The sequence below is a fragment of the Nocardia australiensis genome (genome assembly GCF_020733705.1).
Classification (GTDB): domain Bacteria; phylum Actinomycetota; class Actinomycetes; order Mycobacteriales; family Mycobacteriaceae; genus Nocardia; species Nocardia australiensis.
Map to the genome: position 1 here is coordinate 862,438 of NZ_JAJFZM010000001.1, position 113,204 is coordinate 975,641.

The following is a 113,204-nucleotide window of genomic DNA, read 5'->3' on the forward strand; positions in this document are numbered from 1 at the left end:
ACCATGCCGGGCTGGCTGCAAGCGATCAACCACGTGAACCCCGTGTACTACATGGTGAACGTGGCCCGGGCGTTGATGAACGGCAATGCCTATGGCAGCGACCTGATCTACTCGCTGGTCGGTGCGGTCGTCGTGGTCGCGATTTTCGCTCCGCTGAGCATCAAGGCGTACATGCGCCGAGCGTGAGTCGATATGACTGCGAAGCGAATGCCGTGGTGGGTGACTACTGGTCCCCCACCACGGCTTTCGTTTGCGCGGTCCCGACCTCATACAGCAGATCGATGATTCGCTGCGCCGCGTCGATTCGCCGCATCGGTGCCACTCGGGATATCGCCTCGTCGATCGGCTCGGCTCCGAGAGCCGCGCGGTGTAAATCAAGGTGGCGCTGCCATTCCATCGAGGGATAGTCCTGTCGGGCAGCAACCTTCAAGGCAAGCGCGAGTAGCTCGAAACCGACATCCAGCCGTTTGCCGGTGGCAAGGTGATACGAACCGACCGCGAACCCGGCCGAACCGATCTGCGGCAGATCGAAGTACTGCTGAAGTCGATCTGCCGCAACCCCCGCCAATTCGTGCACGAGGCCGACCGCCGACGCCGCGTGGCCGTGCAGGACATGGGCACCCACGATCGCGCTCGCGAGAATCAAGTTGCCTGGTCCCGGTGCTAGGTTCTCTGTGGGCCAGCCGTGCAATTCGAGAGCCCGATAGTAGTACCCCATTCCGGCATCGAAATCGCCCTCGGCGAGTTCCAGTTCCGCCACCCCGGCCACAATTCCCGCCAGCCGTGGATTGCGCCGGATGGACGGGTCATCGACCGGCCAGAGACGCACCGGATCGGCATCCGGGGCCCCCACCGCGGCGTCGAGTTCCGCCCGCGCCTGCGCGAACTGCCCGGACCCGGTCAGCGAAACCACAAGGTAACCACGCATTTCCAGCATTTCCTCATGGGCACGCAATTCCGACAGCATGTCCACGGCCCGGCGGTAGTACTGCACTGCGGCGGTGTAATGCGCGGTCTGCCCGTGCAATTGGCCCAGATGCTGGCTCACCATCGAGGTGCCCCATGGGTCGCGGTTCTCCACAATCTTCAACACGCTCAGCGCATCCCGAGTGGAGCCGAACACTCGGCCGGAATTCTCGTACGCATTCATTCGCAGGAAAAGTGCCGCCGTACGGACCTCGTCCTCGGACGAACGCGTCCCTTCGGCGAACAGCCTTGCCATCGTGACACCGGATGGCTTGGCGCACAGCACCACGCCGAGGAATCGAATCCCGGCGTTGAAATCGGCACCGGTGGCGAGCAATCGGCGGGCGCGAGCTCGCACCGTCGCGATCGTGCGCGAGGCAGGGCCGAGGAACAGCCCGTGCAAGCCGATCAACAGGTGTGAAAGCATTTGCAGATCGGCAACCGTGCCACGCGCCGGTTGTCGTTCGGGCGGCAGCTCCATGACTCGGCGCGCCCAGACGACCAACTCCGGGTGCGCACCACGCATCACCCACAGCGTCGCGACCACCGGGTACACCCGGTACACGGTGCCCGCGTCCCGGCGTTCGATGCTGTAGCGCAGCACCGCAACCAGATTGTCCAGATCGGCGGCCGTCGACAGCACCGCGGGAATCTGCGCGCCGGCCTGATAACGCCGCACCGTGGTGACCGAGAAATCGCGTGCCCATCGCGTCATCCGATGCAGCACCAGCGCACCCTCATCGACTACGCCCGGAACACCAGCTACCGCTTCGGTTTTGGCGAGCGCGAGCTGTTCCTCACCGAATTCCCGGACAGTTTCCAGCATTCGGTAGCGGATTCCGATGGTGCCGTCATCCTCCTCGAGCACCGTGAGCAGCGACTGTGCGACCAACCCGTCCACGGCGGCGGCTACATCGTCGACCTCCGGTCCACCGGCAACGGTTTCCGCGGCGGTGAGGGTGAAACCCGCTGGCATCCGGCACATTCGGCGCAGGGTCACCTGCTGTGGTCCGTCGAGCAGGTTCCAGCTCCAGGCGATCACCGCGTGCAGGGTTCGGTGCCGCTCGGGTGAGGAACGGTCGCCGCTGCGCAGCAGTGCGAATCGGTCCCCGAGCCGGGATTCGATCTCTTCGACACTCATCGTGCGTACGCGTGCGGCAGCCAACTCGATGGCCAGCGGCAAACCGTCGAGGGTGCCGCAGAGTCTGGCGACGACCACTGGATCGAGCCGCACCGCCGGGCGAACCGCACGAGCCCTGGCCATGAACAGGTCGGTGGCGGGTGATCCCGCGGCGTCGATCGCCAAGGGTGACAACGGGTATACCGTCTCGGCGGTGATGGCCAGCGGCGCCCGGCTGGTGGTCAAAACGGTGAGCTGATCACAGCTGCCGACCAAATCGGCGACGACCTCGGCGACCGCGTCGATCAAATGTTCGCAGTTGTCCAGGATCAGCAGCATCGCCCGCGCCGCGAGCGCATCCTGTAGCCGTCGGCCCGCGACGACGCGCTGTCCAGGGCCTATCCGGACCGGCTCCAGGACGGTCTCGCCCAATCCGAGCGTAACGCTGATCGCGGACTCGACATCCGAACGAGCGTCAGAAGCGGCGTCGGGGCGCACCGACGCCAATTCGACCATCACCACCGGCATACCGCGCGCGACCCGAGCCCCCAACTCGTTTGCCACCCTGGTCTTCCCGGTGCCGCCGGGACCGAGCACGGTCGTCACCCGGGAGCGGTGCAGCAGTTGCTCCAGGGCGGCCAGGTCGGCGACGCGACCGAGCAGCGCATTGGGGGCCGCGCGCAATCCGATCGCCTGCGCGGCACCGGGCCTCGCATCCGAATCCACCACCCGCGCGTCTGAATTCGTCGCCGCAACGTTGACGACGCTGTCCGAGCCGGTCGCGTCGATCGGATCGCCGCGCAGAATCGCGGTATTCAATGCCACGAGTGCCGCCCCCGGATCCACCCCGAGTTCGTTCACCAGCCTTGCCCGAATGGATGCGAACACATCCAGGGCCTCGTTCGAGCGGCCCGCCGCGACAAGCAGCCGCATCAGCGTGGCATGAACGCCCTCACCCAATGGATTCGCCGCCGCGCTCCGCCGCGTGAGCGCCGCCGCGCCGTCGAGGTCACCACCGGCAACCCGGGCCGCCACTTCGATGGTCGACAACTCGGCAAGCCGCCATGCGGCGGCGGTCCCCAGTTCGTCGGCCAACTCTCCGGCAGGCAGATCCGCGCCGGGTTCGCCGCGCCACAGCGATCTGGCCCGCGCGATCATGGCCAGCGCGCCGGCGTGGTCGCCATCGGCCTGAAGTTTCCGCGCCGCGCGCACCAATTCGTCGGCCAGCGTCAGATCGACCTGATCGCCGGGCAGAATGAGCCGGTAGCCTGCGGGCCCGATCTCCAGCGCACCGTCAGGCAGCGCGGCCCGAAGCCGCGATACCTGGGTATGCAGCGCGTTCATCGGCGCGCGTGGCGGCTGCTCGCCCCATACGTCATCGATGAGCGCCTGCGCGCTGCGGCTACGGCCCGGCCGCAGGGCCAGCGCCGCGAGCAGCAGTCGTGACCTGGCACCGGGTAACGCCGCTAGCGCCCCATTACGGCGAAGTGCGACCTCACCCAGCAGGGCCACGACGACCGATTCGCCTGTGGGTGTCGTCAGGCTTGGACTATGGCCACTCGGGCCGCTGTGATCGGGAAACATGCCGTGGTCATCGTATGCGAGGGGTGTCGTACCGGTCGTCATGGTTTTTTCATCCCCGCCCCGGCCGATGGGTCGCCTACGCTGAGCGTATGGCTGAGTTCGAAGTAGTTCGGCAGGCCGTCATCGCGGCCGAGCCGTCGCGCATTCACGAGTTGATCGACGATTTCCACGAGTGGATCAAATGGTCGCCGTGGGAGGATCTCGATCCGCAGTTGCAGCGGGCCTACAAGGGGCCGCAGGCGGGCGTCGGCGCGCAATATACCTGGGACGGGAATCGCAAGGCCGGGCGCGGCAGCATGGAGATCATGTCCAGCGACGATCGCGAAATCGGCATCCGCATCGCCTTCGAGAAACCGTTCCGGGCCACCAACCAGGCCACCTTCGAGCTGAAACCGGTCGAGGCGGTCACCGGAAGGCAGCCGAGTACCGAGGTGGTGTGGCGGATGACCGGCCAGCAGCAGGGAATCATGGCGCTGTTCGGGAAGGTGATGTCGATGGACAAGTTGATCGGCAAGGACTTCGAGAAGGGACTCGGTCGGCTCAAGGCCGTCGCCGAAGCCCAGACGGCCTGATCGACGGGTGCGCATTAGGCTGCGGGAATGGCTACAGCAGCGCAATGGATCGAGGGCGCACGGCCCCGCACCCTGCCGAACGCGATCGCCCCGGTGTTCGCCGGAACCGGTGCCGCCGCGTCCATCGATGGCGCGGTGTGGTGGAAAGCCGTGCTCGCGTTGCTGGTTTCGCTGGCACTGATCGTCGGGGTGAACTACGCCAACGACTATTCCGACGGTATCCGAGGGACCGACGACGAGCGGGTGGGCCCGCTGCGGCTGGTCGGCTCGAAACTGGCGTCGGCGACGGCGGTCAAGAATGCCGCGATCATCAGCCTGGCCGTCGGCGCGGTGTTCGGCCTGGTACTCGTCGTTCTGACCGCCTGGTGGCTGATTCTGATCGGCGCGGCCTGCCTGGCCGGCGCCTGGTTCTACACCGGTGGCAGTAAGCCCTACGGCTACAACGGATTCGGTGAGATCGCGGTCTTCGTATTCTTCGGCCTGATCGGCGTGCTCGGCACCGAATTCGTGCAGGCCGAACGGATTGATTGGGCCGGGCTGGTGCTCGCCGTCGCCGTCGGCGCGTTCTCCAGCGCGGTACTGGTCGCCAATAATCTGCGTGACATCCCGACAGATACCGAATCCGGAAAGGTCACGCTCGCGGTAAAACTCGGCGATCCCCGGACCAGGACGCTGCACCTGATCATGCTGGCGATCCCATTCCTCGCCACCCTGACCCTGGTGGTGCGGACCCCATGGGCGCTGGTCGGCCTGCTCGCCGTACCGCTCGCGGTCCGCGCCAACGCCCCGGTCCGTTCCGGGAGGGGCGGCCTGGAACTGATTCCGGCCCTGCGCGATTCGGGCCTGGCCCTGCTCGTGTGGTCGGCCGTGACCGCCCTCGGGCTCGGGCTGGCCGGTTAGTCGTCGCCGTCGGGGACCAGAATGCCGAGCACCCAGTTCACCAGCCAGATAATGATGCCGCCCCAGACCGCGGCCCAGAAGCCGTCGATGCGCAGGCCGTATTCGGTGGCCTCGGAGATCTTCGCGGTGAGCCACAGCATCAGCGCGTTGATGACCAGCAGAAACAGGCCGAGCGTCACGATCACCAGCGGGAGCGACAGCAGCTTCACGATCGGCTTGACGAACGCGTTCACCAGCGTGAATACCGCCGCGAGGGCGAGCAGGGTCACGATCTTGCCGCCGGTGCCATTGTCGTCGGGACTGAAAAGATAAATCTTGTCGACCCAGGTAGCGGCCAGCCAGATGGCCACCCCGTTGATGATCAACCGAATCAGAAGCTGCATGAGGCAATGCTAAGCCCGCGCGGGCGGGCATGCGCGGGCTCGGAACGCGAATCGCCCGCTCACGCATGCCCGCTCGCTCATGCCGCACGGTCGAGCAGCGCGTGCACCCGCGGGCGTAGATCGGCGATCGAGTCCGATCCACCGAGGATGCGGGTGGTGGTCTCATTGGGGGCACGCAGGACACCGAGCAGCAGATGTCCGGACTCGATGGTCTTGTCCTTGCGCGCGAGCGCCTCCCGCAGGGCCAGTTCGACCACCTTCTTCGCGTCCTTGGTGAACGGAATGTGGCCGAAATTACCACCACCGCGGCCCCGGCCGAAGGGCCCACGCCGCTGTTCGGGCACCGCGCGCTCGAGCGCGTCCTCGCCGAAGGTAGCCTCCAAACTCCCCCGCACGGCGTCGAGATCGATGCCGATCGAGCGAAGCGCCTCCGTGTCCTCGGCTCCGAGCGGCTCGCCCCTGCCCTGCTGATCGAGCTTTTTCAACACGCCCGTATGGGTGATCCCGGCATCGGCGAGCATGGTCTTCAGCTCCGGCTCACCCTGGGAAATGATGCCGAGCAGAACGTGCTCCACCTCGATACTCGGTGAGCGCATTTCGCGGGCGTCTTCCTGGGCGATGACGATCACCGTGCGTGCTGTCCTGCTGAACCGTTCGAACATCAGCTGTTCCTGCCTCTCCGGCTGTATTTATGGTGGACCGCCTGCTTGCTGACCTCGAGCGCCTCCGCGATCGCCTGCCACGACCAGCCCTGTTCGCGAGCATTGGCCACCTGGATCGCTTCCAGACGTTCGAGCAGCCGACGCAGCGCGAGCACCGCACGCAACCCGACCCTGGGGTCGGGACTGCCGGCGGCGGCCGCCAATGTGGTTGCTTCAGTCATGCCGTCAATTTTTATTGACGACAGATCAATTGTCAATGAAAATTGACACCCAGTTATCCGGTCCAACTTCCAGTAGCCGCGAACTTCGAAAGCACGGCCTGCGCCCCGGCCAGGCTGATGTCTTGTGCCGCGACCCAGTCGTCGTTGAAATACGTTCCGGCATAACGATCCCCGCCGTCGCACAGCAGCGTCACCACGCTGCCGGTGCGTCCCGCGGCGATCATTTCGGCGATAAGAGCGAACGCGCCCCACAGGTTGGTGCCGGTGGAACCACCTACGCGGCGACCGATCACCGTGCTCGCGTGACGGGCGGCGGCGATGGATCCGGCATCGGGGACCTCGATCATGCGGTCGACGACCTGGCCGACGAACGACGGTTCGACGCGCGGCCGGCCGATGCCCTCGATCCGCGAGGGCATTCCGGTCTCATAACCCGAGTCGCCGGTCTCGTAGCCGCCGTAGAAGGCGGAATTCTCGGGGTCGACCACGGCCAGTTTCGTCGCGTGCCTGCGGTAACGGATGTAGCGGCCGATGGTGGCGCTGGTACCGCCGGTGCCCGCACCGACAACAATCCACTCCGGCACCGGGCAGGTCTCCAGAGTCATTTGCTCGAAAATGGATTCGGCGATGTTGTTATTACCGCGCCAGTCCGTGGCGCGCTCGGCATGGGTGAACTGATCCATATAGTGGCCACCGCACTCGGCCGCCAGCCGCACGGCCTCGGTGTACATATCCGGTGGCCGCTGCACGAAATGACAACTGCCGCCTTGCGCTTCGATGAGCGCGATCTTCTGCGGCGAGGTACTCGCGGGCATCACCGCGACGAAATCCAGGCCGAGCAGCTTCGCGAAATACGCCTCGCTGACCGCGGTCGACCCCGACGAGGCCTCTACCACGGTTGTGCCCTCGGCGACCCAGCCATTGCAAATCGCGTACAGGAAAAGGGATCTGGCGAGCCGATGCTTGAGACTGCCTGTGATGTGGGTCGATTCGTCCTTCAGATACAGCTGGACGTTCCACTCGGCGGGCAATGGATAGCGCAGCAGATGCGTATCCGCGCTGCGCTGGGTGTCGGCGTCGATCAATCGGACCGCGTTATCCACCCAATCGCGTGGGACGCTGCGATCGCATTGCTTCACGCCGATGGCCCCTGCTCGTCGCCGCGCAACCTGGCCCGCAACCGCGCCTTGTCCTGGCGGCGTTTCTCGTCAACGACCGCGATGTCCTGGTTGACCCGGGTGCGCAGCTTCTTGAATAGCGTCAGCGATAGTGGCATCGCCAATAGCAGCGCGAACAACGCGGCAACCACGAGCGGAATATCCACTGACACCAAACGGGCGATCGCGATGATCACCACCGTGAGGACGACAACCAACGCCAGCCTGGCGAGGCTGTACAGCGCCAGATTGCGGGCCAGCCGCCGGCCTACCCGTGCGGGTTGCTGTCCTGGTGCACCTTCCGGTGGAGTTGCGTCACTCACGTCAGCCAGCCTATGCGAAGCGGTTTTCCCGGCCCGGGCGATACCTCACGCCGCAGCGCTCGAGCGGTATCCGTTTTGTCCATTACTTACCCTTTACCAACTGTAGGTGGTTCGACTACGTAGGGGTCGCAGTGCGACGATGGCGCCACTGATGAGGGACTGTCGAGAACGGAGAGGTTTGCTATGACTGCGATCACCGTCAGCGGCCAGGACGCCCTGCTGACGCCGGGCCAAGTTGCCGCCATGTTCCACGTCGATCCGAAGACCGTTACCCGCTGGGCTCACGCCGGGCGCCTCGGCTCGCTACGCACGCCGGGCGGACACCGCAGGTTCCGTGAGTCCGAGGTGCTGCAACTACTCAGGTCGCTGACCACCGAGGCCACCGCGCACTGATTCGCAGGCCCGGCATTCGAAGGAGGCCGCGGACACCTCGTCAGAGGAATTTCGGGTCCGCGGTGTCCGAAGCCCAGGTACCCGGCTACGCTCGTTAGCAGGAGGTGAGCGACGTGACGTACCTGTTGGCACTCATCGCGGTCGTGGCTGTCGCGGTTTTGTGCTGGAAAGCGTTCGGCCCGGAAAAGTCCGCCGGACCGACCACCCCAACCACCCGTTTACCGCTGCGTCATTCATCGCAACGCAAGCCGATCAAGGGTCCCGACGACGACCCTGAATTCCTCTGGCGCCTCTCGCACCAGCATCGCGACGGCGACTCGGGTCCCACCGAGCGCTGACTACCGCTCGATGGCGTCGCCACGCGACGGCAGCCCCTCCTTGACGCGAAGACGGTTCGCGACCATCGCCAAATATTGCTGCGCCTCCAGCGACAACCCGGCGGCTGTGCGTGCCAGATTGCGCAGCCGACCGTCGTCGAGCTGCTCGATCACGCCATTGTCCGCGTCGACCACCGCAGCGGGCGGATAGGTGAAGTCATCGGCATCCACGTGTCCGTTCTCCCCTCAGATCTGGCATGCGCTGGATCGGCATGCACTGATCTGTCGACCCGCCCGCACGCGGAACGGCACGCGGCGAGCATCGTGACAAGCGCCACTTTCCCGATCGCCATGGCCGTCGGTACGCATGAACTCGCTCAGGGCTGGCCGCTGACGACCGCGGTCATCGCGTCCATGAACGACTGGCCGCCCATGGCGTAGCCGCCCGCGATCGCGCCGATCACCAGGCCGATCGGGCCTGTGATGATGCTGAAGAATCCGAGGCCGACGATGGCGCCGATCAGCCCGCCCAGTACGCCACCGGCGACGACGCCGATGACGTTCTTGTTGAGTTCCTCGATCAGGCGGGCCATAGAGCTGATCGACTGCATCTCACCGATGTCCTTGGCGGTCGGCTTCGGTGTGAGGGCGAGGGTTCGACCGTTGTCGCGGATCTCCTGTGCAACCGACAGATGACTTCCGGAGACGTCGAAGGTCAGCGGTACCTCGGCGACGACAGCACCGCTGTCGGACTTCAGCGATACCTTGGTGCCGTTATCGGTGACCTCGAATTTTCCGCCGTCGACAGCGGTGGTGAGTACTCCGGCGACGTCGGAGAGGGTGGCGCGGTAGCCGACTCCCTGGTCGACGCCGGATGTCGAAATCTCACGAGTGATCGCGATCGGCTCCGCATTCACAGTTCCCGCAGCGATTCCCGTGGCAACGACGGCTAAGAGAGTGGTGGCGGCGGCGAACGTGCCGAACTTCATTCGAGTTTCCTTCTCACAAGGCTCCGGCTCGGGCAGCCGGATGACGCACACAGCGCCACGTAGCTATTGCCCCCACCGCAATCGGTAAAGCCTCCCATCATTCATCGTTGCCCGATTGTGACCTGGAAATATGAGCGATCGGACCACTCGGCGTCGCACGGAATGCGTTGCCCCACAACGACTCGACGCGCGCGCACCACATGGTGTAAGCATGGCGTGATCTTCGAAATGCAATTTTCAACTTCGGATCTCGTTGGGCGAGTTCGAAGCGTGACAGCTCTGGAGGACGTTTCGTGTCGCGCCAACGTGTCCGTGCCGGTATCACCCTGACCGTATTCATCCTCGGCGCCGCACTGTCCGCGGCCGCCGTCGCGACGGTCGCGTTTTCCATGAGTAACGACGAGTCGGCCGCAAACGCTCCGTCGCCGGTCACCGAAAGCATCAGTGCCACAGCGACAATGACAGCACCGGAGATCCAGCCGCTACCCCAAGACGAATCGGCGATCAGCCCGGCCCCTACGTTCCCAGCGGTTCGCGGCGCCAACGAAAAGGTGGTCACCGGCCTACAGGTAGCTGTCGGCGACTGTATCGGGCTCGATCGCATCGACGACGACGCCAAAATCGAGAAAACCACCTGCGGCAGCGCGAATTCCAACTACACCGTGTCCCAAATGGCGCCCGAACCCACGCAGTGCCCGACCGATGCCGACCATTCCTACGTCGCGACATTGCACGGCACCGAAAAGGCAGCCCTCTGCCTCGACATCGACTGGGTAACCGGCGGCTGCATGCAACTCACCCCCGACAACCCGAAACGAATCGACTGCACAGCCCAAGGCACACCCGACGGCATACGAGTCGTAGAAGTTAAACAAGACACCACCAACGTCAACACCTGCTCCAAGGGTGACCGCGGAATCGTCTACCAGCAACGCCGATTCGTCGTCTGCGTGGCGCGTTTGTAGGACTGCCGCTCAGCCGGACCCAGCCGACGACGACGAAGACCCAGACGCACAGGTAGCAGCCGTTTAGTTCAGCCCGGCGGCGCTACTGCGTACCGGAGCGGAGGAAGTTCAGGGCACGAGAAGGAGTTGCCCGGCCTTGGACTGGACGATGGAGAAGTGCTTGCGGTCCAGCGTCGCCACGGCCGTGACCGGGAACCGCTCAGCGACGGCGACCACGGATGCGTCCACCGTGCCCAGCGGTAGGTCGGAGTACTTGTCGACGAGCTGGCGTATCCGTTCCAGGTCCTCGACGGTCGTATCCACGAGAGTGTACGTGCCTTCGGTCACGTCTCGCAGGAACGCCAGTTCCGCCACAGGACCGACACGGCGCTCCAGCAGAATCGCCGCTTCAGTGAGCACCGGTGCCGGCACCAGCAGCGGGCCGGGAGCGTTCATCAGCAGTTCCCGGCACGCGGCATGGTGGTTGTCTCGGGCATTGACCAGGGCGACGATAGGCCCGGTATCGACAACGATCACTCAGCCGATTCTGCCCGATCGATCTCGTTGCGAACGATGTCCTTGGCCCGCTCGCTCAGGTCCGGTTCAGCGGAGGCGATTCCTGCGCTGTGGAAGGTGCGGCGTCCGGGTGGGCGGACGAGCTGCCGAAGGAACGCGGCGGCAGCCGGAACCTGATCCTCCGGCACAGCCTCAGCCAGCCGCAACAGCTCCTCATGGGTCGCGCTCATGACCAAAGTGTACGACTGCCCGTAAACCAATGCTTTGCACAAATAGACCAAATGAAGGTTCCCTCTTATGAGGGGATCGAATCAACCATCACCGACTGGATCGGTATCCACTACTGCGTACTCGCTGCGTACCGACGATCCGAGCGACGCGAGCGAATAACCCGCCAAACACACGAATGCGCAGGTCAAGCCATTTCAGTTCAGCCCCGCGTACGAGTGCAACCCGCTGATCACGATGTTGATGATGAACAAGTTGAACAGCATCGCCACGAATCCCGCGACGTTGATCCAGGCGGCCTTGGTGTCGCGCCAGCCGGAGGTGGCGCGGGCGTGCAGGTAGGCGGCGTAGAGGACCCAGGCTATGAAGGAGCAGGTTTCCTTGGGGTCCCAGCCCCAGAAGCGGCCCCAGGCGGCTTCGGCCCAGATGGCGCCGAGGATGACGCCTGCACCGAAGAGAGGGAAACCGATGATGGTGGTTTTGTAGGCAAGGCGGTCCAGAGCGCGGGCGTCGGGCAGGCGGCGGGCGATGACGCCGAGGATGTTGTCGGACTCCTGGCCCTCGGGCTGGCGCAGGCGGTAGAGGAAAAGCAGGCTCGCGACACCGGAGACGAGGAAGACGCCGCTGCCGATGCTGACGATGGTGACGTGAATGGGCAACCAGTACGACTTCAACGCGGGCACGACAGGCGCGGCGTCGGCGTAGAGCAGGGTGCCCGCGAGGAACATCAGGATCAGGATCGGGACGAGCAAGAACACCCACATCGACCGGTAGCGCTGCTCACGCAGGAAAACAATCCCGACCAGTGCCGCGGCGGCGGTCGCCATGGTGACGAACTCGTACATGTTGCCGAGCGGAAAGCGATGAGTCGCGAAGCCGCGCAACACGATCGAGAGCACGTGCGACGCGACCCCGACAAAGAGCACCGAGTAAGCCATATTGCCCGCGCGTTCCGAAAGGGGCCGCGCCTGTGGCGTCTCGATACGACCAGGACCGGCCGCAGGCAGCGAGCCGGAACCGCCCGCGGCGACAAGCTCGCGCTCGACAACCTTCCGTGTCCGCGCCGACGCGTACTGCACCAGCAGCAGCACGAGCACGAGCGCGTACACGACGATCGCCGACTTGAAGGCGAGATCGCTGTAGTGCGCGATGTTCTCGTCGATCGGCATGGTCACTCTCCCGTGGTCTCGGAGCCGGGTTGCCCGCTGGATCGCTGATCCAGCAGGCGCGCACGCAGCTTGTCGAACTCGCCGCCCCAGCCGGCCTGATCGGTTCTGGCCAGCCCGCCCATCTCTACTACAGTGCGTCGTTTGTCAACGGTACCGGCTTCGCCCTCAGCCGGGTAGACCCGCATCCAGATCCGCCGCCGTTTCACCAGCAGCGACACCAGCAGCCCCGCCATCATGGCCAGTGCGCTCACCAGCACCCACTGTTGCGCCGGATCGTGCGACACCTGCAGGTTCACGAATTCCTGTGCACCGTCGAAGGTCACCTTGGTGCCGTTGGGCAGGGTGGTCGACTCGCCGGGGCGTAGGTTGACCCTGGCCTCCTTGGCCAGCCGGCCCTGTTTGATCTGCTCCGGGTCCAGCGAGAACAGCGATTGCGGCTTGCCGGTATCGAGGCCGGTATCGCCGCGATAGACGTCCACCGCGACGGCCGGATCATTCATCACGGGGAACGATGAGGTCAGCAGGTTGCCGTGCAGCAGCGCGGTCGGTGCGAAAAGGCCCTCGATCGCGATCTGGTTCTTGCGACGCTCCTCGTCGGTGGCGTACATGCCACCGGGCGGATCGATCCGCAAAACACCGCTGGACAGGAACGTCTGCGCGTTTTCCGGCCGCCACTGGATGGTCTCGGTCCTGGTCTGCCCGTTCGGGAAGGTGACCGTGAAGGTCGGCGCGTACCCGTGTCCCTGCAAATACAGCCTGTCACCCGCGACGCGCAGCGGATGGTTCACCTGGATGGTGCTGTTACGCCAGGTATTGCTCTGCAGATCCGCACCCGCCTGATATTCGATGTTCGAGGTGAACATCTCGGCCTGGCCATTCTGCAGATAGTCGGCCTTGAAGTCCTTGACCCGCACGCAGATCGGCGCGATGCCGGTGCCGTCGATGACATTGCCTGCCCGGAACGAGTCGAAAACCGCGGGTGAGGTCGTGCAGAAGCCTGGGCCATTATTGGCGATAACGATGACGCTGCCCTCGTAGCCGAACAGCTTGCCGACGGCGATGGCGACCAGCAGCCCGACCAGCGACAGATGGAAGACGAGGTTGCCGAGCTCGCGGGTGTACCCCTTCTCTGCGGACAGGGTGATCTCACCGTCACGCCCGCTCGGCTTGATACGGCGCTCGCTTGGATCTTCGTGGTCACGTTGGCCACCGCTTCGGGGCCTGAGACTCGCGCCGTCACGCACCTCGGTGCGCCAGCCACGCAATTGCTTACGCGCATGTGCGACCACCTCCTCGGCGCCCAGTTCGACAGTCCCCGAGTAGTGGTGCGGCAGCCGGGCGAGGTTGCGCGGCGCCCGGACCGGCGGCGTGCGCAGCGCGCGGTAGTGATCGAAGACGCGCGGCAGAATGCACCCGACCAGTGAAATGAACAGCAGTACATAGATCGCCGTGAACCAGAAGCTGCCGAACACGTCGAACAGTTCGAACCGATCCATCCATGGTCCGAGCGTCGGCCGGTCAATGATGTACTGATCGACCTTCTGCGCATTGAGGCTGCGCTGCGGCAGCAACGCGCCGGGAATCGCGGCCAGCGCGAGCAGGAACAGCAGTACCAGCGCGGTGCGCATGCTGGTCAGTCCGCGCCAGGTATTGCGCGCGAATGCCCAGATCCGGCCTAGTGGTGATTGACGCGGCGGGGTCACCGGCGCCTCATGTTTGTCGAGCACGGTCATATCGGTAGCGTCACCTCGGAAACGAACGCGTCGCGGACCCAGGCGACGAACTGGTCCCAAGCCCCCGTGACCAGCGCGATGCCGACCGCGACGAGCAGGATTCCCCCGATGATCTGAATGGTGCGGGAGTTGCGGCGCAGCCAGCCGACACCGCGCAGCGCGCTCACCGAGCCGAAGGCCAGGATCACGAAGGGCAGCCCGAGGCCGAGGCAGTAGGCGACGATGAGCGCGACGCCTCGAACGGCGGTGGTGCCGTCGGTACCCGCCGACACCGCCATCACCCCCGATAGCGTCGGACCCAGGCACGGCGTCCAGCCCAGCGCGAACACCGCGCCGAGCAGCGGAGCGCCCGCAATGCTGGTCAGCCTGCGCGGCTGCATCCGGGTATCGCGCTGCAGCGCGGGCACCAGGCCGATGAACACCAGCCCCATCAGAATCGTGACGACACCGCCGATGCGTTGCAGCAGCTCACGATTCACATTCAAGGTCTGAATCACACCGAAGACGGTGGCGGTCGCGAGCACGAAAACCACGGTGAAACCGGCGACGAACAAACCCGCCGCGCCGGCAACCCGCATCCGGCCGCGAGCCACCGGCTGTGCGGGGGCCGCCACACCACGATCCGCGACAGCAACCGAACCGGCCCGCGCCCCACGACCTTTGGCCTCGGCAGCGGTTACCGGCGGCGCCTCGGCACCGACCAATCCCGCGAGATACGACAGATAACCCGGCACCAGCGGCACCACACACGGCGAGGCGAACGACACCAGCCCTGCCAGCACACATGCGCCCAACGCCAGCAGCAGCGGTCCGGTCGCCGCCGTCTGCTGGAACGAATCGCCTACTCCGGCGAGCACACTCATGTGTGCTCCCGGCGCCCATCGTCGGTGGGCGGCGGCTCGGGAGCGGGTGCGGCACTCACCGCGGATAAATCGTCGCGCGCGATATCCCGCATCGATTCCGCGGCCGCGCTGCGCGGCACCACCGCGACACCGGCCCAGCGATCATCGACTCGCCATGTGCCACGAACGAGCCGCGCTGCCTGGCGCGGACGGCAGGCAAGTCGGCCGCGAACGCGTCGGTCGCGATTCACGACCGGCCCTCCTCGGACTGATCCGCGTCGCGCCGCACCGGTCGTTCCGATTCCGACGGCGCGTCGACCTCGGCCCAGTTGACGTCCATCATCGAAACCGCCGCGGCGCTACGTGGCACCGAGGCGACGCCGGCCCACCGGTCGTCGACGGTCCACGTGCCACGGATGAGTCGGGCGGCCTGCCTCGGGCGACAAGCGCGCGGGCTTCGGGTGCGGGTCACTGGGAATCCTCTGCGGCGATGCGGTCGACGATGGGCTGAAGATCCTCGGCCAGGAGCGACCTGAGGAAGACGGCGGCAACCCGGTGCTCGCGATCCAGGACCAGGGTCGTGGGAATCACGCTGGTCGGAAAGTTGCCACCGAGGGCGAGCAAGGTGCGCATTGACGGGTCGTAGATGGACGGGTAACCGATCTTGTTATCGGTGACGAAGTCTTGGGCCTTGTCCTGTTGCGGGTCACGGACGTTGATGCCGAGGAATGCGACGCCCTTGTCCTTCGTCGCCGCGTACGCCTTCTCGAGCGCGGGGGCTTCCGCACGGCACGGGCCGCACCACTGGCCCCACAGATTGAGCACGACGACCTTGCCCGCGAAATCGTCGACCGAGGTGGTTTTGCCAACGGTCATCAGATCCGGGCCCGACAGCTTGCCGATGGTGCCGCGCGCGCTGGGCGGGTCGTAGAAGATGTCGGTCTTGCCGCCGGGAGACACGAATTCGAACGTGCCACCGGAGGCCACCGCGTCGGTACCGGCGGAGCAGCCCACGAGCGTGGCGACGAGGCACACGCACGCGAGCAGGACCGGCGCCAGGCGCCGCAATACCGGCCGAGTCGACGCGGTGACCGGTCTCATGCGCCGTGCACCGACGGATCCGAACCGCCCGCAGGCTCGGAGTAGACGATGTCGACGAGCGTATCGCCCTGGTAGACAAGCGAAGTCAGCGATGCGAGCGAGCATTGCCGGTGGCGCGGGTCGTGCCAGAGCCGCTGTCCCTGCAAGAACCGGCGCAGCGTCCACACCGGCAGCTGATGCGACACCAGCACCGCCTCGTGCCCGGCCGCCTCGACCCGCGCCTTGTTCACGGCGGCCAACATGCGGTGTGCGATCTGCAGGTACGGCTCACCCCAGGACGGGGCGAAGGGATCACGCAGCTTCCACCAGTGCCGAGGCTTGCGCAGCGCGCCGTCACCGACCGATACCCGAAGGCCCTCGAAGGTATTGCCCGCCTCGATGAGGTTCTCGTCGGTGCGCACGATAAGCCCGTGCCGTTCGGCGATCGGCGCGGCAGTCTCCTGCGCGCGTTGCAGCGGCGAGGCGATCACTAGCGTGACGTCGTGATCCGACAGCGACCGCCCGACCGCGCCCGCCTGCGCCCGCCCGGTGACCGACAAACTGAAGCCGGGCAGCCGTCCATAGAGGATGCCCTTCGGGTTGTGCACCTCTCCGTGGCGGAGCACGTGCACGATGGTCTCGACGCCCTCGCCCTCGATGCCCGTGGCGGACGGGCCGGTCGGCTCCGTGGTGCGCGGTCGAGTGCTCATGGCGGAGGCAGCCCGCGCTGCCGGTTCGTCGCTCACGCTGGACTCGGTCGAGTGGGCGGATTCGCTCTTGGGGCGCGATTCAGCCGAGACGGCTGTGTTGGATTCAGCCGAGACGGCCGCGTCGGATTCAGCCGAGACGGCTGCGTCGGCTTGTTCGCGCTTTTTGGAATCTGGGTGGTCGGAACTCACGCGCGGGATCCTTCGGGGGTGGCGGCCGCGGCCGCGTGTGCGGCGGCGGGCAGGGCGGCGGCGATACGGTCGAACGCGTCCTCGTCGAGCGCCGCGGAGACGAACCAAGCCTCGTACGCGCTCGGCGGCGCGTACACACCACCTTCGAGAAGCGCGTGGAAGAAAGCTGGGAAACGCCAGGTCTGGCTGGCCTTGGCGGTGGCGTAGTCGGTGACCGGAGCCTCGGCGAAGAACACGCTCACCATATTGCCCGCGAACTGCACCTGATGCTCGACCCCCACGGTGGTTAGGGCTTCGGTGAACAGTCCGCCGAGCCGCTGCGCATTGCGATCGAGCGCGGCGTACACGGCGTCGTCGGCCGCACGCAGCGTTGCGAGGCCCGCGGCGACGGCGACCGGATTTCCAGACAGCGTGCCCGCCTGATAAACGGGGCCGAGCGGAGCCAGATGATTCATGATATCGGCACGGCCACCGAACGCGGCGGCGGGCAGACCACCGCTCATCACCTTGCCGAAGGTGTAGAGATCACCGGCGACCCCCTCGCGGCCGAACCATCCCGCGCGGCTGACCCGGAATCCGGTCATCACCTCGTCCATGATCAACAGCGCGCCGTGTGCGGCGGTCAGCGTGCGCAGGGCCTCGTTGAAACCGGGCAGCGGTGCGACCGCACCCATATTGCCCGCCGCGGCCTCGGTGATCACGCACGCGATCTCGCCGGGATTCGCGGCGAACGCCGCGGTGACGGCATCGATGTCGTTGTAGGGCAGCACGATGGTGTCGGCCGCCTGCGCGCCGGTGACACCGGGCGAGGTCGGCAGGCCGAGCGTCGCGATGCCGGATCCGGCATCGGCAAGCAGTGCGTCCACATGGCCGTGGTAGCAGCCGGAAAACTTGATGATCTTGGTGCGACCCGTGTAACCGCGAGCCAACCGGACCGCGCTCATAGTGGCCTCGGTGCCGGAGTTCACCAGCCGAACCCGATCCACCGGCGCAACCCGTTCGACGATCAGTTCGGCGAGTTCGATCTCGGCCTCGGTCGGCGCACCGAAGGACAGCCCAGTGGTCGCGGCCCGCTGGACCGCGTCGACCACCGCGGGATGCGCGTGCCCGAGGATCATCGGCCCCCAGGAGCAGACCAGATCCACATAGTCGTTGCCGTCGGCATCGGTGAGGGTGTAGCCGTTCGCCGAAGCGATGAATCTCGGTGTGCCGCCGACCGACATGAATGCCCGAACCGGCGAGTTGACACCGCCCGGGATTACCGAACTGGCCCGCTCGAAGAGCTGGGTGGAGATCGGCACCGATGCCCTGGTCGCGCGCGGAGAAGAACTCACGGCCTCCAGTGTCTCAGCCCGATCCCAACGAGTCGACGACAGGGTGTAGTGGAGTGACCCACGCCGCAGTGCGCCCCGGCACGTCTGCGCAACACGCCGAATCTGTTTCGCCGCATATCGGTCGCCAGCGGATTGCCGCTGCGTAATCTTGGGCGGCTCGCATATCCGTTTCTCCCACCATCTACCGGTTCCGGAGGGTTCAGCATGCGGTTTGCCATCTTGAGTGCCGCGGTACTCGCCCCGCTCGCCGCCTCGACGACCCTTTTGGGCGCCGGATCCGCCTCGGCGGTTGCCCCGGTCGGGCAGACCGACCGCATCGGGGTCAGCCTTAGCCACGAGGAAACCGCGGCCATCGCCGGCGGACCACTGCCCGCATTGGTCACCATGTTCGTGCCGCCCAGCCGAATCGGCGCGGGACTAGAGAGCGGTACCGAGATTCATCGCGACGAGAACGGCGGTGTGCACGCATCACTGCGCCAGATCATGACCGAAGCCGCCACCCACCCTGATGGCTCGGTTACCGTTTTCGTAAATGTCCCTGGCACTCGCGGCGGCCGGGTGCTAGACATTTACCAGCAGTGGAATTGAATCGACGCCGGATCGGTCAGGTGTAGATGCACGGCACTGAGGCCGACATGGTGTGCAGCGTGCACGTGAACGAGTTGTAGATACCGGCGGATCCGGTCTGGGGCACGAAAACCGGTGCGGCGTGCGGGTTTTGCGCGGTATCGGTGGTCGCGGGTTCCAGCGGCAGGCTCGTCGTGGCGCCCGCGGGCGCTGCGGCCAGCCCGATCGCGGCGGCCACGGCCACCCCGGCACAGAGTTTTCCGGCAAGTGCAATCACAAACATTCCTTTGTCGACAACATCGTTGTTACAGACGAAAACTCAATGGCCGCAACAACATTCGCTACGCCAATGATGGGCCGACCTTTCGCCTCCAGCACCCGAAGGGCACGCCTTGCACGGTAGCCGAGTCGGACACGGCACGCCAGGGCGCGAACGCGTACCGCACGCGCTACACAGGGTGATTTGCAGTGTCGCTCGGTCAGTCGCGAGCCGAAGACCGCGCGGTGGCCGCGCGAATGGTCCGCGCCGCCGCGTCGATGACGATCACACCGGCCACCACGACCAGGAAAGCCGCCAGCACCAGCCACGGCGCGACGTAGCGTGTCGCGTCGAAGCCTGGCACATCCCCGGCTGCCGCGAACGATGTCGTCACCACACCGTTTCGCCAGCTCGCAACGGCCACGGCCACGCATAACGCCGCCACGACCACCTCGCCGAACACTACGAACGCACGCCTCAACAGTTCGCTCCGTTCTCGCTGTGTCGATCCTCGCTGTCTGGATCCTCGGCCCGGTCGGCTTCCTCGTCCGGCTGTTGCCCGGTCTGGTTTTGTTCGGCCTGCTTTTGTTCGGCACCGCGCCGCGCTTCCAACGCCTCGGTAAGCGCCACGCGCAGGCCACGATGATCTTTCGCCCAAGCTTGTACGAGCCCGCCGTCCGACAGGCGCAACCCGATACCGGTGCGCCGCCGCGGCACCCCGCTCAACTCACCCAGCGCCCGCGCCGACTCCCAGTCCTCGTCGTCCCAGCAATCCTCGTCCCGCTCGGGCAGCACCTCCTTGATAGAGGTCAGTGCGACGGTTTCGGTGCCATCGCGCAACGCGTCGGCGGTGAGTTCGACGCTGACATGCCGTTGCCCCGCAATCACCTGCAGCACAACGAAACCCGCGATCAACGCGGCACAGAAGATGAGAGCGAACCAGTGCACCTGACTAGCGGTCACCAATTCGATGAACAGAATGATCAAACACAATCCGGGCCCGTAGGACACCGTGCGCCACCGCGAACCCGGTTCGGCGAACAAGATGTTCGCGCCGTCCCCCACCTCGGTCACGCGAGGCTCGCTGTCGCGCCGAACATGGCGACAGGTTCCATCAAGCGGGCCAGGGTCAGCCGACGATACTCGGCAGCAACAGCACGGCCACAGTGAGCAAACCGAACAGAATCAGCAGACTCAGTACGAGCAGATCTCGCCGAATGCTTTGCGGCTGTTGAATCACCACACGCATCGATGCCTCCGTTCTCCCGGAGCCATTCGGTTAACGACCAACTACCGGTTTCCTCGTCCACTGTGACAACCCTCACGATACATGCCGGCGATTCTCAGACAAACTCCGCGCCAATGACCCCGGTCGTTCACCGACGGTTCATCTGGAAGTACGCGGTCGAGTCCGGACGGTGACTCAAGTACGTCGCGCCGGCCGCGAGCACGCCCTGCACAATCGCGGCGGCGCCCGCGACGAGCGACCCCGCTCCCGATATCGAGCCGAGCGTGAACATGGTGCCGATCGCGATCAGCACTAGCCATACCGCGACAACGGTGAGCAGCGTCCGAGCCCATAGCTTGCCGCGTACCAACTGGTGTGCGATCACCAGCCCCAACGCCGCGACCACAAGACCGAGCAGTATCGCGACCACGAACGCCAACTGCACCATCAGGTCGGCGGTGGCCATGGTGAAACCCGGGTCCTCGGCCTTGACCTGGTCGAACATCTGCTTGGCGAAATCATGCCGCTGCCCGACCGCGGCCAACATCGAGCCGCCGAGTTGCAGGACGCCGAATCCGACTACGCCCCACCACAATTGGCGCGCGGTACGAACATCCTCCGGTAGGGCGGGTTTCGGCAGAGGGCCGAACTGAGTGGGTGGATATGGGTTCGTCACGATAGCCAGTGCGCGGCCTCGGTTGCCCAGTAGGTGAGCACGAAGTCCGCGCCCGCCCGCCGGATACCCATCAGTGATTCGAGAATGGCGCCGCGACGGTCGATCCAGCCGCGCTCGGCGGCCGCTGTGATCATCGAGTACTCGCCGGAGATCTGGTATGCGGCCACCGGGACCGGCGAATGGTCGGCGACATCACGCAGGATGTCCAGGTAGGACATCGCCGGCTTCACCATCACGATGTCCGCGCCTTCGGCCAGATCGAGATCGAGTTCGCGAATGGCTTCCCGGCGGTTGGCCGGATCCTGCTGGTAGCTGCGCCGGTCACCCTCGAGCGACGAGGCGACGGCCTCGCGGAATGGGCCGTAGAACGCTGACGCGTACTTCGCCGCGTAGGCGAGGATGCCGGTATCGGTGCGCCCGACCGCGTCCAGCCCGCGCCGAATCGCGCCGACCTGACCGTCCATCATGCCGCTGGTGCCGAGCAGGTCGGCACCGGCATCGGCCTGCGCGAGGGCCATCTCCACATAGCGGTGCAGCGTGGCGTCATTGTCGACGGCGCCGTCGGCGGACAGCACGCCGCAGTGGCCGTGATCGGTGAACTCGTCCAGACAGGTGTCGGCCATGATCACCGTCGAGGAGCCCACCTCGTCGGCCAGCGCACGCAGACCACGGTTGAGAATGCCATCGGGATCGCTGGCCTTACTTCCGGTGGCGTCCTTGTCCTCTGGGCGTGGCACCCCGAAGAGCATGAGCCCGCCGACACCCGCGGTGACCGCCTCGACCGCCGACTTGCGCAGCGAATCGATCGAATGCTGCATCACCCCCGGCATCGAGCTGATTTCGCGCGGTTCTTCCAGTCCGTCGGCCACGAACATCGGCAACACCAATTGCCGTGGCCGCAGTGTGGTTTCGGCCACGAGACGACGCACCGCAGGGGTACGGCGCAACCGCCTCGGGCGGTCCATTCCGGTCATAAACCGCACGATACGCCTGCCGACCAGAGCACGTTCCGCCGCGTCGGCACGGGCAATCCGGTCGAGACAGTCACCGCACGGGGTGCGGTCCGGAATTCTCCTCGACACCGAGATACAACGCGCCGATCGTCGGTCGGCGGATATCTCGGGCGCGGTCGCGTCGCCGGCCGAGCAGTGCTGGTCGCCGGCCGCGGCGAAGACCACGCGATGGAATTCGGTATTGCGATCGACCAGCCTCGGAGCCGCCGAAGCGACTCTCGAAGTTACATCCGTCACTGCGTGCGCTGAGTCGAATCGCAGCGCGGCCGGTCCGAAACCGACTCTGGGCAAGGTCCGAATCGTTTGCCGAAAGCCATTGTGGCCAGCGGTTTCTGTCGGTACTTGGAGGTAGAATCGAAGATGTGTTCGAGGGAATCCTTGTCACGCACATCGACCTGGTTCCCAATCTCCACGGGGAGGATCTCATGCCCGCTACCGCACCGAAGTCCAGCATCATCGACCGGCCGTATGTCCCATTGCAGAAGCGTCCACTGCCCGCGGGCCGCCCGCGCAAGTGGTACGTCACTCACAATCGCAGGCTCAAGGCCATGCGACTCACCATCGCGCTACTGGACTCCGGCATCTATCTGCCGAGGCAGGCGAGCAACGAACGTATCCGGCGCACCGCGGTGCAGATCGATATCCGCCCACCTTCCGACATGACCTGCAGACTGGTACGCACCCTGATGCGCTACAGCCGCTGATTATGCGGAGCCACGAAACGCCCACAGTGTGGTGGGCGTTTCGTGGTAACTAGCGGCTGCGGCGGCTCTTCTTACGCGGCGGCGGCAGTAGCCCCTCGGCGCGCAGCCGGGCGGCGTGCTCGGCGAGCGCCTCGACGAGCGGTCCCACCTGAGCGACCTCGGGCTGCACGTCCACGCGCAGACCGAACTCGATCGCGGTCTCAGCGGTCTTCGGGCCGATGCACGCGACGATGGTGCGCGCGTGCGGCTTGCCCGCGATGCCGACCAGGTTGCGGACCGTCGAGGATGAGGTGAACAGGACCGCGTCGAAGCCGCCGGTCTTGATCATCTCGCGGGTCTCGGCGGGCGGCGGAGACGCGCGCACCGTGCGGTATGCGGTTACGTCGTCGATCTCCCAGCCACGATCCCGAAGTCCCTCGGCGAGAGTTTCGGTGGCGATGTCCGCGCGCGGCAACAGCACTCGGTTCACCGGGTCGAAAACGTCGTCATAGGGCGGGAAGTCGGCGAGCAGCCCCTCCGAGGACTGCTCACCGCTCGGCACCAACTCGGGGTTGATGCCGAACGAACGCACCTTCTCCGCGGTGGCCTCGCCGACACAAGCGATCTTCACACCGGAGAAAGCCCTGGCATCAAGACCGAATTCGGCGAACTTCTCCCACACCGCGCGAACCGCGTTGGTGGAAGTGAACACCACCCACTGGTAGCGGCCGTCGACCAACCCCTTGACCGCGCGCTCCATCTGCGCGGGACTGCGCGGCGGCTCCACCGCGATGGTCGGCACCTCCATCGGGATGGCGCCATGGGTCACCAGTCGCTCGCTCATCTCTCCGGCCTGGTCCTTGGTGCGCGGCACCAGCACGGTCCAGCCGTATAGCGCGCGCGACTCCCACCAGGACATCTTCGAGCGCTGCGCCACCACCTTGCCGATGGTCACCACCAGCGGGCCGACCAGTTCGGAGGCCGCGCTGTTCAGCGTGGCCAACGTGGCCTCGATAGTGCGCTGCTGACGGGTGGTGCCGCGTACGGTCACCGCTACCGGAGTCTGCGGCGCCATACCGTGTTCGACCAGGGCGCTGGCAGTTTCGGCAAGATGACCCGAAGTCGCGTGCAGCACCAGCGGGCCGGGGGCGGACGCGAGCGCGGCCCAATCGACCTCGCCGCGCACGTCGGCCTCAGTGTGCCCCGAGCCGAGGGCGATACCCGCGTAGCTCGGCACCGCCGAACCACCAGGCAGGCCAGGCAGCACCTCGAAGACCATGTGCGAGCGAGTAACCGCGGTGACCTCGGCGATCACGGCATCGGTGGTGAGCGGATCACCCGCGACGACCCGGACCACATCGTTTCCATTGCGGGCCTCGGCGATCAGCGTCTTGGCCACCTCGGCAGGCTCACCGAGGGCCGGACGCACGTCGACGAGCCGCTCACCATCGGCGTCGGTTTCCACCGCGGTGCCGATCAGGCCGAGCACACCCTTGTCGACATCGGGATCGGTGAATGCCAGCGTGGCGCGTCCGAGCACCTCATGCGCTCGCACTGTCAGCAGCGCCGGGTCGCCGGGACCCGACCCGACGAAAAGGATCCGACCAGGATGCTTCTTGGTAGCTCGGCTGCTCATCGGCTGTTCTCCATTGGGCTGGGATCGACAAAGTCCGTGGCGGGCGGATTCACCGCCTGTGTGGGGGAACCGGACGCATCCGGTTCGGGTGTGCCGAGCAGCTCGCGTGCACCGAGCTCCAGCAGCTCACGGGCCAACGCTCGGCCCAGTTCGGCCGCGCGCTCCGGCGCGCCGACAATCGACGCACGCAGCACATCGGAACCGTCGAGAGCCGCCGCGCATCCGCGTAGCGAGAGCTCCTCGACGATCCGGCCGTCGTCATCGATAGATTCGACCACCTCGGCGAGCGCGCCGATCGGCACCGAGCAACCGGCCTCGAGTTCGGCGAGCAACGCCCGCTCCGCGATCACGGCCGCGCGAGTGGCGGCGTCATCGAGTCCGGCCAGCATCTCGATCAAAGCAGTATCGTCGCTGCGGCATTCGACCGCGAGCGCACCCTGGGCGGGGGCGGGAAGCAATTGCACGGGCTCGAGCGCCTCGGTGACCGCGTCCAGACGTTTGATCCTCGCGAGTCCGGCTCTGGCTACGACGACCGCGTCGAGTTCGCCATCGGTGACCTTGCGCAGCCGCGTATCGAGATTGCCACGCAACGGCATGATCTCGAGACCGAGCCCGAGCGCACGCAATTGCGCGGCGCGCCGCGGCGCCGAGGTGCCGATACGCGAACCGGCGGGCAGCTCACCCAGCACGAGTCCGTCGCGCGCCACCAGGGCATCACGCGGATCCTCGCGCACCGGGATGGCGGCGATGGTGAAGCGCGGATCGGGTTCGGTCGGCAGGTCCTTGTAGGAGTGCACCGCGATATCGATGGCCCCGGCGGCCAGTTCGTCACGCAGGGCCGAGGTGAATACCCCGACACCGATCTGCTGCACCGGATCCGACGCGTTCTTGTCACCCGCGGTCTTGATGGCGACCAGCTCGGCCTCGTGCCCTGCCGCGATCAGGGCATCGCGAACGGTGCCCGACTGGGTGAGCGCCAGCAGGCTGCCTCTGGTTCCGATCCGCAAGGGTGCGGTCGCGCCCGATCGCCCCGGCGAGCGCATGCTGCCTGCGGTCACGTTGTCCTCTTCCTGCACGATTGTCATGCGGACTGTCCCCGTTCTTCGCCGAAATGGCTCGCGGTGAAGTCATCGACGAGCACAATTTCGTCATTGCCCGCGAATGGGATGGACTCGCGCCGCGCCTCCCGCGCAGTGATCTCCATCGGTGCCACAACCGCTTGCGCCGCACCGGGTTTGAGTTCGAACAATTCCCGCAGCGCTTCGGCATAACTGTCACCGCCCGGTGTCGAGGCCAACTGTTTGACCCGGACCGTCGGTGCGTGCAACAGCTTGTCGACCACGCGACGCACCGTGCGCGCCACCTCGTCACGCTCCGGGTCGGCCAGCCTCGGCAGCCGTGAATCCAGTCTCAGCAACTCCGCCTCGACCACCTCGGCCGCCCGCTGGCGCAGTGCCGCAACGGTCGGCGTCACTTCCGCCATCCGTTGAGCGGCAAGGTATTTCGCAAGTTCATCGGCGACGATCGTGCGTGCGGCCGCGGTGTCGGCGGCGGCGGCGCCTGCGGCCGGATCGCGCTGCAACGTCTCGATATCGATGACAGTGACACCGGGCAGCCCTGCGACGGCGTGCTCGACATCGCGGGGTAGTCCCAGGTCGCAGAAGACCAATGGCCGTTCGCGCGAGGAAGATTCGGTGCCGCGATCACGGTCGGACAGCGCGCGGTGGGTGTCGGCGAGGGTCACCACGGCGCCGACCGCGCCGGTACAGGTGATGACGACATCCGCCGCGACCATCGCCTCGGTCAGTCGCGACAGCTCCAGCGCATCCGCCTCGACGCCGTAGGAGCGCGCGGTCTCCGCGAGCCGCGCGGCCCGCTCGTTGGTGCGGTTGACCACAATGATGCGCCCGATGCCCGCGCGCGAAAGATGGGCTACCGCAAGACCGCCCATCGCTCCGGCACCGACAACCACCGCTGTCCGCCCGACCAGCGCCGAATCGGCCGGTGCGCCAGCCCGCAGCACCTGCTGGGCCCGATCCAGCGCGACCGAAACCACCGAGGCGCCGGCCCGATCGATACCGGTCTCCGAATGCACTCGCTTGCCGACTCGTAGCGAGTGCTGGGCCAGTTCGTGCAGAGTCCGGCCGACGGCCTGCTGCGCGTCCGCGGAGGCGTATGCGCTACGGATCTGGCTGAGTACCTGCTGCTCGCCGATCACCATCGAATCCAGGCCGCTCGCCACCGCGAACAGGTGCTCGGCGGCGGCCTCGCTGTAGCGGACGTAGGCATGCTTGGTCAGATCGGGCAGCGGCAGTCCGGAATGTTTGGTCAGCAGATCGCCGACCTCGGCGAGACCAGCGTGAAAGGCATCGACCACCGCGTAGACCTCGACGCGGTTGCAGGTGGAGACGATCATCGCCTCGGAAACATGGCTGGAGGTGAGCATTCGTTCGATCAGCTTTGGCCGGTCGGCGTCGGTTATCGCGACCTTTTCCAATACTGCGACGGGAGCGCTTCGATGCGAAATCCCGACCAGAAGAATACTCATGGTGTAACCACCGATCCCTTGCTGCTTGGCTCCGTTGCCGAATGCGAGGTTGTCGAATGCGGCGCTGCCGGGCGCTTCAACGCCGGGTGCACGCGATGGCCGATCTGGCCGGACACCGCACGCGCGACTTCGGGTAGCGGCGGTGCGTTGCGGGAAGCATCGAACGAGAGCATCTGCATTTCCACAGCCAGATCCACTCGCCGAACCTCGACGCCCTCGGGTGCGGTCAATTCACTCGGCGCGAAACTCAGAATCGACTGCAGTCCAAGCACGACCAGTTGCTCGCAGACTGCCTGCGCCGCGGCGTCGGGGACGGTGATCACCGCGATCGTCGGCTCCAGCATCGCGACCGCCTCCCCGAGGCCGGCCACATCGCGTACCACGAGCCCGGCGACCTCGAGGCCGATCACCTCGGGGTGGTGGTCGAACACGCCGACCACGGTGAATCCGCGCCGCTGGAAACCGCCGTAGCCCACCAGTGCCCGGCCCAGATTTCCGGCGCCGACCAATACCACCCGATGCCCCTGCGACAGTCCGAGCACATCCTCGATCCTGGTGCGCAGCTTGGCGACGTCATAGCCGACACCCCGAACACCGTTGGGTCCGAGGAAAGAAAGGTCCTTACGCAACTTTGCGGAATTGACACCCGCCGCGACAGCGAGTTCCTCGCTCGATACGATGAGCACACTGTCGTCGGCCAATATGGCGAGGACCCGAAGATAGCTGGCCAACCGCGCAACAGTGGCCTGCGGGATGTCCTTCTGCAGAGCCCTGCCGGAGACGCCGCTTGGCGCCTCATGCTGCTCTGTCACGTCGTCGGCTCCTCGTTCCGGCCCGTTTCATGGTCCGGCTCGTTGTTCGACCTCTGGCCCGGGACGGTCCGGTGCCATGGTTGAAGTATCGGCATGCTGGGTGTCATTACGCGGTGGATCCGCAGCCACGGCATGCGGGTCGCGTGCCACCACCGTAACTGCTTGTGAAGCCCTGCACAAAGTCGGTGAATTTGGCCTCATTTTCCGCCACGACCAGCAGCGCGGCGGAAACGGGCAGGATCAGTTATTACTCAGCGGGTCAAATCGGCCCGCAATCGGGGCTCGTCGACATCGAAATAACTGTGTTCACGACCGTCGAGCAGCACCACAGGAAGCCGGTCGCCGTACTCTGCGCGCAGGCCAGGGTCGGTCGCGGCGGCCTCGTCGACATCCAGCGTCGCGGGCTCGATCCCGAAATCGGCGCAGATTACCCGAAGTTGCGCGAGTGCCGTGGCACACATGCCGCAACCCGATCTCGTCAACAACGTCACCGAATGTGTGGGATTGGTCATGATGGATATTAAATCCCCCCGCCACGCCCGATTCGGTGCCAGCGGTACCGCCGTGACTGTCGCCGCTTCCGGATAGGGTGGTTATGGTTCGCGCGACGGGCGGAGGTACTGGTGCCGGAACAATCCAAGGCGGCAAGGGCCGGATTCATCGCGGGACGATTCGGCGAGTTTCCGGTGCGATGGAACCAGGGTCGGCTCGGCCAAGGTTTACAGGATCAACTTGCGCGCATCTCCCGCAGTCCTTTCGGGCCCAGCGAGGAAGAGCTACGGGCCAATCTCGCCGGGGAGGCCAGCGCGGATGCCGCGCTGACGTTGCACGACGCCGATCTGGCGGCCGCCGAACGCGAAATCGAACCCACTGGACCCGAGGTGCCGCGCGACCTGACCGCGGCCGCGTTCTTCGACGTCGACAACACCATGGTGCAGGGCGCATCGATCGTGCACTTCGCCCGCGGCCTGGCGGCCCGCAAATACTTCAAGACCTCCGACCTGGTCGACGTGGCCTGGAAGCAGATCAAGTTCCGGGTGACCGGCAAAGAGAACAGCACCGATATGGCCAGCGGCCGGGAGAAGGCGCTGGCATTCATCGCCGGTCGTCCGACCGCCGAACTCGCCGCGCTCGGCGAGGAAATCTACGACGAAATCATCGCCGACAAGATTTGGCCCGGCACCAGGGCGCTCGCGCAGATGCACCTTGATGCCGGACAACAGGTTTGGCTGGTCACCGCGACACCAGTCGAGCTGGCCCAGGTAATCGCCAAACGACTCGGGCTCACCGGCGCGCTCGGCACCGTGGCCGAAAGTGTGGACGGAAAGTTCACCGGAAGGCTGGTCGGCGACATCCTGCACGGTCTCGGCAAGGCGCACGCCGTGCGCACCCTCGCCATTCGGGAAGGCTTGAACCTCAAGCGATGTACCGCTTATTCCGATAGCCACAATGACGTGCCGATGCTGTCACTGGTGGGTACGGCCGTGGCCATCAACCCGGATTCGGATCTGCGTGAGGTCGCCAAGAACCGCAGCTGGGAAATCCGCGATTTCCGAACCGGCCGCAAGGCCGCCAAGATCGGCGTCCCGACCGCATTGGCACTTGGCGCGGCGGGCGGCGCCGTCGCCGCGGCCATCACCCGCCACCGCGATCACTGACCGCGATTCCGCCCCAACACACCGGAACTCCCGGTTTCAAGCGCAGCGAGACCGGGCACCAAAGTTCGCGGCACCAACAGCCAATAAACACCGCACCAAACCGGACTACCGCACTCCGGGTGCCGCACCACCCCACATACGCACCCACTCGCCACGACACCAGTTTTCGAGCGAAGCGAGACCGAGCCCCCAACCGCCAAACCACGGCACCTATCTGTGTACAGAAACAGTCGGTGCCGCACGAGCCTACTTGCGTGCCCACTGGGCGCGACAACAGCTTCCGAGCGAAGCGAGATCGAGCCCTAAAGTTCGCGGCCGGCTCACGTCCGAGGGGCAAATACGAAGCGACGAAGGAGCAAGTATTTGCCCCTCGGACGCGAGCCATAGGGGCCGCGAACACGCCGCGCCAGCGGCCAATAAACACAGCAAACCTCACTGGACTACCCAAACCCCGAGTCCCCCGCAACCCCACCCACGCGCCCCGCCACAACACAGTCTCGCAGCAAGATCCAGCCCCCTCAGCTACCGAACACAGGCACCCAACCAGCTACAGAAACAGTCGATGCCGCACCCGCCCCCATACGCACCCACTCGCCACAACCACAGGTTCCGAGCGAAGCGAGACCGAGCCCCAAAGTTCGCGGCCGGCTCACGTCCGAGGGGCAAATACGAAGCGACGAAGGAGCAAGTATTTGCCCCTCGGACGCGAGCCAAAGGGGGCCGCGAACACGCCGCACCAGCGGCCAAAAACACAGCCAAAAACTCAGCCCAAGAAGGCGTTGCGGCGTTTGGTGAGCAGTTTGTAGAGCGTCTGCTGGATGGTTTCGCGGACCTGGTCGGTGACCTCGAACATGGTCATCGGGTCATCGGCGGCCTCGGCTTCGTAACCGGTGGTCGCGATGGGGCTGCCGAACTCGATGGACCATTTCGAGGGCAGCGGTAGCACGCCGAGCGGGCCGAGGTGCGGGAACAGTGGGGTCACCGGGAAGTACGGCAGGTTCAGTAGCCGGGCCAACGGCTTGATGTCGGCGATCTTCGGGTAGATCTCCTCGGAACCGACGATCGAGCACGGAATGATCGGTACGCCGGTGCGCACCGCCGCGGCCACGAACCCACCTCGCCCGAATCGCTGCAATTTGTAGCGGTCGGTGTATTGCTTGCCGACTCCTTTGAAACCCTCGGGGAACACGCCCGTGAGCTCGCCGGTCCGCAAGAGCCGTTCGGCATCGGGCCTGCAGGCAAGGGTGTGGCCTGCCTTGCGGGCGAGGCTGCCGAGCACCGGCATCTCGAAGATCAGATCGGCGGCGAGCAGACGTAGCGCCCGCTGTTTGGGATGGTGGTCGTGGACCGCCAATTGCAGCATCAGCCCGTCCAGCGGAACCGTGCCCGCATGGTTGGCGACGATCAGCGCACCACCGACCTCAGGAATGTTCTCCATCCCGCTGACCCGCACGCGGAACCAGTGGTCCGACAGCGGGCGCAACGCGGGCAGCAGTACCGACTCGAGTAGGTGTTCGTCGAAACCGAATTCGTCGACCTGATAGTCGCCGGTGAGCCTGCGCCGCGCGAAGTCAGCCGTCTTGCCGATCTGCTTCCCGATCGCACCGCGCATCACATCCGAAAGTGACTGTGACACAGGCGGTTCGGTCGCCGGCAAGCGTTCGGTCAGCGAGGTCACCTGTCCCTGTACGGACGCACCGGCCGTCGGTTCGGGCCAGCGGCGCGTACTGGGGCGCGGCCTGGTTTCGATATTCAGATCATGAAGTTGGATGACTTTCGCAACATCATTCATAGGTGTGCTCCCGTACCGGCCCAAGCAGGCCGAGCAGTTTTTGTTCTGCGGTGTCGATCCACGCGGGATCGCAGACGGGTCGCAACGCTGCGCCCCTGATGAAGTCGTCGAACGCCTGCACCGTTGTCCAGCGCGGCACGAATCCGAGTTCCGTGCGCATGCGGGTGGTGTCCAGACCACATCCGAAATGGAAATAGTCGAGTTGTTCGCTTGTGAAAGCACGCATCACCGGTCCCATCAGCGCACGTCCCGCTGTGCGGAACGCGACGAACGGAATCGGCAGCTCGATGCGACCGGCCCGGCGCACCGCCTGCGACAGCGCCAGCGCGCCATCGCCCGCGATGTTGTAAGTACCACCCGGGGCGACCTGCGCCGCGTGCGCCAGCGCGGCGATGGAGTCTTCCTCATGCACCAACTGCATCCGCGCGTCCCGGCCGAATACGGTGGGCGCGACCGGCGAGCGCAGATATTGCATACCGCGCCCACCAAGTCGTGGACCGACAATCGGCGCGAAACGCAGAATCGCCGTCGCCATATCGGGACGTCGCCGAGCGAGCCCACGCACAAATCCTTCGATTTCGATCGCGTCGCGGGCGAATCCGCCACCCGGTGGTGTGCGCGCGCTCATTTCCTCGGTGAATTTCGCCGGATCTTTCGCACTACACCCGTACACTGCCGACGTCGAGCGCACCACCACCCGACGTACAGACGGCGATTTCTGGCATACCGCGAACAACTGCATGGCGCCGAGCACGTTGAGGTCTTTCATCACGGCCCTGCTGCCGCCGCTCGGCGGGCGAACCAGCATCGCGGCGTGCACCACGGTATCCACTCCGCTGCCGTCGATCACCTTGCGGATCAACGGATTTCGAATGTCGGCACGAATGAATTCGGCACGGCCCATGCGGCGTGACAACTCGCGGCTCGGCGTCATGGCGTCAACGGCGAGGATGCGTTCGATGCCGGGGTCCTGCGCGAGTCGAGCCACCACATTGCCGCCAAAAAATCGGCTCGCGCCGGTTACAAGCACGACCCTGGGCGTATGTACATCCCTCACGTCAGATCCCACTGCACCCCGATCCCACCTCGAGCCCCCCAATTTGTGTGCTGCGGTTCCAGGGTAACCGCTACTACCCAATTCACCAGAGTGTTAACCAGGATCTAACGGTGACTTCAAGCACCGGATACACAGGCACTTTTAAAATGGTGCGTTTCAAAAACGAATAGCCCACCACTCGATCAGTGGCGGGCTATTCGGTTAACGCGCAGTCGAGTCGCGCGCAGTGGCTTACTTGCCGAGTTTGCGCCGCTGAACGCGGGTGCGGCGAAGCAGCTTGCGGTGCTTCTTCTTCGACATGCGCTTGCGACGCTTCTTGATCACAGAACCCATAGGGTTGTTCCTCGCGTTCTCTCTACTCGGCGCGCACGTCAATCACGTACGCCGTACTCAGCGTCCGCGCCACCGACGGCCACCGGACACCACAAAACGGTGCCACCAGCAGGCGAACACGAACCGAGGGTTCATCCTACCGGGACACCTACAAGCGAACGAAACCGCCTCATCCAGCGTCGAAGTACGACGTCTCCAGGTAGTCGTGCACCGCTTTGGCATGCACCCGGAACGAACGACCGACCCGCACCGCGGGCAACTCACCCGAGTGCACGAGCCGATAGACCGTCATCTTGGACACCCGCATCAAATTCGCTACCTCGGCGACGGTGAGGAACTGGGTACCACCGCCGAGCACGGGTTGCGCTGGCGATACCGAACTATTCTGCGACCGGGGACCTGCCCGGCCGCTCGATGGTCCGGAGCCGCCTGGCGACGTCCCTGAGCTATTCACAGACATCTTGTTAGACATCATTGCACCATTGACCTCCGGCACGTCCGCGCCGCCGGCTTCCCCACCGGCGGAACAGACACGCACGTGCTCCTTGAAGCTTAGCGGGACCAGTGGGATTACTGCGACGGGTGTGAGAAATAAGGTTTGCTTGCTGGGAACCGACCGGTCACCCTGCGACACCGCTGCGTTTGGTTTGCGGCCTCCGCGGTCACACTGCGCTACCGCCTCCGGGCCCGCCGCTCGGCGCCGCTGTGTTCGATCGCGGCACTCCCGAGGCCCTCCGTGGTCACACTGCGCTACCGCCTCCGGGCCCGCCGCTCGCGCCGCTGTGTTCGATCGCGGCACTCCCGAGGCCCTCCGTGGTCACACTGCGCTACCGCCTCCGGGCCCGCCGCTCGCGCCGCCCTGTTCTGCGGACCGCTGCTTGGCCGCGTGTAGCGCCTCCATGAACGCCGAGCGGACCCCGCCGCGCTCCAGCTCGCGCAATGCCGCGGCGGTGGTTCCCGCGGGAGAAGTGACCGCGGCGCGCAGTTCTACCGCACTTTGCCCGGATTCGTCGAGCAGGGCGGCCGAGCCGATCATGGTCTGCACCACGAGCTTGTTGGCCACGTCCCGGTTCAACCCGAGTCCGACACCGGCCTCGACCATGGCCTCGACCACCAGGAAGAAGTAGGCGGGCCCGGAACCCGATACCGCGGTGACCGCGTCCATCTGGGACTCGTTGACAGTCACCACCTCGCCGACCGCGGCGAGCAGCTCACTCACCTGGGACAACTGCTCCGCACGCGCGTAGCGGCCCGGCGCGAGCACGCTCATCCCCTGTCCGACCAGCATCGGGGTATTCGGCATGACCCGCACCACCGGGAACCCCGCGGGCAGCTTCGCCTCCAGCCGCGCGGTCGGCACCCCGGCCGCCAGCGATACCAGCACCTGGTCCCGGTCACCATTGAGCTCGGCCTTGCCCAGCTCGGTCAGTACACCGTCGACGTCGCCGGGCTTGACCGCGATCACCAGCAGATCAGCGCCAACCGCCGCATCGGTCGCGGAGTCGGTCACCCGGACACCGAAACGACCGGCCAGCAACTCGGCCCGTTCCGGAAACGTCTCGACCACCACTAGGTCCTTGCTTGCCCGCCCCGATTCGAGTAACCCGGCAATCAACGCCTCCCCGATCCGGCCGCCACCGATCACCGCAATTCTCGTCATGGCGCTAAAGGCTAGCTTCCCGGCCTCTACGCGTTCTGCGCCGGTCGTGAGGTGCTGCGCGCAGGCGCTGCCCGGGTTGGAGCCTGCACAGGGCGGGCCTTGTTCAGCTCTGGGGCATGAGCGCCAGTTGGCGGCTCTGGGCTACTACGGCGCCGGTGGAATCGAGGATCAGCTGGTCCTCGTCGAACATCCGACCGCCGACCTCATGAGTGGTGGCGATGATCCGCAGCCAGCCCGGTGCGGGCCTGCGCCGCAGGTAGGTGGTCATCTGGACGGTTGGGGCCCAGCCGGCACGGCCCAGGTTGAAAGGTACCGGCGGGCTCATATCGGCCGACATCATCGCGAGGTACATCGAGACATCGGGATCCTGCTGATCGCCCGCGCGCGGGCGCATCCACAGCCGCAATCGGGGCTCGCCCTGCTCACCCGTCAGGAAGCGGGCCCACTGTCTGTCGATGTACAGCTCGGCACCCTGGCCGACATTCACGATGGCCCCCATGGCGGAGCCGTCTTCGTAGCCGATCGCGTCGGCGGGCGGCGCGGCGGGCATATCGCCGTGCTGCGCGGCGTAGATCGGGTCGGCGTCGTCGAGGTGGCCGAAGGTGAAGGCGGTCCGCACCAGATTGCGGCCCTCCTGGATCAGAGTCGCGTCCACCAGGCAGATCTGCCTGCCGACCTTGCGGATGTGCACTTCGTATTCGACTTCGCCCGGCACCGGAGCGCCGAGGAAGTCGGAACTGGCCGCGATGGGTGCCATGGCGGCCAATGCCGGATCGGAGGCGCGCAGCCAGTTGGTGGCCGCCGCGGCACTGGTCGCCACCATGGTGCCGCCGTGCACCTTGGGGCCGATCGTCCAGATCTTGTCGATGACACCCAGATAGCGTCCGGTACCGGGAGTGGTCGCGGGCAGTTCGGTCAGCGCGCAGACGCGGCTGAAGGGGGCGTCGATTGCGGTATCCCGCTCCAGATCGACGGTCAGCTCCGACATCGTCACTCCTTGTCGTCCAGGTGCCGCAGCGCGGGACCGCTCGTGTTGTACAGCGTAGAGCGACGGGGTCGGCCGATGACATTCCCCTTCGACGTGGTCGATTCCGACGAGTTCGTCACATCCGATCGGTGCGGGTCGGCGCCGCAGCGGGCATGCCGTTGAGGTGCTGCCGCGCGAAGGCGAGGGTGCGGTGCAGCATTGCCGCACGATCCTGCGCGGTGCGGGCGTTTTGGGTGTTGATCTCGGCGACCGCGTGCCCGGAGAATCCGGAGCGCACCAGCGCCGCGCAGAGCTCCACACAGGGCTGGGTGCCATCGCCGGGCACCAGATGCTCGTCGTGTGCCGCCCCACGGCCATCGGCGAGATGCAGGTGGGCAAGTCCATGCCCCATGCGCCCGGCCAACGCCAGCGGATCGGTTCCCGCCGTCGCGGTATGCGAGAGATCGAGCGTGTAGTGCCGGAATCCGATATCGGTCGGGTCGTAGGATTGACTGAACGCGGTAACGGCCAATCCCGGACCACCGCGCCGCTCCAACCGCTTGGCCGAACCCTCGCCGCGGCCGAACAGGGTGTCGGCCCGCATCGGGAACATATTCTCCACCGCGACGATCACCTGGCCGTGCTCCTCCAGCTCACCGACCTGGTTCGCGAAGCCCTCCGCGTAGCGCCGCTGCCAGCGAAACGGCGGGTGCACCACGACGGTGCTCGCCCCGAGCGCCTCGGCGGTGCGCACGCTGCGTTCGAGCTTGGCGACCGGATCCGAACCCCACACTCGCTGCGATATCAACAGGCACGGTGCGTGTACCGCGATCACCGGCATCGAGTACTTGCGCGCATAGGACTGCACGGTGGCGATGCTCTGGCTGGCGGGCTCGGCCCACACCATCAATTCGACACCGTCGTAACCGATTTCGGCAGCATAGCGGAACGCCGCCTCGGCGTTCTGTGGATAGACCGACGCCGTCGACAACCCGACCAGGATCTGTGGACGCCCCGCGTCGGCCCCGGGTTCGCCGTGCGATCCGGGCTCCGCGCCCACCGCACTTCCTACCCGGGTGTCGTCCGCCTGCCCGATGTTCCCCACAGCAGCTCCCTACTCAGTTCGTGCTGAGAAGAAAGGCTAATGGTCCCAGCGTGACGAATATGCCTACGACAACGGCAATCACGGTGCTGAGAATGTCATCGCGCCGACGCAGAATCCGCACCAGCGCGACCAGGCCGAGGATCACGATCATCGCCAAGGCCAACGCCACCCACGGGAGCATCTCCCACATTCGCTCGAAACCCTTGAACAGCAACATTCCGGCGACCGCAGCGCCCGCGCTCTGACCACCGAGGATCATCCACTGTTTGCGATTGGCATCGTCCTGCGCCTTGCGCGCGATCCGGGAGCGTCGCGACGGTGCGACCGCATCGTCGTCGTCCGAATCATAATGCGCCGCATCGTCGTCCACGTCGTCATCGAGGTCGTCGAGGTCGTCGAGGTCGTCTGCCGGCATGGACGGATAGACGTCGGTACGGCCATCCATGACATCGAGATCGGCGAGCTCGAGGTCTCGGCCCGCGCGCTTCGTATGGTCGCGATTATTGCGCCTACCCGCACGTTCCCCGTTGGCGCGCTCAGCTCGCTCGGCTCGCTCGACCCCATCTCGGAGCAGGTCACCGGCCACCGTTTGCCCGGATACCAGCTGTTGGTCCTGGCTGGCCAGCGACCACGCCGAGGTCGGAATGCCGCCGGACTCCGGTGCCGAACCATTCTGCGGGGCTGGCGATTTGCGTCTTCGCGCCGACCAGGCAGGCACGGTGTTGTCGCCCGGACCGCTCGCACCGTCGCGCCGAGACGGACTGCGCTGCGCTTGTGGTTCCGGGGCCGGTTCGGGGCTCGGGGCGAAACCATTGGCGCCATGGGTGAAGGCCGACCAGCCCCCGGTCGACAGGCCGACATCCTCGGCCTCAGCACGACGCCTGCCTACCCGGCCGCTACCGAAACCATTGTGGTCGGCCGGTTGGCCGGGGCCCGGCAGGGCGGACCCGTTCGGTTCGGCGCGACCGGCATCGGGCATCGGCGGGCGTACGGTGGTGTGCTCGTCATCGGGTTCGGTCTGTCTGCGCCTGCGACCGGTGCGCCCGGAGCCGAGCGGCGGCGCCGACGGCGAATTGCCACCCGAGTGCGGATCGCTCGTATAGGGCTCCGGCGACGCGGTGGGTGGCGACAGCTGATCGGCAGGTCCGGAATGCCGCGACGTGGGCATTTCCCGGCCGGGCATGGCCCGGTTCGCGCGCCCCGACAGTGGATCGGGCTCCGGTGCCACGTACGCCGAAAGCGGGTCGTAGCGCGCGATCGGCCCCGACATCGGCGAATAGTTCGGCAATTCCGGTGCGGGCTGCGGCGGAGTATAGGAAACCGGTTCCGGCGCAGGCGATTCGAATGCCGACGGCTGATAGGGCGCTGGTTCGTACGGCGCCGGCGTACGCGAGGACGAGCTGTTACGCGAGAACGAGCCGGAGTCGTAGGTCGGTGCCTCGTAGGACGGAGTTTCGGTCTCCGGTTCATCCGGCGCGGCATGCGCCGAATGTGATCCGCCTGCCGGAATGGCGGGCAGATCCCCGGTCAGCTCGGCAACGGAGATACCGCGACCACTGCGCCGTCGCCGACCACCGCCCCCGGGCGATGAGGAGCCCTGCTGACCATTGCGGGCCAGCAGTTCTGCGACCGATAGCTGTTTGGAGTCATCGCTCATGACGGCACCGTTTCGATTGGGCCCGATTGCGCCGGACCACTGTCGGGCGCCGGTCCGCCGGTCTCGGCAGCCGGTCCCGGTGAGCTGATTGCCTGAGGTCCGCCATTCATATCGGTATCCAGTTTGCGCAAGATGAGTCCCTCGCGCAGCGCCCACGGACAAATCTCGAGTGTATCCAGCGATAACGCCCGCATACTCGCCTCCGCGACCAATGCGCCAGCCACCAGTTGCTGTGACCGATCGGAACTTACGCCTTCCAATTCTGCACGGTCCGACGCTGTCATTCTCGAGATGAAGGCAATCAGTTGGCGCAGCCCTGAGCTGGTGAGTGTACGGCGCACCCGAAGACCCGACGACGAGGGTGCCGCCCCGGTCAACCTGGCCAGTGACCTGAAGGTCTTGGAAGTACCGACGGCGAGGTCCGGCGGGCCCCCGCCCAGCAGCTGTTTGGCGGACACCACCAACTCCGCGTCGAGCCAATCGCGCAGCACCGCGACTCGGCGTTTGCCCGGTGGGTCCTCGCGCAGCCATTCCCGGGTCAGCCGACCCGCGCCCAGCTGCAGCGATACCGCCACATCGGGCTCCTCGTCACCGCCGTTGGTCATTTCCAGCGAGCCGCCACCGATATCGAGATTGAGGATGCGGCCGGCGCTCCAGCCGTACCAGCGGCGCACCGCGAGAAAGGTGAGCCGAGCCTCGTCGACGCCGGCGAGTACCTGCAGGTCGACCCCGGTCTCGGCGCGGACCCGAGCCAGTACCTCATCGGAGTTGGTCGCGTCACGCAGCGCCGAGGTCGCGAAGGGCATCAGTTCGACGCACCGCGAGGTCTCGGCGATGCTGGCGAACTCGGCGACCGTCGCGATCAACCGTTCGGCCCCCTGGACAGTGATCCTGCCCTCATCGTCCATGTTCTCCGACAGGCGCAAGGTCGCCTTGGTCGAACTCATCGGCATCGGGTGGCCACCGCGATGGGCGTCCACGACAAGCAGGTGGACGGTATTACTTCCGACATCGAGTACCCCAAGCCGCACATGAACACGGTACTGGGTGAACCGGGGCTTTAGACCAGGCGATCGAACTGTTAGCGTCTCGAGGTGTGACGGTAGGCGCATCCGCAAGCGGCCCGACCCGGCCCCGACCAGCGGGGAAGATTGATCCGAGCCCGGAGGTCGATCTCGATTTCCCGCGAGAATGGATCGAGTTCGTCGATCCGGCAAACGACGAGCATCTAATCGTCGCGGATCTGACCTGGCTGCTGTCGAGCTGGACGTGCGTATTCGGCACCCCCGCCTGCCAGGGAATCCTCAGCGACCGCCCCGACGACGGCTGCTGCTCGCACGGTGCGTTCCTCTCCGATAAGGACGATCGCAAGCGGCTGCGGAGCGCTGTGAAAATGCTCACACCTGATGACTGGCAGCTGATGGACCACGCGCTGGACGCGAACGGCAACGTCACAAAGAAGGGTTATCTCGAGCTCGACGAGCTCGACGAGCTCGAGGACGAGCCGACGCTGCGTACCCGCAGGCACGATGGCGCATGCATCTTCCTGAACCGGCCCGGCTTCGCCGGCGGCGTCGGCTGCGCGCTGCACACCATGGCGCTGCGCCGCGGTATCGAGCCGCTGGAGGTGAAGCCGGACGTGTGCTGGCAGTTACCGATCCGTCGTACCGAGGATTGGGTGGACCGGCCCGACGGTACGCAAATCCTGCGCACCACCGTGACCGAATACGACCGGCGCGGCTGGGGCCCCGGCGGACTCGACCTGGACTGGTACTGCTCGGGCTCCCCCGACGCCCATGTCGGCGCCCGCCCGGTCTGGCAGTCCTACGGTCCCGAGCTGAAGGAGCTCCTTGGTGAACCCGCCTACGCGGAGCTGGCCCGGCATTGCAAACGGCGAGAAGGACTCGGCCTGATCGCAATTCATCCTGCGACCGTGCACGCCAACAGAATGGCGCCCGACTCACCGGTTTCCGATCGGCCGGCGTGAGGTTTGCATAGCGGGTGATTCACCTGCGGGCCATGCGAGCTTTACCGACATACGGTTTGATGTGCGTTTATGTTGAAGAAAACTGTCACTCTGACAACCATCGCGGTCGGCGCCACCCTCGCACTGAGCGGTGCCGCGCACGCCGAGCCCAATGGGGATCCGGCCAAGTACTTCGATGTCACCGCCGATTTCCTACCCGCCAATACCCCCGAGGCGATCGACGCGGCCAAGAACGGCAAGAACCTGATCATGAGCCCATACGGCATCACGCGCACCATCGCCTGCCGCGGCACCAACGCCGCGGACGTCTACGACTGCATGCAGGAAGACGACCTCGGCTGGATCACGCTGCGCAAGACCGACACCCCCGTCGGCCCCACCTGGCTCTACCTGCCCTGATTCGGATACGCAGCAGCACACCGAGGTTGTCGGGGCCTCGGTTGCCGCGCGATTCCTGTCGCGACCGATCGCGCGACAACATGAGTAACTCGCCGGGTACCCCTGAGACCGGGCGCACCGCGCTACCGTCGGTCCGCGACGGCAGCATCGGCGCACCCGCCGGTCGGGAAATTACCAGCGGAGGCGGTCAGGCCTCGAGCTTGTAGCCGAGGCCACGAACAGTTACGAGGTGTTCCGGCTTGGCCGGGTCGCCTTCGATCTTCGAGCGCAGCCGTTTGACGTGCACATCGAGAGTCTTGGTATCGCCAACGTAATCGGCGCCCCACACCCGGTCGATCAGCTGCCCACGGGTCAGCACACGACCGGAGTTGCGCAGCAGATATTCGAGCAGATCGAATTCCTTCAGCGGCAGGGTCACCTGCTTGCCGTTGACGTGCACGGTGTGCCGGTCAACGTCCATCCGAACGGGTCCCGCTTCGAGCACGCCGCTCTCGTTGGAGCCGTCGAGTTCGTCACCGGCGCCGCGGCGTAGCACGGCACGGATTCGGGCGATGAGCTCGCGCGCCGAGTACGGCTTGGTCACGTAGTCGTCGGCGCCCAGTTCCAGTCCGACCACCTTGTCGATCTCGCTGTCGCGGGCAGTCACCATGATCACCGGCACGCCGCTGCGGGTGCGCAGTTGCTTACACACGTCGGTGCCGCTCATACCGGGCAGCATGAGGTCGAGCAGCACGATGTCGGCACCGGACCGATCGAATTCGGCGAGCGCGGACGGTCCGTCACCGACTACGGTGACCTCGAAACCCTCCTTGCGCAGCAGGAACGCGAGCGGATCGGCCAGCGACTCCTCATCCTCGACGATCAGAACACTGGTCATCTACGTGCCTCCACACCATTGGGTCTGCCCGGCCCCAAGGGGCGCGGGCTGTTTTCTCTCATGCTCAGCACGACGCCGTCAACGTCTTCGTCGCTGTCGGCTTCGAGATGAGCGGGTATTCGCAGGGTGAACGTCGAACCGGTGCCCAGTTTGCTCCACAGGGTGATCTCACCGTTGTGGTTGGCGGCCACGTGCTTGACGATAGCGAGCCCGAGCCCGGTACCGCCGGTGGCGCGCGAGCGGGCCTTGTCGGATCGGAAGAATCGCTCGAAGACCCGTTCCTGGTCTTCCTTGGCGATGCCGATACCGCGATCGGTCACGGCCATGGCGACATGATCGCCACGCAGCGACCGGCTCACCGATACGTGTGAGCCCGCGAGCGAGTAGGCGATCGCGTTCTCCACCAGATTCGACAGCGCCGTCACCAGTAGGGTTTCGTCGCCTAGCACCTCGAGCCCGCTGGGCCGGTCGGTGCTGACAGTGATCCCCGCCGCCTCCGCGGCGGTGTGGGAGCGATCGACCGCCCGTGTCACCACCGTGTCGACGTCCACGACTTCGAGTTCGGGAAGTTTTTCCGCGCCCTGTAGCCGCGAGAGCGCGATCAGTTCGGTCACCATCTTGCCGAGGCGACGGGACTCGCCGAGTACGCGCTCGCCGAAGTGACGCACCGCCTCCGGGTCTTCAGCGGATTCCAATAGCGCCTCGGCCAGCAGGCTCATCGCGCCGACCGGCGTTTTGAGCTCGTGGCTGACGTTGGCGACGAAATCGCGGCGGGTGGCCTCCATCCTGGCCTGCTCGGAGTCGTCGTCGGCGAACAGCACGGTGAAGCTGGTTTCCTCATGCGACAGTTGCCTGGCGACGCCGCGCACCGCGATCCGGCTGCGGCCGGGAATAGGGTTCTTGGCCGTGAGATCGAATTCGGTGGACTCCCCGCTGGCGAGCACCTTCTTCACCGCCGCCCAGGCACGTTCGTCGAGCATCCGGTTGCGGACCAGGCCGAGTTCCTCGGCGCGCGGGTTCACCAGCACGACGTCGCGGTACTCGTCGACGACGGCGATGCCGCTCTCGGAAGCCAGCACGATCAGGTCGAGCACCTGAGACATCGTGAGGCCCGAATCGGCCTGCCTGCGCGCGGCCTGCCTGGCATTCATGAAGGGGATCAGTAGTCCACCGACGGCCAGTCCGACGACAGCCGCGAGGACTGCCAACAGTACGGCCTGCGGAACACTCACAACTGAATCGTACGGTCGCGGGCGCGCAAACCAACTCGGGGTACACGAAGTTTCGTGCAGGTCATAACCACTTCCAGCATCGTTAGCCAGGCGTTTACGCGTTGTTCGGACAGCTGGACGCGAAACATGTCACCTTCCACCGGACGGGAAACGGCGCCCCTTTGGCGTTCGAATCAGGAGGAGGCACCGTCGCACGCCGGTATCACCAGCCGGAGTTGCCCCGCACCGGGATGTTGACGAAGCTCGGACGATTCGGATCCAACTGCACGTGCTGGGGCTTCAATCCCGTGTCGAGCAGCATCGGCAGTACCGGCAGCCCCTTGGGGAAGTTGCCGGCGAACACATCGACGCGCAGGCGGTGCCCCGGTGCCAGCACCGCCTCGGTAGCCGGCAGGGCGATATCAAGGGTGGTCTCCTGGCCGGGGACGGTCGGCAGGCGCCGGTCCAGCGAGGTGTACGCGCGTGGATCGGTGTAGTCACCGTTTGCCGATCTGGTGCTGTTGGCCTCGTCGATCTCGCGCAGCGACGCCATGATCTGCCCGGAGGAGAGCACGCTCGACTGTCCGTCCGGCGCAACATCATTCACCGTCGCCACCCAGTATCCGTCGGCGGCGTCCTGAACGGTGTTGAGCCGCACCGCGATCCTGCCGGAGATGGTGGTGGTGTCGGCGACCGGGTCGCTGGTGAAGGTCAGCCCGTTCAGCTCCGCGACCCGGGAATCCGTCGCGCAACCGTCGATGATCGAGAGGGCACCCGCACTACCCTGCGCCGCGTCGTTGGAGCACAGGGTAGTCAGGCCGGGCGCGACCGTCAGCCGCGCCGAGTCCGGGCTCGCCGCCGGCAGCAGCGATCCGTCGTACGCGCTGTTGGCGGTGCCAGTGTGGTTGGCGGACAGGTACATCCGGCGATGCTCGGCGTCTTGTCCAGCCTCGGACGCATCGGGATCGGCGAACGAATCGGCGGTGATCCAACCGCCGCCCTGCTGACGCAGGGTGACCGGGCCGTAGGAATCGATGCCGTTGTCGATGCCCTTGAGCCACTTGTCGAACCAGGCACGCTGCAGCACATCCAGACGCGGCGGCAGGCCGGGCTTGCCGTATTCATTGCCGGAATTGATGTGATAGGTATCGCCCATCAGCAGTTGCTTCTGACCGGCCGGCAGCTGAATCTCGTTGTAGATCTTGGATTCCGAGTAGGTGAACAGGTCGTGCCAGCCGCCGGTGACGAAGGTCGGAACCTGAATCTTGCTCGGATCGCTCAGCCAAGCCTGACGTGGAGACGAGGTGCCGGTCAGTAGTTCCTTGGCGCGCGGGTCGAGATCCTCGACGCGGGTGGTTGTGTAGACGTTGAGCAGCACGTCCATGAACGTAAACGGATCCCGCGCGCGGTCCTGGAGCCATTTCATGTCGAAGTTCCCGTTGAATATCGACGCCAGGTCGGGGACGAGCTTGAGGCCGTTGATAGCCGAGAGCCACAGCGGGATGAAGTTGAAGCCGAAGCCGCCACCGGGCGCGAGCACGTCATTGACCAGGTCGCTGCCGGGCACCACCGGGAAGATCGCCTTCAGCGCGGGCGGCGCCATGGTGGCGGCCTGCACCTGGTTGATGCCGGAGTAGGAGAGGCCGTTCATTCCGATGCGACCGTTGGACCACGGCTGGTTCGCGGCCCAGTCGATCACCTCTACCGTGTCCTGCTGCTCGCGCTGGCGCAGCATGTCCCAGATGCCCTGGGAGAAGCCGGTGCCGCGCACGTCGACGACGACCTGGGTGTAGCCGCTTTTGATGAGCTGGCGGTCGACAGCGAAGTTGCGCAGCTCCCCGCCGCCGAATGCCTTGGTCATATCGGTGACGCCGGACAGCGGGGTACCACTCATATCGATCTGACGGAAAAAACCGATCAGCGCGTCGGAGAGTCCGGGGACTGACAACGCACTGTCGGTGATATTCGACAGCAGCTTGGTGTAGGGCGTCATGTTTACGACGGTCGGCGTCGGGGTATCGATCGGCCGGCCGGCACCGTCCGCGGGGCGATACACATTGGCCTCGAGGACGGTGCCGTCGCTCATGACGATCGGGATATCCCACTGGATGTTCACATTCGGGTACTGCTGGGGGCCGTCTTCGGCTGCGGTCCACGCGGTACCGGCGGCACCGCCGTCAGGGCCCGTCGGTGTGGGCGCGGCACTCGCGCCCGACGCCAGGAAAGGGACGATGATGATGGCGGCGACTGTCGCCACCGTGACCCGCAACGCGTGCTTCATCGAACGTGATCCACCTCTCGGACTGGTCGAACGACCGAAAGTGTACATACCGACGAGTAAGTCTTGGCTTTCGGTCACTCCGTTTCGAGCCGAATATTGATTCACATACAACCGAAGTCGCGCAATAACGCCTGTGTATCACCACCACAGCTTTGTTTGCGCGGCAGAATTGCCAATCACTAACAGGCGGATTTACCGCTACTTTCCGCCCTGCCCAGCCACCGCGGCGGCACCGGCTGCGGCAGCGTCCGGGTCCAGATATTCACGCGGGCGGACCGGGCGCAAATTCTCATCGAGTTCGTAGCGCAGCGGGATGCCGGTAGGAATGTTCAGCTCGGCAATCTCGTCATCGGAAATACGATCGAGATGCTTGACCAGAGCGCGCAACGAATTACCGTGCGCGGCAACGAGAACAGTCTTGCCCGCGACCAGTTCCCGGGAGATGGTCGACTCCCAGTACGGGACCATCCGGTTCACCACATCGAGCAGGCATTCGGTCTTCGGGACCTCGATGTCCGTGTAGCGCGGATCGCCCTCCTGGCTGTATTCGTTGGCCGGGTCGATCGGCGGTGGCGGAGTGTCGTAGCTGCGGCGCCACAGCATGAACTGCCCGTCGCCGTACTTGTCGCGAACCTGCGCCTTGTTCTTACCCTGCAGTTCGCCGTAATGACGCTCGTTGAGCCGCCAGTCCCGGACCACCGGAATCCAGTGCCGGTCGGCCGCGTCGAGCGCGATATTCGCGGTGCTGATCGCGCGGCGCAGCAGCGAGGTGTAGACGATGTCGGGCAGGATGCCGTGCTCGGCCAGCAGTTCCCCGGCGCGCTTGCCCTCGGCGATGCCCTTATCGGTCAGGTGCACATCCACCCAGCCGGTGAACAGATTCAGGGCATTCCATTCGCTCTCGCCGTGGCGCAGTAGCACGAGGGTGTAGGTCATGCTGGTCATTCTGGCATGCGCGCGAACCCGCCTCGCACCCGTTCGGCGCGCACGATCGCTCCGGCGCCGGTCACTCAGTCGGCAATGCCGGTCGACGCGTGCCCCGCCGCCAGCACACCCGCGCCAACCAGGGTGGCGCCGTTGGTGATTCGCGACGGCACCACCGTGAGCTCCCGCAGGAAACCCAATCGGGCATGCCGGGCGACCGCCGCCAGCAACGGCGCCCACAGCGGTTCACCCGACTGGGCGAAACCACCGCCGATCACCACGCGATCAATATCGAGCAGCGCCGCCGCCGAGGCGATGGCCTGCCCGAGCGCGGTCCCGGAACGATGCAGCGCGGCGACCGCGATCTCGTCACCGGCGTGCGCGGCCGCCGCCAACGCCATCCCCGTATCACCACTCCACCCCTGTTGACGCGCCCACCGCACCGATGACATGCCGCTCGCGATCGCCTCCACACAACCAACACCACCGCATTCGCACGGCACATCCCAGCCCGGCACCACGATATGGCCGATATGACCGGCATTTCCACTGCGCCCGACCAGCACCCGACCGTCGGCGATGATGCCACCACCGATCCCCGACGACACCGTCATAGCCAGCCCGTTCGCCACCCCGCGCAACGCACCGAGATGATGTTCGGCCAGCGCGAGACAGGCACCGTCCATCGCGAATCGTATTGCGGCACCGGGAAAGAGCCCTCGCACCTCGGCAACGATCGGAAAGCCGGACTTCCACTCAGGGATATTCAGCGGCCCCGTAACACCGGCCCGCACATCAATAGGTCCAGCCGACCCGATCCCCACCGCGCCAACCAAGCCACCCTCCACCACCTCGAGCAGCAACCCACGACACGCCTCCCACACGTTCTCCCGCGGCACCTCAACCCGCCGCACATCACGCACCTCCCCCGCCAACCCCACAACCCCCGCCGCAAACTTCGTCGCACCGATATCAAGCGCAACCACCGTCATGATCGTGCGACCTCCCATACCTCGCGACCCACACGAACATAATCGGCGCACCTATACGCCACGCGATATTCAGCCCCGCCATCACCGAACGAACCACCCCCGAGACAACCGCCTCTAGATCACAAAACCTAACGGGACACAGAACATTCGGTGCCGCACCACCCACTCGCCACAACACCGTTCCCGCACAAACCCACTTACGCGTCCACTCGCCACAACACCAACTTCCGAGCGAAGCGAGACCGAGCCCTAAAGTTCGCGGCTCACTCCGATGTGCGACTTGGAGGCTGCGAACCCGCCGTGCCTGCGGCCAAAACCTCAGCATCCACCAAATGCTCGAACGCCCGCAGATTCTTCAACGATTCCCCTCGTGAAACCCGCCACTTCCATTCTCTCCGAATGGATTCCGCGAACCCGAGTTCCAACAGCGTGTTGAAGTCGGCGTCGACGGCCTCGAGGATTTGCCCGAAGACGCGGTCGATTTCATCGGCGGTGACGGCGTGGGTGGCGATACGGCCGATCAGGTAAATGTCGCCGACCCGGTCGAGGGTGTAGGCCACACCGTAGAGCCTGCGGTTGCGTCGCAGCAGGAACTTGTAGACGCCTTCGAAATTTTCGTCGGGTTTGCGGCAGACGAATGATTCGATCCGTACACCGTGTTTGCCGACGGTGAGCATGACGGTCGTCTTCAGCTTGCGCTCACCGGGCAGGATGACGACGAAGACATCGTCGCTGGGGTGGGTGTGTTCGATTTCCCGGTCGCGCAGCGTCTCATCGATCAGCCGCGCGGTTGTCTCGCTACTCATCGGTGTGCTCCCGTCCGGCGCCGACACAGCGCCCGCGATCTGGCCTGGCTGCCTTCGGTGAGTACCGCGGCAGGGCGCACGTGCTCCGATAGCGTGGCGCGCCCGGTGCCGAGTTCCGAGCGCAGCTCGCGGAAATCGCTCAGCGCCGCCGAGTAGCTGTCCAGCAGCCCGTCCGCGGTGTGTTCCCAGGAGAAGTTCGCGGCATGCCCGACCGCACGGGCGCTCATCCTGCGCAGCCGTTCCGGATCGTCGAGCAGGTAGCCGAGGGCTCCCGCCCATTCCGTGGTGGCATGGCCCGGCACCAGCAGGCCGGTCTCGCCGTGGCGTACCGCGGTGCCGAGTCCGCCCACGTCGGCGGCCAGTACCGGGGTACCACTGGCTTGCGCTTCGATGGCGACGAGCCCGAACGATTCGTTATAGCTGGGTACTGCGACCAGGTCGGCGGCGCGATACACCCACACCAGCCGGTCGGGTGGCTGCGGCGGCAGGAAGGTGACGTGTTCGGCGATGCCGAGTTCGGCGGCCAGCTCGATCAGCGCGTCGGGCCGGTCCAATCCGGTACCGGACGGGCCACCGACGATCAGCACCCGCAGCTTGCGCACTGGCTGTGTACGCAGCAACTCCGCGGCGGCGCGTACCAGCACATCGGGTGCCTTCAGCGGCTGGATCCGGCCGACGAACGCGACGATCTGCTCATCGGCGGCCAGCCCCAATTCGGCTCTGGCGGTGGCTTTTTCACCGGGGCGGTAGCGGCTCAGATCGGCGCCGGGCGGCACCACGTCGACGCGGTCGGGCGCCGCGCCGTACAGATCGACCAGCTGTCGTGCTTCCTCGGCGGTGTTGGCGACCATTCGATCCGACTCGGCGATCACCTGCTTCTCGCCGATCTCTCGGGTCATGGGCTCCGGACAGTCGCCGTCGGCGAGCGCGGCGTTCTTCACCGCGGCCAGGGTGTGCGCGGTGTGCACCAGCGGTACCCGCCAGCGATCGCGCGCCAGCCAACCGACCTGCCCCGACAGCCAGTAGTGCGAGTGGACGAGGTCGTAGTAGCCCGGCTGATGTCTGGCTTCCTGTCGCAGCACCTCGGCGGTGAACGGGCACAGTTGACTCGGCAGGTCATACTTGTCCAGGCCCTCGAACGGACCTGCCACCACATTGCGTACCAGCACTCCGGGCGCCGCCTCTTGGACCGGCGGCACACTCGATGTGGTGGCACGGGTGAAGATCTCCACCTTGGTGCCGCGCAGGGCCAGCTGGATCGCGGTTTGCAGCACGTAGACGTTCATACCGCCCGCGTCGCCGGTGCCCGGTTGAGCAAGAGGTGAGGTGTGCACCGATAGCACGGCAATCCGATTCGGCCGTAGGTCCGGGCGTTCACTCACACCATCCATAGTGCACGCTGCGGCCACCGCATCAGACACCCCGACCGACGCAAGTGACGGCCATCACAGGGCGCTGCGCTACGCGATACTCGACCAAAGCGGCGTGACAAGCGGTTACGCGACAAGCAGGAGCATGCTGATCGCCAGCATCACCACGGCTGTGGCCCCGTGGATGCCGTAAACGGCGGGCTTGGGCCCGTTGCTGCGCAACACGATCAGCGCGTCGCCGACGGGTTCGCCGAAGTCATCTGGAGCGCGCTGCACGGCATGGCTGTCCTGTCCGACAGCGGCCGCATCCCCTGGATGGCCAGGAGGAACGGCTCAATCTCCTCGTCCCTCAGATCGCCGACACCCAGCGGGCCGACCACGTATCAAGGGGCCAATTCGAAGGCCAAGGATCTGCCTTGAGCCGCTAGAGACCGTCGATGAATTCGCTGACTTCCGCCACGAAACGGGTGCGGTCCTCGATGAACAGGCCATGTTGCGCGCCTTCCCAGAACGAGGAGCGCGCACCTGGAACGGCGTCGAGGATGTAGCGGCCGTTCTCGATCGGCACGACCGGATCGCTGGTGCCGTGCAGGACCAGCACCGGGATGTCGAGCGCCCGCAGCGTGGCGGTGTTGTCGACGGTTCGATAGAACAGCGCCTTGCGCACCCTCGGCGGCGTCGCGAGGCTCGCGCCGAACAGGCGCTGCGCGTCGACGCCGGTGTCAGGGCCGGGCCCGGTATTGGCGTTGCCGAAGGCTCCGAAAGCACGCACGGCCTGACCGGCACGTTCCTCGAAGACACCGGGAATGGCCTCCCGCATGGCCGACCCGGTCTCGGCGCCGGGCGCGCGACCGATATTGGCCATCGAACCGGAGTAGACGACACCCGCGACCGCGCCGGTGCCATATGCGGTCAGATAGTCGCTCAGCACGATGCCGCCGTAAGACCAGCCGAGCAGTACCGCACCGGACTCGACGCCCTCGCTCGTCAATACCGCCGCGATATCGGCGGCCCAGTTCTTCGGATCGTCATATCCGGTTTCCGGAGCGTCGGAGTAACCGTGCCCGCGCAGGTCGACGGCGATGACGCGGAACCTTTCGGCCAACTCGTCCGCCGCGGCGCCCCAGCACCGCAGATCGGCCGACCACCCGTGCAGCAACACCAGCGCTCGCCCGTCGGCGGGGCCGCTCACTTGATAGGCGATGTTGGTTCCGTCCACACTGACCGCATTCCGAATAGCCATGCATCGAGGCTAACGGTGCCGCTTCGGCCGCCGCGTGATCAGGGCAACAACACCGGGCGCCGGCAAACACCCTGCATTTAGGATTGGGAGCATGAGTATCCGCACCGCCGTCGTCACCGGAGCCAGTTCGGGCATCGGGGAAGCCACTGCCCGGGAGCTCGCAGCGCAGGGCTTCCACGTCTACGTCGGTGCGCGCAGGCTCGATCGCCTGAAGGCCCTCGCCGACGAAATCGGCGGTACCGCACTGGAACTCGACGTAACGTCCGAAGAATCGGTGCGGAAATTCACGAACGCTGTCGACAGTGCGCACGTGCTGGTCAACAATGCGGGCGGCGCGAAGGGGCTCGCCTCGGTCGCTGAGGCCGACCTCGATGACTGGCGTTGGATGTGGGAGACGAACGTGCTCGGCACGCTGCGCATCACCAAGGCGCTGCTGCCGAAGCTGATCGCCTCGGGTGACGGGCTCATCGTCACGATCACCTCGGTCGCGGCCTTCCATGCCTACGACAACGGCTCCGGCTACACCTCGGCGAAGCACGCGCAGGCGGTCCTACACCGCACGCTGCGCGGCGAGTTGCTCGGCCAGCCCGTCCGGCTTACCGAAATCGCCCCTGGCGCAGTCGAAACCGAGTTCTCGCTGGTCCGTTTCGACGGCGACGAAGAACGCGCCGCCAAGGTGTATGAGGGCATCGACCCACTGGTCGCACAGGACATCGCCGAGATAGTCGGCTTCGTCGCCTCGCGACCGCCGCACGTCAACCTGGATCAGATCATCGTGGCCCCACGTGACCAGGCCGCTCCCGGCCGCTTCGCGCGCCGCGGCTGAGATACCAGTGTCCCGCTGAGATACCGTGGCGGGCTGCTAGCTATTTCGGATTGGAGTTACTCGATTCATGCTCAAGGGTTTCAAAGATTTCCTCATGCGCGGGAATGTCATCGACCTCGCCGTCGCGGTGGTAATGGGCACCGCGTTCACCGCGGTGGTGACGGCGGTAACCAAGGGCATCATCAATCCCTTGCTAGCCGTCCTCGGTAAAACCAATGAGCTGGGACTCGGTATCCAATTGGTGGCCGGTAAACCCGCCACCTTCATCGCTATCGGACCGATCATCACCGCGCTGCTCGATTTCGTCATGGTCGCCGGGGTGTTGTATTTCGTGCTGATGATGCCGATGAAGACCCTCAAGAATCGTTTCGGCACCACCAAGGTGGCCGAGCCGACCCAGACCGAACTGCTCATCGAGATTCGCGACCTGCTCGCCAAACAGAATCGCGACGCCGACGAGGAAGCCGTCATGCTGGATAAGGTCGGCGCGAACCGGTAGTTACACCGCCGCGGATATCTAACGGGGCGGGCCCGGGGCGACGGGGGTCGCCGAGATGCTTGGCGCGTGCGTCTCGTCCAATGCGGACAGACCCTTCCAGGTGCTCCAGTCGATCGTCCAGTCGTAGACGTCGCCGTCGGCGGCCGACATCGGGATCGACGTGCCGGTCACCTCCACCGGATCGCCGTAGAGCGCAGTGGGGAAATATGCCTGCGCGTCACCGGGGGACAAATTGATGCAACCGTTGGTGACATTCGAGGAGCCCTGCGCCGATAGCGATTCCGGGTTCGCGTGAATGAATTCGCCGTTATTGGAAATGCGCACCGCCCAGCGTTCCCGAACGTTGGTATAGAACGGCGGGTTCGACATCATGAAGTCTTCGTACTTCTCGGTGACCACGTGTACACCGGAACGAGTCACATTACGAGGCTCGTTGCCCTCGCCGTAGCTGACCGCGAAATCGAAGACAGTCTGACCGTCGCGCACCACCTGCATCCGATGACTCGGCGCATTGGCCTGCACGATCTGACTGCGGCCGATGCGGAACTCCGACGTGAGATCGGTATATCCATAATTGCCGCCACCGAGATCGAGTCCGTAGAGCTTGGCCGAGACCTGCACATCGGTGCCGGGCACCCAATATTCCTTGGGTCGCCAGTGCAGCCGCGAGCCGCCGTTATCGTCCGGGAACCAGGCCCACGCACCTTCGGTGGGTGGGTTCGTGGTGACGGTGAGCGCCTTCTCCACCTCGGCCTTGTTCTGCACGGAAGCCTGGAACTGCAAGACGACCGGCGCGGCGATGCCGACTTCCTGATTGTCGGCGATATTGAGGGTCGCCGGAACGGTGTTCTTCGGTGCCAGGGTCCTGAAGGTGCCGTCGATGGGGACGGGCTTGCGGTCGGTGCCGATCGCGGTGCCCGACCAGGTGTAGGAGGCGTCGTAACCGAGCGGCTCGGTGATCTTGTAGCTATGCCGGTCGGGCGCGAGTTCGCCGGTGACCTGCTTGCCGTTCGCGTTCGCCAGGGTGATCTGGTCGATCATGCCGTCGGTCACGGTGACCGAGACCGGCGCGATCGGATTGACGTTCTTGGCATCGGCGGCCGGGGTCTGGGTGACCTTCGCGACCGGCCCCGAGTCCTGGGCGGACTCGCTCTTGTCGCCGCGGTCGATCGTGCATCCGGCCACCAGGGCGGCCACTGCGAGAAGCACGGCCGATACTACGGCCGCCGGTCTGCGGATGACTGGACGGTTGCTCACCGCATCGAATTTACGCGCGGAGATTCGATGAACCGGTCAGCGAAGAATGTGACGGCGATCTCCGGTCAGAGCGTGACACCCACAGTGACCGGTTCCGGTTCCAGCCGTATGCCGAACCGTTCGGCCACTCCATCGCGCACCGTCCGAGCCAGCGCAACCACGTCCGCGGCGGTAGCGCCGCCACGGTTGGTCAGCGCCAGCGTGTGTTTCGTCGACAGCCGGGCCGGGGCGGCCGGGCCGGGGAAGCCCTTGGCGAAACCGGCCCGCTCGATGAGCCAGCCGGCGGGGAATTTGACCCCATCCGGCGCCGGGTAGGCCGGAATGCTGACATCGCCCACATAGTCGGTGATCGCGGCCCGCACCTGCGCGACGCGGGCCTCGGGTACTACCGGATTGGTGAAGAACGAGCCCGCACTCCAGGTGTCGTGGTCGGCGGCATCGAGCACCATGCCCTTGCCTGACCGCAACCGCAGCACCGCGGCTCTGACCTGATCCGCGGGCCGGGACGTACCGTCGGTCGCGTCGAGCGCGCGGGCGAGTTCGCCGTAGCGAAGTGGCGCGCTCGATCCTGTTGGGTCGAGCGCGTAGTCGACGGCGAGCACCACCGCGTCATCGCGGTGCTTGAGCACGCTGGTGCGATATCCGAAACCGAGTTCGCCGGGTTCGGCCCAGCGGATCTCGCCGCTCGCCCGGTCGAGCAGCCGCACCCGGCGCAGCAGGTTCGCCACCTCCACGCCATAGGCGCCGACGTTCTGCACGGGTGTCGCGCCGGCCGACCCCGGGATTCCGGACAGGCACTCCAGACCGCCCAAACCGGCGGCGACCGTCGCGGCCACCACGAAGTCCCAGTCCGCGCCTGCCTCGGCTATCACGCCATCCGCGCCGATCTCGACGCCGCCGGTAAGCACGCGGACCACAACTCCGTCGAAGCCGTCGTCGGCGATCAGCAAATTGGAACCACCCGCTAGCAGCAATACCGGGATATCGGCGGCGTCGAGCGCGCGCACGGTCGCCACCAGCGACTCGGTGCTCGCGCATTCGGCGACCGTGGCCGGGCCGCCGACCCGCAGCGTAGTGAGGTCCGCCAATCGCACCGATTCGCGCAGCAGCGCACCGGTGTCGGTCAGCAGGTCGCGCAGCTGATCGGTCGAGACCACCCGTGAAGTTCGCACAGCCAGACGGTAGCGTGTCCGATCATGGCTACACCCCTGGCGTACACGGCCCGCTACACATTTCCGGCCGTTGCTGTGCGCGCGGCGATCGCAGACGAGCAGTATTGGAAGGACCGCATCGCCGAGGTGGGTGGACCGAACGCTCGGCTCGACCTGGTCGCTGTCAACGGTGACCAAGTCCGAGTCGAGCTGGTGCAGGCTATCGCCGCTGAGCTGCTGCCCGCCGCGATCACCGCGGTGCGCCCCGGCGACCTGATCATCCCGCGCGTCGAGAACTGGACCGGCGACTTCGCGACCTTCGAGGCCCGCGTCGAGGGGGCGCCTGCCGAGGTCCGTGGCACCATCACCCTCGCCGATGACGGTTCCGGTTCGGTCGCCACCGTCACCGGCAGCATCGAGGTGAAGATCCCGCTGTTCGGCGGCAAGATCGAAACCGCGATCGCCGAACACCTCACCAACCTGCTCGCCTCCGAGGAGGAGTTCAGCAACACCTGGCTCGGATCGCACTGACCGGGCGCCCCGGCGCGAGCGACGGCCCTGGATGCGGTACCGCCAGTGCTCGGGAGCGCCCGCGATTGGGCACCGCCCCGCCACCGGTGCGGACTGGGCTAGGTCCGGGTCTGATCGGCCACGGCCTGTGGTGGCTGCCCACATTTACCGCCGAACGATGACGCGACGATCGGTCCCGGTAACGTGATCGCCCATGGCTCGTCGACTGGACTACTCAGCCCGCTACCCGTTGCACAACACCAAAGAGCTGTATGCGGCACTGTCGAACCGCGACTATTGGGAGGCACGGGTCACGGAGATGCGGAAGTACTCCGACAACGAGGTCATCAGCCATGAGGTGAGCGACTCCGGGATCGAACTCGTGATGCATCACATTCTGCCGAGGGAGATGCTGCCGGAGATCGCGCAGGCCGTGATGCGCAAGGACATGGTGATCACCCGCAAGGAGAGCTACGGCCTGTTCAACGAGGACGAGGTCATCGGCAAATACTCGGCATCCATTCCCGCAGGCCCTGGCAGTCTCGGCGGCACCGTTCGACTGTTCCCGACCGACACCGGCGCCACCATGCGGTTCTCCTCCGAGGCGAAGGTGTTCATTCCGATGGTGGGTCCGCGACTGGAGCAGCTGATGCTGGTGAATCTGGTCGACCTGTTCCGTGCCGAAGCCGAAGAGACCGTGCGGTGGCTGGAAGAGCAAAACCCGACCCACTGAGCAAACCGGTCGGCACCATCACCCGTGGCACCACCGGCGTCAACCGGTTGCGGCGCAGCGATCGGTGGCTGATGCACGACGACCTGGTCAGTACGCGACTGCGGGCCGCCGCCGATCCACTTGTCGTCGACCTCGGCTACGGAGCGAGTCCATGGACGACGCTGGAGTTGGCGACGCGCCTGCGTACCGTCCGCCCGGATGTGCGCGTCGTCGGTCTCGAGATCGATCCACAGCGGGTGGCGCCCGGTCGCGACGGCGTGACCTTCGCCCGTGGCGGATTCGAATTGGCCGGGCTGCGACCGACTTTGGTGCGCGCGTTCAATGTGCTCCGGCAGTATCCGGAATCGGCGGTGCCCGGGGCATGGTCGACCATTCTGACCGGTATCGCACCGGGCGGGCTGCTCGTCGACGGCACCTGTGACGAGTTGGGCCGCCGCTGCGCCTGGGTACTGCTGGATCGTTCCGGCCCGCTGTCGCTCACGGTGGCGTGGGACCCGTTCACCGTCGATCGCCCCTCCGATATCGCCGAGCGACTCCCGAAGGTGTTGATACACCGCAACATTCCGGGCGAACCGATCCACACGCTGCTCACCGCCGCCGACCGGGCCTGGGCGCACGCCGCGCCGCTGGCGCCGTTCGGGCCGAGGATACGTTGGCGTGCCGCATCGGAGTCGTTGCGGCGGAACGGTTTTCCGGTGCGCCCCTACCGTCGTCGGATGCGCGATTGCGTACTTTCGGTGCCATGGTCGGCGGTGGCGCCGAACTGACCGCGCTGCCGGTGATTCACACGCCCGCCAACGCCCGGTCTATCCTCGCTGCCGCGTGCGGCGGCAAATATCCACTGGCCGAACGGATCCCCTCGATCGCACAGCGGTGGATAGCGACCGCGTCACCGACCACTTCGTCGAGCGCCGACTGCCCGATATCGGCCTCCGCCAGATCCAGCACAGTCCGAACCGGCGTCGTTACCAGGAACGAACCGGCCGATTCCACGTCAGTACCGGCCAGCCTGCGCCGCAACACCACCAACCGCGGTGTCACCGGCGGTCGTCCCGCGCCGACCGACAGGTGCAGGAACCTCGGGCCCAGCCGCCCCAGCCCGTGCAGTTCCGCCGCGCTCTGATGTGAAACCGCTACGGCGCCGTCAAACCACGCTGCCCACATGGCGTATTCGTCGAGCGGCCCCTCGACCCATTCGCCCAGCCGCAGCAGCCCGACCCCGGCTCGGGTCACCGATCCGTCCGCGAGACCGGCCCGAACCCGCACCTCACAACCGGTGCGCGTAACCTGCCCGATGGTGAAGAAACCGGCATGGCGACCGGCCAATCTTCGCAGCACACGCCATCGGTGTTCCAAAGATTCGAACGCGCGGCCCGCCGCTTCGCCAGCCATGACGACCAGGCTACGCTCGAATCTTGTGTCATATGTCACAATCGAAGCCCTCACCGCGCCCACATACCGGACACAGAAACGTCATGGAGAATCGGCGACATGAGCGTTAAGCCTCCCTCCACCAAGACGATCAGCCGACGCACCCTGGTGATCGCCCTCGTCGTGGTCGCGACCCTGCTGGTCGGGGTCGTAGTCGGCGGCGAGGCGTATGCCAGGCATACCGTTTCACGTTGCATCAGTACGCAATTCGAGAAGGACATGGGCTCGAAGATCGATGTCGGCTTCGGCTGGAAGCCGATGCTGATCACCTGGTTCGACGGCAAGATTTCCGAAGTCACCGTCGACAGCGACGACACCAAGTTCGGTCCGGCCGTCGGCATGGTGGTGCATGCCCGCTTGAATGATGTAGAGGTCAAGGACAACGGCAAGAGCGGCGGCACCATTGGCAGTTCATCGGCCGATGTCACCTGGAGCAATGACGGCATCAAGGAGACCCTCGCCGGAATGGTGACCGGCGTGAAGTCCTCGGCATCCAGCGGCATGCTGACCCTCGATGTGCTCGGCGGCCTCGCACAGTTGCAGGTGCACCCGCAGGTGACCAATGGTGTGGTGCATGTCGAGACGGCTTCGGCTCACCTGCTCGGCATCGGACTGCCGACCGATCTGGTGCAGAGCATCGTCGATGTCTTCAGCCAGAGCCTGCAGAGCTATCCGCTCGGGCTGAAGGCCACCGATATCAAGGTGACCGACAATGGCATCGAGGTGAAACTCGCGGGCGGAGGCACCGAACTCGCCGCCGCGACCGGCAGCAACTCCGACGTCATGTGCTGAGACAACCTCAGCGCGCGAAACCATCCAACACCACACGGGATTTGGACAGACCGAGGCGGGTCGCACCGGCGGCGATCAGTTCGGCCGCGGCCTGCGCGGTTCGAATGCCGCCGCTGGCCTTGACGCCGAGGCGCCCTCCGACGGTCTCGGCCATCAGCTCGACAGCATGCACGCTGGCACCGCCCGCTGGATGGAATCCGGTGGAGGTCTTCACAAAATCGGCGCCCGCCTGTTCGGCGATCCGGCAGACCTCAACGATCGCGGTGTCCGGCAGCGCCGCGGATTCGATGATCACCTTGAGCAGCGCACGATCACCCACCGACTCACGAACCGTCACGATATCGGCCAGCACCGCAGTGAATTCGCCCGCTTTGGCCGCGCCCACGTCGATGACCATGTCCACCTCGGCCGCGCCCTGGTCGACGGCAAGGCGTGCCTCGGCGCCCTTCACCAGCGAATGGTGTTTGCCCGAAGGGAATCCGGCGACCGTCGCGACCACCACCCCCGGCGCCCGCACCGGCAGCATCGACGGCGACACACAGATCGCATACACCCCGAGGTCCCGAGCCTCCGCCACCAAAGCCTCGACATCGGCGGGCGTCGCTTCGGGGGCGAGCAGGGTGTGGTCGATCATGGCGGCCACTTCGGACCGGTTCAGCGGCGCGGAATCAGCCATGGGATCAGAGTCTCGCATACCGAGGGCGAATTCCATTGCGCGCCTCCGGCACATCCCGCACACTCGATACTGCCGGTGGACTACGGGTAGCGCGGGCTGGCCCGTACCGACGGAACAGCGGGTACGGATGGCCCTACTCGCTCAGGAGGAGATAACGCCGTGCTGATCCGTCGGGAACGCGCCGACGACGCCGCTGCCATCGCGGCGGTACATCGCAGCGCGTTCGGACCGCAATACGCGAACGGCGACGCCAGCACTGTCGACCTCGAGGTCGACAACGCCGACCCGCCCGAGGTCGATCTGGTCGCTCGCCTGCGCAGTGATTCGGGCTGGATCCCGACGCTTTCACTCGTCGCCATCGAATACGACCTCGTCATCGGCCACCTGTGCCTGACCCGAGCCGGAGTAGGCCCCTTCCCGGTCCTCGCGCTCGGGCCCATCGGCGTCACCACGAATCACCAGGGCAACGGCGTCGGCTCGGCGCTCATGCACGCCGCCCTAGGCGCCGCCGACGCACTGGACGAGCCATTAGTCGGCGTACTGGGCAGCCTCGACTTCTACCCCCAATTCGGTTTCGTCCCCGCCGCCCGCCTGGGCGTAGTTCCCGACGAACCAACATGGGCCACCCATTTCCAGGTACGACCCCTTACCGCATACGAATCTCCGATAATCGGCGAATTCCATTACGCTGAACCGTTTTACAACGATCAATCGACCACAAACAACCGCACATAGCAACAAACACTCAGACATCCCCTCCACAAAGGTGGCCATGTTCACCCCCCACTGCCCACCTGGGAGTATGTAGCGATGAGTTCCGCGCTATCCGCCCTGGACGACCGCCGCTTCGTCCTCAGCCTCGGCTGCCCGGACCGACCGGGCATCATTGCCCGGATCACCTCGTTCATCGCCGAGTTCGGCGGATCGATCGTGGAGGCCGGTTACCACTCGGATGTCGACAGTGGCTGGTTTTTCACCCGCCAGGCGATCAAGTCGTCGACGGTGCCGTTCGGGTTGACGGAGCTGCGTGAGCGATTCGCCGGGGTAGCGGCCGAGCTGGGGCCGGAGACCGAGTGGCAGTTGCTGGATTCGGGGGAACGGCGCCGCGCGGTCCTGCTGGTCAGCAAGGACGGGCACTGCCTGCACGATCTGCTCGGCCGGGCCGCGAGCGGCGAGTTGCCGGCGACTATCGAGGCGGTGATCGGTAATCATCCCGATCTGGCCGGGATGACTGAGGCGCACGGCGTGAAGTTCCACTATGTGCGTTTTCCGAAGGACCCGGCTGAGCGCGGCCCGGCATTCGACGAGGTCAGGGCCCTGGTCGATGCGCATGATCCGCACGCGGTGGTCCTGGCCCGATTCATGCAGGTGCTGCCGCCGCAGCTGACCGAGCACTGGTCCGGGCGGGCGATCAATATTCACCACAGCTTCCTGCCCTCGTTCGTCGGTGCCCGCCCGTATCACCAAGCGTTCGCTCGCGGCGTCAAGCTGATCGGCGCGACCTGTCATTATGTGACCGCGGAACTGGATGCCGGTCCGATCATCGAGCAGGACGTGATCCGCATCGATCACGCCGACGAGGTGCGCGACATGGTGCGTCAGGGCCGCGATATCGAACGCGTCGTGCTGGCCCGCGGTCTGCGCTGGCATCTGGAGGGCCGCGTGGTTGTCCACGGTCGCCGCACTGTCGTCTTCAATTGACCGGTCGGCATGGAGTGCTCGGTCGGCGGGTGCACCGCTTCCAGGACGTCGGCCAGATCTTCGTTGAACCGCTCGTAGTTGGAAGCCCGCCGGCGCGGACGGCAACATTGCACGCATCGGACACCACTTTGCGTTACTGCTAGATACAGCAACCCCGATTCGCGCTGCCAGCTACTGCCGACACTGAGAATGTTCGACCGAATTCCGCTCTACCAGCGCGGACCGCGCTGAATCTCGTCCACCTTCGGGCGCACGTCGGCCAGATAGATGCCGGTCGCGATGATCGCGACGAGCGCAAGCAGGCTCGTGACTTCCAGCGACAGCAGCAGGAACAACAACGCCCCGACCAGAATCGCGATCCAGATCGGCTTGGTCAGCTTGTCCACAGCCGTGAAGGCGTCGGGACGCTGACGGATGGCGTGTATCAGCGCGAAGATCGTCGCACCGAGTGCCACCAGCCGCAGTACGAGCAAGATCATGCCGGTCAAACCGTGCGCAATATCCACCCCACCCATATTAGAAGCAATGGCCCCGCACACCAGTGGTGTGCGGGGCCAGGGGTGGTTCGATAAAGCGATTACATCTTCTTCGGAGCGGCCTTCTTGGCCGGAGCCCTGGCGGGCGCCTTCTTGGCCGGGGCCTTCCTCGCCGCGACAGGTTCGGTCTCGGTGGTCACCGTCAGCACCTCGGCGTCGACGACCGGCTCGGCCTTGGCTTCGGCTTCGGCTTCGGCTTCGGATTCGGATTCGGATTCGGCTTCGGCAGCTTCCTCGACCTTGGCCGGACGGCCGATGAGGTCGTTGACGCGGCCGAGTACATCCTCCGCACGAGTGGTCGCGTCCTTATAGATGGACTCGACGCGCTCGAGCTGGTCATCGACCAGGTGGTTGGCGCGCAGCCGCTCAACGGTCTCCTCGCCACGCACGACAAGGTCCGAGTACAGGTCGACGACCTGGTGGTAGTACTTCTCGGCGAGGATGCGCAGTTCTTCGGGGGTGAACTTCTCGCGCAGCTCGGCGAGGTCCTCCGGAAGCTCGGACGGCAGTCCGGACAGCCGCTCGCGCAGCGATTCGAACTGGGCCTGGACGTCGGCGGGCACGTTGGCGAAGCGCTCGCGTGTCTCTTCGACGCGGCCGGACACATCGGCGGTGGCGGCGCGTTCGCGCACCTGGGTGACGGCGTCGACGACGGCGGCGTAGACGGCATCACCGGCACCGACGGTGGCGAACAGTGGTTTGGTGGAGTTCTTCTCGGTCATGGTTCGTCCTCCTGGCGTGGCGGAGTTTCGGTTATCACGCTCGGAACATCGCTGTCCCATTGATCCCCCCCTGGCTCGTCCCCCCCGTTTTCCCGGCGAAACGATTCATAGATGTCCAGCAGCACTTGCTTCTGCCGTTCGGAGACCGAAGTATCGGCGAGCAGGGCATCCCGGACCGGACTGTGCGGCCGCTGCTCGAGAAAGCCGGCCCGGACGTACAACACCTCCGAGGACACCCGCAGTGCCTTGGCAATCTGCGCGAGTACTTCGGCGGATGGGTTGCGCAATCCTCGCTCGATCTGACTGAGATACGGATTGCTCACCCCCGCCAGGGTGGCGAGTTGACGCAGCGAAACCTGCGCGGCCTCCCGCTGCGCCCTGATGAAACCTCCGATGTCGTGCGCCGCGGTTACGACGCGGGCCGCTCTTTCTCCGACGCCGGCCGATTGCTCGGACGAATTGTCGGTGTACTCGGCCGAAACCTCGGACTGGTCTGCCATCACTCACCTTCTGGCGGTTGTACGGTTGAAGTCTAGGACAGGGTGCTAACTATTGCAAGCGCATTGTTAGCACCCTGTCGCAGACGTTCGGCGTGTGCTGTTTCAGCTGCCGAACATGAATTGCGAAATCGTGTAGATAACCAGTCCAGCAAGCGATCCGACGACGGTTCCATTGATTCGGATGAACTGCAGATCACGCCCGACCTGCAATTCGATCTTCTTGCTGGCTTCCTCGGCATCCCACCTGGCAACCGTATCGGTGACGAGCGTGGTGATCTCCCCGGCATAGTTCTCCACCAGATAGCGTGCGCCGCGATCGATCCAGCCGTCTACATTCGCCCGTATTTCCTCATCGTCACGCAGCCGCTCCCCCAACTGCTGGACGTTCTCGGCCACCTTCCTGCGCAGCGTGCTGCTCGGATCGTCGGCCGATTCCAGAATCAGCCGCTTGGCCGCGCGCCAGGTCGCCGCGGCCATACCGGTGATTTCCTCGCGCCCCATGACCTGCGTCTTGATCCGCTCGGCCTTCTTGATCATGGCGTCGTCATGCTGCAGATCATCGGCGAATTCCTCGAGGAAACGATTCGCCGCCAGCCGTACCTCGTGCTCGGGGTTCGAACGGACCTTCCAGGTGAACTCGACCAGTTCCCGATAGATCCGTTCCGACAGCAGCACGTTGACGAATTTCGGGGCCCACTGCGGCGCGTCACGCAGGACGATCCGGTCGATCGTTTCCTGACTGCCGAGCGCCCACTGGTGCGCCCGCTCGGCAAGCATGTCCAACAGCGCCAGCTGACGATTGTCGGCGAGCAGTTCGGCAAGCACCCGGCCGATCGGCGGCCCCCACAGCGGTTCGGCGATCCGCTTCACGATCGTGTTATCGATCACCTGCTCGACGTCTTCGTCACGCAACGCCCCGACCACGGCCCGCAGAATGGTCGAACTCTCCTGCGCCACGCGGGCGGCATGACCAGGGTCGGCCATCCATCGCCCGATCCGCCAGGAGATCTGCGCTGAGCTAACCTTGGCCGAAACCACATCGGGGGCAAGGAAATTCGAGCCGACGAAGGCGCCGAGGCTGGCCCCGAGCTGGTCCTTCTTCTTGCGGATGATCGCGGTGTGCGGGATCGGCAGGCCGAGCGGATGCCGGAAAAGCGCGGTCACCGCGAACCAGTCGGCCAGCGCACCGACCATGCCCGCCTCCGAGGCCGCGCGCACATAGCCCACCCAATCGCCGCCCGCGCCGCGTGATTCCATCCAACGGCAGTACAGGTAGATCGCGGTGGCGAAGACCAACAGCCCGGCGGCGAACGCCTTCATCCGAAACAGGTCGCGTCGCTTGCGCTCCTCGTCCACGAAGGCGGCGAAGGTATTGGGAGCCGCGGCGGGAGGCTGGCCGCGCGAGTCGAGGACCGCGATGGTGCCGGGAGCTTTCTCCATGTCCTCCATTCTGCTGTGCGTCGCGGCGGAGCCGGTTCGCCCACGCACGCCGAGGTGTGAGTCCAGCCACGCTGAGGCGGGTCATCTGTGTGGTTCCGGCCGCATCCCGGCCCAAACGCACATCTGGGCGGTTGCTGGGACATAGGCTGAGGTGTGAATGCGGTCCGGCAGGGCGCAAGATGGCCGCAACCTACGAACGAGGAGTTCACGCTGTCCACCGAAGACCTTGTCGACGTCGGTGAGCGTGCCGAGCGACCGGCGGCGGTGCGCACCGACCGGCCGGACGGGCGCAAGCGCCGGTGGCGACAGCACAAGATCGACCGGCGCGAAGAACTCGTCGACGGCACTCTCGCCGCGATCCGCAACCGCGGGGCCGGCGCGGGCATGGACGAGATCGCGACCGAGATCGGTGTCTCGAAAACCGTGCTGTACCGGTACTTCTCCGATAAGAACGACCTGGTCCACGCGACCATGCAGCGCTATATCGAGAACACGCTGATGCCACGGGTCTATGGGGCGATCAGCCTCGACGCCGACGAATACCAGCTGGTGCGCTCGGCGCTGTCGGCCTACGTCAGCACCGTCGACGAGGACCCCGAGGTCTACCGCTTCATCATGGGCAACGGTTCGGGCGACCAGTCCTCGCTCGCGGAGTTCGAGAAACTCTTCGCCGAGGTGGTTTCGGTGGTCATCACCGACCGCGCCACCGAGCACAACCTCGAAACCGAGGGCGCGCTGCTGTGGTCCTACGTTCTGGTCGGCGGGATCCAGCTGGCCACGCACTGGTGGACCACCAACAAATCCATGTCGCGTGAACAGGTGATCGACTACCTCACGATGATGACGTGGAGCGCGATCGAGGGGATGGCGCGCGCCGGTGGCTCGCGGACGATCTTCAACGAGCAGCCGCACGTGCTGCCGACGGCGACCGCAGCCGCCGGCCCCGACGCGTGACCCGCTGCCTGCGCTAGCACGTTGCAAGCGCCCCGACGCAGGTCGTCGGCCCAGCGGCCGGGCAAGTGTGACGGCCGACTCGACTTTGCCCTCGGGTTGGCTACTCTGATCCCCGAGCGGTGCGCCGGAGTGCGTTGCGACACCACCCCGTACAGCGCTCGATGATGGCCTGCGCGAGACGCTACGTGGTCACGCAAAGCTGCCGCCCGCGCGTCCGTCGCTCCAACCGCGGCACCAATGGAGGTACCTCGATGGCCAAGCAAGTGCCGACTTCTCGGCTTGCCCGTGGCACCAAGCTGGGTGCGGTCGCGGCAGGCTCGATGATCCGGACACAGCGCACGCGGCTGTCGATGCGCGGGAGGTCCGAGGCCGTGCGCGCGAAGATGGCCGAAGAGTCGATGATCCGCACCACCGAGCAGGTGGTCATGGTCCTCGGGACCATGAAGGGCATCGCCATGAAACTCGGGCAGATGATGTCGGTTCTCGATCTGGATCTGGTGCCGGAGGATCATCGCGAACGCTTCCAGAAGCGACTGGCCGTGCTGCGCAATGCCGCCCCCACAGTCTCGTTCGAGTCGATGCGGCAGGTGATCGAGGAAGACTTCGGGCAACAGTTGGAACAGGTGTTCGCGGAGTTCGAGCCGGCGCCGATCGCGGCGGCCTCCATCGGGCAGGTTTATCGCGGCAGGCTGCACGACGGTCGTCAGGTCGCGGTGAAGGTGCAGTATCCCGGTATCGAGGCGGCGGTTCGCGCGGATCTGAAGAACCTGGCCATGTTCCGGCGCGTGCTGCAGTCGGCGATGCCGTGGGTGACCCCGACCGTCCTCGACGAACTGCGCCTGAATATGGAAGGCGAGCTGGACTACCAGGCCGAGGCCAATACCCAGCTGCAGATCGCCGAACTCTACGCCGGGCACCCGTTCATCCTGGTGCCGCGCTCGATACTCGAACTGAGCACCACGCGGGTGCTGGTCACCGAGTACGTCGAAGGCCGAGGGTTCGAGGAGATCAGGCGGTTGCCGGACGCCGAGCGCAATCGGATCGGCGAGATCATTTACCGGTTCTATGTGGGTTCGCTGTTCACCTTCAACGAGTTCTGCGGCGACCCGCATCCCGGCAACGTGCTGCTCGCCACCGACGGCCGCGTCAGTTTTCTGGACTTCGGGCTGTTCAACCGGATGGATCCCGAGCATGTGCGGTTCGAAACGGTCTGTCTGCGGGCGGCGGCCGAGGATCGCGCGGAAGACCTGCGGCAGTTGATGATCGAGCACGGTGTGATCGATTCGCCCGAGGAGATCGGCGCCGAGGAATGCCTGGAGTACGTGCTCGCCGCATCGGAATGGTGTCTGGTCGACGAGGAACTCACTATCACCCCGGAATTGGCCAGCGGCGCGTTCCTACTCGCCGTGGATCCTCGCGCGAGCGAGTTCGCCGGTATGAAACAGCAGAATCTGCCGCCGGAGCATCTGTTCTCACGACGAGCCGACTTTCTCACCTTCGGTATGCTCGGGCAGCTCGAATGCACCGCGAATTGGCATCGCATTTCACGCGAATGGCTTTATGACGAACCCCCGGTCGCCGAATTGGGCCGGGCCCATCACGACTGGTTGGCGCAGCGTCCGCCCTTGACGGCGACAAAGCCGAGGGCGCGGGCCAAGCAGCCCGCGCGAGACAAGGCATGGCCCGGTCGACCACATGATCCTGGCCGCACGGCCTGACACAGCATTCATCGAGAGCAGGTAGAAATGGCAAACAAGCGAGAATTCGATCTCATCCTGTTCGGGGCGACAGGTTTCGTCGGCAAGCTCACCGCGCAGTATCTGGCGGGCGCGGCACCGGAGTCGGCGCGAATCGCGCTGGCCGGGCGTTCGCTGGACAAATTGACAATCGTGCGCACCGAATTGGGCCCGGCCGCCGCGAATTGGGAACTGGTGGTGGCCGATTCGACCGATCAGGCCGCGCTCGACGCACTGGCCGCGCGTACCACGGTCGTGGTCACCACCGTCGGGCCTTATCTGCGCTACGGCATGCCGCTGGTGGCCGCCTGCGCGAAGGCTGGCACCCATTACGCCGACCTCGCCGGTGAGCCGCTGTTCATCCGTGACGCGATAGACCGGTTTCATGACGAGGCCACGAGCACCGGCGCGAAGATCGTGAATTCCTGTGGCTACGACTCGATTCCGTCGGATCTGAGCGTGTACCAGCTCTACAAGCGCTCGGCCGCGGACAACACCGGCGAGCTGGAACAGACCACGCTGGTTGCCTGGCTCAAGGGCGGCGCGAGCGGCGGCACCATCGACTCCGGCCGGGCCATGATGGAGGCGATCGCCAAGGACTCGTCCAAAGGTGCGGTGCTGGCGCACCCGTATTCGCTGAGCCCGGACAAGTCGATGGACCCGGATGTGGGCTGGCAGTCCGATCAGGCGTTGCAGCGGGCCGGCAGTATCGACTCGAGCCTGGACGGCTGGGTGGCCACCTTCATGATGGCCGCGCACAACACCAAGATCGTGCGCCGCACCAACGGCCTGCTCGACTGGGTATACGGCAAGAACTTCCGCTACCGCGAGGTAATGAGCGCGGGCACTTCACCGGCGGCTCCGCTCATCGCGGCGGGTATAGCGGGCGGAATCGTCGCGACGCTGACCGCGGGCGCGGTGTTGTCACGGGTATCGGCCGGGCGCAGGCTGCTGGACCGGGTGCTGCCGAAGCCGGGCACCGGACCGAGCGAAAAGACCCGTGCCAGTGGATGGTTCACGATGAAGACGTTCACAAGGACCACCTCGGGCGCGAAATATGTCGCAACCTTCGCGGGCACCGGCGATCCCGGCTATCAGGCGACGGCGGTGCTGCTCGGTGAGAGCGGGTTGTGCCTGGCCTTCGACGGCGACAAGCAGCCGGAACTGGCGGGCATCCTCACTCCGGCCTCGGCAATGGGCGACGCTCTCACCGATCGGCTGCGCGCGGCAGGCATGACCATCGAGGTCGACCGAACCTGAATGATGCTGCGGCACCCCGACTCCGACCGCCACAGGATGATCCCGTGAACCTCGCCCGACTCACCATGAACGCCCCAGCACTGGCGGCGGTCTACGAGCATGCCTGGCGACCGGCCCTTTTCTATCTCGCCAGCGGCCGGACCACGGCCACCGACCGACGCGACGCGGTCACCACACTGCATCTCGACGGCGCCAAGAAGGTGCTCGATATCGCCTGCGGCCCGGGCAATTTCACCAAGTATCTGAGCAACGCACTCTCCGATGACGGCTACGCGATCGGCCTCGACTATTCCGAGCCCATGCTCGCTCGCGCCGTCGCCGACAACGCCGGTCCGCGCGTCGGCTATGTACGTGGCGACGCGCGCAAGCTGCCCTTCGCCGACGGCAGCTTCGACGCGGTCTGCTGCTTCGGCGCCCTCTACCTCATCCCCGATCCCATCGCAGCCACCCGCGAAATGATCCGCGTCCTCGCCCCGGGAGGCCGCATCGCGATCACCACCAGCCACCGCGCCGACAATGCGATCGGTCACGCCAGCCGGATCGTCGGTGGCTGGAGCGGACTGCGCGTCTTCGACAATGACATCTTCCCGAAACTGTTCGCCGAGCACGGATTGGTCGACATCGACCAGCAGGTGCATCGGTTGTTGCAGTACGTCAGCGCCGCCCGCCCGGCGTGAGCCGAGCTGCGGTATTTCGACGGCGCCACCACGAAACCCCTTGACACCGAGGCCGAATCGACGCACGGGTCGATTCGGCGCGATCCGCCGCCAGAATGGCGATCAGGAATCTGTTCCCGCTCGGTCGGGTTCATCCGGCGCCGAAGTTTTTCCGCTCGCGCGTGAACGGCCACCCAGGGCGTCAACCGGATAGGTGTCCGATCCGCGCAGGGGGGCACGTCGTCCCTTACCGACCGGTAGAGTGACGAACTGTAGGTGGTGCGGTGGGGAGTGGGCCGAACAGCAGGGGGGTAACCCAGATGGCGGTACCGGATACTGGGCAGCACATGGCAAGGCAGCTGTACGCGGCCGCCACCGGCACGGGCGATAAACAATTCGAATTGGCCGAGGACGTCGCCCAAAACCTTGCCGCCGCATGCGACAAGCTCGTCGAGGATTTGCAAAAGGCAATGGCCACCGGACATCTCGTGACCAGCGTCACCGGATTTCCGGATCTCCCTACCGGACATGACCTTACCCAAGGATTTCGCGACAAGGGCAGCCGATACCTCGACACCGTGACCGCTTTCCAGGAGACCGCACTGCTCTACAAGGCCGCGTACTTGGCCGCGGGCAAGAAGTTCGAGGATGCCGACGCCGCGAACAAGGCCGCGCTCGCGCTCATCACCCAGTATCTGGAGCCGCAGTGAGCACCTCCCGGGACACCAGAGCGGCGGCCGATGATATCCGCGCCCGCCAGCAGCTGCTCACCGGCGGCGCCGGATATGCCAGCAGCGGAACAGATCCCGCGTACGCACCAGAACCCGAGCGATTCGGCGCCTATACTCACCGGGAGCTCTGGGATCTGGTGCACGAGGCCATCGACCCCGCCGCGCTCGGGGAGGTTGCCGCCGCGTGGGAGTCGAACGCCACCGCGATCGGTACCGCATTCCAAGCCTTCTCCGACTGCGCCAACCGCGAATTCGCGCGCTGGTCCGGCCGATCCGCCGATGCCGCACTACAAGCTACGCGCGCCTTCGCCCGCGCGGGCATCGACACTTCCGACGTGTGCCGCACCGTGCAACATCTGATGGAGATGAATTGTGAGGCCGCGCAGTCGATTCGGGCCGCAATCCCGCCGCCTCAGGAGTATCACCCGATGGAGGACCCCGCCGCGGAGGCCGTACACGGCGGCGCGCGGCGGATGGCATACGAGATCACCGCGGCCGCTATCCAAGCTGACGTCCAAGACACGATGACCTACGTCTACACCCCGACAATGCCCGCATCCGGCGACCGTGTTCCCCGGTTCACTCCCCCATCGGAGGGCCCCACCGACGGCCGACCACCGGCCCGGCCCACCTCCGCCGGCGGGGGCCGCGCACGGTGAAATGGATTCTCACACCGGACGAATTCACGCATGTCTGGGAAAACGAAACGAGCCTGGACCGCCGACCCTACCCGGTCAATATGATGCCCGCGGGCACCGTGCGCACCGAAACCGAATACGCCGCACTGCGATTGCCACAGCGGTTCGCCCGCCAGGCCGACCCCGACCTGTCCGCCGCGCTCATGCTGTGCGCACGCACCGATGCGACCACCATCACGATCTCCGGTGAACGCACCGCGCACGGACGCAGCAGCAGCAGCACGCCCGACAGCGCTCGGATCCTCGCCTTCGCCGCGGTCGTGCACAATCACGCGGGCATTTTGGTGGCCGCACCAGACAAGGTGACCGTGCAGATGTGCCACGCCCGCACCGTCGGTGGGCGTCTGGTCCAGATCATCGGCCCGGCACGGGCGGGCAGGCTCAGCTCGATGCGCGAACCGCAGGACGCGGTATTGAATTCCGACCGCGCCGAGCCGTTCGTCGCCAATGGTGAACGCTCGGCCGCACGTTTGCGCCGGACGTTGCGAAAACCGGTCGACGGTCGCGGATTCATCACCGTGACCGTGGAGCCCGATCATCCGATGTCCCCGCCGACCCGGCATCGCAGTTGGCTCGATTTCACCGGCGATGGCCGCTACCTGCTCACCTCGTCCGACGATCTGGTGCTCACCCCCGTATCCGACGAGGAGTTCGCCGGCCAAATACAGCGCCTGGCCCAGATCCGCTGAGCGAACCACCGTGTGCGGCCACCCCGACCGCGCGCGTGGTAGTTGTGGTAGATGGTGAAGCACTGGTCTCTTCGACCCACCGACGCCCTGCGGGCCGACGGGCTGCGGATCGCCGATCTGGACACCTCCGGCACGCCCGGATTCGATGGCGACAAACAGAAAGGCCAGCAGTTGCTGGCCGAGCGAGCCACGGTGCTGTCGGGTCTGCAGGAGAAGCTCTTCGCCAACGGGCGAACCGGTGATTCGCGCAATGTGCTGCTCGTCCTGCAGGGGATGGACACCGCGGGCAAGGGCGGCATCGTCCGGCACGTCATCGGATCGGTGGACCCGCAGGGCGTGGATCACGCCTCGTTCGGGGTGCCGACCGAAGAGGAGCAGCAGCACCACTACCTGTGGCGTATCCGCAAGGCACTGCCGAGAGCCGGGCAAATCGGCGTGTTCGACCGCTCACATTACGAGGACGTGCTGGTGGTGCGGGTGCACAACCTGGTGCCGCCGGAGGTCTGGGAACCGCGCTACGACGAGATCAACGCCTTCGAGCGGGAATTGGTCGAGCAGGGCACCACGCTGGTCAAGGTGGCCATGTTCGTCTCGCTCGACGAACAGAAGAATCGGCTGATGGAACGCCTCGATCGCCCCGACAAGTACTGGAAGTTCAATCCGGCCGATATCGATGAGCGCGACTACTGGCCCGCCTATCAAGAGGCATACCAGGTGATGCTCGACCGCACCTCGACCGAAATCGCCCCATGGCATGTGATCCCCGCCGACCGCAAATGGTTCTCCCGCCTCTCGGTCACCGAACTGCTGATCGACGCCCTCGAAAGGCAGAAACTCGACTGGCCACCGGCCGAATTCGATATCGAGGAGCAGAAACGCCGCCTGATCGAGGCATGAGCACACGGGTCACCGCCCGAAATTTCGGAATCTCTCAGGTTCACCCAGGATGATGTGGCCGTGCCCGTCCACTCCGGGGTGAGTTCCGGATCTACCATCGTGGCGGCAGGAAACCGGCAGGCTAGCGAAAGGCGTGGTGACGCACGGTGAGCAACAAACCGGGTGGCAAGCAGAATCCGCTTGCGGCGGCGGAGCGGGCGGACCGCAACCGCAAGATCCTCATTCAGGTGGGCGTTGCTGTCGTGCTGATCGGGCTCGTCGCAGCCATCGGCATCGGTCTCGCGGTGCGGAACAACGGCAAGAACGACAGCTCCGGCAGCGCCGCCCCGGCCATTTCGAGCGCGGGCCAGAATCCCAGTGGGGTCCAGGCCGCCATTACCGATAACGGCGCGATCCGTATCGGTAAGCCCGATGCCAAGGTCACCGTCCGAGTGGTCGCCGACCTGCAGTGCCCGGCGTGCAAGGGCTTCGAAGCCGCCAACTCCCAGGTGTTGGAGGATGCGGTCGCCAACGGCAGCACCGCGGTCGAATACAACATCATCGCGTTCCTGGACCAAATGTCCACCACTCAGTACTCCTCGCGCGCGGCGAACGCGGCGTACTGCGTCGCCGAATCGGACCCATCGAAGTTCCAGGCGTGGCTGTCCGCGATGTACGCCCAGCAGCCGGCCGAAGGCGGCAACGGCGTGCCCGATGACACGCTGATCCAGATCGCGAAGGACGCGGGCTACACCGATCCTGCTGTCGCCCAGTGCATTACCGATCGCAAATACGACAAGTACGTCCAGGACAAGACCAAGGATGTGATGGGTAGCGGGATCAAGTCCACCCCATCGATCTTCGTCAACGGCAAGCAGATCGAATCCAGCCGGGAGATCTTCGCGCCGGGCGGAATCGCACCCGCGATCGCGGCCGCAGCGGGTCAGTGAAGGACGCGGTAACGGGGCGGTCGGCGTGGGTGCTACTGATCAGCGGGCTCGCCGGTTGGCTCGCCTCGGTAACGCTGACCATCGAGCGCTTCAAGCTGTTCACCGATCCCGGTTATAAGCCCTCATGCAGCATCAACCCGGTCCTGTCATGTGGGTCGGTGATGGCGACCGATCAGGCCGCGGTGTTCGGATTCCCCAACCCGATCATCGGCATTGCCGGGTTTTCGGTGGTCGTGACCCTCGGCGTCCTCTCGGTCGCCGGGGTGCGGTTCCCGCGCTGGATCTGGGGCGGGCTGTGGCTGGGCACCGTACTCGGCGTCGTCTTCATCAGCTGGCTGATCTTCCAGAGCCTGTACCGGATCAACGCGCTGTGCCCATACTGCATCGTGGTGTGGGCGATCATCACCCCGCTGCTCGCGGTGGTCACCGAGCAGCTCTGGGGCCGCTCACGGGGGCCGCTCGGGGTGCTCGCCGAATGGCGCTGGACGTTTGTGGCGCTGTGCTACGCGGTGGTGCTGCTGCTGGTGTTCCTGCGCTTCCAGGACTACTGGCTGTCGCTGCTCTGACCGGCCTCGTCTAGTTGAGGGGTCTAGTTGGGGGTCTAGTTGGGCGTTCCCAGCACAAGGACCACGGCAACGGTTCGCTCGACGCCGCCCGCGCCGGTGACGCCGAGCTGAATCGTGTCGTCGGGTTTGTGCACATTGATCGCGGCGCGCAACGCCGTCGCAGTGGCGATGGCACGTCCGTCCAGTGAGGTGATCACCTCACCACCGGTGAGCCCGGCGGCATACGCGGGCATGCCGTAGAGCGCGACATCGATGCGAGCGCCGCTGGGTTTCGCATCGGAAACCAGCACACCGAGGGTCGCGGTCGGCCCGATGTGCACGGTGTCGGTTGGCGTGCCGGACCGAATCTGCGCCACCACCCGCATCGCCGTATCGATCGGCACCGCATAGCCATTGGGCTGCTGCTCGACATCCTTGGGGTGCTCGCCCGATGCCGCCGTGATGACACCGACCACGGCACCGTTGCGGTCGGCGAGCGCACCGCCGGACTGGCCCGCGCTGACCGCCGCGGCGACCTCGACCATGCCCGAGAGCGCCTTCCGGGACAGGTCGGCCGAATTGAGTGCGACGATCGTGCTGTTCAGATTGGTGATATCGCCCACTATCGCGGTCGGGTGCCCGCCGGTGCCGCCCGCGTTGCCGATCGCCAGGACCTGATCGCGCATACGTAGACCGGACGAGTTGCCGACCCGCGCGACCGGCAGACCCACCGCACCACCGAGTTCGAGCAACGCGATATCGGCCTTCGCGTCGTAGCCGAGCACCGTCGCGTTGTAAACGAATCCGTTGCCGATATCGGTGACGCTCACCGAGTCGGCACCTTTCACCACATGATGACTGGTCAGCACCTGTCCGTCCGGGGTGAGCACGATGCCGGACCCGGCGGTGCCGACCCCGAGTGGCTGACTGGTCGTGTTGATGTTCACCAGTGCCGGTTCGACAGCGCCCGCGACCGCCGCCTGATCGATCGGCGGCGCCGGTTCCAGCAGAGCGGGCGCGGTGGTTTCGACTCCGCCGTTCGGCCAGCCGGGTAGCTCACCCCGATAGCCGAGGAAGCAAGCGATCGCTAGGAATGCGGCAACAACCAGCGCGAATACTCGCCCGGCACCGGTTGGGCGGTGTGGTTCGGGCGCGCGATGCCATTCGTCATCCATCGGTCTCCCGCCTGATCTGATGAATTCCATTGTCGCGACAGTCGCGCACCCCTGGGAGATATCGGGCGAGGCGTTTGGCAAATGTTGTATGCGGCGGTAGGCATGTAAGCATGAGTATCGCTGCCGCTTACGCCATGCACGCGCCGAACGGCGCCTTCGAGAAGGTCACCATCGAGCGCCGTGCGCTCGGTCCGCGCGATGTGCTGATCGACGTCGCCTACGCCGGTATCTGCCACTCGGATATTCACACCGCACGCAACGAATGGGGTGGCGCGAAATACCCGTGCGTGCCCGGACACGAGATCGCGGGCATTGTCGCCGCAGTCGGTTCGACGGTCACCAGGCACAAGGTCGGAGACCGCGTCGGCGTCGGCTGCATGGTCGATTCGTGCGGAGTCTGCGGGCCATGTCTCGCCGATGAGGAGCAGTACTGCACCGCGGGTGCGACCATGACCTACAACACCCAGGTCGACCCGGCTATCCAGCCGGGCGGGCACACGATGGGCGGCTACTCGACCCAGGTCGTGGCGACCGAGAACTTCGTGCTGTCGATTCCCGAAGGCATCGGGCTCGACGCGGCGGCACCGCTGTTGTGCGCGGGCATCACGCTGTTCTCGCCTTTGCGGCACTGGCAGGCGGGGCCGGGTAAGCAGGTCGCGATTATCGGCATGGGCGGTCTCGGGCACATCGGGGTGAAGATCGCCGCGGCAATGGGCGCGGAGGTCACCGTATTGAGCCACTCGCTGAGCAAGCAGGACGACGGCAAGCGCTTCGGCGCCCACCACTACTACGCGACCAGCGACAAGCAGACCTTCCGCGAGCTGCGTAGCCGATTCGACCTCATCATCAACACCGTCTCGGCCGATCTGCCGATCGACGACTATCTGCGGCTGCTCGACCTCGACGGCACCCTGGTAATCCTCGGCCTTCCCGAAAACCCGTTGAGCGTCAAGCCTTTCAACCTTGTCGGGTACCGTCGCTCGCTGTCGGGTTCGACGATCGGTGGCATCGCGCAGACCCAGGAAATGTTGAACTTCTGCGCCGAACACGGCATCGACGCCGAGATCGAACTCATCTCCGCCGACGAGATCGACGGCGCCTACGACCGAGTCGTCGCCAGCGACGTCCGCTACCGGTTCGTCATCGACACGTCGACGATCTAGCCCGATACTCGGGCACAAGCCTTGGGTAGTTTTGCGAGTATGCCCGCGGATGAAGAGCCCTCGCCACCCGATCGAGCCCCGGGCGGCACGAAGACAGTCGTGACCGCCGATATGACATCGGGGCCACCGCCATGGTTGCTGCGCGCGTTCCTGCTGGCCGCGGCGACGGTGGCGGGATTGGTGTGCGGTTTCTGGGTGCTGCAGAAACTACAGGGACTGCTCACCGTGCTCTTGGTCTCACTGTTCTTGGCCTTCGCCATCGAACCCGCGGTGAATTGGCTTGCCGCCCGCGGGGTTCGGCGGGGACTGGCGACAGCGGTGGTCTTCCTGATGGTCGCGGTTGTCACCATCTCGTTTGTCTGGACGCTCGGCACACTGCTCGTCGAGCAGGTCACCACCCTGGTCAAGAATGCGCCCGACTACGCCGACCAGGGCGTCCAATGGATCAATCGCACCTTCAAAACCGATCTCTCCGGAACCGATATCGAGAAGTACGCCAACGACTGGAGTTCCACGATCGATGGCTACCTGGTCGGGTTGGCGGGTAACGCGTGGGGCATCGGCACCGCCGCGATCGGTGCGATCTTCCAGGCCCTCGGTGTGTTGCTGTTCACTTACTATTTCGCGGCTGACGGGCCGCGTTTCCGCAACGCGGTCTGCTCGCTACTGCCGCCACGGCGGCAACGCCCGGTATTGCGCGCCTGGGATATCGCCGTCGAAAAGGCCGGCGGCTACATCTATTCGCGCGGACTGCTCGCGCTGTGTTCGGCGATAGCGCACTACGTCGCGCTGCGGGTGCTTGATGTGCCGTCGGCTTTCGCGCTGGCGCTGTGGGTCGGTGTCGTCTCGCAGTTCATTCCGACGGTCGGCACCTATCTGGCCGGTGCGCTGCCGGTGCTCGTCGCGCTGGTGCACAGTCCGGCGAGCGCGCTGTGGATTCTGGGCTTCATCATCGTCTATCAGCAGTTCGAAAACTATGTCCTGCAACCGAGGATCACCGCGACCACCCTCGACATGCACCCGGCTGTCGCGTTCGGCGCGGTGATCGTCGGCGCGGCAATACTCGGCCCGACCGGTGCGCTGCTCGCGATTCCGGTCACCGCGACGGTGCAGGCATTTTCCAGCGCCTATATCCGGCGCTACGACGTCGCGACCGACGGCGACGATGACTCGAAGACACCGCCGCCGAAGAAGCACCGAAAGTGGCCACGGCAGTTGACAATTCGTCTAAGCCGAAGCGGACTGCCGCCCAGCGAGTAGGGCCGAAGATTTGCTGTGCGCACGCTGGCGGCAGTGATATCCGGGCGTCTGGTTCCGTCGAACTACTGCGCGTCGCCGAGGTGGTCTCGGGGATCGAAGGCCGAGGCGCACCCGACGCGGCCACCGGAGCTGCCGCACATAGTGACTCACAATGTGCGACAACTTGTGAGTCGTCCTGGCGGGATGTGCCGTTCACGCGAGGGCAACTCGGGAAACTATGTGCGATAGCGCGTGTGGGGTCCTGATGGGTCGGGTGCGGATGCTGCCGACGCCAGCCAGGGTGTGCGGTTGGCGGATGCGGTGCGGATCTATCTTGGGATCGGATGCGGCGCTGCGGAAACGGATGTTGTGGCACATGCTCGAGTTGTCGGGGCACACGCCGGTGCGCACCCTCGCGAAGTACGCGAGGGTCTCCCATGAAGGACTGCGGCGCTATCAGGCCGGCACTGACCCGGCCGCGCGCCGCTGACCAGGCCGAAGGGATCGAAATTCGGCGCGCGCCCACGGCTCCCTCATGATGGCCTACGGGCTGACGAGTCCTGTTCGGTAGGCGATGACGACCAGTTGCGCGCGGTCGCGGGCACCGAGTTTCACCATGGCGTGGCTGACGTGGGTGCGGGCGGTGGCTGGGCTGAGGAAGAGTTCGGCGCCGATCTCGTCGTTGCTCATGCCCTGACCCACCAGTGTCAGAACCTCACGTTCTCGATCGGTGAGAACGGCGAGCCGGTGTTCGGCGGCCTTGTTCGCTGTTTGTTGTGCGGTGAACTGGGCGATGAGGCGGCGTGTGATGCGCGGCGCGAGCAACGATTCGCCAGCGGCGACCACGCGGATACCGTGCAGGAGTTCGGCCGGGCCGGCGTCTTTGAGCAGGAATCCGCTGGCGCCGGCCTGCAATCCTTCGAAGACGTAGGCATCGGTGTCGTAGGTGGTCAGGATGAGGATGCGAACCTGTTGAAGTCCATTCGTGGTGGCGATCTGCCGGGTGGCCTGGATGCCGTCCATCTTCGGCATGCGGATGTCCATGAGTACGACATCCGGGCGCAGCGCGCGGGCTTGCTCCACGGCTTCGGCGCCGGTGGCGGCTTCCCCGACCACGGTGATGTCGTCCTCGATCTCGAGCAGAACCTGGAGGCCGGACCGCACCAGATGCTCGTCGTCGGCGACTAGAACCTTGATCGGAGCATCGCTGTTGGATGCGCTTGTCATGGTGTTCATAGGTTCGGCGTTCCGGTCGGCGCCACGGGGAGCCGAGCGATGACCGCGAAGCCGCCGTTCAGGATTGGGCCGGCGTGCAGGTCGCCGCCCAAGAGCTGACAACGCTCACGCATCCCGATGATCCCGCGGCCACGTTCGTCTGGAGCGGCGAGTCCACCGTTCGCACGGTCCCCGCCTGTGTGGTCAACTGCCCCAACGGTTTCCGGGCCTTCTCGGCGGCCGTCGTCTGTCACGCGGACTTCTACGGTGTCGGCCCCGTAAGTCAGCGCGATCGTGACCCGGGTCTGTCCGACGTGGCGGATCACATTGGTGATCGATTCCTGCAGGATTCGATACACGGCGCTGCCGACCGCACTGGGTACTTGCGGAGGTGGTGCGGTCGTCTCGAGGTCGACGTCGAGTCCGGCCTCGCGCGCTTTGGCGGTGAGTTCGTCTACTTGCCCGAGCCCGGGGTGCGGGACACGGCCGTCGTTGTCGTCGCGGAGGACTCCGAGGATGGCTCGCATCTCCTGTAGTGCCCGAGAGCTGGTCTGCTCGATCGCCTCCAGGGTTTCGCGTGCTCGTTCCGGTCGCTTGTCGAGAACATGTGCGGTGACGCCGGATTGGACATTGATGATGGCGATGGCGTGCGCGACGGTATCGTGGACTTCGCGCGCGATTCTGAGGCGTTCCTCGTCGACGCGGGCGCGGGCCTCTTCCTCACGAGTTCGTTCGGCCCGTTCGGCGCGCTCCAGCGCGTCGGCCGCGATGACCTTCCTCGAACGGACACTCTCACCGAGGGCGGCACTCATGACTGAGGTACCGATCCGGAAAAACACCCAGCCAATAGCGGCCGGTGGTTCGATGTCGGTGGCGGCGATCAGCCAGACCACAGTCAGGACGGTGATCCCCACACCTGCCACCACCAGCGAGCGACGTCCGTCACCTCGGGAAGTAAGGGTGTAGAGGGCTACGAATAGGCCCAGCCAGCCGGGTCCGTCGGGGAAATCGAGGGCATAGTAGACGGCGCTGGCGAGCGCGGTCACGGCGAACACCGCGCCGGGCCGGAGACGGCGCACGACCACGACCGCCCCGCTGGCGATCAACAGGATGTAGCCGAGGTGCCCGAGGTCGGATAGGGGGCGCAGCACCGCTTCGGGCTGCCCACTGTTGCGGACGACGGTGCCCTGGACCTGCATCACGGTGATGAAGACCGCCACCAGAACGTCCTGCGCCCAGACGGGCGGGCGGAACAACGTGACTCGATCGCGCATGTAGCGATCATAGGATTCCAGGCTCGGCGACAACTCCCATCAGCTGCGCGGCCGCCTACGTCGAGAAGCGTGGTTCCGTGCGAGCTGTCTACGTCGAATGTCGTATCCGCTGCCGCTTGCTGACGGAGGACGGCCCGAGGCTCGAGACGCGACGATCGTTTGCGTCCCATTCAACGACGGAGGCACGAGTAGGCCGGTATCCGTCGTTCGGTCGAAAGGATCCGCAATGTCTGTCCTCGACTTGTTTGCCACACCGGCGACCACGGACGTCTCCGTTGTCGCCGCTGGTTACGAACTCGGCGTCGGCCGGGCCGTGCCCACCTCAGCAGCCATGCTGGGGCTGATCAGCGTCATTGTCGGTGGGCTGGCTTTGGCCCGCTCCCGCCGCACCGGCACCGGGCGGGCCCGGATCATCGTGGCCCTGGTACTCGGGCCGATCAGCGTGATCGTCGGTGGAATACATGGAGCCAACGCCGCGGGTGGTCCCGGCACCGGCAACGGGGTTCTCGGCGCCGTCTTCGCCGTAGTGCTGGGCCTGGTCGGCACGGCCCTCGGTGGGCTGGCTTTGGCCCGCTCCCGCCGCACCGGCCATGGAGCCGGACCGGCGCCCGTATGGCGAAACTGACGTTACCGACCCCCATGCGCTGCTGGCGTGCGGAATTGTGGCAGGCCCGATCTACAAGCTCAGCGCGTCACCCGCGCGGGTAGCGGCGCAGCTTCTCGTCCGGGCCTTCGGGCCATCGCCGGTTCTCCGCACTCGAATCGCGGCGAACCCGAGCTGGTTGTAGTCCCGCCGCCGGGCTGCGATAAGCCACCGGTCCTCATCGTCGGAATGGGAGAACCGTTCCAGCTCCACCCGAGACAGCACACCGAAACGGCCGTACTCCACGTCGCCATCATCACGCACAGCCCGACATGAAACCGCCAACAGCCCAGCAGCACAGCTGATCCCAAAATCAGCAGCAGCGGCCGAGCCCAATCCAGATGTGCGGCGACACTGCCGCACCCGCCTTAGCGCCGGATTTCGGTCATCTAGCCCCAATACCGTTCAGTTAAGGGGTGCGGATGGTGGCCTTTGGGTCGTGAGTTGGTTGGGGGTGCTGGGCGTGGTGTGAGCGTTTGGCTGCCCATTTGAGGATTTTGCGTTTGACGACGCGCGGGTTGGATCGTCGTCGGCGTGCCGGGTTGATGCGTTGGAGTAGTTTGTCGATGGCGCGCTGCCGGCAGCCTTATGGTTGCGAGGGGGGAAATGTGCTGTGGGACAAGGATCTACGGGTAATCCGTAGTGCTGCGGTGAAAGATATCCGGTCCGGGTCGTGCCCGCCCTGGGTGGCTGCGTCGAGCATGAGGGTGCGGATCGCGTAGTGGCAGCACAGATGCCCCCAGATTTCCTGTTGGACCAGTTCGGGTGATTTCGAGCGCAGGACCGCGCGGGGGCCGCGCTGGTGTGTTTTCAGTTCGTCGAAGGTGTTCTCGATCTCCCATCGCTGCGCGTAGGCCAGGGCCAGATCGTGTGCGCCGGCCTGGTCGGGGTCGAGGATCGTGGAAAGGAGTCGATACTGCTCGGGGTGCTCGCGCCCGTCGTCGAGGGTGTAGTCGATGACCCGCACCATCGAGGGTGCGGTCTTTGCGCGGTTCACCCCCGAGGTGGGGACGATCCGCGCCAGCCACGACCCGTCGGGCAGGGTTTCCACGTGCTGGGGCCGGAGATTGGTTTTCACCCGCCACAGCAGGTCGGCGCCGGTGGCGGCGGCTTGTCTCCACAGCGTGAATCCGTAGAAGCCGCGATCGGCGAGCACCAGCATCCCCGGGGTGAGCCGACCGCACAGCTCGCGAGCCATCTCGGTCTCGGAAGTGGCGCACGGGCCGGTGACCGCGTCGAATACCGCGTGTGTCCCGCACTCGGCCACCGCGACCAGACGTGCTTGCGGGTACGCGGACTTCTCGCCCCGGCTCGACGCCGGGCGTCCGAAGAACTCGGCGTTGCCGGGCGTGTCCGCCAGGTCCAGGCAGGTGCCGTCGATGGCCACCAAACGGCGTCCCGCCAGCCAGGAACCGGGCGTGTCCACCCCCGCCACCGGTCGCGCGACACGGAAGAACAGATCACGCACCGGTTCGTATCCCAGACGTGAACGTGCTTGGAAGATAGCCGATTTCGACGGCGGCGACCACGACTGCGACCACCCCGACGACCACGACAGACCATCGGTCAACTGGGCGAACACATCCTCATACGAGCCTTCGGAATGCAACGCCATCCCGATCGAGAAATACGCCATCACACGAGCCGGAAGCGCACGATGCCGCTGCTGCGTACGTCCCGCCTCAGCGATCACCTCATCGACAACATCAGCCGGAAAAACCCTCGTCAACAACCCCACCGACACCAAATCCGACAGACGACGATCCGAGGCCGGCTTCACCCATCCACCACGAGGCACACCGACACAATACCGCCTGAACACTTAACTGAACGGTATTGCATCTAGCCCTCAACCCCGACACTTTGCCGTTCGAAGGCGTGAACTCGCCGGGCGGATGTGCCGGTGGGGTGGGAGGCGGTGGCCGATGCTGGGGGGATGGCGATTCTGCTGGCGCTGGTGTCGATGTGTTCGACGCTGCTCGGGGGGCTGGTGGCGGTGCGGGTCGGGGACCGCAGACATCTGGTGCTCGGGCTGGCGGCCGGGATCATGCTCGGGGTTGTTTTCTTCGATCTACTGCCGGAGGCGCTGGCGGAATCCGAACATGTGATTCTCGGCGTGCCCGACGCGCTGCTGGCCACCGTGTTCGGCTTTCTCACCATCCACGTCATCGAGCGGGCGGTGGCGATTCACACCGGCCACGAGCAGGAATTCGGTTCGCACTCACACGGTTTCCAGTCGGTGGGGGTGCTCGCCGCGGCGGGACTGATCTTCCACAGCATGCTCGACGGCCTCGGCATCGGTATCGGATTCCAAGCCGGAGCCTCCGTCGGTGTCGCGGTGGCCATCGCGGTGATCAGTCACGACTTCGCCGATGGCTTCAACACTTTCACCATTACAACGCTGTACGGCAATGCGCACAGGCGTGCCCTCATCCTGCTCGGACTCGATGCCGCCGCCCCGGTCATCGGCGCCGTTATCGGCACCCTGATCCGCGTTCCCGCCGAGACGGTCGGGCTCTACCTCGGCTACTTCGCCGGCTTCCTGCTCTACCTCGCCACGGCCGACATCCTCCCCGAGGCGCACGCCAAACACCCGTCCCGGCTGACACTCGCCTGCACACTGGTGGGGGCCACATTCATGCTCGGTGTCGCGGCACTGAGTCATTAACGCGCACAGTCACTTTCGCGACGTGGAATTGAGCCGCAGCCCAGCGGTTTCAAGAGGCCGTTGTGATTTCAGATCAGCGACTGGTGGTCCTTGTGGGAGCACCCTGGTCGCGGGATGCGAAGGTGCGGGTGTGCGACGAGCCGCTACGGGTGGGACGGCCCTGGGAGTGCCCCGCACTGTCGGCACCGCGTACGCCGCCGTTGCCGCGACCGTTCCTGTTGCGCGACTGCCCACCGGTACCGGCACCGTGCTCGGTGCGGCCACGCGACGGACCACCGGTCGCAGCGCCGAAGCTCGCACCCGAACCGTGGCCACCGCGGCTGCGCGACTGGCCACCGCCCTGTCCATCGCGACCGGCTGACCGGCCACCGGTGGCGCCCTGTCCGGCCGCATCGCCACCACGGCCATTTCGGCTGCGCGGCCGGCTATCACGATCTACCGCAGCGCCCGCACCACGACCACCGGCACCGCCCGCGCCACGGCCACCGCGCCGCGGCCCGGACGCGGCACCACCGCGTCCGTTCCGATTACGCTGCTGCCCACCGGCATTCGATGGGGCCGGGGTCAACGTCGGCGTCACCAGCGGGGCGATTTCGCCGACGAGTTCGGTCACCGCAGGCGAATCCGCGCTGACCCGCTGCGGGCTGACCTGGATGCCCGCCTTGCGCAGCAGCCCGGCGACATCCCTGCGCTGCTCCGGCAGCACGACGGTCACCACGTCACCGGCGCTGCCCGCACGCGCGGTCCGCCCGGAACGGTGCAGGTACGCCTTATGCTCAGCGGGCGGGTCGACGTGCACGACCAGCTCGACGTCATCGACGTGCACCCCCCGCGCGGCGATATCGGTCGCGACGAGGACCCGCGCCGTACCCTCGGTGAAGGCCGCCAGGTTGCGATCGCGGGCGACCTGCGACAGGTTGCCGTGCAGGTCGGTCGCGGGAATCCCCGCGGTGGTCAGCTGCTTGGCGAGCTTGCGCGCCTGATGTTTGGTGCGCATGAACAGGATTCGGCGACCGCCGCCAGAGGCGAGGGTGCGTACCAGCGCGTTCTTGGCGTCGACGCCACCGACCTCGAAGACGTGGTGGGTCATCGCGGCCACCGGCGAATTCACCTCGTCGACGGAATGCGAGGACGGGTTGCGCATGAACCGCTTGACGAGTTTGTCCACACCGTTGTCCAGGGTGGCGGAGAACAGCAGCCGCTGGCCGGTGGACTGCGTCGCGTTGAGGATCCGGGTGACCCCGGGCAGGAAGCCGAGATCGGCCATGTGATCGGCCTCGTCGAGCACGGTGATCTGCACCGCGTCCAGCGATACGACGCGCTGGCGCATGAGATCTTCCAGCCGGCCCGGGCAGGCGACGACGATATCGACACCGGCGGCCAGTGCCCGGCTCTGACGCTGCTGCGAGACCCCGCCGAAGATGGTGGTCACCTTCAAACCGCAGGCCACGGCCATGGGCTCGAGCGTCGCGGTGATCTGGGTTGCCAGTTCGCGGGTGGGCGCGAGGATCAGGCCGGCCGGGCGGCCCGGCTTACAGGTGCCACCGGCGAGCCGGTCGACCATCGGAATGGAGAAGGCGAGCGTCTTACCGCTGCCGGTTTTGCCGCGGGCAAGCACGTCGCGCCCGGCGAGGGTGTCGGGCAGCGTCGCGGCCTGGATCGGGAACGGCGCGGTGATGCCATTGGCCGTCAATACCTCGACCAGCTTGGCGCGCACGCCGAGAGCGGCGAAAGACGTGGTGGAGGCAGGGCTCGAAGAACGAGTGTTCATAAGAAGTACAGGTGCCTTTCCGGCATCGGGTGTTGTACCGCAGCGGCGCGCAGGACGGAACGTCCATACCTGCGTTCGGTGTTATGACACCCAGCTGCGGGGCCGACGCGAAAGAAGACATCCACGACGGATTGCGGACGAGCGTCCAAGATCAAAACTCGCCAACCAGTCACCCTAGCGCAGATTTCGACCGTTGCGCACCAGAGGCGTCGTAGGTCACTTTCCCGGCCGTGACGGCGGTCACTAGACCAAGAGCCACCTCCCCGATGGACGGAAAAGTGGCCCTTGGTCGTTCGGGCTACTCGCCGACGGTGGCGCGCCGACGGACGCGACGAGCGGCCGCGACCAGATTGCGCAACGACGGCTCCAACTGCCAGTAATGCCGTGTCTTCAAACCACCGTCCGGGTTCGCCCACAACCGTTCCGGAGTGACGGCTTCGGCTGCGGCGGTGAGTAATTCGTCCAGCTCATCGATGTCGGGGATACGCGCGGAACGGCTTTCGTACACACCGGGGCCCACGCCGTGGCTGAGGCCGTGGCCGGACGCGAAGTCATCCTTGAGCGCCTCGAGCACCCATTCGATGGAGCGCGTCGCGACCAGCGCGGTGACATCGGCATCCAGCTGTTCGATTGCCTGGACTACCTCGAGGCGACCGGAATAGTTGATGTGCGTGTGGATTTGAGTTTCCGGCCGCACTCCTGAGGTCGCCAGCCGGAACGCACCGACAGCCCAGCGCAGGTACTCCGCGCGACCGACCGGGCGGGGCGGCAACATTTCCCGAATGGCGGGTTCGTCGACCTGAATGATCGAAATACCCGCGCGCTCCAGATCCACCACCTCGTCGCGGATCGCGAGCGCCACCTGGTCGGCGGTTTCGTACAGCGGCTGATCCTGGCGGACGAACGAACGCGCGACCATGGTGACCGGACCGGTGACAATGCCCTTGACCGGCTTGTCGGTCAGCGACTGCGCGTAGGTGATCCAATCGACCGACATCGGCGCGGGACGTGACACATCACCGTAGATGATCGGCGGTCGGACACAACGGGATCCGTACACTTGCACCCAGCCGTAACGGGTGGTCGCGAACCCGTCGAGCAACTCGGCGAAGTGCTGGACCATGTCGTTGCGTTCATGCTCACCGTGTACGAGCACGTCGAGACCGATGTCTTCCTGTAGACGGATCGTCGCCTCGATCTCGGCCTCGATCTTCTTGCGGTACTCCTCATCGGACAGCCGGCCCTGGCCGAGGTCGTAGCGGGCTTGCCGAATCCTGGTGGTCTGCGGGAAGGAACCCAGCGTGGTCGCGGGCACCGGCGGCAGATTCAACTTGCGCTGCTGGGCTTCTCGACGCACCTCATAGGGTTCGCGCGCGCGCATATCGGGCGTGACGGCGTAAACCCGTTGCCGCACTGCGTGTTTCTGCTTGAAATGCACCTCGGTCGGGCGCTTGCGCCACTTCTCCGACGGGCCCTCGGTGAGCGCCTTGGCCAGCGAAACCACCTCGCCCACCTTCTGTTTCGCGAAGGCGAGACGGTCGGCGACATTGCCCTCGATGTCGTATTCGACGAGCACGTCGTATGGCACATGTAGCAGCGTGGTGCCGGTGGAGACGACCAGGTCGGGGCACACCTCGGCCAGCTCGTTGAGGTAGGACAGCGTCACGTAACGGTCCGCACGCCACACATTGAGGCCGCTGATCACGCCCGCGTACAGGCGCTTACGACGAATGCCTGGCACCTTCGCGAGGTCCTGCGGGCTCATCCGGAAACTGGCCAGATCCAGACCAATGGCCTCGACATGGGTGCCCGCCAGGATGGTCAGCGCCGGACCGAAGTCGCCGTACTGGCCGGTGACGAGCATGCGTGGCCGCAGCGCGGAGGTCGAAAGTCGCTGGTAGGCCGCCTCGAAAGCGGCCAGCTCGGCGGGGCTGCGATCGGAGGTAAAGCAGGGCTCGTCCAGCTGAACGCAAGTCGCGCCGCGTTTGGCGAGTATCTCGAACAGCTGCTCATACACCGGAAGCAGCTTGTCCAACAGGCTGAGGGTGTCGAACTCCGCCGCACCTGGGACATGGCCGGCCTTGGACAGCAACAGCAGCGACAGCGGGCCGAGCACCACCGGGCGCAGCTCGATATCGCGCGTCATCGCCCGATCGAACTCGTCGAGCAGCGCCTCGGGATGTAGCGAGAACTCGGTGGACTCGTCCAGTTCGGGCTGCCGGTAGTGGTAGGCGGTGCCGAAGAACCGCACCAGCTCCAGCGGTGGCAAATCCGGACGACCGCGCGCCATCAGGAAGTAGAAGTCCAGCGGGTCGAGTTCGTCCTGTAACGGCTTGAACCGCGTCGGCACCGCACCGAACAGCAACGCGTTGTCCAGCACATGGTCGTAGAAGGAGAAGGTATTGCCGGGTACCTGAGTCAGCCCGGTGGCCGCCAGCTCGTTGAACTGCCGCTCCTGGATATCGCGCCGTACCTCGAGCAACTCCTCGCGCGAAACCCCGCCGCGCCAGTAGGACTCGAGCGCCCGCTTCAGTTCCCGGTGCGGCCCAATCCTCGGGTAACCGAGGATGCTCGACCCGTAACCATCGGTGATGTTGACCATGCGCGGGATACTCCCTTTCGATCACCTGCGCGGCATCCACCGACCGATGGAAACCCCGCAACGCTGCGCTCTCGATGTGCGGCCGAGTCGCCAAAACGACCCGGTCTCTCTTGCGGCTCGAGCCGCGTTTGCCAGCAGAACCTGTACCGCCGCAGGCAACTCACACCTTGTACTGATAGAACCCCGCGCCGGTCTTCTTACCCAGCAACCCGGCCTCCACCATGCGCATCAGCAACGGCGGCGCGGAGTACAGCGGCTCCTTGAACTCTGCGTACATGGAGTCGGCGATCGACTTGACGGTGTCCAGGCCGACCAGGTCGGTAAGTGCCAGCGGCCCCATCGGGTGAGCGCAGCCGAGCACCATCGCCTTGTCGACGTCTTCCTTGGTGGCGAAGCCGGACTCGACCATGCGGATCGAGGACAGCAGGTAAGGCACCAGCAGCGCGTTCACCACGAAGCCGGAGCGGTCGGCCGAGCGCACGACCTGCTTGCCGAGGACGTCACCGGCGAAGGCTTCGGCACGCTTGGACACCGACTCACTCGTCTTGAGCGTGGTGACCAGCTCGACCAGCGGCAGCACCGGAACCGGGTTGAAGAAGTGCATGCCGACCACACGTTCGGGGTTCGCCGTGGCGACCGCGATCTTCATTATCGGAATTGAGGAGGTGTTGGAGGCGAGCACCGCGTCGGGATCGGTGACGACCTTGTCGAGCTCACTGAAGATCGAGGTCTTCACCTTCTCGTCCTCGAGCACCGCCTCGACCACCAGCTGACGGTCGGCGAAGTCGCCGAGGTCGGAGGTGAACCGCAGCCGCCAGGCGGCCTGCTCGCGCTCACGCTCGGTGATCTTGCCGCTGCTGACCCCGCGGTCGAGCGAGCGCAGGATGCGGGAGCGGCCCGCGGCGGCTAGTTCCCGGGTCTGTTCGAAGACGAGCACGTCGACATGCGCCCGGGCACACACCTCCGCGATTCCGGCACCCATCTGTCCGGCGCCGATAACACCGACGCGTTGAATCTTCTCGCTGCTCACGTCCCGCTCCTGCTGTTTGTCTGGCTGTCGGGTGGCTGTAAAGGGCTGTGGTCCAAGGTATAGGGACGCCCTCCCCGCTGAGGGCTGTTCACCGGGGAGGGCGGTACAACCCCTACTGGATCAGAACTGCCCCTCTTCGGTGGAGCCCTTCAGCGCCGCCGTCGAGGTGTTCGGGTCCACGGTGGTGGCGATCAGGTCGAAGTAGCCCGCACCGACCTCACGCTGGTGCTTGGTGGCGGTGTAGCCACGGGCCTCGGCCTCGAACTCGCGCTCTTGCAGGTCGACGTAGGCGGTCATGCCCTCGCGGGCGTAGCCGTAGGCCAGGTCGAACATGCCGTAGTTGAGCGAGTGGAAGCCGGCCAGCGTGATGAACTGGAACTTGAAGCCCATCGCGCCGAGCTCCTTCTGGAACTTCGCGATGGTCGCGTCGTCCAGGTGCGCCTTCCAGTTGAAGGACGGGGAGCAGTTGTAGGCGAGCAGCTGGTCGGGGAACTCGCCGCGCACGGCTTCGGCGAACTTCTTGGCGAGCTCGAGGTCCGGCTTGCCGGTCTCCATCCAGATCAGGTCCGCGAACGGGGCGTATGCCTTGGCGCGGGCGATGCAGGGCTCGATACCGTTCCGCACACCGAAGAAGCCTTCGGCGGTGCGGGTGCCGTCGAGGAACGGCTTGTCGCGGTCGTCCACGTCAGTGGTGATGAGGGTGGCCGCTTCGGCGTCGGTGCGGGCGATGATCACCGACGGCACGTCGGCGACGTCGGAGGCCAGACGCGCGGAGGTCAGGGTGCGGATGTGCTGCTGGGTCGGGATCAGCACCTTGCCACCGAGGTGGCCGCACTTCTTCTCCGAGGCGAGCTGGTCTTCCCAGTGCACGCCTGCGGCGCCGGCCTGGATCATGGCCTTCTGCAGCTCGTAGGCGTTCAGCGCGCCACCGAAGCCGGCTTCGGCATCGGCGACGATCGGGGCGAGCCAGTTCTTGACGGAGTCGTCACCCTCGACCTTGGCAATCTCGTCGGCACGCAGCAGCGCGTTGTTGATGCGACGCACGACGGCCGGAACCGAGTTGGCCGGGTAGAGGCTCTGGTCCGGGTAGGTGTGGCCGGAGAGGTTCGCGTCACCGGCGACCTGCCAACCGGACAGGTAGATGGCCTGGAGGCCGGCGCGCACCTGCTGCACGGCCATGTTGCCGGTGAGGGCGCCAAGGGAGTTGATGTAGTCCTCGTTGTTGACGAGATCCCAGAGGATCTCCGAGCCGCGGCGGGCGAGGGTGGCCTCTTCGACGACGCTGCCCTGGAGCTTCGACACCTGCTCCGCGGTGTAGTTACGGGTGACGCCCTTCCAGCGGGGGTTGGTGTCCCAATCCTGCTGGATTTCCGCGGCGGTCTTCGGGGTGCCGGTGGTCATCTCTGACTCCACTTCCTCGTTTGGTCGGGATATGCCCCACGGTCGATTGTGCTTCGACTGCTGGAGCGGCAATTTGCAGACTTGCTAGGTCCGTGGGGTGTACTTCAACACGATGACACACCACGAAATAGCCGTCTACCTGTTACAAGTGTGAATTCGAGCTACGTTTTGATAGGCCATTGCTAACCTTGCAAAATTTGCGAGTTAATTGCAAGCATGAAAGCTACCGGCCGGTAGCTCTGACATGGGGTTTTAGCGTAACGCTCGTACTGTTAGTGATCCGGGTGAGTACCGACTTGCCCACGACCGAACATTCCCGGATGTGAGCACCTTCACAAGATCCGGCACGCGCCTTCAATATGCGTCGCGCCACCTTCGAGTAGTGGCAGTTCGCGAGGACCATCGGGCAAACTGGGTCGCCGAATCCACCCTCGGACAAACGTCCAGCTGCTGCGACGAGCCGCGGCGGTCGAGGACGCTCCAACAACCGGACAGGAGCACCATGCGGAAACTGTGGTTCACCACGGCGGTCACCTGCGCTTGTGCCGCGAGCCTGCTCGCCATTCCCGTCGCGTCGGCGGATCCGACCGCCGACGCGGGCACCATCGAATCCGTGGCACCCCTCGCCCCGGCCGCCACCCTGCCCGGTTCGGTGAACTCCACCCGCATCCAGTACTGGACCACCACCGCGAACGACGTGCCTTCGGTCGCGAGCGCCGCGGTCTACTTCCCACCCGGCGAAGCGCCCGCGGGTGGCTGGCCGGTGATCGCCTGGGCGCACGGCACCGTCGGCCTCGGCGACGACTGCGCGTATAGCGTGGCCGGGCCCGCCGCCATCGCACGCGACTGGGCGTATCTGGGCACCTGGCTCGAACAGGGTTACGCCATCGTCGCCGCCGACTACGCCGGACTCGGGACGCCCGGCGAGCACCCTTACCTCAATGGGATGGTCGAGGCACATAACGTCGTCGACGCGGTGCGGGCCGCGACGAGGCAGTACTCGTCGCTGGCGAAGAAGTGGGCGGTCGTCGGGCAGTCACAGGGCGGCGGTGCCGCCGTCTATACCGCGCGCTACGCGACCGAATTCGGCGGTACCGAACTCGACTACCGTGGCGCGGTCGGCACTGGCGTACCCGCGTATATCGAGGACATTCTGCTGCCACTCGGCCCGCATATGCCGCCGATAAAGCTGAGCCCGCACAGCACCGCCTACCTGCTGTTCATCCTCAACGGTCTGCGCACCACCTACCCCGAGTTGAACATCGAGTCCTTCCTCACCGACTCCGGCCGCGAGTGGCTGACCAAGGCACGCGAGACCTGCCTGGAACCGCTCGGCGATGAACTCGGCGCGCAAGGTGTGGTGATCGGCGATTTGTTCACCCGGCCACTGCGGCAGATACCCGACCTGCACGGACTACTCAGCCGATACCTCGGCCTGCCCGAATCCGGTTACGACAGGCCCGTTTTCCTCGGCCAGGGCCTGCGCGACACCGATGTCGTCACCCCGGAAACACTGCGCTTCGCCGCGGTACTCTCGGCAAATCGGCAGCCGGTGACACTGCACACCTACCCCACCGATCACAGCGGAACGGTCAACGCGTCGCTGCCGGATTCGCTGCCGTTCGTGCGTGGTTTGTTCGCCTGATCGAGCACGGCGAAGCTTCAGCCTGCTGGCGGATGGGTGCGACGCCAGTGTTCGGCGATGTCGATGCGGCGGGTGATCCAGACATCCGCGTGGGACTGGAAGCGGTCGACAGCGGCGGTGCGGGCCGGGCGGCCGACGATGCGACAGTGCAGACCGACCGACAGCATTTTCGGACCTTCCCGCTTCGCCTTCGCGATAGAGCACGTCGAAGCCGTCGCGCAGATGGGCGAGTAGCCGGTCACCGCTGCTGTCCTCTCTCGATGAGGTGCCAGATCCGATCCGCCGTCATCGGCAGCCGGTCCAGTCGTTGCCCGACCGCATCCCGGATAGCGTTCGCGAGAGCGGGTGCGACCGGGTTATAGGGGGATTCGCTCATCGACTTGGCGCCGAGCGGGCCCAGATCGTCGGCGGTATCGGCGAAGTACACCTCGGTGCGCGGAATGTCGGCGAACTGCGGAATGTGGTAATGCCGCAGCGTCTGCGTGGTCACGATGCCGTTGTCGGTGCGCATGTCCTCATAGAGCGCGGTCCCGATGGCCTGCGCGGTGCCGCCCTCCACCTGGCCGCGACACTGCACTGGATTGACCACGGTGCCCGCGTCGACGGCCTGGATCGACCGCAGGATGCGAACCGAGCCGGTATCCGGGTGAATCGCGACACGGAAAGCGTGCACATTGAAGCTGACCGAGCGTGGGCTGCCGTCGTGCGCGCCGGACGCGGACAATGCGCCACCGGCCAGTAGCTGCGCGGCGTCGAGCACCCGGTCACCGCAGCGGACGCCACCGGCCTCCCATTCGCCTTCGAGGCCTGTCATTTCGCGTGCCCGGTCGAGCATCTTCGCGCGCAATGCCCGTGCGGCGGCATAGGATGCCTTGCCCGCCACCGTAATTCCGGTCGAGCCGAACGCACCGGTGTCGTGACCGATGAGATCGGTATCGGATTGCCGGATCACGATCCGGCGCACATCGGCATCGAGCGCGGTGGCGGCGAGCTGGGCATGCACGGTGGTGGTGCCGTTACCGAATTCCGCAGTGCCGACACCGATCTCGTAGCGCCCGTCGGCCAGCAGGGTCGCCGTGGCGTCTGCACGGTGCCCACGCGGCGGAATGGTGGCGATCATCGACAGCGCCATGCCCTCGCCCACCCGCCAATCAGGCCCGGGAGCGACGACATCGCCACGCCGCAAAGCCTGTTCGGCCAGATCCAGGCACTGGTCGAGGCCGTAGCTGCCGATCAGGAGGTCGCCGTCGTCGAGCCGCGCCCCGACGAACGCATCGCCTGGGACGATCACGTTGCGCCGACGGAACTCGAACGGGTCGATGCCCGAGGCCCGCGCCAGATCGTCGAGCGCCGACTCGATCCCGTAGATGACCTGCCCGAGCCCATAACCACGAAACGCTCCGGAGGGAATGTTGTTGGTGTACACCGCTTGTGCTTCGACGCGCTTGTTCGCGCACCGGTACACCTCCACCGATTCGCCGACGCCGTGGAACATCACGCCGACACTGTGATTGCCGTAGGCGCCCGCGTCGGCGAGCACCTCGACCGCGAGCGCGGTCAGGATGCCAGCGCCATCAGCGCCGGCCGTCACCGCCACCCGCATCGGATGCCTGGTGGTGGCCGCGGTGAACTCGTCGGACCTGGTGAACTCGTACTGCACCGGCCGTCCGGTCCGCAGCACCGCGAGGGCGATCAGATCCTCCGCCAGCAGCTCCTGTTTGGCTCCGAAACCGCCACCGACCCTAGTCGCGAATACCCGCACCCGCGCACGCGGCAGCTCGTAGAGGTGACATAACTCGTCGCGCACCAGGAATGGCACCTGGGTACTGCACCGGATCACCAACCTGTCGCGCTCATCCAGCCACCCGATCCCACCGTGTGTCTCCAGATGCACGTGCTGCCCGCGCGGCGAATGCCACACCCCGTGCACCACGTGCGCGGCGGCGTCCAGCCCCGCCGCCACATCACCCACCTCGCCGTGCACCTCCGCGACAAGGTTTCGCGACATATCCGCGATCCGCGCCGAAACCGGCTTCCCTTCATGCAGTTTCGGCGCATCCGGGAGCAACGATTCGGCCGGATCGAATACCGCGTCGAGCACCTCGTATTCGACTCTCAACGCCCGGCATCCCGCCCGAGCGATATCGAGAGTGTCGGCGACAACAGCCGCCACCCGCTGTCCGACGAACCGCACCGTCCGGTCCAGCACGAAGGTGTCGTCGGGGTCGTCATCCCGAAACTCATGGCGCGCAGTAGAAAACGCGACATTTGGCGCGTCCGCGTAGGTCAGCACCGCATGCACCCCGGGCAGCGCTGCGGCGGCGACGGTATCAATCGCAACGATCCGCGCGTGTGGATGCGGACTCGGCAACACCGCGAGATGCAGTGGCGAGGTAGGCGGAGCAATCGAAGGGTCGCCGCCGGGGTCCAGGTCAGCTGGGCGGACATCGAAGGTGAACGGCTCGGTGCCGGTTACCACCCGAACCCCCGCTGGCGCGCCGATACCGGCTCCGGCCTGCCCCGACGATGCCGTCGAGACGGGGCAATCGGTCTCGGCGATCGATGGGTCGGCGCGCCTTGGTGCGACCGGGTCGCTGTCCACATCGAGGTTCGAGGCCGACCCGGTCAATGCGTCGACGATGGCGCGATAGCCTGTGCAGCGGCACAGATTCCCCTTCATCAACTCGGGTATGTCGGCGGCATTCGGAGCCGTTCGGCTATTTCCGCAGCCGAGACCGGCTGCCGTGACGACCATGCCCGCCGTGCAGAAGCCACATTGAAAACCGGCGGCGTCGAGGAATTGCTGTTGCACCGGATGCGGGTCGGCGGGGGTGCCGAGGCCCGAGGCCGTAGTGACGACACGGTCGGAGGCTCGGTATGCCGGAATTATGCAGGAGTGCACGGTATTCCCGTCGAGTTGTACCGAGCAAGCGCCACAGTCACCGGCGTCGCAGCCCTTCTTCACGGCTAGGTGACCGTGCTCGCGTAACAGAGTGCGCAAACACTGACCGGGACGCGGATCGGCTTGCACTTCTTCGCCGTCTACCTCGAATTTCATTGCCATTCACCGGCTTCGACTCGCAACTCGGCCGCCACCTGCGCGGCAAGCCTGCCCGCGACGTGGCGGCGCCAGTCGGGTGCGCCGTGCGGGTCGTCGAACCACAGTGTCGGATCTATCGCATCGATCGACGCCAGTACCTCGGCGGTGCCGGGCGGCTGGGCATAGTCCAAAACGACCGGTTTGGTGGTCGCGGCACTGACGGTGAGCGCGCACCGACGATCCGGCTCGCGACGCCCCATCACCACCGCGCCGGAGCGACCGAGCGGCGCTAGTGCGATTTTGCGGAAAGCCGTGCGCGAGAGCAGGCTTCGCGCCGGGACGGTGATAGATCGAAGCACTTCACCGGTGTTCAAAGCATTGGATCCCGGGCCGAACACGAACTTCTGCAATGGAATCCGGCGTTCTGATCCGCCAGGGGTCCACACCGAGGCAACGCCGTCGAGCGCGATCAGCGAGGCGAGCACGGCTCCGGCGGGCAGCGACAGACACACGTTCCCGCCGACCGTCGCGCTCCGCCAGATCTTGTGTGAGGCGACCAAAGCCCGGCACGCCCGCGCGAACAATGCCGTACCCGGCCAGTCCGCCCGCAAAACCTCCGCCCCCAACTCCCGCCCCGGCACCGAACCAGCGAACTCCGCCAGTGTGCAGGTCGCCGCGATCTCCAAGCCGTCGCGCACTTCGGTCAGCGCGGGCCAACCGAGCGCCGTGATGTCGACCAATCGCTCCAACCGCTCCTGCGGCTCGGAAAACAAGAAGGTCCCTCCGGCGAGCACCGCGCACGAACCACCCAATACCCCCAGGTCAGCACGCTCCCGCGCCACCACAACCTCCCGGATCGTATCCAGGTCCACAACTCACCTCGCTCCACTACCTCTGCCGCCACAGTAGAAGCCAAGAGTTGCCGCAATGTTGCGCGACACCTACCCAACATTGCTCCCCCATTACCGCCCTGCCAACCCCAAAACCCGCTCGAGTCGCCCATCGCCGCAACACCACGCTCGGGCCAGTAGGGCCCCGCGGGCATGCGGACCGCGGCATGATTCGCTTCCTTATCCCCAGCCCACACATATCGACAAAGCCGGTCCGAGATTCGGCGTCCAGCGCCGTTCGGTCCACTATCCGACCATGTCGACTTCAAACCATGGTCAATCCGAATATCGACCACGAATTCCGACTTGACTGATTACAGATCTCAACTCGACCAACCCATACCCCGGCTGGCAGCCTGTGGGCTACTTACGCCACGAGATACGCACTGGCACAACAGGTCCCGACTTCAACGAACTCACTGTCGCAATGTCGCCACGCTCCGACCGGTCGACGTGTACACTCCCTTCGAATAAGAGAGGGGGAGTTTAGTGTGCTTTCATAGCCACAAGTTCCAGCACTGTCTTGGTGATGGGCAAGTGATAGTTCGAACCACGGTCATTCCGGCTGGAGCGCCACGGGGGCGGCGTGGCCAACTTCAAGGTTGACCCGGCCAGTCTTGCCGGATTCAAATTGGATCTGCAGGACCTGGGAACAAACTTTTCATCGAACGCCTCCCGTTTACTGTCCGGGGTGGCCCTTCCCGGGTGAGTTCGAAATTCCAGACAACATCGTAGTGGACTTGGGTGTTACAAAGTATGGATTCGGAAATAATGTGTGGTGAAAGGAAAGCATTGATTCAGCCACGTGACCCGCTAATTTCGATTGGTCACTCGATATTTGCATTCGGTCGCACCACAGCGATGGCCGGAAGGATCTGATGGCACCGCAAATCCCTGGCATGCCAATGCCATTGCCGCCTACAGACCCCGGGGCAGGTAAGCACAATTCGCAACCGTGGTATAGCCGTGCTGATGACATAGCATTCGCGAAAGTAGCGCTCGCTGCGGCACTGGCCGCAGATGTTAAAGGACTGACCCATGCATCAGCTCATTTGCGCCACTATCTCAGTAACACCGGTAAGGACCTCGAGCTCGATCCGGATCAGATCCAGCAAGACGATCCCAAACTGAAACAGCTCGTCGACTACATCGTCACTGGGGCCGTCCGGGTCACCGCTAGCGACACCGGCAACTATGATAAGACGATTCAGTTCCAGTTGCCCTGGAGTTGGGACCACACATTTGACAAAGATGATAAGCGGGACTGGTTCTTGGCGATAGGCTCAGTGCACGTCACCGCCTGTGGAGCAGTCACAGTTCATAAACCGGATACCGAAGGCGCACAACCACGTGTCTCCGTTTATTTTCAGTTTCACCTATTCGACCGCTACAACTGGGATGGAACGAACAAAAATGATACAAAGAAAACCGAAATTCTCGGAATCGAGGTAGGTGATGTCCAGCTAGGCGGATTACACACGGCCGGAGTGGCGAAGGAATTCAACATGATCGGTTCATCAGTAATCAAGCTCTACGAGGGGGTTGTGTCCACCAGTGGTTTTATCGACCTGCCAACCGGACCCGAAAGCCGCAAAGACACCCATACTGATCCGACCCGGTGAGGTTCCTTCGATAAGGGGTCCCCGGTGGGCACTACTTGCCCTAATGGTCTGCATCCTTGTTGCAGTGTCGCTGGTCAGTACCGGATGCGACAGCGCCATCGATCGCGCTATACCGGCACCGCAAACCGAGACCTCGACCAGTCCAGAGCTGGTAAAAGAAGCAACCGAGTTCGGTGGGTGGGTGCTCCCGGAGAACGCGAAGATTCTCCTCGTAAGGAAGGAGATCGTACGCGACACAGATTATCTAATGGCTGTGGAGATGTCTCCCGCCAACTTGGCTTGGATGCTGGAGAAGTCTGGATTCACTGCCGCTTTCATGAGGTGGTCCCCGACACCCGCCGATACGACGATCGCTGGACCCGATCTAGCATCGTCGCCGAATGTTCAGTTGGCCCAGGACGTGTTTCAATCACCTGAGGGAGTAGGGATGTTCCGCAATGTCCTTGTCGACGAACGCAATGCGGAAACTCGTATAGCCCACATCGCGTTTCGTCAGGCCTAAAGCCATATTTCCCAAAGCACTATCGATCTGGACGATCGAAGCCCGGCCAGCTGTGACGCGCGACTACCGTTGATCGAGTCGATCGTGAAGCGGGCGGACCTCACCTGATCTGAGCGAGGTACGCCGCCGAGTACACGTTTCGAGCAATGATGCTATTGGGCTTTCGCGACCAGTTGAGCCTGCGCTCGGGCCACCTGGGTCGCGACTGTCGGCTCGTCGACGGTACGGACCTCACCGTCGCGCACCACTTCGCGGCCGTTCACTATCAACGCGGACAGTGGGGGCGCGGAGCCGAGGATCAGCGCGGCTATCGGATCGTCTATTCCGGCGTGGGCGGGGGTGTCGAGTCGCCATAGCGCTAGATCGGCTAGCTTGCCGGGTTCGATCGAGCCGATCTCGGTGTCGCGGCCGAGTACGCGCGCGCCACCAATTGTGGCTAGTGCCAATGCGGTTCGCACGCTCAGCGAGCGTGGACCGCCGTTGGCCCTGGCATACAGCAGCGCGTTGCGCGGTTCCTCGATCATCGAGCTGGATTCGTTGCTGGCCGCGCCGTCCACGCCGAGCCCGACGACCGCGCCCGCGGCTACGAGGTCGGCGGTGCGGGCTATTCCGGCTCCGAGGCGGCCGTTCGAGGTCGGGCAATGCGCGATGCCGGTACCGGATTCGGCGATTGCGGCTACCGCCGCGTCGTCGAGGTGCACAGCGTGGGCAAACCAGACATCGGGGCCGATCCAGCCGAGTTGTTCCATGTATTCGGCGGGTGTGCAATCGAATTGGGCAGCGCAGAATTCTTGTTCGTCGATGGTTTCGGCGAGGTGGGTGTGCAGGCGAACACCGGATTCCCGGGCCAGTGCGGCCGATTCGCGCATCAGGTCCGCGGTCACCGAGAACGGTGAGCATGGCGCGAGGGCGATTCGCAGCATCGAGTCGAACGATGGATCGTGCCAGCGTGTGATCGCGTCCGCGCTTGCGGCAAGCACGACATCCAGCGGTTCGACCACGTCGTCGGGCGGTAGACCACCCGAACTCGCCCCCAGATCCATCGAGCCGCGACACGGATGGAATCGCAGACCCACCGTTACGGCGGCCTCGATCTCCCCCGCGAGCAGGTCACCGCCGGCGCGCGGGAAGACATAGTGATGATCGGTTGTGGTGGTGCAGCCGGTACGAGCGAGTGCCGCGAGTGCCCCGGTGGCCGCCACCCGCACCGCTTGCTCATCGATACCGGCCCAGATCGGATACAACGTGGTGAGCCATTCGAACAGCGTGTTGTCCGCCGCGAAGCCGCGCGTAATCCATTGGTAGAGATGGTGATGGGTGTTCACCAGGCCGGGCGTCAACAGGCAACCGGTGCCATCGATGCGCGCCACCGCCGACCCGAATTCGGGCGGGTCGCCCGCGCCGACCGCACCGATCCGGTTGCCGTGCACTGTCACATAGCCGCGACGGAACTCGGTGCCCGCAGCATCGACGGTCGCCACGGCACAACCGTCGATTACGAGCGTCGGCCCGGTCACGGCAGCCATGCGGGCCCCGACTCCGGTGCGTCCTCGCGCGCGACCGTCGCGTGGATCAACCCGTAGGGCCGGTCGTCGGCGTGGAACACCTCGCCGTGGTTCTCGATCCCGAATCGGCCGAGGTCGTAGTCGAAGTGGTGTTTGTTCGGGGCGGCCAGCCGGATCTCCGCGAGCACGGGATAAGCCGCCAGCGCGGCGGTCGCCATCGCGAACAGCGTCTGCTGCAATGCCTTCGAATGCAGTGTCGCGAAGGTCTCCACCAGCTCGGCCCGGACACCGGCGTACACCTCGTCCCAATCCACGCCCGTGGTCGCCGCGAAACGCCACTGCACCACGAGCGAGGTCGCCAGCATCCGGTCGAGCGTCGGCTCGAGCGTGGTGAAGTCGTCGATGAGGAAGTCGACGAATTGGGAGCCGGTCGATTTCAGGATCACCAGATCCTGTACACCACCGATCACCCAGGCCCGCTGATCGGCGCCGTTGCCCGCCACCGTCACCGCCGCCGTACGCACCTCCGGCCCCCGACGCGTCCAGGTGTGGTCGTGCTCGGCCCCGCCGACCGACACCCGTTGCCAGCCATACTCCTCGACCTCGACCCGCGCGCTGTGTACCGGCTCTGTCTCATTGACGAAATGCGCCGCCAACGCCAGCGCGTATTCCTCGATGGTCTGCACCCCGGGCTTTTTCGCGAACGCGTACGCGGTGTGCTTCTGGGTGTCGGTGGGCAGCACCTTGGTCTGGTCGCCGCCGATGTAGGCGTCGGCGAAATCGCCTCGCAGCACGGTGGAGACATTCAGGTCGCGGATCTCGTGTCGCGCGTTGTCCCGATAGATCCGCACGACCCGGTTCTCGGCCTTGCCGTATCGGTTGTCCGACAGCACGATCGGCCCGGTCAGTTCCATGAAATGGATCAGCTCCCTCGATAGGTGGAAAAGGCGAAGGGCGACAACAACAACGGGATGTGGTAATGCCGATCCTCGGTCACGATGAACGTGATGGAGATTTCGGGATAGAACGATTCGATTCGCAACCCGGCGAAATATGCCCCGGTGTCGAACACCAGCCGGTAGGTGCCCGCGACGAGCTCCGCACCGAGCGCGCCGATCCGGCCGTCGGTAGCGGTGACACCGGAATCGAGTTCTTCGGGACCGCCGCCGTGCAGCGCCACCGCGATACCCGTCGCGGGCGCGCCGCGCACCGCGTCCAGTACGTGGGTGCTCAGCGTGCTCATTGACTCGCTCCGAGTAGGCGGCGCAGTCGAATTCGGTTGATCTTCGCCAATTCCGTTCGCATGACGCACCTTTCGGTTCGTTCATCGTTGTCGAGCCGGGCATTCAACAGCGCGAGCAACTCGGCGCCGGACTTGCCGGTCGCACACACCAGGTAGATATGTCCGAACTACGCCTCGTAGGCGCGGTTCCCCGCGGCCAGCGCCACCCGTACCGCGTCCCCGGCGATGGCCACGGCGGCCTGCTCACGCGCCGAAGTCGCGGAATCCGGGCGGTCACCGATGCGCGGATGCCCGTCGAGCGCGCGATCGATCTCGTCCATGGCTAACTGTGCCAGCGCGGCGTCCGCCGTGTCGAGCACCGCGTCGATATCGGCGTATGGCCGTCGGGCTAGCACCGAGCGGGCCCATACCCGCCATGAGCAACAGGCAAGCAATGCCGCGACGGCCGCTGTTTCGGGCACCGCGTTGAATGCCGCGAGGCGAGGCCCATGCCGTCGGCTGTCATCGCGACAGCATCGAATACCGGCCGCCGACCCGCCACCGGAAAGGGATAGCCAATTTCGGCGTGTGGCGCGGAGTCATCCTTCGCATGCGCACCACTTTCCGGTAACCCACCGGCAACGATGCCGGGTTAGCGTGGACTACATGGCTGCTGTTCGGACCGATTGCGTTGGCATCGTGCTCGCCGCGGGCGCCGGAAAACGCTATGGCCGGCCCAAGGTGCTCGCCGCGGACGGCGCCTGGCTGCGCGCGGCGGTGACGGCATTGCGCGATGGTGGCTGCGACCCGATCGTCGTCGTCCTCGGGGCCACCGGACCGTCACCACAGATCGTCGACCTGCCCTCGGGCGTGCGCCACGTATGGGCGGCGGACTGGGCGACCGGGCTCGGTGCGTCATTCCGGGCCGGGCTCGGCGCGGCGATGGAAACCCCGGCCGAGTACGCGGCCATCATGCCGGTGGATACCCCCGATGTCGGAGCCGATGTCGTCGCCCGCGTCCTCGCGGCCGCCCGCACCGCGCCGAGCGGGCTAGCTCGCGCTGTGTTCCACGCCACTGCGGGCCATCCCGTTGTGCTCTCCCGCAAGCATTGGACCTCGGCGAGTGCAGAAGCCGTAGGAGATTCCGGCGCCCGCACATATTTGTTGGGTAAGAACGATATGGTGTGCGTCACGTGCGACGATTTGGCGACGGGCAACGATCGCGATTACCCGGCCTCGGCCGCACGGTGATCGGAGCTTGAAGATGCGCGACATCGTCGAAGACTTACTGCGACTGTGGCATTCCGGGCGTACCGGAGGGCTGGCCACCATTGTCCGCACCATCGGTTCCGGTTCACTGCCGGTGGGTTCGGCGATCCTGGTCGACGCCAATGGGGCGGTCTACGGATCGGTCCTCGGTGGCTCCATAGAATCCACGATTTATGACGCCGCGGTCGAGGCCGCTCGCACCGGCAGGCGCGGGCTGCACCGTTTCGGCGTGCCCATCGGGGAAGCCGGTCTGGATTCCGGCGGGATGATCGACGTGTTCATCGAACCGTTCTCGCGGCGGGATTTTCCCGAATTCCCCAGTGTCGCCGCCGAAATCGCCGCACACCGGCGAGTAACCGTCTTTACCGTGGTGTGGAATCCGGACCAGGATCTGATCGGCCAACACCTGGTAACCGATAAGCGACACGCCACCGAACTGGTCGCATTGCCCGAATCGGATCTTTTCGTCGCATCATTTCCGCCGCCACCACGACTGATCATCTTCGGCGCCAACGCCTACGCGGCGGCATTGAGCGCACAGGCAAGATTGCTCGGCTACCGCGTCACCATATGTGACTCCCGCGAAACCGCGGAAACCCCGAACGCCTTTCCCGGCGCGGAGGTGATCGTGGACTGGCCACACCGATACTTGAACGCGCTATCGGCGGCGGGCGAAATCGACAGCAGCACCGGGATTGTCGTGCTCTCGCACGATCCCAAATTCGAAATACCGCTACTTACAGTGGCATTGCGCCTGCCCGAACTCGGCTACCTCGGTGCCATCGGTTCCCGCGCCGCGCACGTCAGACGCATCGAAGACCTACAGGCCGGCGGCTTCGACGACGCGCGGCTCTCGCGCCTGCACTCACCCGCCGGGCTGGATATCGGCGCGCGGACCGCTACCGAGGTCGCGTGCTCGATCGCCGCCGAGCTGCTCGCCGTCCGATCCGGTCGGTCCGGTGGACAGCTGTCGGGCAACGAGCAGGATTCGGCGCCGTACACCACGAAAGCGACTGTGGGGCTGTAGCACTCGCGCTATTTCCGGGAGCCGATCATTGCACCGATATTGCGAATTGGCATCCCAGATTGCGCGATCGCGTGGGGTTTCGTGGTGTGGGCGCGCACTCTGCGTGCGGTCACCCCGCAGGCTCAGACCACGTCGACCCGGACTCCTGCGGCACGAATCGCGGCAACGGCGGCAGGGTCCGCGTCGGCATCGGTGACGAGCACATGAACCCGCTCGATTCCGCAGATGCGAGCCAGCGCTGTTCGCTCCAGCTTGTCCGCCGTGGCGACCACCATGACGTGCCCGGAGCGCCGCACCATCTCGGTGGTCACCCCGGCCTCATCGATATGGCGGCATTGCGCGCCTCCCTCGGCGGAGATCGCGTTCACGCCGAGAATCAGTTCGTCCAATCGCAGTTCGGACAGCGCGCGCTCGGCCAGGGGCCCGTGCAGCTCATAAGACTCGCGGCGGGCCACGCCACCGAGCACGATGGTTCGCATATGCGGCCGCAACACCATTTCACCGGCGATATTGAGCGCATTGGTGACGATCGTCAATTGATCACCACCGGCCATCGCCAGATCAGTACGCCCGGCCAATGCCCGCGCCACCTCCGTGGTGGTCGTGCCGCCGTTCATTCCGACAACAACGCTCGGATCAACAAGGGATGCGGCATGTTCCGCGATCCGCTGCTTGGCCTGGCCGCCGGTCTGCCGATACCGCGTGGGCAGGTCGTAGGCGACCGTCGTGGCCACCACCCCGCCGTGGGTCCGGGTGGCCAGCTGTTGTTCGGCGAGCGCGGTGAAATCGCGGCGCACCGTCGCGGGGGAAACCCCGAGCTGTTCAGCGGCGTCGTCCACCGAAAGCCGACCCGCCTCGGCGAGTAGTTCCAGCAGCCGGTTCCACCGCTGCGGCCGGTCCGTCGGCCCGGTCATCTCACACCTCCCCGGTCACGCGGGCAACCAGCTGTTTGTCCATGCACACGAACAATCTGACCACAGTCTCGACCTGGGCCATCGGTCGACCGAGCATCATCATTGCCCCACTGGGTCGCGCGCCGTCCGTGCCGTCGCCAATCTCCTTCATCGGCACGTCGATGCCCTTCTCGCGCAACGCAATCAGAGTTGCCGCGATGACCTGTTCGGTGACGGGTCCGCGGGGCCGCCGACTACTTCACGCTGCCCGCGGTAAGCCCAGCGACCAGCCGCTTTTCGATGAAGGCGAACAGGATGACCACCGGGATGATGCCCACCGTCGAGATGGCGAAAACGTACTGCCATGCGGTGTCGTACTGGCCGACGAACTTCGTCAACGCCACCGACAGTGGCTGATTCTGCGGGGTGGTGAGCACCACCAGGCTGGCCGCGAACTCGTTCCAGCAGGCGACCACGGTGAAAATCGTCGCGGTGACGACGCCCGGCCACACCAGCGGCAGGCTCACCCTGGTCAGAATCTGCCAGCGGTTGAGCCCGTCCAGCGCAGCGGCCTCCTCGATCTCCACCGGAATCGAGGAGAAGAAGCTGTGCAGGATCCACACCGCGAAGGACAGATTGAACGCGGCGTTGACCAGGATCATCGCCAGCCAGGTGTCGTTGATACCGAGCTCGAAGAACTCCCTGATCAGGCCGGTCACCAGCACGGTCGGCTGCAACATCTGCGTCACCAACACCAGGCCGAGGAATACCGCCTTGCCCGGAAACTGGCGTCGCGCGGTGTAATACGCGGCCGGAATGGCCACGATCAACACCAGCGTGGTGGCGCACAGCGAAATGATCACCGTACTGACCAGGTTGAACGGCAGCGGCGTCTCCGGGGTGTTCCACATCGTGGCGTAGTTGTCCGGATGCCAGGTCTCGGGCACGTAAGTCGGTGGGATGCGCAGGATTTCGGCGCGGCTCTTCAACGATCCGAGCACCATAACGATGAACGGGACCAGGAAGATCACCGCTATTACGACACCGACCGCGGTCAACTCCCACCGACGGCGGCGCTTGAATGCGACGACCCGACCCGAATCCACCGCCCCTGCTACGTCCGGAATGTCGGCTACCGACACGACCTGCGGTTCCATCTGAACATCACCTCTGGTCGGGCTGGTCATGCGTCGACCTGCTGGGTCGGGCGGATCACCTTCACGTAGATCGCGATGATCGCCATGATCAGCACAAAGTTCAGCACGCTCATCGCGGCAGCGGTATCCACCTGCTGGTTCTGCCGAATCAGCTTGAAGGTCAACGTCGTTGTGGTGTCGGCGCCGAATCCCGCGATACTGCCGGTGATCACCTGAAGGATCGGCAGCGAATTGAACGCGTTGATGATATTGATGATGGTGGCCACCGCGATCGCGGGCCGCAACTGCGGCAGGATCAGATGCCAGTAACGCTGCCACGACGTGGCGCCGTCCACCCGGCCCGCCTCCACGACCTCGGATGGAATCGATTGCAGCCCAGCCAGAATCGTGTAGGTGGTAAATGGGATGGAGACGAAGACGGCGACCACGATCGCGACGAGGAAGGCGGGTGTCGGTTGCTTGGTGAAGCCGTAGCCACGGTCGAGCAACCCGATATCGACCAGGAATCTATTGGCGATGCCGACATCCGGGTCGAGCATGTAATAGAAGATCGTCGTGGTCATCACCACCGATGCGGCCCACGGCACCAGGATCGCCATCCGGACGGCGGTACGTCCGGGGAATTGTTTATTCAGGAACTGGGCCAATCCCGCCGACAGCACCAGAGTGATGCCGACGACGGCGACCACCCAGACCACCGTGTGCGCCAGGATCGCGCCCAGTTCCTGGATATCGAACAGGGCGCGGTAGTTGTCCAGGCCGGCCGAACCCCGGTCCTGACCATAGGGGCTCAGGTCACGGGTACTCGTCCACATCATGTAGCCGACGGGGAACGCGACGATCGCCGCGATGAGAATCAGCGTCGGACCGATCCACGGCAACGCGCGTATCGTTGCCCTGGACCGAGTATTCCGTTGTCGCACAACTACTTCGCTGGCCACGTTACTTCGCGGCTTCCTGAATCTTCTGTAGTACCGCGGCCGGATCCGCGCCCTGGGCGATGGTGCCCATCTGCTGCTTGATCGCACCGACGGCGGCACCCCAGTTCGGGTTGTTGCTCGGGTAGAACTTCGCCACCGGCAGCGTTGTCACGAATGCCTTGGTGACCGGGTCGTCCGCGAGTACCGTCGCGCCGCTCTGGGTGATCGGGATGAAGCCCTCGGTCTTGACGAACTTCGAGTACTGATCGGAGGCGTAGAAGAAGTTGAGGAACTTCTGGAGCGCGGCCTGTTTCGAGCCGTCCTTCTTGAAGGCCATCAGATGATCGGCGACCCCGAGGGTAACCGGCTCACCGGACTTCGTCGGCGACGGCGCGGTGGCATATTTCAGGCTCGGGTTCTTCGACGCGATCTGCGAGACCGTCGGCGGCAACCCCTCGATCATCCCGATCTTGCCCTGGATGAACGAATTGATGACGTCCTTACGATCGGTGGCACCCGGGTTCGGCTGGGTGGAACCGGAATCCGCGATTTGGCGCATGGCCTGCACCCCCTCGAGATTTTGCGGGGTGTTGACGGTGATCTGATCGCCGTCGGACCAGTTGCCACCCGCGCCGAACGTCCAGATCGACGATTCGGCCTGGGATTCCTCACTGCCGAGGGGCAATCCGTATCCGGAGACGCCACCACCGAGCGCCTGGATCTTCGCCGCGGCATCGGTCAATTCGGTCCAGGTCTTCGGCGGCGATGCGATGCCGGCCTTGCTGAACAGTTCGGTGTTGTAGAACAGCGTGCGGGTCGAAGCGAACAGCGGCAACGCCATCTGCTCGCCGTTGAGCGTGGCATTCTTCGCGAACCCGGGCTGGACATCGGCGATGACGGACGCGGACGCGACATCCTTAGCCGGATAGAGCAATCCGTCGGCGGCGAAGCTGACGTAGGCGTCGATATTGAGCAGGTCGGGGGTGGTGTCCTGGGACTGGAGCTTGGTCTTCACCACGTCGTTGATCGAATTCCAGGACTCCAGTTGCAGATTCACCGTGATGTCGGGGTTCTGCTTGTGGAAGTCGGCGATGATGCCGTCCCAAAGCGCTTTGGTGCCATTGGCGCCATCGCTATAAACGGGCGCCAGGAAGGTGATGGTGTTCGGGCCGGAGTCGTCGGACTTGGAACCGAAACCGCAGGAGGACACCGCAAGTGCCAAACTCGTGACAATCGCGGCCCCCGCGAGCACACGGTGAAGTGGTCTTTTCACGAACAGAACCTTTCAAATTTGCTCCCCGGCGCCAGCCGAAGCGCCGATGATGGAAGTGGACCCCATCGACTGCTGACAAATCTATCCCGAACAATGATCAAATGTGACCGTTTAGCTCGTAAATTTGACATGAACGATCACCAGAGTGATCCTGTTTAATGTGCCGACCTCCGCTCACTCCACCCCCGTGACCCATCTGGCCACCGAAGTCGCCACCCAGCCCGACGACTGGGCGCGCGCCGAGACCATCGCCGCCGAACACCGCGCCATACTGCCCCAACCGGGCGAGCGTGTCGCTGTAATCGGCTGCGGCACTTCACTATTCATGTCCCGTGCCATCGCAGCGCTGCGCGAGGGGGCGGGCTATGGGCTCACCGACGCCTGGCCGGCCAGCGAAGTCCGCACCGGCCGCGACTACGACCGCTACCTCGTTATCTGCCGCTCCGGAACCACCACCGAGGTGGTCAACGCCATGCGGGAGATCCCCGCGCACATTCCGCGAACCGTCATTTGCAGTAGCCCCGGCACACCGGTGCTCGAGCTGGGCGACGCGATCCTCATCGACGAGGTGGACGAAAAGTCCGTCGTGCAGACGCGTTTCGCCACCACCACGCTGGCGATACTGCGGTGGCATCTGGGCGAAGACCTCGCACCCGCTATCGCCCAGGCGCGCGCCGTGCTCGCCGAGGATCCTGCGGTCGCACTGGCCGGAGTGCGCCGCGCCGAACAGATCAGCTTCGTCGGCATGGGCTTCGCCGCGGCCCTCGCCGAGGAGGCCGGGCTCAAACTGCGCGAGTCCTGCCAGTCCTGGACCGAGGCGTACCCGCAGACCGAATACCGCCACGGCCCCATCAGCATCTCCACCCCCGGCCGCGCAGTGTGGGCCTTCGGCCCGCTGGTCCCCCACTTCGCCGCCGACGTGGCCGTCACCGGCGCACACTTCGAACACCGCGATATCGACCCGATGGCCGACCTGGTCCGCGTCCACCAACTCTGCATACTGCGCGCCGCCGACCAGGGCCTCGATCCCGACCGCCCCCGCAACCTCAACCGCTCGGTTGTTCTCGATCAATGAACCGCGCGGCCGCATGAACCCATGCCTCACCCCGCGAACCAATGAATCCGCGCTGCTCACGACCACGAGTCGAGCGCGGCCGGTTACGCTGCCCGATGTGAGCACGGCGCGATCGGCAACCGAACGCGACCCTGCCCTGCCCGACGACTTTCCGCTGCCCAATGTGGACACGGCACGATTCCCAACCGAACGCGGCTCCAGCGTGCCCGATGACGCGCTGGTGCTCGGGATCGATGTCGGTGGTACCACGATGAAGGGCGAGATCACCGATGCCGCCGGTGTGGTGCACACGGCGGTGGTGCTCGCTACGCCCCAGGGTGAGGCGGCGTTCGACGCTATCGGCGTGTTGGGTGATCAGTTGCTCGCCGAGTTGACCGACGGGCAGCGAGACCGGGTCGCCCGTGGAGCGGTCGTGCTGCCCGGAATCGTCGACCCGGTTCGGTCAATCGCCGTCTTCAGCGGCAATGTCGGCTGGCGCGACGTGCATGTCGGCGATCGGTTCAGCACTCGTTGGGGCATGCCGGTGCTGATCGAACATGATGTCGCCGTGGCAGGTTGGGCCGAATGGCGGTTCGGCGCCGGGCGCGGTCACGACAACGTCTGCGTGGTGATACTCGGCACCGGGGTAAGCGGCACCCTGTCGGTCGGCGGCAAGCTGGTGCGTAGCACCTTCGGCCAGACCGGCGAATACGGGCACATCCCGGTCCGCCATGCCAACGGCCTGCGATGTCCGTGCGGCAATATCGGCTGCGTCGAAACCGTAGCCTCCGGCCCCGCCATCGCACGCGCCTACCGCCGCCGCACGGGATCTGAAATAGACAGCGCCGCAGATGTTTTCGCACTTATAGACATCGATTCCGACGCCAAAGCAGTGGTGGACGACGCCATCAGTGCCCTGGCCGACGGCCTGCTCGGCATCGTGCACGCCACCTGCCCCGAACTCATCGTCCTCGGCGGCGGCCTGGCCGGAGCCGGCACCGCCCTCACCGAGCCGCTCTACCGCGCCCTCGATGAACGCACCCGCCTCCTCACCCCACCCCCGGTCGTCATCGGCGAATTCGGCGCCCGAGCCGGCCTGGTCGGGGCCGCCCACCTGGCCCGCCGGGGTGGTCTCGAATGAGCACCGCCGAACTAGAAGTTCGCGGGCGGATCGTGTCGAGGTCGCACGCGATCGACGACGGGGTCGTATCGATTCGCGAAGAGCGGATCATCGCGGTGCGCCCGTTCGCACAATGGCGTGCGGCACAGCCGAATTCGAGCATTCCGGAGTTCGCCGGGACGGTGCTGCCCGGGCTTGTCGATATTCACAATCACGGCGGATTGGGATGCCGGTTCGACACGGTCGATCCCGATGAGGCTCGGGGAGCTGCCGCGTTTCATCATTCGCGAGGGTCGACCACGGTGTTGGCGAGCATCGTCACCGCCGCCGCGGCGGACATGGTCGCGCAGGCAGAGGTCTTGCGGGGGCTAGCCGAGGCGGGCGTGATCGGCGGAATCCACGCGGAGGGGCCATTTCTCGCCGCAGCGCGTTGTGGGGCACAAGATCCGCGCTACCTTCGCGATCCCGACCTCGAACTGACCGACCAACTCTTGACAGCCGCGAACGGACATCTGCGGGTGATGACGATCGCCCCCGAACGGCCGGGTTATGAACAAGTCGCACAACGTCTTTCCGACAATGACGTGGTGGTTTCACTCGGCCACAGCGATACCGACTTCACTGGGTTCCGGCACGCGTTACGACCGAATGGCGTCGGCAGCCTGGTCACCCACCTGGCAAACGGTATGCCGCCGTTGCATCATCGCGAACCGGGACCGGTGGCCGCCGGATTGGTGGCCGCCGCCGCGCAGGACGCGGTCGTCGAGTTGATCGGCGATGGGGTGCACGTCGACCCGGGCTTCGGCGCACTCGTATTCGCGACCGCACCGGGCCGGGTCGCACTGATTACCGACGCAATGCAGGCGGCCGGGATGCCCGACGGCGAATACCGGCTGGGCCCGCAAACCGTCCGGGTGACCGACGCAGTGGCCAGAGTGCCCAGCGGTTCGATTGCCGGCGGCACCGCGAGTCTGCTGCAATGCCTCACCTGGGCGGTCACCAGTTGCGCTGTCCCGCTTCGTAATGCAGTGATTTCGGCCACCTCGATTCCGGCTACTGCGGCCGGAATCGTCGATGTGGGCGATCTCGAGGCCGACCAGTTTGCCGACCTGCTGATAGTTGATGACAATCTACGGTTGCGCCGGGTGCTCAGACGTGGACAGTGGTTGACGTGATCCTCACCGTGACAATGAACCCGGCTTACGACATGACCTATCGCGTCGAGCGTTTCGACCGCGGCCAGGCCCACCGGGTTCGCTCGGTCGAGCAACGCATCGGCGGCAAGGGTATCAACGTGACCCGGGTGCTGAATCAGATCGGAAAGTACGCCCGTGCAACGGGTTTTGCCGATCATGCCTTCGCCGCCGCCGCCGAGCTGGAAATGCCGGTCGATTTCGTGCACGCCCTGCCGTGGGTCCGGCGCACGCTGGTGATCAGCGAAACCGGCGACGGCACCGCCACCGCGTTGTGGGAACCCGGTGCGCGCGTATCGAATCCGCACGCCGCAGAACAACTCGCTGTCCGGGTGTCGGGGCTACTGCCCGATATCGCCGGTCTGGTGATCTCGGGCTCCCTACCCGGAGGCATCAGTCCGAGTCTCCCCGCCGAAATCGCTCGCATCGCCGTCGCCGCGGACGTTCCCACCATTTGCGACGTGGACGGCGAGGCGCTCGAGCTCGCCGCCGAGGTTCCCGGTGTCATTCTCATGCCGAACGCCGAGGAGCTCGAGCGCCTCACCGGCCAGGTATCGAACACACCGGACGAGGTCGTGGCCGCCACCCGTCCGCTGATCGATCGCGGTCTGCGCGCCATCATCGCCACTCGTGGCACCGAGGGCATGATCGCCAGCACCGCCGATGGCAGCTGGTCGGCCAACCTCCCTGAACCATTGGCCGGAAACCCCACTGGTGCAGGCGATTCCGCTACCGCAGCGGTAATCGCCGCACTGTCGGAGACCACCGACCCGGACTGGCCCGCAATCCTCGTCGCCGCCGTAGCCACCTCCGCCGCCGCCATTGTCATACCGGTAGCAGGCGAAATCGACCGCTCCCTGCGTGATCGCCTGACCCCGACCGTGCTCATCGAGGAAATATCCGAACCCAGCACACGGGAAGCCGTATGAGCCTCATGTTCTATCCAGTTTCGGAAGGTTCCCGCTGTGACGCTTACGCCCGTCCCTGATCTGATCGCCGCCGCCCGACCCGGCGGTCTCGGCGCCTTCAATGTGATCACTCTGGAACATGCCGAAGCCATCGCCGCTGCCGCTGAGAGCATGAATCATGCTGTTGTGCTCCAGCTTTCGCAGAACACGGTGGGCTATCACGATAACCTGGCACCTATCGCACTCGCCTGCTTGCGCATCGCCGCTGATAGCAGCGCCCATATCGCGGTCCACCTCGACCACGCGACATCATTCGAACTCATCCGCGCCGCAGTCGATCTCGGCATTCGATCGGTCATGTACGACGGCTCCACCCTCGATTACGCCGCCAACATCGCCGCGACCGCCGAGGTCACCCGCTGGTGTCATGCCCGCGATGTATTCGTCGAAGCGGAACTCGGCGAGGTCGGTGGTAAAGACGGCGCCCATGCTCCCGGTGTCCGCACCGACCCCGATGAGGCGGCCGAGTTCGTGACAATAACCGGTGTCGATGCCCTGGCGGTAGCCGTCGGCTCCTCCCACGCCATGCACACCCGCACCGCCGAACTCGACAACGACCTCATCTCCCGGTTGGCCACGAAGCTCCCCGTACCGCTGGTCCTGCACGGCTCCTCCGGTGTCCCCGACGAGGGACTTCGCGCCGCCGTCCAACACGGTATGACCAAAATCAACATCGCCACCCGCCTGAACGTGTTGGCTACCAACGCAATCCGCGCCATCCTCACCGGAGACCCCGATATCTGCGACCCCCGCGAATATCTCACCCCCGCCCGCACAGCCATTCGAACCGAGGTCGAGCGCCTTTTGCGGCTACTCGCCTACCAGCCGGCGCAACCGCCGCTCGGGTAAATCACGCCTCGCCCCGGCGTGACGCTCGCACCGTAGCGTCGAAATCCGCCGCGGCATCAGAAGTGCGGTTATCAGCGAGTTTCCGCTAGTCACATGCGGCTTCGAAGCCGCAGACATCGGGAATGGCAATATCACCAGGACCGGGAAATTATGGGCATACGACATCAGGCGCAAATGATAGGATGAATTGCCGTTAGTTTAACTAACTATTTGCTGGTCCATTTTGCGCTGTCTCACCTGATGAAGGAAGAACAACTGCATGGCTGTCACCCTGCAAACGGGAAGGCAGCACGCTGCCAAACCGGTTGAGCATCCTCGCGCTCCACGTAATTCGCTGATGCTCAGCGCCGCAGTAGCTTTCGCTGTCATCTCCATCGGCCTCTGGCTGGAATTCGTGCGGCCCAACTGGTCGATGTATTGGCACCAGGTCGATTTGCAGGTCTACATGTGGGGTGGGTCGACCGCGGCGCTACACCCGGAGTTGCTCTACGACGGTCGCGGGCCGCTTGGCCTACCCTTCCTCTATCCCGTCTTCGCCGCGTGGATCTGCGCCGAACTGTCGCGGTTTTCGATCAACCACATCGGCACCGGCATCGTAATCCTCACCCTGGCTTCACTGTTCGTGAGTGTGTGGAGCGCCGCCGTGCTTCAGCGACACCGACGCGGAATCGGCATGCTCGCGATGACAATCGCCGTCGGCGGCGCGGCGATCTGGCTAGAGCCTGTGCAGCAGACGTTCCAATTCGGCCAGCTCAGCGTGATTCTCATGGCGCTGGTGCTCGCGGACCTGGCCATCCCCAAGGACCGCCGGTATCGAGGCGTCCTCATCGGAATCGCCACCGGACTCAAGCTGACCCCGGCGGTATTCATCGTCTACCTGCTCATCACCCGCCAGTTCCGGGCCGCCGCAGTGGCCACCGGCGCCTTCGCCGCCACGGTCGCCATCGGATTCTGGTACCGCCCCGCGCAGGCGTTCCAATTCTGGACGACAACCGCGACGTCACAGAACCGAATCGGCTTCGCCTACGTCCAGAATCAATCGATCAACGGCATATTCGGCCGACTGCAATGGACGACATGGGAAGACAGCAGCGCCTGGCTCGTCTGCGCCGGCCTCCTCGGACTCGCCGGAATGGCCGCGGCACGGATCGCCTACCTGCGCGGTGACGAACTGCTCGCCGCCCTGCTCGCGGCGACCGTCATGCTCCTTGCCTCGCCGATATCCTGGACCCACTACTGGGTGTGGATCGTTCCAGCCCTGCTGTGGATAGCTCAGGCACTGCGCCACACCGCACGCGGTATCCGAATCGCCGTCCCCGCAACCATTTTCGTATTCATGTTCGCCTGGCCGATGCGGATAGATCGAATCGGGTCCTGGGACCACGACCTCCCCCCACTCCCCCAGGGCCTGATCTGGCTTGTCCCCCAAACCGCCAACCGAGAATTCCACTGGACCCTCCCCCAATTCCTACTGGGCAACTCCTACACCCTCCTGGCCACCCTCGCCCTCCTAGCCGCCATCGCCTATCTCCTCCCGCTCCGACCGAAGCAGTAAGTGGTACACCGCCGAGAGCCCCTCTCGCAGTTTGCCGCAGCCGAGAGCCGCTCTCGCAGTTTGCCGCAGCCATATGCCATTCGCGGTAGGTTGGCCGGCGGCGCTGGCGAGGGCTCGGGCGCCGCCGGTCGGCGGGCGGTGGGTCAGGGCAGTGAGCCACCGCGAGGTCGGGGGGAGGCGTGAGGGATACCCGGTGGGTGAGGTGGGCCGCTTCCAGTGCCGACGAAACAATCCTGCGCGGGGGACCTCGAGGGTTACCGTGATGGGGCTGTGAGTCGGCTGGGAACCGTGCGGCCACCGGAGCCTACAGCCCCGAAACCGGCCCGCCGCGACCACGCATCCCGGATTCCCGAAAGCCCAGCCCCGCACCACACCGGCGACGGTCCCGATGTCTCGAACGGCCCGGCCGGCCCGGCCGGCACGGCATCCACACCACAGCCTCTAACTAAACCCCTTGGCCTACAGCATTATTCGCATGTCGGGTCCTCGGCGTCGGGCCAGGCGTGCCCGGCGAGCCGGGTCTGGACGCGCGCGACATCCGTCTCCGACGGCATTTCGTTGGTGACCTTGGTGATCATGACCTGGATGTCGGTCTTGTCGGCGGGGAGGTCGCCAGCGCCTGCCAGTTCGGCGGCGATTTGGCGGACCTCGTCATCGGAGAGGCGGCGGCGCAGTAGGGCGAGCAATGGAATGTAGTCGGATTCGGGAACACCGTCCGGATATCCGGCCCGCAACCAGTCGATGATGGCACTGAGGAACGGCGGCATCGGATCGACTTCAGTCCGCGTCGGGGAGAGGAGTCGCCAACGGCCAACCGCCCGCGGCGAGATGGGAAGCGACACGAGCCACGTCGTGCTCGTTCGGCTGCTCGATCGCGACCCTGGCGATCGCCGCCTCGATATCGGCGTGACTGATCTCGGTATCGGGGTTCTGGCTCACCAGCTTCTCGGCGATCGCGACGACCTCGAAGTCGGTCAGATGCCGGTGCAGCACCGCGAATAGCGCGACGTAGTCCGAGCTCGGAATGCCCTGCGGGTATCCGGCGCGCAGCCAGCCGATGACCCGGGCGAGCACGTTCGGTCGCGGCTGCGTGGTTTTCGATCGATCGGTCACGGTGTGCCCTTCAGGACTGTCCGAAGAGGTGAATTCCGAACCTGGCGGCGATGAACGCCTTGGCGGTGTAAAGGATGCCGGTCACGATCGCGACGATAACCACCCCGAAGCACGCCAGCGCCCCTGCCATCGCGGGGTAATTACGTTGGGCGGCACGGCCATCCGTGGTGACGGTATCGGCCGCCGTCCAGAAACGCACGCCGAAAGCGAAGATGATCGGCAGGCCCGCACCCAACAGCAGACCGGCCGCGGTTACCTTCCACA

121 protein-coding genes and 2 pseudogenes (2 of these 123 only partly in view) are annotated in these 113,204 nt (G+C 65.4%); 45 read left to right on the top strand and 78 right to left on the bottom strand.

Going from position 1 to position 113,204, the window contains the following annotated elements; all coding sequences use genetic code 11:
- Positions 1-186 carry the end of an ABC transporter permease gene (locus LKE06_RS03785; protein WP_227997212.1) on the top strand. It extends 666 nt beyond the left edge of the window, so 186 of the gene's 852 nt are visible here — the last part of the coding sequence; the start codon falls outside the window, past its left edge; it ends in the stop codon at positions 184-186.
- Between the two features lie 37 nt (positions 187-223).
- Here the strand turns inward: LKE06_RS03785 and LKE06_RS03790 are convergent, their stop codons facing one another.
- Positions 224-3,712 (bottom strand): AfsR/SARP family transcriptional regulator, encoded by a 3,489-nt coding sequence (locus tag LKE06_RS03790; RefSeq protein WP_227997213.1) that lies wholly within the window; start codon positions 3,710-3,712, stop codon positions 224-226.
- A gap of 47 nt (positions 3,713-3,759) precedes the next feature.
- Here LKE06_RS03790 and LKE06_RS03795 point away from each other — a divergent pair, with 47 nt between their 5' ends.
- Both LKE06_RS03795 and LKE06_RS03800 read left to right on the top strand, forming a co-directional pair.
- Positions 3,760-4,242, top strand: a complete 483-nt coding sequence (locus tag LKE06_RS03795; protein ID WP_227997214.1) for an SRPBCC family protein — start codon at positions 3,760-3,762, stop codon at positions 4,240-4,242.
- 27 nt (positions 4,243-4,269) lie between these two features.
- The gene (locus LKE06_RS03800) at positions 4,270-5,142 is read left to right on the top strand and encodes a 1,4-dihydroxy-2-naphthoate polyprenyltransferase (RefSeq protein WP_227997215.1); all 873 of its coding nucleotides are present in this window, start codon (positions 4,270-4,272) and stop codon (positions 5,140-5,142) included.
- On the opposite strand, the gene LKE06_RS03805 is transcribed toward LKE06_RS03800, so the two are convergent.
- The 5 genes from LKE06_RS03805 to LKE06_RS03825 all read right to left on the bottom strand — a co-directional run bounded on the left by LKE06_RS03805 (position 5,139) and on the right by LKE06_RS03825 (position 7,888).
- Entirely contained in the window at positions 5,139-5,525 is a 387-nt protein-coding gene (locus tag LKE06_RS03805) for a phage holin family protein (RefSeq protein WP_227997216.1), read from the bottom strand. The two genes, LKE06_RS03800 and LKE06_RS03805, sit on opposite strands and share 4 nt — an antisense overlap.
- Before the next feature lie 77 nt (positions 5,526-5,602).
- A complete protein-coding gene (locus LKE06_RS03810; RefSeq protein WP_227997217.1) occupies positions 5,603-6,187 on the bottom strand; it encodes a Clp protease N-terminal domain-containing protein in 585 nt (194 codons plus the stop codon).
- On the bottom strand, positions 6,187-6,408 hold the full coding sequence (locus LKE06_RS03815) for a helix-turn-helix domain-containing protein (RefSeq protein WP_227997218.1): 222 nt from the start codon (positions 6,406-6,408) through the stop codon (positions 6,187-6,189). Before LKE06_RS03815 ends, LKE06_RS03810 begins: the two co-directional genes overlap by 1 nt.
- Positions 6,409-6,461: 53 nt before the next feature.
- Positions 6,462-7,547: an L-cysteine desulfhydrase Cds1 gene (gene cds1 / locus LKE06_RS03820; RefSeq protein ID WP_227997219.1), complete on the bottom strand. Its 1,086-nt coding sequence runs from the start codon at positions 7,545-7,547 to the stop codon at positions 6,462-6,464.
- Positions 7,544-7,888, bottom strand: coding sequence for a DUF4229 domain-containing protein (locus LKE06_RS03825; protein ID WP_227997220.1), 345 nt, complete (start codon positions 7,886-7,888; stop codon positions 7,544-7,546). Before LKE06_RS03825 ends, cds1 begins: the two co-directional genes overlap by 4 nt.
- Before the next feature lie 183 nt (positions 7,889-8,071).
- Here LKE06_RS03825 and LKE06_RS03830 point away from each other — a divergent pair, with 183 nt between their 5' ends.
- Both LKE06_RS03830 and LKE06_RS03835 read left to right on the top strand, forming a co-directional pair.
- Positions 8,072-8,281 carry a BldC family transcriptional regulator gene (locus tag LKE06_RS03830; protein ID WP_227997221.1) on the top strand — a complete coding sequence of 70 codons (210 nt, stop codon included), beginning with the start codon at positions 8,072-8,074 and terminating at the stop codon, positions 8,279-8,281.
- Positions 8,282-8,394: 113 nt separating this feature from the next.
- Positions 8,395-8,619, top strand: coding sequence for a hypothetical protein (locus tag LKE06_RS03835; RefSeq protein WP_227997222.1), 225 nt, complete (start codon positions 8,395-8,397; stop codon positions 8,617-8,619).
- Here LKE06_RS03835 and LKE06_RS03840 read toward each other — a convergent pair whose 3' ends face one another.
- Positions 8,620-8,829, bottom strand: coding sequence for a hypothetical protein (locus LKE06_RS03840; RefSeq protein WP_227997223.1), 210 nt, complete (start codon positions 8,827-8,829; stop codon positions 8,620-8,622).
- 146 nt (positions 8,830-8,975) lie between these two features.
- Entirely contained in the window at positions 8,976-9,587 is a 612-nt protein-coding gene (locus LKE06_RS03845; protein WP_227997224.1) for a DUF8020 domain-containing protein, read from the bottom strand.
- Between the two features lie 293 nt (positions 9,588-9,880).
- On the opposite strand from LKE06_RS03845, the gene lppU reads away from it, so the two are divergent.
- Positions 9,881-10,552 carry an LppU family putative lipoprotein gene (gene lppU / locus LKE06_RS03850; RefSeq protein ID WP_227997225.1) on the top strand — a complete coding sequence of 224 codons (672 nt, stop codon included), beginning with the start codon at positions 9,881-9,883 and terminating at the stop codon, positions 10,550-10,552.
- Positions 10,553-10,660: 108 nt separating this feature from the next.
- Here the strand turns inward: lppU and LKE06_RS03855 are convergent, their stop codons facing one another.
- The 10 genes from LKE06_RS03855 to hemL all read right to left on the bottom strand — a co-directional run bounded on the left by LKE06_RS03855 (position 10,661) and on the right by hemL (position 18,332).
- Positions 10,661-11,068: a type II toxin-antitoxin system VapC family toxin gene (locus LKE06_RS03855; RefSeq protein WP_227997226.1), complete on the bottom strand. Its 408-nt coding sequence runs from the start codon at positions 11,066-11,068 to the stop codon at positions 10,661-10,663.
- Positions 11,065-11,277: a hypothetical protein gene (locus LKE06_RS03860; protein ID WP_227997227.1), complete on the bottom strand. Its 213-nt coding sequence runs from the start codon at positions 11,275-11,277 to the stop codon at positions 11,065-11,067. The genes LKE06_RS03855 and LKE06_RS03860 overlap by 4 nt, the downstream gene beginning before the upstream one ends.
- A 195-nt stretch (positions 11,278-11,472) precedes the next feature.
- On the bottom strand, positions 11,473-12,444 hold the full coding sequence (ccsB, locus tag LKE06_RS03865; protein ID WP_227997228.1) for a c-type cytochrome biogenesis protein CcsB: 972 nt from the start codon (positions 12,442-12,444) through the stop codon (positions 11,473-11,475).
- Positions 12,445-12,446: 2 nt separating this feature from the next.
- Entirely contained in the window at positions 12,447-14,177 is a 1,731-nt protein-coding gene (gene resB / locus LKE06_RS03870) for a cytochrome c biogenesis protein ResB (RefSeq protein ID WP_227997229.1), read from the bottom strand.
- On the bottom strand, positions 14,174-15,040 hold the full coding sequence (locus tag LKE06_RS03875) for a cytochrome c biogenesis CcdA family protein (protein ID WP_305082789.1): 867 nt from the start codon (positions 15,038-15,040) through the stop codon (positions 14,174-14,176). Before LKE06_RS03875 ends, resB begins: the two co-directional genes overlap by 4 nt.
- A complete protein-coding gene (locus LKE06_RS03880) occupies positions 15,037-15,270 on the bottom strand; it encodes a hypothetical protein (protein WP_227997230.1) in 234 nt (77 codons plus the stop codon). Before LKE06_RS03880 ends, LKE06_RS03875 begins: the two co-directional genes overlap by 4 nt.
- Positions 15,267-15,491, bottom strand: a complete 225-nt coding sequence (locus tag LKE06_RS03885) for a hypothetical protein (protein WP_227997231.1) — start codon at positions 15,489-15,491, stop codon at positions 15,267-15,269. Before LKE06_RS03885 ends, LKE06_RS03880 begins: the two co-directional genes overlap by 4 nt.
- Positions 15,488-16,120, bottom strand: coding sequence for a TlpA disulfide reductase family protein (locus LKE06_RS03890; RefSeq protein WP_227997232.1), 633 nt, complete (start codon positions 16,118-16,120; stop codon positions 15,488-15,490). The genes LKE06_RS03885 and LKE06_RS03890 overlap by 4 nt, the downstream gene beginning before the upstream one ends.
- Complete coding sequence (locus LKE06_RS03895) at positions 16,117-16,809, bottom strand: histidine phosphatase family protein (RefSeq protein WP_227999269.1); 693 nt, start codon at positions 16,807-16,809, stop codon at positions 16,117-16,119. Before LKE06_RS03895 ends, LKE06_RS03890 begins: the two co-directional genes overlap by 4 nt.
- A 185-nt stretch (positions 16,810-16,994) precedes the next feature.
- The gene (gene hemL, locus LKE06_RS03900) at positions 16,995-18,332 is read right to left on the bottom strand and encodes a glutamate-1-semialdehyde 2,1-aminomutase (RefSeq protein WP_227997233.1); all 1,338 of its coding nucleotides are present in this window, start codon (positions 18,330-18,332) and stop codon (positions 16,995-16,997) included.
- Positions 18,333-18,536: 204 nt separating this feature from the next.
- Between hemL and LKE06_RS03905 the strand changes: the two genes are divergently transcribed.
- The gene (locus LKE06_RS03905; RefSeq protein WP_227997234.1) at positions 18,537-18,920 is read left to right on the top strand and encodes a hypothetical protein; all 384 of its coding nucleotides are present in this window, start codon (positions 18,537-18,539) and stop codon (positions 18,918-18,920) included.
- Positions 18,921-18,936: 16 nt separating this feature from the next.
- Here the strand turns inward: LKE06_RS03905 and LKE06_RS03910 are convergent, their stop codons facing one another.
- From LKE06_RS03910 to hemB, 5 genes are all read right to left on the bottom strand, one after another.
- Positions 18,937-19,176 carry a hypothetical protein gene (locus LKE06_RS03910; RefSeq protein WP_227997235.1) on the bottom strand — a complete coding sequence of 80 codons (240 nt, stop codon included), beginning with the start codon at positions 19,174-19,176 and terminating at the stop codon, positions 18,937-18,939.
- Between the two features lie 202 nt (positions 19,177-19,378).
- Positions 19,379-19,639 (bottom strand): hypothetical protein, encoded by a 261-nt coding sequence (locus LKE06_RS03915; protein WP_227997236.1) that lies wholly within the window; start codon positions 19,637-19,639, stop codon positions 19,379-19,381.
- Positions 19,636-20,232 (bottom strand): transport-regulating membrane protein Mce1N, encoded by a 597-nt coding sequence (mce1N, locus tag LKE06_RS03920; protein WP_372477279.1) that lies wholly within the window; start codon positions 20,230-20,232, stop codon positions 19,636-19,638. The genes LKE06_RS03915 and mce1N overlap by 4 nt, the downstream gene beginning before the upstream one ends.
- A gap of 302 nt (positions 20,233-20,534) precedes the next feature.
- Complete coding sequence (locus LKE06_RS03925; RefSeq protein ID WP_227997237.1) at positions 20,535-21,062, bottom strand: hypothetical protein; 528 nt, start codon at positions 21,060-21,062, stop codon at positions 20,535-20,537.
- The gene (gene hemB, locus LKE06_RS03930; RefSeq protein ID WP_227997238.1) at positions 21,059-22,036 is read right to left on the bottom strand and encodes a porphobilinogen synthase; all 978 of its coding nucleotides are present in this window, start codon (positions 22,034-22,036) and stop codon (positions 21,059-21,061) included. The genes LKE06_RS03925 and hemB overlap by 4 nt, the downstream gene beginning before the upstream one ends.
- A 401-nt stretch (positions 22,037-22,437) precedes the next feature.
- On the opposite strand from hemB, the gene LKE06_RS03935 reads away from it, so the two are divergent.
- On the top strand, positions 22,438-22,779 hold the full coding sequence (locus LKE06_RS03935; RefSeq protein ID WP_227997239.1) for a hypothetical protein: 342 nt from the start codon (positions 22,438-22,440) through the stop codon (positions 22,777-22,779).
- A 49-nt stretch (positions 22,780-22,828) separates the two neighbouring features.
- Here LKE06_RS03935 and LKE06_RS03940 read toward each other — a convergent pair whose 3' ends face one another.
- From LKE06_RS03940 to LKE06_RS03960, 5 genes are all read right to left on the bottom strand, one after another.
- Positions 22,829-24,394 carry a bifunctional uroporphyrinogen-III C-methyltransferase/uroporphyrinogen-III synthase gene (locus LKE06_RS03940; protein ID WP_227997240.1) on the bottom strand — a complete coding sequence of 522 codons (1,566 nt, stop codon included), beginning with the start codon at positions 24,392-24,394 and terminating at the stop codon, positions 22,829-22,831.
- Positions 24,391-25,437 (bottom strand): hydroxymethylbilane synthase, encoded by a 1,047-nt coding sequence (gene hemC / locus LKE06_RS03945; RefSeq protein ID WP_227999271.1) that lies wholly within the window; start codon positions 25,435-25,437, stop codon positions 24,391-24,393. The genes LKE06_RS03940 and hemC overlap by 4 nt, the downstream gene beginning before the upstream one ends.
- 38 nt (positions 25,438-25,475) lie before the next feature.
- Positions 25,476-26,942, bottom strand: coding sequence for a glutamyl-tRNA reductase (locus LKE06_RS03950; RefSeq protein WP_227997241.1), 1,467 nt, complete (start codon positions 26,940-26,942; stop codon positions 25,476-25,478).
- The gene (locus LKE06_RS03955) at positions 26,939-27,754 is read right to left on the bottom strand and encodes a redox-sensing transcriptional repressor Rex (protein ID WP_227997242.1); all 816 of its coding nucleotides are present in this window, start codon (positions 27,752-27,754) and stop codon (positions 26,939-26,941) included. Before LKE06_RS03955 ends, LKE06_RS03950 begins: the two co-directional genes overlap by 4 nt.
- A gap of 251 nt (positions 27,755-28,005) precedes the next feature.
- Complete coding sequence (locus LKE06_RS03960; protein WP_227997243.1) at positions 28,006-28,266, bottom strand: glutaredoxin family protein; 261 nt, start codon at positions 28,264-28,266, stop codon at positions 28,006-28,008.
- A gap of 228 nt (positions 28,267-28,494) precedes the next feature.
- Between LKE06_RS03960 and LKE06_RS03965 the strand changes: the two genes are divergently transcribed.
- Positions 28,495-29,412 (top strand): HAD family hydrolase, encoded by a 918-nt coding sequence (locus tag LKE06_RS03965; RefSeq protein ID WP_372477345.1) that lies wholly within the window; start codon positions 28,495-28,497, stop codon positions 29,410-29,412.
- A 763-nt stretch (positions 29,413-30,175) separates the two neighbouring features.
- Here LKE06_RS03965 and LKE06_RS03970 read toward each other — a convergent pair.
- From LKE06_RS03970 to LKE06_RS04010, 9 genes are all read right to left on the bottom strand, one after another.
- Complete coding sequence (locus LKE06_RS03970; RefSeq protein WP_227997244.1) at positions 30,176-31,204, bottom strand: lysophospholipid acyltransferase family protein; 1,029 nt, start codon at positions 31,202-31,204, stop codon at positions 30,176-30,178.
- The gene (locus LKE06_RS03975) at positions 31,197-32,261 is read right to left on the bottom strand and encodes an NAD-dependent epimerase/dehydratase family protein (protein WP_227997245.1); all 1,065 of its coding nucleotides are present in this window, start codon (positions 32,259-32,261) and stop codon (positions 31,197-31,199) included. The genes LKE06_RS03970 and LKE06_RS03975 overlap by 8 nt, the downstream gene beginning before the upstream one ends.
- 231 nt (positions 32,262-32,492) lie before the next feature.
- Complete coding sequence (locus LKE06_RS03980) at positions 32,493-32,594, bottom strand: 30S ribosomal protein bS22 (RefSeq protein ID WP_003402602.1); 102 nt, start codon at positions 32,592-32,594, stop codon at positions 32,493-32,495.
- 169 nt (positions 32,595-32,763) lie between these two features.
- A complete protein-coding gene (locus LKE06_RS33070; protein ID WP_372477280.1) occupies positions 32,764-33,054 on the bottom strand; it encodes a helix-turn-helix domain-containing protein in 291 nt (96 codons plus the stop codon).
- A gap of 357 nt (positions 33,055-33,411) precedes the next feature.
- Positions 33,412-34,254: a pyrroline-5-carboxylate reductase gene (gene proC / locus LKE06_RS03990; protein WP_227997246.1), complete on the bottom strand. Its 843-nt coding sequence runs from the start codon at positions 34,252-34,254 to the stop codon at positions 33,412-33,414.
- Positions 34,255-34,357: 103 nt separating this feature from the next.
- Positions 34,358-35,242: a thioesterase family protein gene (locus LKE06_RS03995; RefSeq protein ID WP_227997247.1), complete on the bottom strand. Its 885-nt coding sequence runs from the start codon at positions 35,240-35,242 to the stop codon at positions 34,358-34,360.
- A 115-nt stretch (positions 35,243-35,357) separates the two neighbouring features.
- On the bottom strand, positions 35,358-36,224 hold the full coding sequence (locus LKE06_RS04000) for a sugar phosphate isomerase/epimerase family protein (protein ID WP_308188362.1): 867 nt from the start codon (positions 36,222-36,224) through the stop codon (positions 35,358-35,360).
- 115 nt (positions 36,225-36,339) lie between these two features.
- Positions 36,340-37,983 (bottom strand): Rv0497 family membrane protein, encoded by a 1,644-nt coding sequence (locus LKE06_RS04005; RefSeq protein ID WP_227997248.1) that lies wholly within the window; start codon positions 37,981-37,983, stop codon positions 36,340-36,342.
- Positions 37,980-39,014 (bottom strand): Ppx/GppA family phosphatase, encoded by a 1,035-nt coding sequence (locus LKE06_RS04010; protein WP_227997249.1) that lies wholly within the window; start codon positions 39,012-39,014, stop codon positions 37,980-37,982. Before LKE06_RS04010 ends, LKE06_RS04005 begins: the two co-directional genes overlap by 4 nt.
- A gap of 65 nt (positions 39,015-39,079) precedes the next feature.
- Here LKE06_RS04010 and LKE06_RS04015 point away from each other — a divergent pair, with 65 nt between their 5' ends.
- Both LKE06_RS04015 and LKE06_RS04020 read left to right on the top strand, forming a co-directional pair.
- Positions 39,080-39,970: a DUF3109 family protein gene (locus LKE06_RS04015; RefSeq protein ID WP_227997250.1), complete on the top strand. Its 891-nt coding sequence runs from the start codon at positions 39,080-39,082 to the stop codon at positions 39,968-39,970.
- A 69-nt stretch (positions 39,971-40,039) separates the two neighbouring features.
- Complete coding sequence (locus LKE06_RS04020; RefSeq protein ID WP_227997251.1) at positions 40,040-40,369, top strand: hypothetical protein; 330 nt, start codon at positions 40,040-40,042, stop codon at positions 40,367-40,369.
- A 187-nt stretch (positions 40,370-40,556) separates the two neighbouring features.
- Here the strand turns inward: LKE06_RS04020 and LKE06_RS04025 are convergent, their stop codons facing one another.
- From LKE06_RS04025 to LKE06_RS04065, 9 genes are all read right to left on the bottom strand, one after another.
- On the bottom strand, positions 40,557-41,246 hold the full coding sequence (locus LKE06_RS04025; RefSeq protein ID WP_227997252.1) for a response regulator: 690 nt from the start codon (positions 41,244-41,246) through the stop codon (positions 40,557-40,559).
- Positions 41,243-42,478 carry a sensor histidine kinase gene (locus LKE06_RS04030; protein ID WP_227997253.1) on the bottom strand — a complete coding sequence of 412 codons (1,236 nt, stop codon included), beginning with the start codon at positions 42,476-42,478 and terminating at the stop codon, positions 41,243-41,245. Before LKE06_RS04030 ends, LKE06_RS04025 begins: the two co-directional genes overlap by 4 nt.
- A 202-nt stretch (positions 42,479-42,680) precedes the next feature.
- A complete protein-coding gene (locus LKE06_RS04035) occupies positions 42,681-44,738 on the bottom strand; it encodes a CocE/NonD family hydrolase (RefSeq protein WP_227997254.1) in 2,058 nt (685 codons plus the stop codon).
- A 198-nt stretch (positions 44,739-44,936) separates the two neighbouring features.
- Positions 44,937-45,674, bottom strand: coding sequence for a phosphoglyceromutase (locus LKE06_RS04040; protein WP_227997255.1), 738 nt, complete (start codon positions 45,672-45,674; stop codon positions 44,937-44,939).
- 74 nt (positions 45,675-45,748) lie between these two features.
- A complete protein-coding gene (locus LKE06_RS04045) occupies positions 45,749-46,654 on the bottom strand; it encodes an ROK family protein (protein WP_227997256.1) in 906 nt (301 codons plus the stop codon).
- 263 nt (positions 46,655-46,917) lie between these two features.
- Positions 46,918-47,460 (bottom strand): type III secretion system chaperone family protein, encoded by a 543-nt coding sequence (locus tag LKE06_RS04050; RefSeq protein ID WP_227997257.1) that lies wholly within the window; start codon positions 47,458-47,460, stop codon positions 46,918-46,920.
- Positions 47,457-48,851 carry a D-inositol-3-phosphate glycosyltransferase gene (gene mshA, locus LKE06_RS04055; RefSeq protein WP_227999274.1) on the bottom strand — a complete coding sequence of 465 codons (1,395 nt, stop codon included), beginning with the start codon at positions 48,849-48,851 and terminating at the stop codon, positions 47,457-47,459. The genes LKE06_RS04050 and mshA overlap by 4 nt, the downstream gene beginning before the upstream one ends.
- A 105-nt stretch (positions 48,852-48,956) precedes the next feature.
- Positions 48,957-49,106 (bottom strand): DUF4267 domain-containing protein, encoded by a 150-nt coding sequence (locus LKE06_RS04060; RefSeq protein WP_227997258.1) that lies wholly within the window; start codon positions 49,104-49,106, stop codon positions 48,957-48,959.
- 148 nt (positions 49,107-49,254) lie between these two features.
- On the bottom strand, positions 49,255-50,073 hold the full coding sequence (locus LKE06_RS04065) for an alpha/beta fold hydrolase (protein ID WP_227997259.1): 819 nt from the start codon (positions 50,071-50,073) through the stop codon (positions 49,255-49,257).
- Positions 50,074-50,164: 91 nt separating this feature from the next.
- Here LKE06_RS04065 and LKE06_RS04070 point away from each other — a divergent pair, with 91 nt between their 5' ends.
- On the top strand, positions 50,165-50,899 hold the full coding sequence (locus LKE06_RS04070) for an SDR family NAD(P)-dependent oxidoreductase (protein ID WP_227997260.1): 735 nt from the start codon (positions 50,165-50,167) through the stop codon (positions 50,897-50,899).
- 67 nt (positions 50,900-50,966) lie between these two features.
- Positions 50,967-51,398, top strand: coding sequence for a large conductance mechanosensitive channel protein MscL (gene mscL / locus LKE06_RS04075; protein WP_227997261.1), 432 nt, complete (start codon positions 50,967-50,969; stop codon positions 51,396-51,398).
- Between the two features lie 18 nt (positions 51,399-51,416).
- Here the strand turns inward: mscL and LKE06_RS04080 are convergent, their stop codons facing one another.
- Together LKE06_RS04080 and LKE06_RS04085 are read right to left on the bottom strand one after the other, a co-directional pair.
- Positions 51,417-52,655 (bottom strand): L,D-transpeptidase, encoded by a 1,239-nt coding sequence (locus tag LKE06_RS04080; RefSeq protein ID WP_227997262.1) that lies wholly within the window; start codon positions 52,653-52,655, stop codon positions 51,417-51,419.
- Positions 52,656-52,720: 65 nt separating this feature from the next.
- Entirely contained in the window at positions 52,721-53,761 is a 1,041-nt protein-coding gene (locus LKE06_RS04085; RefSeq protein WP_227999275.1) for a UDP-N-acetylmuramate dehydrogenase, read from the bottom strand.
- Between the two features lie 90 nt (positions 53,762-53,851).
- On the opposite strand from LKE06_RS04085, the gene LKE06_RS04090 reads away from it, so the two are divergent.
- From LKE06_RS04090 to LKE06_RS04100, 3 genes are all read left to right on the top strand, one after another.
- Positions 53,852-54,337 (top strand): DUF2505 domain-containing protein, encoded by a 486-nt coding sequence (locus LKE06_RS04090; RefSeq protein WP_227997263.1) that lies wholly within the window; start codon positions 53,852-53,854, stop codon positions 54,335-54,337.
- A gap of 193 nt (positions 54,338-54,530) precedes the next feature.
- A complete protein-coding gene (locus LKE06_RS04095; protein WP_227997264.1) occupies positions 54,531-55,049 on the top strand; it encodes a DUF2505 domain-containing protein in 519 nt (172 codons plus the stop codon).
- Positions 55,019-55,816 (top strand): class I SAM-dependent methyltransferase, encoded by a 798-nt coding sequence (locus tag LKE06_RS04100; RefSeq protein WP_227997265.1) that lies wholly within the window; start codon positions 55,019-55,021, stop codon positions 55,814-55,816. The genes LKE06_RS04095 and LKE06_RS04100 overlap by 31 nt, the downstream gene beginning before the upstream one ends.
- Positions 55,817-55,832: 16 nt before the next feature.
- Here LKE06_RS04100 and LKE06_RS04105 read toward each other — a convergent pair whose 3' ends face one another.
- Positions 55,833-56,441, bottom strand: a complete 609-nt coding sequence (locus LKE06_RS04105) for a hypothetical protein (protein ID WP_227997266.1) — start codon at positions 56,439-56,441, stop codon at positions 55,833-55,835.
- 99 nt (positions 56,442-56,540) lie between these two features.
- Between LKE06_RS04105 and LKE06_RS04110 the strand changes: the two genes are divergently transcribed.
- Positions 56,541-57,272: an LmeA family phospholipid-binding protein gene (locus tag LKE06_RS04110; RefSeq protein ID WP_227997267.1), complete on the top strand. Its 732-nt coding sequence runs from the start codon at positions 56,541-56,543 to the stop codon at positions 57,270-57,272.
- A gap of 7 nt (positions 57,273-57,279) precedes the next feature.
- On the opposite strand, the gene deoC is transcribed toward LKE06_RS04110, so the two are convergent.
- Positions 57,280-57,948: a deoxyribose-phosphate aldolase gene (gene deoC / locus LKE06_RS04115; protein WP_227997268.1), complete on the bottom strand. Its 669-nt coding sequence runs from the start codon at positions 57,946-57,948 to the stop codon at positions 57,280-57,282.
- Positions 57,949-58,107: 159 nt separating this feature from the next.
- Here deoC and LKE06_RS04120 point away from each other — a divergent pair, with 159 nt between their 5' ends.
- Entirely contained in the window at positions 58,108-58,683 is a 576-nt protein-coding gene (locus tag LKE06_RS04120; protein WP_227997269.1) for a GNAT family N-acetyltransferase, read from the top strand.
- A gap of 75 nt (positions 58,684-58,758) precedes the next feature.
- Entirely contained in the window at positions 58,759-59,649 is an 891-nt protein-coding gene (gene purU, locus LKE06_RS04125) for a formyltetrahydrofolate deformylase (RefSeq protein ID WP_227997270.1), read from the top strand.
- A gap of 209 nt (positions 59,650-59,858) precedes the next feature.
- On the opposite strand, the gene LKE06_RS04130 is transcribed toward purU, so the two are convergent.
- The 4 genes from LKE06_RS04130 to LKE06_RS04145 all read right to left on the bottom strand — a co-directional run bounded on the left by LKE06_RS04130 (position 59,859) and on the right by LKE06_RS04145 (position 62,847).
- Positions 59,859-60,164, bottom strand: coding sequence for a DUF2516 family protein (locus LKE06_RS04130; RefSeq protein ID WP_227997271.1), 306 nt, complete (start codon positions 60,162-60,164; stop codon positions 59,859-59,861).
- Positions 60,165-60,226: 62 nt separating this feature from the next.
- Complete coding sequence (locus LKE06_RS04135; protein WP_227997272.1) at positions 60,227-60,907, bottom strand: heparin-binding hemagglutinin; 681 nt, start codon at positions 60,905-60,907, stop codon at positions 60,227-60,229.
- Positions 60,904-61,407: a helix-turn-helix domain-containing protein gene (locus LKE06_RS04140; protein ID WP_227997273.1), complete on the bottom strand. Its 504-nt coding sequence runs from the start codon at positions 61,405-61,407 to the stop codon at positions 60,904-60,906. Before LKE06_RS04140 ends, LKE06_RS04135 begins: the two co-directional genes overlap by 4 nt.
- A gap of 102 nt (positions 61,408-61,509) precedes the next feature.
- Complete coding sequence (locus LKE06_RS04145) at positions 61,510-62,847, bottom strand: DUF445 domain-containing protein (RefSeq protein WP_227997274.1); 1,338 nt, start codon at positions 62,845-62,847, stop codon at positions 61,510-61,512.
- 264 nt (positions 62,848-63,111) lie between these two features.
- Here LKE06_RS04145 and LKE06_RS04150 point away from each other — a divergent pair, with 264 nt between their 5' ends.
- The 10 genes from LKE06_RS04150 to LKE06_RS04195 all read left to right on the top strand — a co-directional run bounded on the left by LKE06_RS04150 (position 63,112) and on the right by LKE06_RS04195 (position 71,963).
- Complete coding sequence (locus LKE06_RS04150; protein WP_227999276.1) at positions 63,112-63,801, top strand: TetR/AcrR family transcriptional regulator; 690 nt, start codon at positions 63,112-63,114, stop codon at positions 63,799-63,801.
- Positions 63,802-64,052: 251 nt separating this feature from the next.
- Positions 64,053-65,519 carry an ABC1 kinase family protein gene (locus LKE06_RS04155; RefSeq protein ID WP_227997275.1) on the top strand — a complete coding sequence of 489 codons (1,467 nt, stop codon included), beginning with the start codon at positions 64,053-64,055 and terminating at the stop codon, positions 65,517-65,519.
- 27 nt (positions 65,520-65,546) lie between these two features.
- Positions 65,547-66,797 carry a saccharopine dehydrogenase family protein gene (locus LKE06_RS04160; protein ID WP_227997276.1) on the top strand — a complete coding sequence of 417 codons (1,251 nt, stop codon included), beginning with the start codon at positions 65,547-65,549 and terminating at the stop codon, positions 66,795-66,797.
- Positions 66,798-66,841: 44 nt separating this feature from the next.
- Positions 66,842-67,474: a class I SAM-dependent methyltransferase gene (locus tag LKE06_RS04165; RefSeq protein ID WP_227997277.1), complete on the top strand. Its 633-nt coding sequence runs from the start codon at positions 66,842-66,844 to the stop codon at positions 67,472-67,474.
- A gap of 326 nt (positions 67,475-67,800) precedes the next feature.
- Positions 67,801-68,163 carry a hypothetical protein gene (locus tag LKE06_RS04170; RefSeq protein ID WP_227997278.1) on the top strand — a complete coding sequence of 121 codons (363 nt, stop codon included), beginning with the start codon at positions 67,801-67,803 and terminating at the stop codon, positions 68,161-68,163.
- Complete coding sequence (locus LKE06_RS04175) at positions 68,160-68,843, top strand: hypothetical protein (protein WP_227997279.1); 684 nt, start codon at positions 68,160-68,162, stop codon at positions 68,841-68,843. Before LKE06_RS04170 ends, LKE06_RS04175 begins: the two co-directional genes overlap by 4 nt.
- The gene (locus tag LKE06_RS04180) at positions 68,840-69,571 is read left to right on the top strand and encodes an ESX secretion-associated protein EspG (protein ID WP_227997280.1); all 732 of its coding nucleotides are present in this window, start codon (positions 68,840-68,842) and stop codon (positions 69,569-69,571) included. Before LKE06_RS04175 ends, LKE06_RS04180 begins: the two co-directional genes overlap by 4 nt.
- 51 nt (positions 69,572-69,622) lie before the next feature.
- Entirely contained in the window at positions 69,623-70,468 is an 846-nt protein-coding gene (locus tag LKE06_RS04185; RefSeq protein WP_227997281.1) for a polyphosphate kinase 2 family protein, read from the top strand.
- Positions 70,469-70,614: 146 nt separating this feature from the next.
- On the top strand, positions 70,615-71,397 hold the full coding sequence (locus tag LKE06_RS32860) for a DsbA family protein (RefSeq protein ID WP_227997282.1): 783 nt from the start codon (positions 70,615-70,617) through the stop codon (positions 71,395-71,397).
- Positions 71,394-71,963, top strand: coding sequence for a vitamin K epoxide reductase family protein (locus LKE06_RS04195; RefSeq protein ID WP_227997283.1), 570 nt, complete (start codon positions 71,394-71,396; stop codon positions 71,961-71,963). The genes LKE06_RS32860 and LKE06_RS04195 overlap by 4 nt, the downstream gene beginning before the upstream one ends.
- A 35-nt stretch (positions 71,964-71,998) precedes the next feature.
- On the opposite strand, the gene LKE06_RS04200 is transcribed toward LKE06_RS04195, so the two are convergent.
- Positions 71,999-73,117 carry a S1C family serine protease gene (locus LKE06_RS04200; RefSeq protein WP_227997284.1) on the bottom strand — a complete coding sequence of 373 codons (1,119 nt, stop codon included), beginning with the start codon at positions 73,115-73,117 and terminating at the stop codon, positions 71,999-72,001.
- Between the two features lie 110 nt (positions 73,118-73,227).
- Between LKE06_RS04200 and LKE06_RS04205 the strand changes: the two genes are divergently transcribed.
- The 3 genes from LKE06_RS04205 (at position 73,228) to LKE06_RS04215 (ending at position 76,009) form a co-directional block, all read left to right on the top strand.
- Positions 73,228-74,280, top strand: coding sequence for an NAD(P)-dependent alcohol dehydrogenase (locus LKE06_RS04205; protein WP_227997285.1), 1,053 nt, complete (start codon positions 73,228-73,230; stop codon positions 74,278-74,280).
- A gap of 39 nt (positions 74,281-74,319) precedes the next feature.
- Entirely contained in the window at positions 74,320-75,540 is a 1,221-nt protein-coding gene (locus tag LKE06_RS04210; RefSeq protein ID WP_227997286.1) for an AI-2E family transporter, read from the top strand.
- Positions 75,541-75,853: 313 nt separating this feature from the next.
- The gene (locus LKE06_RS04215; protein ID WP_227997287.1) at positions 75,854-76,009 is read left to right on the top strand and encodes a hypothetical protein; all 156 of its coding nucleotides are present in this window, start codon (positions 75,854-75,856) and stop codon (positions 76,007-76,009) included.
- A gap of 53 nt (positions 76,010-76,062) precedes the next feature.
- Here LKE06_RS04215 and LKE06_RS04220 read toward each other — a convergent pair whose 3' ends face one another.
- A complete protein-coding gene (locus LKE06_RS04220) occupies positions 76,063-76,755 on the bottom strand; it encodes a response regulator transcription factor (RefSeq protein ID WP_227997288.1) in 693 nt (230 codons plus the stop codon).
- Positions 76,752-78,008, bottom strand: coding sequence for a sensor histidine kinase (locus LKE06_RS04225; RefSeq protein WP_227997289.1), 1,257 nt, complete (start codon positions 78,006-78,008; stop codon positions 76,752-76,754). The genes LKE06_RS04220 and LKE06_RS04225 overlap by 4 nt, the downstream gene beginning before the upstream one ends.
- A 226-nt stretch (positions 78,009-78,234) precedes the next feature.
- Between LKE06_RS04225 and LKE06_RS04230 the strand changes: the two genes are divergently transcribed.
- Positions 78,235-78,633: a DUF6223 family protein gene (locus LKE06_RS04230; protein ID WP_227997290.1), complete on the top strand. Its 399-nt coding sequence runs from the start codon at positions 78,235-78,237 to the stop codon at positions 78,631-78,633.
- 51 nt (positions 78,634-78,684) lie between these two features.
- Here LKE06_RS04230 and LKE06_RS04235 read toward each other — a convergent pair whose 3' ends face one another.
- On the bottom strand, positions 78,685-78,915 hold the full coding sequence (locus LKE06_RS04235) for a DUF4158 domain-containing protein (RefSeq protein WP_227997291.1): 231 nt from the start codon (positions 78,913-78,915) through the stop codon (positions 78,685-78,687).
- Between the two features lie 322 nt (positions 78,916-79,237).
- Positions 79,238-80,449 carry an IS4 family transposase gene (locus LKE06_RS04240; protein WP_227997292.1) on the bottom strand — a complete coding sequence of 404 codons (1,212 nt, stop codon included), beginning with the start codon at positions 80,447-80,449 and terminating at the stop codon, positions 79,238-79,240.
- Between the two features lie 138 nt (positions 80,450-80,587).
- On the opposite strand from LKE06_RS04240, the gene LKE06_RS04245 reads away from it, so the two are divergent.
- Positions 80,588-81,319, top strand: a complete 732-nt coding sequence (locus LKE06_RS04245) for a ZIP family metal transporter (RefSeq protein WP_227997293.1) — start codon at positions 80,588-80,590, stop codon at positions 81,317-81,319.
- 73 nt (positions 81,320-81,392) lie between these two features.
- Here the strand turns inward: LKE06_RS04245 and LKE06_RS04250 are convergent, their stop codons facing one another.
- The 4 genes from LKE06_RS04250 to aceA form a co-directional block, all read right to left on the bottom strand.
- The gene (locus LKE06_RS04250) at positions 81,393-83,090 is read right to left on the bottom strand and encodes a DEAD/DEAH box helicase (protein WP_227997294.1); all 1,698 of its coding nucleotides are present in this window, start codon (positions 83,088-83,090) and stop codon (positions 81,393-81,395) included.
- 298 nt (positions 83,091-83,388) lie between these two features.
- Positions 83,389-85,692, bottom strand: coding sequence for a 5-methyltetrahydropteroyltriglutamate--homocysteine S-methyltransferase (gene metE, locus LKE06_RS04255; RefSeq protein ID WP_227997295.1), 2,304 nt, complete (start codon positions 85,690-85,692; stop codon positions 83,389-83,391).
- A gap of 160 nt (positions 85,693-85,852) precedes the next feature.
- Entirely contained in the window at positions 85,853-86,722 is an 870-nt protein-coding gene (locus LKE06_RS04260; RefSeq protein ID WP_227997296.1) for a 3-hydroxybutyryl-CoA dehydrogenase, read from the bottom strand.
- 120 nt (positions 86,723-86,842) lie between these two features.
- Positions 86,843-88,123, bottom strand: coding sequence for an isocitrate lyase (aceA, locus tag LKE06_RS04265; protein ID WP_227997297.1), 1,281 nt, complete (start codon positions 88,121-88,123; stop codon positions 86,843-86,845).
- A gap of 502 nt (positions 88,124-88,625) precedes the next feature.
- Between aceA and LKE06_RS04270 the strand changes: the two genes are divergently transcribed.
- Positions 88,626-89,768, top strand: a complete 1,143-nt coding sequence (locus LKE06_RS04270) for a lipase family protein (RefSeq protein ID WP_227997298.1) — start codon at positions 88,626-88,628, stop codon at positions 89,766-89,768.
- Between the two features lie 17 nt (positions 89,769-89,785).
- Here the strand turns inward: LKE06_RS04270 and LKE06_RS04275 are convergent.
- The 3 genes and pseudogenes from LKE06_RS04275 to LKE06_RS04285 form a co-directional block, all read right to left on the bottom strand.
- Positions 89,786-90,014: pseudogene (locus tag LKE06_RS04275) on the bottom strand (allantoinase); the annotation flags it as partial.
- Positions 90,007-92,826: a molybdopterin-dependent oxidoreductase gene (locus LKE06_RS04280; RefSeq protein WP_227997299.1), complete on the bottom strand. Its 2,820-nt coding sequence runs from the start codon at positions 92,824-92,826 to the stop codon at positions 90,007-90,009. The pseudogene LKE06_RS04275 and the gene LKE06_RS04280, both read right to left, overlap by 8 nt.
- On the bottom strand, positions 92,823-93,680 hold the full coding sequence (locus LKE06_RS04285; RefSeq protein WP_227997300.1) for an FAD binding domain-containing protein: 858 nt from the start codon (positions 93,678-93,680) through the stop codon (positions 92,823-92,825). The genes LKE06_RS04280 and LKE06_RS04285 overlap by 4 nt, the downstream gene beginning before the upstream one ends.
- An 896-nt stretch (positions 93,681-94,576) precedes the next feature.
- Here LKE06_RS04285 and LKE06_RS04290 point away from each other — a divergent pair.
- Positions 94,577-95,320 carry a hypothetical protein gene (locus LKE06_RS04290; RefSeq protein ID WP_227997301.1) on the top strand — a complete coding sequence of 248 codons (744 nt, stop codon included), beginning with the start codon at positions 94,577-94,579 and terminating at the stop codon, positions 95,318-95,320.
- 64 nt (positions 95,321-95,384) lie between these two features.
- The gene (locus LKE06_RS04295) at positions 95,385-95,822 is read left to right on the top strand and encodes a hypothetical protein (RefSeq protein WP_227997302.1); all 438 of its coding nucleotides are present in this window, start codon (positions 95,385-95,387) and stop codon (positions 95,820-95,822) included.
- 152 nt (positions 95,823-95,974) lie between these two features.
- On the opposite strand, the gene LKE06_RS04300 is transcribed toward LKE06_RS04295, so the two are convergent.
- From LKE06_RS04300 to uraD, 4 genes and pseudogenes are all read right to left on the bottom strand, one after another.
- Positions 95,975-97,348, bottom strand: coding sequence for an 8-oxoguanine deaminase (locus LKE06_RS04300; RefSeq protein ID WP_227997303.1), 1,374 nt, complete (start codon positions 97,346-97,348; stop codon positions 95,975-95,977).
- On the bottom strand, positions 97,336-98,241 hold the full coding sequence (pucL, locus tag LKE06_RS04305) for a factor-independent urate hydroxylase (protein WP_227997304.1): 906 nt from the start codon (positions 98,239-98,241) through the stop codon (positions 97,336-97,338). Before pucL ends, LKE06_RS04300 begins: the two co-directional genes overlap by 13 nt.
- An 8-nt stretch (positions 98,242-98,249) precedes the next feature.
- Positions 98,250-98,570, bottom strand: a complete 321-nt coding sequence (gene uraH, locus LKE06_RS04310) for a hydroxyisourate hydrolase (protein ID WP_227997305.1) — start codon at positions 98,568-98,570, stop codon at positions 98,250-98,252.
- Positions 98,567-99,031, bottom strand: a pseudogene (gene uraD / locus LKE06_RS04315) (2-oxo-4-hydroxy-4-carboxy-5-ureidoimidazoline decarboxylase). Before uraD ends, uraH begins: the two are co-directional and overlap by 4 nt.
- Before the next feature lie 184 nt (positions 99,032-99,215).
- Here uraD and LKE06_RS04320 point away from each other — a divergent pair.
- Positions 99,216-99,800 (top strand): nucleotidyltransferase family protein, encoded by a 585-nt coding sequence (locus tag LKE06_RS04320; RefSeq protein WP_227997306.1) that lies wholly within the window; start codon positions 99,216-99,218, stop codon positions 99,798-99,800.
- 13 nt (positions 99,801-99,813) lie between these two features.
- A complete protein-coding gene (locus LKE06_RS04325; protein WP_227997307.1) occupies positions 99,814-100,845 on the top strand; it encodes an XdhC family protein in 1,032 nt (343 codons plus the stop codon).
- 122 nt (positions 100,846-100,967) lie between these two features.
- Here the strand turns inward: LKE06_RS04325 and LKE06_RS04330 are convergent, their stop codons facing one another.
- The 5 genes from LKE06_RS04330 to LKE06_RS04350 all read right to left on the bottom strand — a co-directional run bounded on the left by LKE06_RS04330 (position 100,968) and on the right by LKE06_RS04350 (position 105,088).
- The gene (locus LKE06_RS04330; RefSeq protein WP_227997308.1) at positions 100,968-101,759 is read right to left on the bottom strand and encodes a DeoR/GlpR family DNA-binding transcription regulator; all 792 of its coding nucleotides are present in this window, start codon (positions 101,757-101,759) and stop codon (positions 100,968-100,970) included.
- A gap of 1 nt (position 101,760) precedes the next feature.
- The gene (locus LKE06_RS04335; RefSeq protein ID WP_227997309.1) at positions 101,761-101,937 is read right to left on the bottom strand and encodes a hypothetical protein; all 177 of its coding nucleotides are present in this window, start codon (positions 101,935-101,937) and stop codon (positions 101,761-101,763) included.
- Positions 101,938-101,992: 55 nt separating this feature from the next.
- Positions 101,993-102,895 carry a carbohydrate ABC transporter permease gene (locus LKE06_RS04340; protein ID WP_227997310.1) on the bottom strand — a complete coding sequence of 301 codons (903 nt, stop codon included), beginning with the start codon at positions 102,893-102,895 and terminating at the stop codon, positions 101,993-101,995.
- 26 nt (positions 102,896-102,921) lie between these two features.
- The gene (locus LKE06_RS04345) at positions 102,922-103,776 is read right to left on the bottom strand and encodes a carbohydrate ABC transporter permease (protein ID WP_227997311.1); all 855 of its coding nucleotides are present in this window, start codon (positions 103,774-103,776) and stop codon (positions 102,922-102,924) included.
- A gap of 61 nt (positions 103,777-103,837) precedes the next feature.
- Positions 103,838-105,088: an extracellular solute-binding protein gene (locus LKE06_RS04350; protein ID WP_227997312.1), complete on the bottom strand. Its 1,251-nt coding sequence runs from the start codon at positions 105,086-105,088 to the stop codon at positions 103,838-103,840.
- A gap of 145 nt (positions 105,089-105,233) precedes the next feature.
- On the opposite strand from LKE06_RS04350, the gene LKE06_RS04355 reads away from it, so the two are divergent.
- The 6 genes from LKE06_RS04355 to LKE06_RS04380 all read left to right on the top strand — a co-directional run bounded on the left by LKE06_RS04355 (position 105,234) and on the right by LKE06_RS04380 (position 111,827).
- Positions 105,234-106,163 (top strand): SIS domain-containing protein, encoded by a 930-nt coding sequence (locus tag LKE06_RS04355; RefSeq protein WP_227997313.1) that lies wholly within the window; start codon positions 105,234-105,236, stop codon positions 106,161-106,163.
- A 97-nt stretch (positions 106,164-106,260) separates the two neighbouring features.
- Positions 106,261-107,283 (top strand): ROK family protein, encoded by a 1,023-nt coding sequence (locus LKE06_RS04360; RefSeq protein WP_227997314.1) that lies wholly within the window; start codon positions 106,261-106,263, stop codon positions 107,281-107,283.
- Positions 107,280-108,437: an N-acetylglucosamine-6-phosphate deacetylase gene (locus LKE06_RS04365; RefSeq protein ID WP_227997315.1), complete on the top strand. Its 1,158-nt coding sequence runs from the start codon at positions 107,280-107,282 to the stop codon at positions 108,435-108,437. Before LKE06_RS04360 ends, LKE06_RS04365 begins: the two co-directional genes overlap by 4 nt.
- On the top strand, positions 108,434-109,384 hold the full coding sequence (locus LKE06_RS04370) for a hexose kinase (protein WP_227997316.1): 951 nt from the start codon (positions 108,434-108,436) through the stop codon (positions 109,382-109,384). Before LKE06_RS04365 ends, LKE06_RS04370 begins: the two co-directional genes overlap by 4 nt.
- A 36-nt stretch (positions 109,385-109,420) precedes the next feature.
- On the top strand, positions 109,421-110,272 hold the full coding sequence (locus LKE06_RS04375) for a class II fructose-bisphosphate aldolase (protein WP_227997317.1): 852 nt from the start codon (positions 109,421-109,423) through the stop codon (positions 110,270-110,272).
- Between the two features lie 259 nt (positions 110,273-110,531).
- Complete coding sequence (locus LKE06_RS04380) at positions 110,532-111,827, top strand: glycosyltransferase 87 family protein (RefSeq protein WP_227997318.1); 1,296 nt, start codon at positions 110,532-110,534, stop codon at positions 111,825-111,827.
- Positions 111,828-112,294: 467 nt separating this feature from the next.
- Here the strand turns inward: LKE06_RS04380 and LKE06_RS04385 are convergent, their stop codons facing one another.
- The 3 genes in view from LKE06_RS04385 to LKE06_RS04395 are tightly spaced (at most 10 nt apart) and all read right to left on the bottom strand, a layout consistent with a single transcriptional unit that may run on beyond the window.
- Complete coding sequence (locus LKE06_RS04385; protein ID WP_227997319.1) at positions 112,295-112,594, bottom strand: DUF3349 domain-containing protein; 300 nt, start codon at positions 112,592-112,594, stop codon at positions 112,295-112,297.
- Between the two features lie 10 nt (positions 112,595-112,604).
- A complete protein-coding gene (locus LKE06_RS04390) occupies positions 112,605-112,940 on the bottom strand; it encodes a DUF3349 domain-containing protein (protein WP_227997320.1) in 336 nt (111 codons plus the stop codon).
- A 10-nt stretch (positions 112,941-112,950) separates the two neighbouring features.
- On the bottom strand, positions 112,951-113,204 hold the 3' portion of the coding sequence (locus LKE06_RS04395; protein ID WP_227997321.1) for a hypothetical protein. 31 nt of this gene lie beyond the right edge of the window; 254 of the gene's 285 nt are visible here — the last part of the coding sequence; its start codon lies off the right edge, out of view — the gene reads right to left on this strand; it ends in the stop codon at positions 112,951-112,953.

Bases quoted from the DNA above. Each gene is read 5' to 3' on its own strand.
- LKE06_RS03795 (WP_227997214.1), top strand. From the start codon at position 3,760: ATGGCTGAGTTCGAAGTAGTTCGGCAGGCCGTCATCGCGGCCGAGCCG.
- LKE06_RS04290 (WP_227997301.1), top strand. From the start codon at position 94,577: ATGGCACCGCAAATCCCTGGCATGCCAATGCCATTGCCGCCTACAGAC.
- LKE06_RS03815 (WP_227997218.1), bottom strand. From the start codon at position 6,408: ATGACTGAAGCAACCACATTGGCGGCCGCCGCCGGCAGTCCCGACCCC.
- LKE06_RS04020 (WP_227997251.1), top strand. From the start codon at position 40,040: ATGTTGAAGAAAACTGTCACTCTGACAACCATCGCGGTCGGCGCCACC.
- LKE06_RS04230 (WP_227997290.1), top strand. From the start codon at position 78,235: ATGTCTGTCCTCGACTTGTTTGCCACACCGGCGACCACGGACGTCTCC.
- LKE06_RS03810 (WP_227997217.1), bottom strand. From the start codon at position 6,187: ATGTTCGAACGGTTCAGCAGGACAGCACGCACGGTGATCGTCATCGCC.
- mshA (WP_227999274.1), bottom strand. From the start codon at position 48,851: ATGGATGGTGTGAGTGAACGCCCGGACCTACGGCCGAATCGGATTGCC.
- LKE06_RS04340 (WP_227997310.1), bottom strand. From the start codon at position 102,895: ATGGAACCGCAGGTCGTGTCGGTAGCCGACATTCCGGACGTAGCAGGG.
- LKE06_RS04320 (WP_227997306.1), top strand. From the start codon at position 99,216: ATGGCTGCTGTTCGGACCGATTGCGTTGGCATCGTGCTCGCCGCGGGC.
- LKE06_RS03940 (WP_227997240.1), bottom strand. From the start codon at position 24,394: ATGAGCAGCCGAGCTACCAAGAAGCATCCTGGTCGGATCCTTTTCGTC.
- ccsB (WP_227997228.1), bottom strand. From the start codon at position 12,444: ATGCCGATCGACGAGAACATCGCGCACTACAGCGATCTCGCCTTCAAG.
- LKE06_RS04090 (WP_227997263.1), top strand. From the start codon at position 53,852: ATGGCTACACCCCTGGCGTACACGGCCCGCTACACATTTCCGGCCGTT.
- LKE06_RS03845 (WP_227997224.1), bottom strand. From the start codon at position 9,587: ATGAAGTTCGGCACGTTCGCCGCCGCCACCACTCTCTTAGCCGTCGTT.
- deoC (WP_227997268.1), bottom strand. From the start codon at position 57,948: ATGGCTGATTCCGCGCCGCTGAACCGGTCCGAAGTGGCCGCCATGATC.
- LKE06_RS04095 (WP_227997264.1), top strand. From the start codon at position 54,531: ATGGCTCGTCGACTGGACTACTCAGCCCGCTACCCGTTGCACAACACC.
- LKE06_RS04160 (WP_227997276.1), top strand. From the start codon at position 65,547: ATGGCAAACAAGCGAGAATTCGATCTCATCCTGTTCGGGGCGACAGGT.
- LKE06_RS04185 (WP_227997281.1), top strand. From the start codon at position 69,623: ATGGTGAAGCACTGGTCTCTTCGACCCACCGACGCCCTGCGGGCCGAC.
- hemC (WP_227999271.1), bottom strand. From the start codon at position 25,437: ATGCGCTCGCCGGGGCGATCGGGCGCGACCGCACCCTTGCGGATCGGA.
- LKE06_RS04135 (WP_227997272.1), bottom strand. From the start codon at position 60,907: ATGACCGAGAAGAACTCCACCAAACCACTGTTCGCCACCGTCGGTGCC.
- LKE06_RS03905 (WP_227997234.1), top strand. From the start codon at position 18,537: ATGCGGTTTGCCATCTTGAGTGCCGCGGTACTCGCCCCGCTCGCCGCC.
- LKE06_RS03860 (WP_227997227.1), bottom strand. From the start codon at position 11,277: ATGAGCGCGACCCATGAGGAGCTGTTGCGGCTGGCTGAGGCTGTGCCG.
- LKE06_RS04270 (WP_227997298.1), top strand. From the start codon at position 88,626: ATGCGGAAACTGTGGTTCACCACGGCGGTCACCTGCGCTTGTGCCGCG.
- LKE06_RS03950 (WP_227997241.1), bottom strand. From the start codon at position 26,942: ATGAGTATTCTTCTGGTCGGGATTTCGCATCGAAGCGCTCCCGTCGCA.
- LKE06_RS04155 (WP_227997275.1), top strand. From the start codon at position 64,053: ATGGCCAAGCAAGTGCCGACTTCTCGGCTTGCCCGTGGCACCAAGCTG.
- LKE06_RS04245 (WP_227997293.1), top strand. From the start codon at position 80,588: ATGGCGATTCTGCTGGCGCTGGTGTCGATGTGTTCGACGCTGCTCGGG.
- LKE06_RS04140 (WP_227997273.1), bottom strand. From the start codon at position 61,407: ATGGCAGACCAGTCCGAGGTTTCGGCCGAGTACACCGACAATTCGTCC.
- LKE06_RS03800 (WP_227997215.1), top strand. From the start codon at position 4,270: ATGGCTACAGCAGCGCAATGGATCGAGGGCGCACGGCCCCGCACCCTG.
- LKE06_RS04210 (WP_227997286.1), top strand. From the start codon at position 74,320: ATGCCCGCGGATGAAGAGCCCTCGCCACCCGATCGAGCCCCGGGCGGC.
- LKE06_RS04380 (WP_227997318.1), top strand. From the start codon at position 110,532: ATGGCTGTCACCCTGCAAACGGGAAGGCAGCACGCTGCCAAACCGGTT.
- LKE06_RS04170 (WP_227997278.1), top strand. From the start codon at position 67,801: ATGGCAAGGCAGCTGTACGCGGCCGCCACCGGCACGGGCGATAAACAA.
- purU (WP_227997270.1), top strand. From the start codon at position 58,759: ATGAGTTCCGCGCTATCCGCCCTGGACGACCGCCGCTTCGTCCTCAGC.
- LKE06_RS04130 (WP_227997271.1), bottom strand. From the start codon at position 60,164: ATGGGTGGGGTGGATATTGCGCACGGTTTGACCGGCATGATCTTGCTC.
- LKE06_RS04225 (WP_227997289.1), bottom strand. From the start codon at position 78,008: ATGCGCGATCGAGTCACGTTGTTCCGCCCGCCCGTCTGGGCGCAGGAC.
- hemB (WP_227997238.1), bottom strand. From the start codon at position 22,036: ATGACCGGAATGGACCGCCCGAGGCGGTTGCGCCGTACCCCTGCGGTG.
- metE (WP_227997295.1), bottom strand. From the start codon at position 85,692: ATGGTCAACATCACCGATGGTTACGGGTCGAGCATCCTCGGTTACCCG.
- LKE06_RS04280 (WP_227997299.1), bottom strand. From the start codon at position 92,826: ATGAAATTCGAGGTAGACGGCGAAGAAGTGCAAGCCGATCCGCGTCCC.
- LKE06_RS04330 (WP_227997308.1), bottom strand. From the start codon at position 101,759: ATGACCGGGCCGACGGACCGGCCGCAGCGGTGGAACCGGCTGCTGGAA.
- LKE06_RS03995 (WP_227997247.1), bottom strand. From the start codon at position 35,242: ATGTCGGAGCTGACCGTCGATCTGGAGCGGGATACCGCAATCGACGCC.
- LKE06_RS33070 (WP_372477280.1), bottom strand. From the start codon at position 33,054: ATGTCTGTGAATAGCTCAGGGACGTCGCCAGGCGGCTCCGGACCATCG.
- LKE06_RS04070 (WP_227997260.1), top strand. From the start codon at position 50,165: ATGAGTATCCGCACCGCCGTCGTCACCGGAGCCAGTTCGGGCATCGGG.
- aceA (WP_227997297.1), bottom strand. From the start codon at position 88,123: ATGACCACCGGCACCCCGAAGACCGCCGCGGAAATCCAGCAGGATTGG.
- LKE06_RS04145 (WP_227997274.1), bottom strand. From the start codon at position 62,847: ATGGAGAAAGCTCCCGGCACCATCGCGGTCCTCGACTCGCGCGGCCAG.
- resB (WP_227997229.1), bottom strand. From the start codon at position 14,177: ATGACCGTGCTCGACAAACATGAGGCGCCGGTGACCCCGCCGCGTCAA.
- LKE06_RS03805 (WP_227997216.1), bottom strand. From the start codon at position 5,525: ATGCAGCTTCTGATTCGGTTGATCATCAACGGGGTGGCCATCTGGCTG.
- LKE06_RS03960 (WP_227997243.1), bottom strand. From the start codon at position 28,266: ATGACCAATCCCACACATTCGGTGACGTTGTTGACGAGATCGGGTTGC.
- LKE06_RS03790 (WP_227997213.1), bottom strand. From the start codon at position 3,712: ATGACGACCGGTACGACACCCCTCGCATACGATGACCACGGCATGTTT.
- LKE06_RS04300 (WP_227997303.1), bottom strand. From the start codon at position 97,348: ATGGCTGCCGTGACCGGGCCGACGCTCGTAATCGACGGTTGTGCCGTG.
- LKE06_RS03895 (WP_227999269.1), bottom strand. From the start codon at position 16,809: ATGAGCACTCGACCGCGCACCACGGAGCCGACCGGCCCGTCCGCCACG.
- LKE06_RS04050 (WP_227997257.1), bottom strand. From the start codon at position 47,460: ATGAGTAGCGAGACAACCGCGCGGCTGATCGATGAGACGCTGCGCGAC.
- LKE06_RS04065 (WP_227997259.1), bottom strand. From the start codon at position 50,073: ATGGCTATTCGGAATGCGGTCAGTGTGGACGGAACCAACATCGCCTAT.
- LKE06_RS04025 (WP_227997252.1), bottom strand. From the start codon at position 41,246: ATGACCAGTGTTCTGATCGTCGAGGATGAGGAGTCGCTGGCCGATCCG.
- uraH (WP_227997305.1), bottom strand. From the start codon at position 98,570: ATGAGCACGCTGAGCACCCACGTACTGGACGCGGTGCGCGGCGCGCCC.
- LKE06_RS04200 (WP_227997284.1), bottom strand. From the start codon at position 73,117: ATGGATGACGAATGGCATCGCGCGCCCGAACCACACCGCCCAACCGGT.
- LKE06_RS04045 (WP_227997256.1), bottom strand. From the start codon at position 46,654: ATGACGGTGGTTGCGCTTGATATCGGTGCGACGAAGTTTGCGGCGGGG.
- LKE06_RS04110 (WP_227997267.1), top strand. From the start codon at position 56,541: ATGAGCGTTAAGCCTCCCTCCACCAAGACGATCAGCCGACGCACCCTG.
- LKE06_RS04205 (WP_227997285.1), top strand. From the start codon at position 73,228: ATGAGTATCGCTGCCGCTTACGCCATGCACGCGCCGAACGGCGCCTTC.
- LKE06_RS03980 (WP_003402602.1), bottom strand. From the start codon at position 32,594: ATGGGTTCTGTGATCAAGAAGCGTCGCAAGCGCATGTCGAAGAAGAAG.
- LKE06_RS04220 (WP_227997288.1), bottom strand. From the start codon at position 76,755: ATGAACACCATGACAAGCGCATCCAACAGCGATGCTCCGATCAAGGTT.
- LKE06_RS04325 (WP_227997307.1), top strand. From the start codon at position 99,814: ATGCGCGACATCGTCGAAGACTTACTGCGACTGTGGCATTCCGGGCGT.
- LKE06_RS04035 (WP_227997254.1), bottom strand. From the start codon at position 44,738: ATGAAGCACGCGTTGCGGGTCACGGTGGCGACAGTCGCCGCCATCATC.
- LKE06_RS04250 (WP_227997294.1), bottom strand. From the start codon at position 83,090: ATGAACACTCGTTCTTCGAGCCCTGCCTCCACCACGTCTTTCGCCGCT.
- LKE06_RS03890 (WP_227997232.1), bottom strand. From the start codon at position 16,120: ATGAGACCGGTCACCGCGTCGACTCGGCCGGTATTGCGGCGCCTGGCG.
- LKE06_RS04005 (WP_227997248.1), bottom strand. From the start codon at position 37,983: ATGAGCGATGACTCCAAACAGCTATCGGTCGCAGAACTGCTGGCCCGC.
- pucL (WP_227997304.1), bottom strand. From the start codon at position 98,241: ATGGAACTGACCGGGCCGATCGTGCTGTCGGACAACCGATACGGCAAG.
- proC (WP_227997246.1), bottom strand. From the start codon at position 34,254: ATGACGAGAATTGCGGTGATCGGTGGCGGCCGGATCGGGGAGGCGTTG.
- LKE06_RS04105 (WP_227997266.1), bottom strand. From the start codon at position 56,441: ATGGCTGGCGAAGCGGCGGGCCGCGCGTTCGAATCTTTGGAACACCGA.
- LKE06_RS04040 (WP_227997255.1), bottom strand. From the start codon at position 45,674: ATGACCTACACCCTCGTGCTACTGCGCCACGGCGAGAGCGAATGGAAT.
- LKE06_RS03830 (WP_227997221.1), top strand. From the start codon at position 8,072: ATGACTGCGATCACCGTCAGCGGCCAGGACGCCCTGCTGACGCCGGGC.
- mscL (WP_227997261.1), top strand. From the start codon at position 50,967: ATGCTCAAGGGTTTCAAAGATTTCCTCATGCGCGGGAATGTCATCGAC.
- LKE06_RS04385 (WP_227997319.1), bottom strand. From the start codon at position 112,594: ATGCCGCCGTTCCTCAGTGCCATCATCGACTGGTTGCGGGCCGGATAT.
- LKE06_RS04365 (WP_227997315.1), top strand. From the start codon at position 107,280: ATGAGCACCGCCGAACTAGAAGTTCGCGGGCGGATCGTGTCGAGGTCG.
- LKE06_RS03875 (WP_305082789.1), bottom strand. From the start codon at position 15,040: ATGAGTGTGCTCGCCGGAGTAGGCGATTCGTTCCAGCAGACGGCGGCG.
- LKE06_RS03970 (WP_227997244.1), bottom strand. From the start codon at position 31,204: ATGAATGATGTTGCGAAAGTCATCCAACTTCATGATCTGAATATCGAA.